General features: G+C 65.3%; 120 protein-coding genes and 1 riboswitch (2 of these 121 only partly in view). Of the genes, 41 read left to right on the forward strand and 79 right to left on the reverse strand.

Translation table 11 applies throughout. From position 1 onward, the window contains the following. Window positions 1-1,010: the 3' portion of a lipoyl synthase gene (gene lipA / locus AC1DUN_RS09880; protein WP_477713804.1), read on the forward strand. 28 nt of this gene lie to the left of the window's left edge; the window shows 1,010 of its 1,038 coding nt (coding positions 29-1,038); the start codon falls outside the window, past its left edge; the stop codon is at window positions 1,008-1,010. A 10-nt stretch (window positions 1,011-1,020) separates the two neighbouring features. Then, window positions 1,021-1,722 carry a helix-turn-helix domain-containing protein gene (locus AC1DUN_RS09885; RefSeq protein WP_477713805.1) on the forward strand — a complete coding sequence of 234 codons (702 nt, stop codon included), beginning with the start codon at window positions 1,021-1,023 and terminating at the stop codon, window positions 1,720-1,722. Here AC1DUN_RS09885 and AC1DUN_RS09890 read toward each other — a convergent pair. Continuing rightward, complete coding sequence (locus AC1DUN_RS09890) at window positions 1,716-1,910, reverse strand: hypothetical protein (RefSeq protein ID WP_007868991.1); 195 nt, start codon at window positions 1,908-1,910, stop codon at window positions 1,716-1,718. The two genes, AC1DUN_RS09885 and AC1DUN_RS09890, sit on opposite strands and share 7 nt — an antisense overlap. Before the next feature lie 245 nt (window positions 1,911-2,155). Here AC1DUN_RS09890 and AC1DUN_RS09895 point away from each other — a divergent pair, with 245 nt between their 5' ends. Then, a complete protein-coding gene (locus AC1DUN_RS09895) occupies window positions 2,156-2,995 on the forward strand; it encodes a DMT family transporter (protein WP_477713806.1) in 840 nt (279 codons plus the stop codon). On the opposite strand, the gene AC1DUN_RS09900 is transcribed toward AC1DUN_RS09895, so the two are convergent. Beyond that, complete coding sequence (locus AC1DUN_RS09900; RefSeq protein ID WP_477713807.1) at window positions 2,958-4,424, reverse strand: MFS transporter; 1,467 nt, start codon at window positions 4,422-4,424, stop codon at window positions 2,958-2,960. The two genes, AC1DUN_RS09895 and AC1DUN_RS09900, sit on opposite strands and share 38 nt — an antisense overlap. Window positions 4,425-4,572: 148 nt before the next feature. Between AC1DUN_RS09900 and AC1DUN_RS09905 the strand changes: the two genes are divergently transcribed. Continuing rightward, a complete protein-coding gene (locus tag AC1DUN_RS09905; protein WP_477713808.1) occupies window positions 4,573-5,478 on the forward strand; it encodes a LysR family transcriptional regulator in 906 nt (301 codons plus the stop codon). On the opposite strand, the gene AC1DUN_RS09910 is transcribed toward AC1DUN_RS09905, so the two are convergent. From AC1DUN_RS09910 to AC1DUN_RS09930, 5 genes are read right to left on the reverse strand one after another with little or no spacing between them, the layout of a single operon-like run. Continuing rightward, window positions 5,475-6,764, reverse strand: a complete 1,290-nt coding sequence (locus AC1DUN_RS09910; protein WP_477713809.1) for a sensor histidine kinase — start codon at window positions 6,762-6,764, stop codon at window positions 5,475-5,477. The two genes, AC1DUN_RS09905 and AC1DUN_RS09910, sit on opposite strands and share 4 nt — an antisense overlap. Continuing rightward, window positions 6,761-7,447 (reverse strand): response regulator transcription factor, encoded by a 687-nt coding sequence (locus tag AC1DUN_RS09915; protein ID WP_477663891.1) that lies wholly within the window; start codon window positions 7,445-7,447, stop codon window positions 6,761-6,763. Before AC1DUN_RS09915 ends, AC1DUN_RS09910 begins: the two co-directional genes overlap by 4 nt. Before the next feature lie 32 nt (window positions 7,448-7,479). Next, on the reverse strand, window positions 7,480-7,845 hold the full coding sequence (locus AC1DUN_RS09920) for a hypothetical protein (protein ID WP_477713810.1): 366 nt from the start codon (window positions 7,843-7,845) through the stop codon (window positions 7,480-7,482). Continuing rightward, window positions 7,845-8,297 (reverse strand): DUF4260 domain-containing protein, encoded by a 453-nt coding sequence (locus AC1DUN_RS09925; protein ID WP_477713811.1) that lies wholly within the window; start codon window positions 8,295-8,297, stop codon window positions 7,845-7,847. Before AC1DUN_RS09925 ends, AC1DUN_RS09920 begins: the two co-directional genes overlap by 1 nt. Then, window positions 8,290-8,748: a Spy/CpxP family protein refolding chaperone gene (locus AC1DUN_RS09930; RefSeq protein WP_074578688.1), complete on the reverse strand. Its 459-nt coding sequence runs from the start codon at window positions 8,746-8,748 to the stop codon at window positions 8,290-8,292. The genes AC1DUN_RS09925 and AC1DUN_RS09930 overlap by 8 nt, the downstream gene beginning before the upstream one ends. 162 nt (window positions 8,749-8,910) lie before the next feature. Between AC1DUN_RS09930 and AC1DUN_RS09935 the strand changes: the two genes are divergently transcribed. Continuing rightward, the gene (locus AC1DUN_RS09935; protein WP_477713812.1) at window positions 8,911-9,966 is read left to right on the forward strand and encodes an amidohydrolase family protein; all 1,056 of its coding nucleotides are present in this window, start codon (window positions 8,911-8,913) and stop codon (window positions 9,964-9,966) included. 4 nt (window positions 9,967-9,970) lie between these two features. Here the strand turns inward: AC1DUN_RS09935 and ptsP are convergent, their stop codons facing one another. Genes ptsP through AC1DUN_RS09960 form a run of 5 tightly spaced genes read right to left on the reverse strand, consistent with a single transcriptional unit; the run spans window position 9,971 to window position 14,270 of the window. Then, window positions 9,971-11,740, reverse strand: a complete 1,770-nt coding sequence (gene ptsP / locus AC1DUN_RS09940) for a phosphoenolpyruvate--protein phosphotransferase (RefSeq protein WP_477713813.1) — start codon at window positions 11,738-11,740, stop codon at window positions 9,971-9,973. Further along, the gene (locus tag AC1DUN_RS09945) at window positions 11,737-12,006 is read right to left on the reverse strand and encodes an HPr family phosphocarrier protein (protein ID WP_007869021.1); all 270 of its coding nucleotides are present in this window, start codon (window positions 12,004-12,006) and stop codon (window positions 11,737-11,739) included. The genes ptsP and AC1DUN_RS09945 overlap by 4 nt, the downstream gene beginning before the upstream one ends. Beyond that, window positions 11,975-12,418, reverse strand: a complete 444-nt coding sequence (locus AC1DUN_RS09950; protein ID WP_477713814.1) for a PTS sugar transporter subunit IIA — start codon at window positions 12,416-12,418, stop codon at window positions 11,975-11,977. The genes AC1DUN_RS09945 and AC1DUN_RS09950 overlap by 32 nt, the downstream gene beginning before the upstream one ends. After that, entirely contained in the window at window positions 12,415-13,713 is a 1,299-nt protein-coding gene (locus AC1DUN_RS09955) for an MFS transporter (protein ID WP_477713815.1), read from the reverse strand. Before AC1DUN_RS09955 ends, AC1DUN_RS09950 begins: the two co-directional genes overlap by 4 nt. 5 nt (window positions 13,714-13,718) lie before the next feature. Next, window positions 13,719-14,270 (reverse strand): hypothetical protein, encoded by a 552-nt coding sequence (locus tag AC1DUN_RS09960; protein WP_477713816.1) that lies wholly within the window; start codon window positions 14,268-14,270, stop codon window positions 13,719-13,721. A 100-nt stretch (window positions 14,271-14,370) separates the two neighbouring features. On the opposite strand from AC1DUN_RS09960, the gene AC1DUN_RS09965 reads away from it, so the two are divergent. The 8 genes from AC1DUN_RS09965 to cynS all read left to right on the forward strand — a co-directional run bounded on the left by AC1DUN_RS09965 (window position 14,371) and on the right by cynS (window position 22,483). Next, window positions 14,371-14,928 (forward strand): hypothetical protein, encoded by a 558-nt coding sequence (locus AC1DUN_RS09965; RefSeq protein WP_477713817.1) that lies wholly within the window; start codon window positions 14,371-14,373, stop codon window positions 14,926-14,928. Between the two features lie 80 nt (window positions 14,929-15,008). Then, window positions 15,009-16,808 (forward strand): heparinase II/III domain-containing protein, encoded by a 1,800-nt coding sequence (locus AC1DUN_RS09970; RefSeq protein WP_477713818.1) that lies wholly within the window; start codon window positions 15,009-15,011, stop codon window positions 16,806-16,808. 93 nt (window positions 16,809-16,901) lie between these two features. Next, window positions 16,902-18,152 (forward strand): sensor histidine kinase, encoded by a 1,251-nt coding sequence (locus tag AC1DUN_RS09975; RefSeq protein WP_477713819.1) that lies wholly within the window; start codon window positions 16,902-16,904, stop codon window positions 18,150-18,152. Beyond that, complete coding sequence (locus AC1DUN_RS09980) at window positions 18,149-18,808, forward strand: response regulator (protein WP_477713820.1); 660 nt, start codon at window positions 18,149-18,151, stop codon at window positions 18,806-18,808. The genes AC1DUN_RS09975 and AC1DUN_RS09980 overlap by 4 nt, the downstream gene beginning before the upstream one ends. Window positions 18,809-18,925: 117 nt before the next feature. After that, a complete protein-coding gene (locus tag AC1DUN_RS09985) occupies window positions 18,926-20,284 on the forward strand; it encodes a CmpA/NrtA family ABC transporter substrate-binding protein (RefSeq protein ID WP_477713821.1) in 1,359 nt (452 codons plus the stop codon). Then, complete coding sequence (gene ntrB / locus AC1DUN_RS09990) at window positions 20,281-21,144, forward strand: nitrate ABC transporter permease (RefSeq protein WP_477713822.1); 864 nt, start codon at window positions 20,281-20,283, stop codon at window positions 21,142-21,144. Before AC1DUN_RS09985 ends, ntrB begins: the two co-directional genes overlap by 4 nt. Before the next feature lie 49 nt (window positions 21,145-21,193). Then, window positions 21,194-21,988: an ABC transporter ATP-binding protein gene (locus tag AC1DUN_RS09995; protein WP_477713823.1), complete on the forward strand. Its 795-nt coding sequence runs from the start codon at window positions 21,194-21,196 to the stop codon at window positions 21,986-21,988. 51 nt (window positions 21,989-22,039) lie between these two features. Continuing rightward, window positions 22,040-22,483 carry a cyanase gene (gene cynS, locus AC1DUN_RS10000; protein ID WP_122954467.1) on the forward strand — a complete coding sequence of 148 codons (444 nt, stop codon included), beginning with the start codon at window positions 22,040-22,042 and terminating at the stop codon, window positions 22,481-22,483. A gap of 114 nt (window positions 22,484-22,597) precedes the next feature. On the opposite strand, the gene AC1DUN_RS10005 is transcribed toward cynS, so the two are convergent. From AC1DUN_RS10005 to AC1DUN_RS10025, 5 genes are all read right to left on the reverse strand, one after another. Beyond that, on the reverse strand, window positions 22,598-23,134 hold the full coding sequence (locus AC1DUN_RS10005; protein WP_477713824.1) for a GIY-YIG nuclease family protein: 537 nt from the start codon (window positions 23,132-23,134) through the stop codon (window positions 22,598-22,600). A 119-nt stretch (window positions 23,135-23,253) separates the two neighbouring features. Further along, window positions 23,254-23,745, reverse strand: coding sequence for a hypothetical protein (locus tag AC1DUN_RS10010; RefSeq protein ID WP_477713825.1), 492 nt, complete (start codon window positions 23,743-23,745; stop codon window positions 23,254-23,256). Between the two features lie 272 nt (window positions 23,746-24,017). Next, window positions 24,018-24,476 (reverse strand): hypothetical protein, encoded by a 459-nt coding sequence (locus AC1DUN_RS10015; RefSeq protein WP_477713826.1) that lies wholly within the window; start codon window positions 24,474-24,476, stop codon window positions 24,018-24,020. 279 nt (window positions 24,477-24,755) lie between these two features. Then, on the reverse strand, window positions 24,756-25,169 hold the full coding sequence (locus AC1DUN_RS10020) for a DUF1801 domain-containing protein (RefSeq protein WP_477713827.1): 414 nt from the start codon (window positions 25,167-25,169) through the stop codon (window positions 24,756-24,758). Window positions 25,170-25,217: 48 nt separating this feature from the next. After that, window positions 25,218-25,652, reverse strand: coding sequence for a hypothetical protein (locus AC1DUN_RS10025; RefSeq protein WP_477713828.1), 435 nt, complete (start codon window positions 25,650-25,652; stop codon window positions 25,218-25,220). A gap of 135 nt (window positions 25,653-25,787) precedes the next feature. On the opposite strand from AC1DUN_RS10025, the gene AC1DUN_RS10030 reads away from it, so the two are divergent. The 8 genes from AC1DUN_RS10030 (at window position 25,788) to phnD (ending at window position 32,514) form a co-directional block, all read left to right on the forward strand. Further along, the gene (locus AC1DUN_RS10030) at window positions 25,788-27,020 is read left to right on the forward strand and encodes a CaiB/BaiF CoA transferase family protein (protein ID WP_477713829.1); all 1,233 of its coding nucleotides are present in this window, start codon (window positions 25,788-25,790) and stop codon (window positions 27,018-27,020) included. A 30-nt stretch (window positions 27,021-27,050) separates the two neighbouring features. Further along, entirely contained in the window at window positions 27,051-27,785 is a 735-nt protein-coding gene (locus AC1DUN_RS10035) for an alpha/beta fold hydrolase (RefSeq protein WP_477713830.1), read from the forward strand. Beyond that, entirely contained in the window at window positions 27,782-28,264 is a 483-nt protein-coding gene (locus tag AC1DUN_RS10040) for a thioredoxin domain-containing protein (RefSeq protein ID WP_477713831.1), read from the forward strand. The genes AC1DUN_RS10035 and AC1DUN_RS10040 overlap by 4 nt, the downstream gene beginning before the upstream one ends. A gap of 9 nt (window positions 28,265-28,273) precedes the next feature. After that, on the forward strand, window positions 28,274-28,807 hold the full coding sequence (locus tag AC1DUN_RS10045) for a GrpB family protein (protein ID WP_477713832.1): 534 nt from the start codon (window positions 28,274-28,276) through the stop codon (window positions 28,805-28,807). A 190-nt stretch (window positions 28,808-28,997) separates the two neighbouring features. Then, window positions 28,998-29,107: riboswitch (glycine riboswitch) on the forward strand. Between the two features lie 108 nt (window positions 29,108-29,215). Beyond that, window positions 29,216-30,529 carry a D-amino acid dehydrogenase gene (locus AC1DUN_RS10050; RefSeq protein WP_477713833.1) on the forward strand — a complete coding sequence of 438 codons (1,314 nt, stop codon included), beginning with the start codon at window positions 29,216-29,218 and terminating at the stop codon, window positions 30,527-30,529. A 71-nt stretch (window positions 30,530-30,600) separates the two neighbouring features. Further along, a complete protein-coding gene (locus tag AC1DUN_RS10055; RefSeq protein WP_477713834.1) occupies window positions 30,601-30,810 on the forward strand; it encodes a DUF1737 domain-containing protein in 210 nt (69 codons plus the stop codon). A 14-nt stretch (window positions 30,811-30,824) separates the two neighbouring features. Beyond that, the gene (locus AC1DUN_RS10060; RefSeq protein ID WP_477714090.1) at window positions 30,825-31,340 is read left to right on the forward strand and encodes a DinB family protein; all 516 of its coding nucleotides are present in this window, start codon (window positions 30,825-30,827) and stop codon (window positions 31,338-31,340) included. Between the two features lie 214 nt (window positions 31,341-31,554). Continuing rightward, window positions 31,555-32,514, forward strand: coding sequence for a phosphate/phosphite/phosphonate ABC transporter substrate-binding protein (gene phnD, locus AC1DUN_RS10065; RefSeq protein WP_477713835.1), 960 nt, complete (start codon window positions 31,555-31,557; stop codon window positions 32,512-32,514). A gap of 226 nt (window positions 32,515-32,740) precedes the next feature. Here the strand turns inward: phnD and AC1DUN_RS10070 are convergent, their stop codons facing one another. From AC1DUN_RS10070 to AC1DUN_RS10080, 3 genes are all read right to left on the reverse strand, one after another. After that, the gene (locus tag AC1DUN_RS10070; protein ID WP_477713836.1) at window positions 32,741-35,572 is read right to left on the reverse strand and encodes a DAHL domain-containing protein; all 2,832 of its coding nucleotides are present in this window, start codon (window positions 35,570-35,572) and stop codon (window positions 32,741-32,743) included. Further along, complete coding sequence (locus tag AC1DUN_RS10075; RefSeq protein ID WP_477713837.1) at window positions 35,569-36,540, reverse strand: cytochrome-c peroxidase; 972 nt, start codon at window positions 36,538-36,540, stop codon at window positions 35,569-35,571. The genes AC1DUN_RS10070 and AC1DUN_RS10075 overlap by 4 nt, the downstream gene beginning before the upstream one ends. Window positions 36,541-36,815: 275 nt before the next feature. Then, window positions 36,816-37,529: a DUF4197 domain-containing protein gene (locus AC1DUN_RS10080; protein WP_477713838.1), complete on the reverse strand. Its 714-nt coding sequence runs from the start codon at window positions 37,527-37,529 to the stop codon at window positions 36,816-36,818. A 13-nt stretch (window positions 37,530-37,542) separates the two neighbouring features. Between AC1DUN_RS10080 and AC1DUN_RS10085 the strand changes: the two genes are divergently transcribed. Next, entirely contained in the window at window positions 37,543-38,058 is a 516-nt protein-coding gene (locus AC1DUN_RS10085) for a TlpA disulfide reductase family protein (protein WP_477713839.1), read from the forward strand. Between the two features lie 155 nt (window positions 38,059-38,213). Here AC1DUN_RS10085 and AC1DUN_RS10090 read toward each other — a convergent pair whose 3' ends face one another. Then, window positions 38,214-38,669, reverse strand: a complete 456-nt coding sequence (locus AC1DUN_RS10090; RefSeq protein ID WP_477663916.1) for a c-type cytochrome — start codon at window positions 38,667-38,669, stop codon at window positions 38,214-38,216. Window positions 38,670-38,870: 201 nt separating this feature from the next. On the opposite strand from AC1DUN_RS10090, the gene AC1DUN_RS10095 reads away from it, so the two are divergent. Both AC1DUN_RS10095 and AC1DUN_RS10100 read left to right on the forward strand, forming a co-directional pair. Further along, window positions 38,871-39,557: a cytochrome b/b6 domain-containing protein gene (locus AC1DUN_RS10095; protein WP_477713840.1), complete on the forward strand. Its 687-nt coding sequence runs from the start codon at window positions 38,871-38,873 to the stop codon at window positions 39,555-39,557. A 91-nt stretch (window positions 39,558-39,648) separates the two neighbouring features. Continuing rightward, on the forward strand, window positions 39,649-40,137 hold the full coding sequence (locus tag AC1DUN_RS10100; protein ID WP_477713841.1) for a GNAT family N-acetyltransferase: 489 nt from the start codon (window positions 39,649-39,651) through the stop codon (window positions 40,135-40,137). Window positions 40,138-40,195: 58 nt separating this feature from the next. On the opposite strand, the gene AC1DUN_RS10105 is transcribed toward AC1DUN_RS10100, so the two are convergent. From AC1DUN_RS10105 to AC1DUN_RS10210, 22 genes are all read right to left on the reverse strand, one after another. Next, window positions 40,196-40,702 (reverse strand): peroxiredoxin, encoded by a 507-nt coding sequence (locus AC1DUN_RS10105; protein ID WP_007866529.1) that lies wholly within the window; start codon window positions 40,700-40,702, stop codon window positions 40,196-40,198. A 227-nt stretch (window positions 40,703-40,929) separates the two neighbouring features. Further along, window positions 40,930-41,199 (reverse strand): 30S ribosomal protein S17, encoded by a 270-nt coding sequence (rpsQ, locus tag AC1DUN_RS10110; protein ID WP_007866526.1) that lies wholly within the window; start codon window positions 41,197-41,199, stop codon window positions 40,930-40,932. Next, window positions 41,196-41,405, reverse strand: a complete 210-nt coding sequence (rpmC, locus tag AC1DUN_RS10115; protein ID WP_007866523.1) for a 50S ribosomal protein L29 — start codon at window positions 41,403-41,405, stop codon at window positions 41,196-41,198. The genes rpsQ and rpmC overlap by 4 nt, the downstream gene beginning before the upstream one ends. 12 nt (window positions 41,406-41,417) lie before the next feature. After that, window positions 41,418-41,834: a 50S ribosomal protein L16 gene (gene rplP, locus AC1DUN_RS10120; RefSeq protein WP_007866520.1), complete on the reverse strand. Its 417-nt coding sequence runs from the start codon at window positions 41,832-41,834 to the stop codon at window positions 41,418-41,420. Between the two features lie 24 nt (window positions 41,835-41,858). Beyond that, window positions 41,859-42,764 carry a 30S ribosomal protein S3 gene (rpsC, locus tag AC1DUN_RS10125; protein WP_007866518.1) on the reverse strand — a complete coding sequence of 302 codons (906 nt, stop codon included), beginning with the start codon at window positions 42,762-42,764 and terminating at the stop codon, window positions 41,859-41,861. A 12-nt stretch (window positions 42,765-42,776) separates the two neighbouring features. Beyond that, complete coding sequence (gene rplV, locus AC1DUN_RS10130) at window positions 42,777-43,106, reverse strand: 50S ribosomal protein L22 (protein WP_007866508.1); 330 nt, start codon at window positions 43,104-43,106, stop codon at window positions 42,777-42,779. 9 nt (window positions 43,107-43,115) lie between these two features. Next, window positions 43,116-43,394, reverse strand: coding sequence for a 30S ribosomal protein S19 (rpsS, locus tag AC1DUN_RS10135; RefSeq protein ID WP_007866503.1), 279 nt, complete (start codon window positions 43,392-43,394; stop codon window positions 43,116-43,118). 9 nt (window positions 43,395-43,403) lie between these two features. Continuing rightward, entirely contained in the window at window positions 43,404-44,228 is an 825-nt protein-coding gene (gene rplB / locus AC1DUN_RS10140; protein WP_074578631.1) for a 50S ribosomal protein L2, read from the reverse strand. Continuing rightward, complete coding sequence (gene rplW, locus AC1DUN_RS10145) at window positions 44,228-44,563, reverse strand: 50S ribosomal protein L23 (protein ID WP_007866498.1); 336 nt, start codon at window positions 44,561-44,563, stop codon at window positions 44,228-44,230. Before rplW ends, rplB begins: the two co-directional genes overlap by 1 nt. Then, window positions 44,560-45,180 carry a 50S ribosomal protein L4 gene (rplD, locus tag AC1DUN_RS10150; RefSeq protein ID WP_007866495.1) on the reverse strand — a complete coding sequence of 207 codons (621 nt, stop codon included), beginning with the start codon at window positions 45,178-45,180 and terminating at the stop codon, window positions 44,560-44,562. The genes rplW and rplD overlap by 4 nt, the downstream gene beginning before the upstream one ends. Further along, window positions 45,180-45,863: a 50S ribosomal protein L3 gene (gene rplC, locus AC1DUN_RS10155; protein WP_007866493.1), complete on the reverse strand. Its 684-nt coding sequence runs from the start codon at window positions 45,861-45,863 to the stop codon at window positions 45,180-45,182. The genes rplD and rplC overlap by 1 nt, the downstream gene beginning before the upstream one ends. 217 nt (window positions 45,864-46,080) lie before the next feature. After that, window positions 46,081-46,395, reverse strand: coding sequence for a 30S ribosomal protein S10 (gene rpsJ / locus AC1DUN_RS10160; RefSeq protein WP_007838118.1), 315 nt, complete (start codon window positions 46,393-46,395; stop codon window positions 46,081-46,083). Between the two features lie 24 nt (window positions 46,396-46,419). Next, window positions 46,420-47,610, reverse strand: a complete 1,191-nt coding sequence (tuf, locus tag AC1DUN_RS10165; RefSeq protein ID WP_036840184.1) for an elongation factor Tu — start codon at window positions 47,608-47,610, stop codon at window positions 46,420-46,422. Window positions 47,611-47,756: 146 nt separating this feature from the next. Next, entirely contained in the window at window positions 47,757-49,859 is a 2,103-nt protein-coding gene (gene fusA / locus AC1DUN_RS10170) for an elongation factor G (RefSeq protein WP_477713842.1), read from the reverse strand. Window positions 49,860-50,081: 222 nt separating this feature from the next. After that, window positions 50,082-50,555, reverse strand: a complete 474-nt coding sequence (gene rpsG / locus AC1DUN_RS10175) for a 30S ribosomal protein S7 (protein ID WP_011481226.1) — start codon at window positions 50,553-50,555, stop codon at window positions 50,082-50,084. Between the two features lie 236 nt (window positions 50,556-50,791). Further along, entirely contained in the window at window positions 50,792-51,169 is a 378-nt protein-coding gene (gene rpsL / locus AC1DUN_RS10180; protein WP_007851137.1) for a 30S ribosomal protein S12, read from the reverse strand. A 248-nt stretch (window positions 51,170-51,417) separates the two neighbouring features. Next, window positions 51,418-52,632 (reverse strand): D-alanyl-D-alanine carboxypeptidase family protein, encoded by a 1,215-nt coding sequence (locus AC1DUN_RS10185; protein WP_477713843.1) that lies wholly within the window; start codon window positions 52,630-52,632, stop codon window positions 51,418-51,420. A 54-nt stretch (window positions 52,633-52,686) separates the two neighbouring features. Further along, window positions 52,687-53,328, reverse strand: coding sequence for an alpha/beta hydrolase (locus AC1DUN_RS10190; RefSeq protein ID WP_477713844.1), 642 nt, complete (start codon window positions 53,326-53,328; stop codon window positions 52,687-52,689). A gap of 27 nt (window positions 53,329-53,355) precedes the next feature. Next, the gene (locus AC1DUN_RS10195; protein ID WP_477713845.1) at window positions 53,356-53,700 is read right to left on the reverse strand and encodes a (2Fe-2S) ferredoxin domain-containing protein; all 345 of its coding nucleotides are present in this window, start codon (window positions 53,698-53,700) and stop codon (window positions 53,356-53,358) included. Window positions 53,701-53,742: 42 nt separating this feature from the next. Continuing rightward, a complete protein-coding gene (locus AC1DUN_RS10200) occupies window positions 53,743-54,015 on the reverse strand; it encodes a DUF2798 domain-containing protein (protein ID WP_477713846.1) in 273 nt (90 codons plus the stop codon). Between the two features lie 178 nt (window positions 54,016-54,193). After that, entirely contained in the window at window positions 54,194-55,288 is a 1,095-nt protein-coding gene (locus AC1DUN_RS10205) for a VanZ family protein (RefSeq protein WP_477713847.1), read from the reverse strand. 138 nt (window positions 55,289-55,426) lie between these two features. Further along, entirely contained in the window at window positions 55,427-55,855 is a 429-nt protein-coding gene (locus AC1DUN_RS10210; protein ID WP_477664293.1) for a CopD family protein, read from the reverse strand. A gap of 419 nt (window positions 55,856-56,274) precedes the next feature. Here AC1DUN_RS10210 and hemB point away from each other — a divergent pair, with 419 nt between their 5' ends. Genes hemB through AC1DUN_RS10225 form a run of 3 tightly spaced genes read left to right on the forward strand, consistent with a single transcriptional unit; the run spans window position 56,275 to window position 59,059 of the window. After that, window positions 56,275-57,291, forward strand: coding sequence for a porphobilinogen synthase (gene hemB, locus AC1DUN_RS10215; RefSeq protein ID WP_477713848.1), 1,017 nt, complete (start codon window positions 56,275-56,277; stop codon window positions 57,289-57,291). A gap of 3 nt (window positions 57,292-57,294) precedes the next feature. Further along, window positions 57,295-58,410, forward strand: coding sequence for a magnesium transporter CorA family protein (locus AC1DUN_RS10220; RefSeq protein ID WP_477713849.1), 1,116 nt, complete (start codon window positions 57,295-57,297; stop codon window positions 58,408-58,410). 40 nt (window positions 58,411-58,450) lie between these two features. Next, entirely contained in the window at window positions 58,451-59,059 is a 609-nt protein-coding gene (locus AC1DUN_RS10225; RefSeq protein WP_477713850.1) for a DUF2799 domain-containing protein, read from the forward strand. Between the two features lie 20 nt (window positions 59,060-59,079). On the opposite strand, the gene AC1DUN_RS10230 is transcribed toward AC1DUN_RS10225, so the two are convergent. The 4 genes from AC1DUN_RS10230 to AC1DUN_RS10245 are packed head-to-tail and all read right to left on the reverse strand — an operon-like array spanning window position 59,080 to window position 61,984. After that, window positions 59,080-59,742, reverse strand: a complete 663-nt coding sequence (locus tag AC1DUN_RS10230) for a glutathione S-transferase family protein (RefSeq protein WP_477664287.1) — start codon at window positions 59,740-59,742, stop codon at window positions 59,080-59,082. A 4-nt stretch (window positions 59,743-59,746) separates the two neighbouring features. Continuing rightward, the gene (locus tag AC1DUN_RS10235; protein WP_477713851.1) at window positions 59,747-60,628 is read right to left on the reverse strand and encodes an amidohydrolase family protein; all 882 of its coding nucleotides are present in this window, start codon (window positions 60,626-60,628) and stop codon (window positions 59,747-59,749) included. Window positions 60,629-60,630: 2 nt separating this feature from the next. Further along, window positions 60,631-61,320, reverse strand: a complete 690-nt coding sequence (locus AC1DUN_RS10240; RefSeq protein WP_477713852.1) for a dienelactone hydrolase family protein — start codon at window positions 61,318-61,320, stop codon at window positions 60,631-60,633. Between the two features lie 55 nt (window positions 61,321-61,375). After that, window positions 61,376-61,984 carry a DsbA family protein gene (locus tag AC1DUN_RS10245; RefSeq protein WP_477664284.1) on the reverse strand — a complete coding sequence of 203 codons (609 nt, stop codon included), beginning with the start codon at window positions 61,982-61,984 and terminating at the stop codon, window positions 61,376-61,378. A gap of 138 nt (window positions 61,985-62,122) precedes the next feature. Here AC1DUN_RS10245 and AC1DUN_RS10250 point away from each other — a divergent pair, with 138 nt between their 5' ends. The 4 genes from AC1DUN_RS10250 to creC all read left to right on the forward strand — a co-directional run bounded on the left by AC1DUN_RS10250 (window position 62,123) and on the right by creC (window position 65,763). Continuing rightward, window positions 62,123-62,869, forward strand: coding sequence for an SDR family oxidoreductase (locus AC1DUN_RS10250; protein WP_477713853.1), 747 nt, complete (start codon window positions 62,123-62,125; stop codon window positions 62,867-62,869). Further along, window positions 62,870-63,502 carry a MarC family protein gene (locus AC1DUN_RS10255; RefSeq protein WP_436155785.1) on the forward strand — a complete coding sequence of 211 codons (633 nt, stop codon included), beginning with the start codon at window positions 62,870-62,872 and terminating at the stop codon, window positions 63,500-63,502. Window positions 63,503-63,668: 166 nt separating this feature from the next. Then, a complete protein-coding gene (creB, locus tag AC1DUN_RS10260) occupies window positions 63,669-64,367 on the forward strand; it encodes a two-component system response regulator CreB (RefSeq protein WP_477713854.1) in 699 nt (232 codons plus the stop codon). 1 nt (window position 64,368) lies between these two features. Next, on the forward strand, window positions 64,369-65,763 hold the full coding sequence (gene creC, locus AC1DUN_RS10265; protein ID WP_477713855.1) for a two-component system sensor histidine kinase CreC: 1,395 nt from the start codon (window positions 64,369-64,371) through the stop codon (window positions 65,761-65,763). Between the two features lie 14 nt (window positions 65,764-65,777). Here the strand turns inward: creC and creD are convergent, their stop codons facing one another. The 6 genes from creD to AC1DUN_RS10295 form a co-directional block, all read right to left on the reverse strand. After that, the gene (gene creD, locus AC1DUN_RS10270) at window positions 65,778-67,136 is read right to left on the reverse strand and encodes a cell envelope integrity protein CreD (RefSeq protein ID WP_477713856.1); all 1,359 of its coding nucleotides are present in this window, start codon (window positions 67,134-67,136) and stop codon (window positions 65,778-65,780) included. 103 nt (window positions 67,137-67,239) lie between these two features. After that, window positions 67,240-67,827: a Crp/Fnr family transcriptional regulator gene (locus AC1DUN_RS10275; protein WP_477713857.1), complete on the reverse strand. Its 588-nt coding sequence runs from the start codon at window positions 67,825-67,827 to the stop codon at window positions 67,240-67,242. A gap of 13 nt (window positions 67,828-67,840) precedes the next feature. Next, on the reverse strand, window positions 67,841-68,515 hold the full coding sequence (locus AC1DUN_RS10280) for an ABC-type transport auxiliary lipoprotein family protein (protein ID WP_477713858.1): 675 nt from the start codon (window positions 68,513-68,515) through the stop codon (window positions 67,841-67,843). Next, window positions 68,512-69,444, reverse strand: a complete 933-nt coding sequence (locus AC1DUN_RS10285) for an MlaD family protein (protein WP_477713859.1) — start codon at window positions 69,442-69,444, stop codon at window positions 68,512-68,514. The genes AC1DUN_RS10280 and AC1DUN_RS10285 overlap by 4 nt, the downstream gene beginning before the upstream one ends. Before the next feature lie 12 nt (window positions 69,445-69,456). After that, window positions 69,457-70,245 carry an ABC transporter ATP-binding protein gene (locus AC1DUN_RS10290; protein ID WP_413330628.1) on the reverse strand — a complete coding sequence of 263 codons (789 nt, stop codon included), beginning with the start codon at window positions 70,243-70,245 and terminating at the stop codon, window positions 69,457-69,459. Beyond that, window positions 70,242-71,372 carry an MlaE family ABC transporter permease gene (locus AC1DUN_RS10295; protein ID WP_477714091.1) on the reverse strand — a complete coding sequence of 377 codons (1,131 nt, stop codon included), beginning with the start codon at window positions 71,370-71,372 and terminating at the stop codon, window positions 70,242-70,244. The genes AC1DUN_RS10290 and AC1DUN_RS10295 overlap by 4 nt, the downstream gene beginning before the upstream one ends. Window positions 71,373-71,711: 339 nt before the next feature. Between AC1DUN_RS10295 and AC1DUN_RS10300 the strand changes: the two genes are divergently transcribed. Then, window positions 71,712-73,445, forward strand: a complete 1,734-nt coding sequence (locus tag AC1DUN_RS10300) for a GMC family oxidoreductase (protein ID WP_477713860.1) — start codon at window positions 71,712-71,714, stop codon at window positions 73,443-73,445. A gap of 20 nt (window positions 73,446-73,465) precedes the next feature. Here the strand turns inward: AC1DUN_RS10300 and AC1DUN_RS10305 are convergent, their stop codons facing one another. The 8 genes from AC1DUN_RS10305 to AC1DUN_RS10340 all read right to left on the reverse strand — a co-directional run bounded on the left by AC1DUN_RS10305 (window position 73,466) and on the right by AC1DUN_RS10340 (window position 81,375). Further along, entirely contained in the window at window positions 73,466-73,924 is a 459-nt protein-coding gene (locus tag AC1DUN_RS10305) for a MarR family winged helix-turn-helix transcriptional regulator (RefSeq protein ID WP_477664273.1), read from the reverse strand. A 116-nt stretch (window positions 73,925-74,040) separates the two neighbouring features. Beyond that, on the reverse strand, window positions 74,041-75,030 hold the full coding sequence (locus AC1DUN_RS10310) for a Bug family tripartite tricarboxylate transporter substrate binding protein (protein WP_477713861.1): 990 nt from the start codon (window positions 75,028-75,030) through the stop codon (window positions 74,041-74,043). Between the two features lie 103 nt (window positions 75,031-75,133). Continuing rightward, window positions 75,134-75,553, reverse strand: coding sequence for an acyl-CoA thioesterase (locus AC1DUN_RS10315; RefSeq protein ID WP_477664271.1), 420 nt, complete (start codon window positions 75,551-75,553; stop codon window positions 75,134-75,136). 5 nt (window positions 75,554-75,558) lie between these two features. Further along, window positions 75,559-76,344, reverse strand: coding sequence for an SDR family NAD(P)-dependent oxidoreductase (locus AC1DUN_RS10320; protein WP_477713862.1), 786 nt, complete (start codon window positions 76,342-76,344; stop codon window positions 75,559-75,561). Further along, the gene (locus AC1DUN_RS10325; protein ID WP_477713863.1) at window positions 76,341-77,594 is read right to left on the reverse strand and encodes a thiolase family protein; all 1,254 of its coding nucleotides are present in this window, start codon (window positions 77,592-77,594) and stop codon (window positions 76,341-76,343) included. Before AC1DUN_RS10325 ends, AC1DUN_RS10320 begins: the two co-directional genes overlap by 4 nt. Window positions 77,595-77,613: 19 nt before the next feature. Continuing rightward, complete coding sequence (locus AC1DUN_RS10330; protein WP_477713864.1) at window positions 77,614-79,473, reverse strand: feruloyl-CoA synthase; 1,860 nt, start codon at window positions 79,471-79,473, stop codon at window positions 77,614-77,616. An 81-nt stretch (window positions 79,474-79,554) separates the two neighbouring features. After that, entirely contained in the window at window positions 79,555-80,328 is a 774-nt protein-coding gene (locus tag AC1DUN_RS10335; RefSeq protein ID WP_477713865.1) for a crotonase/enoyl-CoA hydratase family protein, read from the reverse strand. 207 nt (window positions 80,329-80,535) lie between these two features. Next, complete coding sequence (locus AC1DUN_RS10340; protein WP_477713866.1) at window positions 80,536-81,375, reverse strand: phosphate/phosphite/phosphonate ABC transporter substrate-binding protein; 840 nt, start codon at window positions 81,373-81,375, stop codon at window positions 80,536-80,538. Window positions 81,376-81,510: 135 nt separating this feature from the next. Here AC1DUN_RS10340 and AC1DUN_RS10345 point away from each other — a divergent pair, with 135 nt between their 5' ends. After that, window positions 81,511-81,897, forward strand: coding sequence for a hypothetical protein (locus AC1DUN_RS10345; RefSeq protein WP_477713867.1), 387 nt, complete (start codon window positions 81,511-81,513; stop codon window positions 81,895-81,897). On the opposite strand, the gene AC1DUN_RS10350 is transcribed toward AC1DUN_RS10345, so the two are convergent. The 6 genes from AC1DUN_RS10350 to AC1DUN_RS10375 form a co-directional block, all read right to left on the reverse strand. Next, window positions 81,894-82,352 carry a hypothetical protein gene (locus AC1DUN_RS10350; protein ID WP_477664264.1) on the reverse strand — a complete coding sequence of 153 codons (459 nt, stop codon included), beginning with the start codon at window positions 82,350-82,352 and terminating at the stop codon, window positions 81,894-81,896. The two genes, AC1DUN_RS10345 and AC1DUN_RS10350, sit on opposite strands and share 4 nt — an antisense overlap. A 36-nt stretch (window positions 82,353-82,388) precedes the next feature. After that, window positions 82,389-83,885 carry an ammonium transporter gene (locus AC1DUN_RS10355; protein WP_477713868.1) on the reverse strand — a complete coding sequence of 499 codons (1,497 nt, stop codon included), beginning with the start codon at window positions 83,883-83,885 and terminating at the stop codon, window positions 82,389-82,391. 411 nt (window positions 83,886-84,296) lie between these two features. Then, window positions 84,297-86,369 carry a penicillin-binding protein 2 gene (mrdA, locus tag AC1DUN_RS10360; protein WP_477664158.1) on the reverse strand — a complete coding sequence of 691 codons (2,073 nt, stop codon included), beginning with the start codon at window positions 86,367-86,369 and terminating at the stop codon, window positions 84,297-84,299. A 186-nt stretch (window positions 86,370-86,555) separates the two neighbouring features. Continuing rightward, on the reverse strand, window positions 86,556-87,074 hold the full coding sequence (gene mreD, locus AC1DUN_RS10365; RefSeq protein WP_074578268.1) for a rod shape-determining protein MreD: 519 nt from the start codon (window positions 87,072-87,074) through the stop codon (window positions 86,556-86,558). Further along, window positions 87,071-88,000, reverse strand: coding sequence for a rod shape-determining protein MreC (mreC, locus tag AC1DUN_RS10370; protein WP_477713869.1), 930 nt, complete (start codon window positions 87,998-88,000; stop codon window positions 87,071-87,073). Before mreC ends, mreD begins: the two co-directional genes overlap by 4 nt. Before the next feature lie 61 nt (window positions 88,001-88,061). After that, window positions 88,062-89,105, reverse strand: a complete 1,044-nt coding sequence (locus AC1DUN_RS10375) for a rod shape-determining protein (protein ID WP_007872262.1) — start codon at window positions 89,103-89,105, stop codon at window positions 88,062-88,064. A gap of 283 nt (window positions 89,106-89,388) precedes the next feature. On the opposite strand from AC1DUN_RS10375, the gene gatC reads away from it, so the two are divergent. From gatC to gatB, 3 genes are read left to right on the forward strand one after another with little or no spacing between them, the layout of a single operon-like run. Continuing rightward, window positions 89,389-89,688, forward strand: a complete 300-nt coding sequence (gatC, locus tag AC1DUN_RS10380; RefSeq protein WP_477713870.1) for an Asp-tRNA(Asn)/Glu-tRNA(Gln) amidotransferase subunit GatC — start codon at window positions 89,389-89,391, stop codon at window positions 89,686-89,688. Next, window positions 89,685-91,199, forward strand: a complete 1,515-nt coding sequence (gatA, locus tag AC1DUN_RS10385; protein WP_477713871.1) for an Asp-tRNA(Asn)/Glu-tRNA(Gln) amidotransferase subunit GatA — start codon at window positions 89,685-89,687, stop codon at window positions 91,197-91,199. Before gatC ends, gatA begins: the two co-directional genes overlap by 4 nt. A gap of 5 nt (window positions 91,200-91,204) precedes the next feature. Continuing rightward, a complete protein-coding gene (gene gatB / locus AC1DUN_RS10390) occupies window positions 91,205-92,662 on the forward strand; it encodes an Asp-tRNA(Asn)/Glu-tRNA(Gln) amidotransferase subunit GatB (RefSeq protein ID WP_477713872.1) in 1,458 nt (485 codons plus the stop codon). A 42-nt stretch (window positions 92,663-92,704) separates the two neighbouring features. On the opposite strand, the gene AC1DUN_RS10395 is transcribed toward gatB, so the two are convergent. Both AC1DUN_RS10395 and pyrE read right to left on the reverse strand, forming a co-directional pair. Beyond that, window positions 92,705-93,343 (reverse strand): DUF4124 domain-containing protein, encoded by a 639-nt coding sequence (locus tag AC1DUN_RS10395; protein ID WP_477714092.1) that lies wholly within the window; start codon window positions 93,341-93,343, stop codon window positions 92,705-92,707. 30 nt (window positions 93,344-93,373) lie between these two features. Further along, window positions 93,374-94,126 carry an orotate phosphoribosyltransferase gene (gene pyrE, locus AC1DUN_RS10400; RefSeq protein WP_477713873.1) on the reverse strand — a complete coding sequence of 251 codons (753 nt, stop codon included), beginning with the start codon at window positions 94,124-94,126 and terminating at the stop codon, window positions 93,374-93,376. 10 nt (window positions 94,127-94,136) lie between these two features. Between pyrE and AC1DUN_RS10405 the strand changes: the two genes are divergently transcribed. Next, a complete protein-coding gene (locus tag AC1DUN_RS10405; RefSeq protein WP_477713874.1) occupies window positions 94,137-95,003 on the forward strand; it encodes an exodeoxyribonuclease III in 867 nt (288 codons plus the stop codon). 276 nt (window positions 95,004-95,279) lie between these two features. Here AC1DUN_RS10405 and AC1DUN_RS10410 read toward each other — a convergent pair whose 3' ends face one another. The 5 genes from AC1DUN_RS10410 to AC1DUN_RS10430 all read right to left on the reverse strand — a co-directional run bounded on the left by AC1DUN_RS10410 (window position 95,280) and on the right by AC1DUN_RS10430 (window position 101,264). Next, window positions 95,280-95,666 (reverse strand): response regulator, encoded by a 387-nt coding sequence (locus tag AC1DUN_RS10410; protein ID WP_074578274.1) that lies wholly within the window; start codon window positions 95,664-95,666, stop codon window positions 95,280-95,282. Between the two features lie 6 nt (window positions 95,667-95,672). Next, the gene (locus AC1DUN_RS10415; RefSeq protein WP_477713875.1) at window positions 95,673-98,570 is read right to left on the reverse strand and encodes a PAS domain S-box protein; all 2,898 of its coding nucleotides are present in this window, start codon (window positions 98,568-98,570) and stop codon (window positions 95,673-95,675) included. A 21-nt stretch (window positions 98,571-98,591) separates the two neighbouring features. Next, entirely contained in the window at window positions 98,592-98,933 is a 342-nt protein-coding gene (locus tag AC1DUN_RS10420) for an Hpt domain-containing protein (protein ID WP_477713876.1), read from the reverse strand. A 303-nt stretch (window positions 98,934-99,236) separates the two neighbouring features. Then, a complete protein-coding gene (locus tag AC1DUN_RS10425) occupies window positions 99,237-100,394 on the reverse strand; it encodes an HPP family protein (protein WP_477713877.1) in 1,158 nt (385 codons plus the stop codon). Between the two features lie 27 nt (window positions 100,395-100,421). Further along, window positions 100,422-101,264, reverse strand: a complete 843-nt coding sequence (locus tag AC1DUN_RS10430; protein WP_477713878.1) for a M48 family metallopeptidase — start codon at window positions 101,262-101,264, stop codon at window positions 100,422-100,424. Between the two features lie 31 nt (window positions 101,265-101,295). Between AC1DUN_RS10430 and AC1DUN_RS10435 the strand changes: the two genes are divergently transcribed. The 4 genes from AC1DUN_RS10435 to AC1DUN_RS10450 all read left to right on the forward strand — a co-directional run bounded on the left by AC1DUN_RS10435 (window position 101,296) and on the right by AC1DUN_RS10450 (window position 105,729). Further along, on the forward strand, window positions 101,296-102,642 hold the full coding sequence (locus AC1DUN_RS10435; protein WP_477713879.1) for an AmpG family muropeptide MFS transporter: 1,347 nt from the start codon (window positions 101,296-101,298) through the stop codon (window positions 102,640-102,642). Between the two features lie 195 nt (window positions 102,643-102,837). Further along, entirely contained in the window at window positions 102,838-103,554 is a 717-nt protein-coding gene (locus tag AC1DUN_RS10440; RefSeq protein ID WP_477713880.1) for a response regulator, read from the forward strand. A 5-nt stretch (window positions 103,555-103,559) separates the two neighbouring features. After that, complete coding sequence (locus tag AC1DUN_RS10445) at window positions 103,560-104,801, forward strand: ATP-binding protein (RefSeq protein WP_477713881.1); 1,242 nt, start codon at window positions 103,560-103,562, stop codon at window positions 104,799-104,801. Window positions 104,802-105,105: 304 nt separating this feature from the next. Then, entirely contained in the window at window positions 105,106-105,729 is a 624-nt protein-coding gene (locus tag AC1DUN_RS10450; protein ID WP_477713882.1) for a carboxymuconolactone decarboxylase family protein, read from the forward strand. On the opposite strand, the gene waaF is transcribed toward AC1DUN_RS10450, so the two are convergent. The 5 genes from waaF to AC1DUN_RS10475 form a co-directional block, all read right to left on the reverse strand. Beyond that, entirely contained in the window at window positions 105,726-106,742 is a 1,017-nt protein-coding gene (gene waaF / locus AC1DUN_RS10455; protein ID WP_477713883.1) for a lipopolysaccharide heptosyltransferase II, read from the reverse strand. The two genes, AC1DUN_RS10450 and waaF, sit on opposite strands and share 4 nt — an antisense overlap. Then, on the reverse strand, window positions 106,729-106,938 hold the full coding sequence (locus AC1DUN_RS10460) for a zinc-finger domain-containing protein (protein ID WP_007873859.1): 210 nt from the start codon (window positions 106,936-106,938) through the stop codon (window positions 106,729-106,731). Before AC1DUN_RS10460 ends, waaF begins: the two co-directional genes overlap by 14 nt. Window positions 106,939-106,945: 7 nt before the next feature. Next, entirely contained in the window at window positions 106,946-107,884 is a 939-nt protein-coding gene (locus AC1DUN_RS10465; RefSeq protein ID WP_007873858.1) for a branched-chain amino acid transaminase, read from the reverse strand. A gap of 82 nt (window positions 107,885-107,966) precedes the next feature. After that, on the reverse strand, window positions 107,967-108,380 hold the full coding sequence (locus AC1DUN_RS10470; RefSeq protein ID WP_477713884.1) for a glycerate kinase: 414 nt from the start codon (window positions 108,378-108,380) through the stop codon (window positions 107,967-107,969). A 54-nt stretch (window positions 108,381-108,434) separates the two neighbouring features. Continuing rightward, window positions 108,435-108,967 carry the 3' portion of a metallophosphoesterase family protein gene (locus AC1DUN_RS10475; RefSeq protein WP_477713885.1) on the reverse strand. Its footprint extends 256 nt past the window's final position, so 533 of the gene's 789 nt are visible here — the last part of the coding sequence; its start codon lies beyond the right edge, outside the window; it ends in the stop codon at window positions 108,435-108,437.

Here is a 108,967-nt window from a genome sequence, read left to right on the forward strand (position 1 = left end):
CGGCCAACCCCGTGGTCCGCGAAGTCCAGGCCCTGGAAGGCTACAACCCGCTGGCCAAACAAAAGGCCGCGGCCAAGCTCTCGCGCATCCCCGTCAAGGTGGTGCAGGGCGAAATGCTCAAAAAGCCCGACTGGATTCGCGTCAAGGCCGGTAGCCCGACCACGCGCTTTTACGAGATCAAGCAGATCCTGCGCGAAAACAAGCTCAACACCGTCTGCGAAGAAGCCAGCTGCCCCAACATCGGCGAATGTTTCGGCAAGGGCACGGCTACCTTCATGATCATGGGTGACAAATGCACGCGCCGCTGCCCGTTTTGCGACGTGGGCCACGGCCGGCCGGACCCGCTGGACGTCAACGAACCGCTGAACCTGGCGAAAACCATCGCGGCGCTGAAGCTCAAATACGTGGTGATCACCAGCGTGGACCGCGACGACCTGCGCGACGGCGGCAGCGGCCACTTTGTTGAATGCATCCAGAAAATCCGCGAACTCTCGCCCGCCACCACGATTGAAATCCTGGTGCCCGACTTCCGCGGCCGCGACGACCGCGCGCTCGAGATCCTGAAAGCCGCGCCGCCCGACGTGATGAACCACAACCTCGAGACCGCGCCGCGCCTCTACAAAGAAGCGCGCCCCGGCAGCGACTACGCCTTCAGCCTGAACCTGCTCAAGAAGTTCAAGGCCCTGCACCCCGATGTGCCGACCAAGAGCGGCATCATGGTGGGCCTGGGCGAGACCGACGAGGAAATTTTGCAAGTGATGCGCGACATGCGCGCCCACAACATCGACATGCTGACCATAGGCCAGTACCTCGCGCCGTCGACCAGCCACCTGCCGGTGCGCCGCTACGTGCACCCCGACACCTTCAAGATGTTCGAGGAAGAAGCCTACAAAATGGGCTTTACCCACGCCGCCGTGGGCGCCATGGTGCGCAGCAGCTACCACGCCGACCAGCAGGCCCATGCCGCCGGCGTGGCCGACAAGGCCGACGCGGCGGCTGCCGCCGTTTAATCCACGGAACATGAACGCGCCGCAAGGCTCCCTGTCGCTGCGCCGCTACGGCGCCTCCCACGGCAGCCATGCGCACCCGCATTTCCAAGTCTTGCTGGGACTGGACGGCGTGCTCGAACTCGAGCTGCGGGGACGCGGGCGCCGCGTCGCGGCCGGCCAGGGCTGTGTGATCGCGCCCGGCGAGCACCACGACTTTGAATCGCGCGAAGGCAGCCGCTGCATCGTGCTGGACACCCCACACGCAGGCTGGGCGCGCTGCGCCGCCGACCCGGCCAACGCCGCGCAGGCCCTGGCCCTGGGCAACTACCTGGCCCACGCGCTGCAGCAGCGCGGCAGCCTGGCCCAGCACTACGGCCCGGCCCTGCTGCTGGAATCCTGGCAGCCGCTGGCGCAGTTTGCGCCGCGCACCACGCGCTACCGCCGCCCCATAGACTGGGAACAGCTGGCCGCCTGGACACAGCAGCGCCTGCACGAACCGCTCAGCGTGGCGCAGCTCGCCGCCCAGGTGTTTTTAAGCCCCACGCAGTTCGCCGCGCGCTGCCGGCGCGAAACCGGCCTCAGCGTGATGCACTGGCTGCGCCGGCAACGCCTGGAACTGGCCTTGCAACTGCGCGGCCGCGGCATGAGCGTGGCCGACACCGCGCTGCACTGCGGCTACCACTCGCCCTCGGCGCTGACGGCCGCGCTCAGGCGGCAGTCACAACCTCAATAGCGGTAGGGATTGTTGGGCCGGCGGTCGTAGCGGTCGCTGACACCGTCGCCGTCACGGTCATAACGCGGGCCAGGACCGGGGCCGCCGCGGTAATGCGGCCCGTTGTCGTAAGGCACGGGATAGGCCACGCAACCCGACAAGGCCAGAAAGCCCACGAGCGAGAGCAGGAGGATGGAAAGCTTTTTCATGAGAGTCTCCTTGAGGCTGCGGGCCTCGGTGTGTTGTCAGAACATCTGCACCCTCATTGAACGCGCCAGCCGCGCCCGGGAAGTGTCCGGCACACACCCGCCAGGTGAAACTGGTTACCGGATGTAGGCATTGCTGTAGGACGGCAGGCGCACATGGCCCTGGCGCGAGCTCTTCAACGTCGTTGTGCGCTGGAACAGCGTCGTTGCGCGACGATTCCAGCCGCGGCGGCTTTTATGCTCGCGCCATGCCTGCCAATCTTTATGCATTGGGCGCCATCGCCCTCTGGGCCCTGCTTGCCTCGCTAGGCGTGTCGCTCAAACATGTTCCGCCTTTTCTGCTGACCGGTGTGGCGCTGCTGGCCGGCAGCCTGCTGGCCCTGCCTTTTGTGCTGCGGGACCGCGCCTTATGGAAAATTCCCGCCGCCACACTCGCGCTGGGCGTCTACGGCCTTTTCGGTTTTCACTTCCTGCTCTTTATCGCGCTGCGCCACGCGCCCGCCGTCGAGGCCAACCTGGTCAACTACCTGTGGCCGCTGTTCATGGTGGTGCTGTCGCCGCTGTTTCTTCGCGGCGTGCGGCTGCGCGGCGTGCATGTGGCCGCGGCCCTGCTGGGGTTTGCCGGCGCGGCGATTGCCATCCTGGGCGCGGCCGGCGGGACCGCCGCAGGGGGCTGGTCCTGGGGTTACCTGCCGGCGCTGGGCTCGGCCTTGATCTGGGCCAGCTACTCGCTGCTGACCCAGCGCGTGCCGGCTTTTCCCACCGCGGCCATAGGCCTGTTCGGCCTGGTGTCGGGTTTGCTCTCGCTGCTGTGCCACTGGGCGCTGGAGCCGGCGGCGACGCTGTCGGCACAAGACTGGCTGCTGCTGGCCGTGATGGGCCTGGGCCCGCTGGGCGCGGCTTTTTTCCTCTGGGACAAGGCCCTCAAGCTGGGCGACGCGCGGCAGATAGGCATCCTGAGCTACCTCACGCCGCTGGGCTCCACCGCGCTGCTGATGTTGGTGAGCGGCCGCGCGCTGAGCTGGAGCATAGGCCTGGCGGCGGCGATGATCATAGGCGCGGCGGTGCTGGGCACGCGGGCCCGCTAGGCCGCGCCGCGAGCGCGCGGCTGGCCAGCGCCAGGGCCAGCGCGATTGAGGCCAGTACGGCCGCGACCGCGAAGCTGGTGCGCATGCCGCCGGCCACCGCGTCAGGGTTGGCCGCCGTGATATCGCTGGCCGCCGAGGCCAACGCGAACACCGCGCCCATGACGGAAGCCCCGGTGATCAAGCCCAGGTTGCGCGACAAATTGAGCAGGCCGGAGACCACACCACGCCGGTCCGGCGGCACATCCACCATGACCGCCGTGTTGTTGGCGGCCTGGAACAGCTGGTAGCCCGGCGTCAGCACGGCGATGGCGGCGATATAACCCGCCAGGCCGAACAGCCCCGGCAGCACGGACAGCGCCGCCGAGCCCGCCACCATGGCGGCCAGCCCCGCGGCAACCATGGCCGGCGCGCCCAGGCGGTCGACCACCCGGCCGGCCAGCACGCCGCTCAGCGCGGAAATCACCGGGCCCACCGACAGCACCAGCCCCACCATGGCCGTGCCCAGGCCCAGCGCGCGGGACAAATAAAAAGGCCCGACCACCAGCGTCGCCATCATCACCGTGGCGACCAGCACATTCATCACCAGGCTGGCGCTCAGCACGCGGTCGCGAAACATCGCCAGCCGCAGCAGCGGCGAGGCGACCCGCGACTGGGCCAGCACAAACAGGCCCGCGCCCAGGGCCGCCGCCAGCAACAGCGCGATATTGAGCGAACCGAAACTGCCGCGGCCCAGGGTCACGGCCAGCGCATAGGCCGCGAGCGCCAGGGCCAGCAGCAGCGTGCCCAGCACATCAAACCCGGCCTTGCCGGCCGCGTTCCTGCGGTCAAGCGGCAGGTGGCGGTAAGCCAGGAACAGCGCCAGCAAGCCCAGCGGCAGATTGACAAAAAACAGCGCCCGCCAGCCCAGGCCGGCGATCAGCACGCCGCCCAGCGAGGGGCCCAGGGCGGTGCCCACCGCCGACATGGTTCCCAGCAGGCCCATGGCGCTGCCGGTCCTGGCCTTGGGCACCGTCTCGCCGACAAACGCCATGGTCAGCGCCATCATCACGGCGGCGCCCAGGCCCTGCAGCGCGCGGGCCCCGACCAGCAGCCCCAGCGTGGGCGCGGCGGCGCACAGCAGCGAAGCCGCCGTGAACAGGCTGATACCGGCCAGCAACAGGCGCCGCCGTCCGAGCATGTCGCCCAGCCGCCCGGCGCCCACGATCAAGGTGGTGATGGCCAGCAGGTAAGCCAGCACTATCCATTGCACCTCCTGGAAAGAGGCATTGAAGGCCTGCGCCAGCGTGGGCAGGCCCACATTGGCGATGCTGGTGCCCAACGCGGACAGCAGCATGGACAGCGACAGGCTGGCCAGCGCCCAGCGAGCCGCGGGCGGCATGGGCGGCGATGCCGCAGCGGCACCGGCTTGTGTAGGGATTGGCTTGGACATGGATTCCGCTCTCTTATTTAGTTAGACAAAACCCGCAACAGGGCTGCCTCAAGCCTAGGTTTTTGCCAGTCATAGCGGAAGACGCAGCATTTGCACTTTATTCGTGCGTTTGACGCCATGCCAAGCCCAAATGCGCTATGGTGCGGGCATGTCCATGCCCGATTTCAACCTGCTGGTGGTGCTCGACGTGCTGCTCGCCGAAGGCAGCGTGGCCGGCGCGGCCAGGCGTTTGCGGCTCAGCCCCTCGGCCATGAGCCGGGCGCTGGCCCGCCTGCGCGAAACCACGGGCGACCCGCTGCTGGTCAGGGCCGGGCGCGGCCTGGTGCCCACACCCCGGGCCATTGAATTGCGCGAGCAGGTCGGTCAACTGGTGCAGCACGTGGAGGCCACGCTGCGCCCCGCCGAAAAGCTCGACCTGCAGCAGCTCGCGCGCACCTTCACCCTGCGCACCCGTGAAGGTTTTGTGGAGAACTTCGGCTCCGCGCTGCTTGCCCGCCTAAGCCGGGAAGCGCCCGGCGTGCGCCTGTGTTTTGTGCAAAAACTCGACAAGGACAGCACAGCGCTGCGCGATGGCGATGTCGACCTGGAAACCGGTGTGATCGGCAAGGCCACCGCGCCTGAGCTGCGCGTGCAGGCCTTGTTCCGCGACCGTTTCATCGGCGTGGTGCGCCAGGGCCATCCGCTGGCCGAAGGCGAGATCACACCCGCACGTTACGCGGCCGCCCGGCACATCGCCGTCTCGCGGCGCGGCCTGGGCGCCGAGCCGGTGGACGAGGCCCTGGCGCCGCTGGGCCTGCAAAGAGAGGTCGCCGCCATCGTCGGCAGTTTTTCGGCCGCGCTGGCCCTGGCCGGCGATTCCGACCTGGTCGCCAGCCTGCCCGAACGCCATACCGGCAAGCTGCGCGCCGGCATGCTGAGTTTTGCGCTGCCGGTCGCCACGCCCGAGTTCACCGTGTCCTTGCTGTGGCACCCACGGCTGGATGCCGACCCGGCGCACCGCTGGCTGCGCGCCTGCGTGCGCGAGGTGTGTGCCGGGCAGTCAGTAGCGCTCTAGCGCCACAGCACCTGCACCGCCAGCCCCGGCGCCGCATTGCGCACCTCCAGCGTCGTGCCATGCGCCTGCGCCACCAGCCGGCACAAGTACATGCCCAGGCCGACACCGCCGGTGGCGCGCTGGCGCGCGCCATCGGTGCGGAAAAAAGGCTCGGTCAAATGCGCCAGCTGCGCCGGGTCCACGCCGGGGCCGAAGTCGCGCACCTCCAGCATCACGCCGCCGCCCTCCCCGGCCTGCAGCGACAAATGCGGCGGCTGGGCCGCGCCGGCGCTGTAGCGCAGCGCGTTGTCCAGCAGGTTGCGCAGCAGCAGACGCACGCGCATGCGGTCCAGCGCCAGCGCCGGCAGGTCCGGCGCCAAGTCCAGCACCACGGCGGCCGCCTGCGGCATGTCGGCCGCCACCTCGCGCGCCAGCGCGGCCAGGTCCACGGTCTCGCGCTGCAGCGCCGCGTGCGGGCTGGCCAGGCGTTCGCTTTCCAGCAGGTCGCTGATCAGGTCGCGCATCTCGCCGAGGTCGCGCAGCAGCGCCTCGCGCTCGCGCGGCGCGCTGCCCTCGCCCTGCACCGGCAGCAGCTCGGCATTGAGGCGCGCGCGCGTCAGCGGCGAGCGCAGCTCGTGGCTCAGCGCCAGCAGCAGCCCGCGCTTGGCGTCCAGCATGGCCTTGATGTCGTGCGCCATGGTGTTGACGCGCGCGGCCAGGTCGCCGAGCTCGTCGCGCCGGCGCAGCGGGATGGGCGTGTCGAACACACCGCGGCCGAAGCGCTCGGCCCCGGCGCGTATGTCGTCCAGCGGTCGCAGCAGGCGCCGCACATAGGCATAGGCGCCCACCAGCAGGCACAGCAGCAGCGACAGCGTGATCCAGCCGAACATGCCGTGCGAGGGAATGGTGCCGGGGCCGAACACCACCTTGTGGCCGTCGGCCGTGGTGCGGCTGAGCCACTCGCTGGCGCGGCCGCCGAAGAACTGCCGGTCCGGGTGCGACTGCCAGTTGACCTGCGGCCCCTCTATGCGTATCGAGATCGGCAGCCGCGCCGCCAGCGCCTGCGCGCGGCCCAGGTCGGGCGGCGAGCCGAGGTCGGCCACCAGCCGGTCCATGTAGTCGCTGACCAGGGGCCTGGCCGCATCGCGCCAGCCGCTGGAAAAGGCGCGCTGCATTCCGCTCATGAAGACCGCGCCCATGGCCAGCGCCAGCAGCAGGAAGACCGTGATCAGGCGCAGCCGCAGCGAATGCCCCCAGCGGCGGCGCCAGCGCTCGGGCCGCGAAGGGCGGCAGTGCTTGCGCCTCATGGCGCGCCCGGCTTGCCCACCGCCAGCGTGTAGCCGGCGTTGCGCAGCGTCTTGATGCAGTCCAGCGGCTCGAGTTTTTTGCGCAGCCGGCTCACCACGATGTCAACGGCGCGCGTGTACAGCTCGGCCTCGTGGCCGCGCAGGCGGTTCAGGATGTCGTCGCGGTTGAAGACCTTGCCCGGGTCGGCCGCCAGCAGCGCCAGCAGCTCGAACTCGGTGCCGGTCAGCTCGACCTTCTCGCCCAGGCGCAGCACCTCGCGGGTTTCCAGGTTGATCGCCAGGCCCTCGAACACACGGCGCGGGCCGGCCGCCGGTGCCACGGCACGCTGGCGCCGCAAAATGGTCTGCACGCGCGCCACCAGTTCGCGCGGCTCAAAAGGCTTGGGCAGGTAGTCGTCGGCACCCAGCTCCAGGCCGACCACGCGGTCCATCACGTCGCCGCGCGCGGTCAGCATGATGACCGGGATGTCGCTTTCCTTGCGGATCTCGCGGCACAGCGCGAAGCCGTCCATCTCGGGCAGCATGACGTCCAGGATGGCCGCGTCGTAAGTGCCGGCGCGCAGTTTGGCCAGGCCCTCGCCGGGGCGCAGGGCGCTGTCCAGCACAAAGTCAAAACGCGCGAAGTAGGCGGCCAGCGGCGCGGCCAGGTGCTCGTCGTCGTCGATCAGGAGTATGCGGGGCATGCAAGCATCATAGGGAGAAATCGCGGCCCGCCTCAGGCGTGCGCGCGGCGCGCGAAGTACAGCCCCGCCAGCAGCAAGGCGGCCAGCGCGAAGTGAAACACCAGGTCGGGCGCCGACTGCGGCCCTATGCCGACGGCGATGGTGAACAGGCCCACCAGCGTGCCGAGCAAGGCGAAAGCCTGGCCCAGCAGCGCCAGCTTGCGCGTGCGACCCGGCAGTGCGAAGCTCAGGGCCCAGGCCGCCATCAGCACGGCAGCAATCACCGCCTCGGCGATGCGCGCCTGGCCATGGGCATGGCCTTGCAGCAACAGGCCGGCATGCACCATGGAGGCCGCGCCCAGCAGGCCGGCCTCCAGCAGCAGAAAACCACGCAGCATGCGCGAGGCCTGGGCAGCCATCACCATGGGTCCTGCGGTCCGAGCCGGCCCAGGTGGGTATGGCCAAAACCCGCACCGTACTTGAGGCCGTAGCCGAGCAGGCGGTCAAAGCCGATGTGCGCGCACCAGACCAGCGCCGCGGCCAGCAGCAGGGGCGAAGCACCGACCACGCCCACGGCCAGCAGGCCGACGGCGCCTAGATAGGAATGCGCCGCGTTGTAAACCAGCGCACCCCAGCGCGGCCCGGCCAGGTAAGCCGCGAAGGACAGGTCGGGCAGCAGGAACAGCGCCGCGAACCAGCCCCAGCCCGCGCCGAACTGGGCATAGGCCGCCACCGAGGCGGCGAGCACCACGAGCCCCTCGGCGCGCAGCAGCAGGCGCACGCCGCCATTGGCGCTGCCGGGCGTCGCCGCCGCCTCGCGGCGCACGCTGCGCGCCATGCGGCCGGGCAGAAAGACCAGCGCCTCAGCCACGGTAGCCCCAGCGGCGGCCGCGCTCCATGAAGTCGCGCACTTTCTGCTGCTGCTCGGGCCGCAGGTTGTCGAAGAAGTCGGCCGCGGCGGCGATCACCTCGGGGCTGCCGGACTGCAGGGCCGCGGTTTTTTCATCGATCAGCTTTTTGGCGCCGGCCTGGTCCAGCTTGTTGCCGGCAAACAGGCCGCGAAAGGCCTCGCGCGGCTCGGTGGCGCCGCGCAGCGCGGTGCGCTGGGCCTGCAGCTTGTCGGCCAGCACGGCGAGCTTTTGTTTCTGCGCGGCGTCCAGGTCCAGGCGCGAGCCGATTTTTTCGACGATGCGGGCGCGCGCTTCGGGTGAGCCCGGGTCACCATGCCAGCCGTGGCCGCCGTGCGAGCAGGCGCCCAGGCTGCCGATGATGAGCGCCCCGCCAAACAGGCCGAGCAGGGTTTTTTTGATGCGGTGTTTCATGAAGAGCCTTGCGGGAGGTGTTGAGGTTCTTCATGGTGCCCGCGCCGGGCGCGGCGGTGTTTTCGCGACGGTTGCGGCATGTTTCGCTTTGTTTCGGCGGGGCTCTTCCCCTAAGATAGGCAGCGAAAAAAGGGCCGGGGGCCCCGAGGAGGGATCAAACACATGGATCGTCGACGTTTTCTGCAGCGCACCGCAGCAGCACCGGCCGCCGCGCTGGCCACCCTGAGCCTGCCGGCTTTTTCACAAGCTTTGCCCGCAAGCGCCGCCGACCCGGCCGCGCGCGCCGCCTCCATCGAAGCCTGGCGGCAACGGCTGCAGGGCATGCTCGACAAGGGCCGCCTGCCCCTCATCGACATGGAGGCCACCTATGTGGCCGGCACCACCAACATCCCCCAGATCATGGCCTGGATGGACGAGACCGACATTGCGCAGATCGCTTTTGCGCCGGCCTTTTCACCGGACTCCGAGCCCTCGCTGGAACTGCACCGCCAGTACCCCGGCTATTTCATCCCCACGACCAGCAGCGGCGAGTTCCCGCGCTGGTGGAACAACCCCGACGCCTTTGTGAGCAAGGTGGCCGGTGACCTCAAGACCGGCCGCTACCACACCATGGGGGAGTACGAATTTCGCCACTACCCCTCCCCCGAACAGGTTGAAGCCCGCAACTTCGCCCGCGACATCACCGTGCCGCTGGACGGGCCCGCGGGCCAGGCGCTGTTCCAGCTCAGCGAGGACAGCGGCACGGCCTTCCAGATCCACTACGAAATCGAAGACAGCCTGCTCCCGGTGCTGGAAGGCATGCTGGCGCGCTACCCCAAGGCGCAGGTCATCTGGTGCCACCTGGGCATGGTCCGCTACCCGGAGCGCGCCAAGACCTACAACCCCGCTTACGTGGCCTCGCTGATCACACGCTTTCCCGGCCTGCATTTCGACCTGGCGGTGCCGCGCCCCGAGAACATCTACCGCCCTTCGGGGGCACGCGACTCCACCCTCTTCCAGGGCGGGCGGCTGGGCAGCGAATGGCAGGCTTTGCTCGAGAAATTTCCCGAGCGCTTTGTGGCGGCCAGCGACTACCGGCCGCCGGTCGAATCCATGTACCGGACCGCCATGGGCCGGCAACGCAACCTGATCCTGGCGCCGCTCAGCGAAGCCGCGCGCCACAAGATCGCCTATGGCAATGCCTGGCGGCTGGTGACCGGGAAGAACTGGGGCGCCTGAACGCTCAGGCGGACTGCAGCAGTGCGGCCGGGTCCTCGCTGGCCAGCACCTGTTCGGCCCAGGGCTGCAGCTTGGAGGCGTCGGCGCGCAGGATCTGCTGCTTGACCGCCAGGATTTGCGAGGGATGCATGGAAAAGCTGCGCAGGCCCAGGCCCAGCAGCAGCCGCGTCATGCCCACGTCGCCGGCCATCTCGCCGCAGACGCTCACGCCCTTGCCCTGGGCATCGCATTCGGCAATGGTGTCGGCGATCAGGCGCAGCACCGCCGGGTGGCAGGGGTCGTACAGGTGCGAGACCGCCTCGTCGGCGCGGTCTATGGCCAGCGTGTACTGGATCAGGTCGTTGGTGCCTATCGACAAAAAGTCGAAGTACTTCAGGAACAGCTTGAGCGTGAGCGCGGCCGCCGGGATTTCAATCATCGCGCCCAGGCGCACCGGGCCGTAGGGCGTGCCGTTGTTGTCCAGCGTGGCGCGCGCATGGTCTATCAGCGACATGGTCTGGCGGATTTCCGTGGCGTGCGCCAGCATGGGCACCAGCAGGTTGACCTGGCCGTGCGCGGCCGCGCGCAGGATGGCGCGCAGCTGCGTGAGGAACATGGGCGGGTCCGCCAGGCTCCAGCGTATGGCGCGCAGGCCCAGCGCCGGGTTCAAATGGGTGTCCTGGGCCTTGGCATGGCGGTCCAGCGGCTTGTCCGAGCCTATGTCCACCGTGCGTATGGTGACCGGCAGCCCGTGCATGCCTTCAATCGCCTTGCGGTAGGCCTGGTACTGCTCTTCCTCGTCGGGCAGCTTGCCGCTGCGCCCCATGAACAGGAATTCGCTGCGGAACAGCCCGACGCCGACCGCGCCGGCCGTCACCGCGCCCAGGGTGTCCTCGGGCATTTCAATATTCGCCAGCAGCTCCACGCGCTGCCCGTCAATCGTCAGCGAGGGGGTGTTTTTCAGCCGGTTCAGGCGCTGGCGCTCCAGCTCGCCCTGGCGCTGCTTGAAGCCGTACTCGGCCAGGATGATGGGCGAGGGGTCGACGATCAGCACGCCGGCATCGCCGTCGATGATGACCCAGTCGTCCTGCTTGATCAGCTGGCTGGCGCTGCGCGCGCCCACCACGGCCGGGATGTCCATGCTGCGCGCCACGATGGCGGTGTGCGAGGTCTTGCCGCCCACGTCGGTGGCAAAACCCGCGAACAGGCTTTGCTTGAACTGCAGCATGTCGGCCGGCGAGAGGTCGTGCGCCACCAGCACCAGCGGCACGTCGGTGGTGTCGTCCAGCAGAAGGTCCTGCTGCGAAAGCTTGCGGCCCGCGCCCGCCTGGGCAGCCGGCTGCACCGGCGAGGCCACGCCCTTCATGTGGCGCAGGATGCGCTCGACCACCTGCTCGAGGTCGGCCTTGCGCTCGCGCAGGTACTCGTCCTCCATGTCGTCGAACTGGCGCGCGATGATTTCGTACTGCGTGGTCAGCGCCCACTCGGCGTTGTAGTGGCGATCCACGATCCAGTGCTTGACGCCGCTGATCAGCTGCTCGTCCTGCAGCAGCATCAGGTGCACGTCCAGCAAGGCGGCCAGCTCGTGCGGCGCGTCCTTGGGCAGGTCCTGCTGCAGGCGCGTGATTTCCTCCATCACCGCGTTGCGCGAAATCCGCACCCGCGTGATCTCATCGGCCGTCTTCTCGTCCTCGATGAAATAGTGCGCCACGTCGGCGCGGCTGGAGGCCACGAGCACGGCACGGCCTATCGCGATGCCTCGCGAGACTGCCAGGCCGTGGACGGAAAAGGTCATTCACCTTCCCCAAACTTGTCGGCGATCAAGGCCAGGATGGCCTCCATCGCGGCCTGTTCATCGTTGCCGTTGGTCTCGACCTCGACGGTGCTGCCCAGGCCGGCGGCCAGCATCATGACGCCCATGATGCTTTTGGCATTGACGCGGCGCTCGCCCTTGCTCATCCAGACCTCGCAGCCGAAGCTGCCGGCGAGTTTGGTGAGTTTGGCGGAGGCGCGGGCGTGCAGGCCCAGCTTATTGCTGATGTTCGTGCTGGTCTTGATCATGGTTTCGGCGCACCTGGTTTTGCGGTGCGGTAATGGCGACTTGCATCACGCCCTGCGTGGCGCCTATGAGGGCGCGCGCCACCAGGGCGTCCAGCGACTCGTGCCGGTAGGACACGGTGCGCAGCAGCATGGGCAGGTTGATGCCGGTGATGAGTTTGGAATGAACGCCGTCGACGAGTTTTTGCGCCACGTTGCAAGGCGTGGCCCCGAAGACGTCGGCCAGCACCAGCGCATGCGAGGTGCCCAGCTGGGCCAGCATGATGCGGGCCTGGGCCAGGGTTTCCTCGGGCGGCATGTTGGGCTGCACGTCCAGCGCGGCGACGCCGGGCGCGTTGTCGGGGAAGACATGCAGCACGCACTGGCGCAGGGCGGAGGCCAGCGGGGCGTGGGCGATGATGAAGATGCCGTTCATGGGTTTTCGGGTTCCACTGAATTATCGGCGCGCACACTGAGGAAATACCCATATGAGGCGATACAACAACACAATAACACCCCCATGGCCGCCTGGAAGCTCGCCAGCGTGCCCAGGCCCAGGGCGGCAAACACGTCGATCAGCAGGCCTATGCCCCACTGCACGACAAACACGCCGGCAAAAATCATGAGGTTGTAGGCCGACAGCGCCCGCCCCGCCAGCGAAGGCTTGAAGGCCATGCCCACCGCCGGCTGCGCCAGGCCCATCACGCTGCAGCCCATGCAGAACAAGGCCCAGCCCAGCCAGCCGGTGGACGCGCCGGCCGCGATGTTAAAGGCCAGCACCGCGATGCTGACGGGCACGCCCCAGGTGATCAGCCGGTCCGCCGACCAGCCCTGGCGCGACAGCCAGGGATTGACCATGCCCCAGCTCCAGAAGGTCAGCAGCATGGTGGCATTGATATAGAAGAGGCCGGTGGCGGCCTCAAGCGGCGTGTAGCCCGCGACCTTGACCATCCAGGGCCCGGCCCACAAGGTCTGCACCGCGACCAGCCCGCCGTAGTTGAAGAAGGCCATGGGCGTCATCTTGCGGAAATAGCGGCTGCGCCAGATGGGCGCGTAACCGGACTCTTCAGCCTCCCCGGCCGGCCCCGCGGCATGGCCGGTTTTCCACACCGGCGCCACCCAGGCGATGGCCGCCATGGACAGCACAATCATGGCCGCCAGTATCCAGAACAGCGGCCGCCAGCCCGTGACCGGCATCAGCCACTGCACCGGCAGGGTGGAGGCCAGCATGCCCAGCGAGCCCGTCATCAGCATCCAGGAATTGGCGCGCAAGACCGTGCCCGGCTCGAACCAGCGGCGGTAGCCGGTGAGCGGCGCCATCAGGCAGGCGCTCACGCCCATGCCCACCAGCACACGCGCCGCCAGCAGCCAGGCAAAACTCGTGGCCTGCGAAAACGCCAGGCAGCCCAGCACGGCAATGCTTAAAAAACTCAGGATCACGCGCTTGGGCCCATGGCGGTCCAGCCAGGTACCCAGCGGCAGCTGCGTGGCCGCAAAACCCAGGAAATAACCGCCGGCCAGCAAGCCCAGGTCGCGCGCATGCAGCGAAAACTCCTGCGTCAGCACCGGCGACAAGGTGGCTGTGATGGCCCGCACCAGCGCCGAACAAAAGTAGGCCGCGGCAAAGGCCAGAAACACCACCGCGCCCGTCCAGGCATCCAGCCGGCCGGCCTCGGACGGCGCGACCGATGTATTGCGCGCGGCGGACATAGAGGTTTGGGCGCTCGTCATTCGAATCATTCGAATTTCAGGCTGGAGAAAAAAGTCTCGGCCACCTCGGGCGCAATGCGGTCGGCATACAGCACCACCTGGAAGGCCTGTGCGCCCTGGGCGAAATAGGCGGCCTGCCCCTCGACCACCGCGCCGTCGGGGCGACGGCCCTGGGCCTTGACCAGCACGGCGGCTGCGCCGGAAACCTTGAGCGGCGCCAGCTGCGCGGGCCCGGCTTTCATATTCGCCAGCGTCAGGCTTTGCCATTGCGCCAGCACGGGCTCGGCCTGGGCCGCATCACCGAGTTGTGCCACCGCCACGGCAAAGGTCGCGCCGCCGGCATCACAGCCCAGCATGGACAGCGGCGTCGCCGGCCCGCCCAGGGGCACGGTTTTTTGCGCCTTGTCGGGCTTGCAGGGCAGCAGCAGCGCCAGGCGCGTGCCCTCGGGCCGCACTTCGCGCCAGTTCAGGGTGGGGCTGCAGGCCGCCAACAGGGTCATGGCCGCCAGCAAAGCAGCGACGGGACGGGCGGTGTACCCGCAAATCGTAAGCATGCCTTGGACTTTACAGCGATTCATGGATCTGCCTTGGCGCGCTTCGCGGACCGAGGATCGCTCCACCCCCGGGCGCCTTGCTTGGTAAGCTTTGGTGATGACCTCTTTCAAACCACACTTATTCATGGCGATACTGCTATGGGCCGCAAACCCTGTTGGGGCCTTGGAGCTGCAGAACCAGAACTTCAGCGACGATGAAATTTTCTCGGCTGTCGTGAACCGGTTTAAAAAGCCGCTTCTGCATCGCTTCAACCCGGCAGTTGCGGATGAGCGCAAACCTTTGCTGGTGCTGGGCCCGGCGCTGAAATTCGGCAAAAAAGTCCAGTCCCAAACCTTTACCCACCTGACGCAGCAAGAACTGGTGGCGCAACAGCAGGCGGTTTTTATCCTGGTCGAGAAGGCCTACCCCGACCCTGGGCGGACCGAACTGTATGTGGAGTACGACATCCCGAGCAATGCGTCGTTTGGCGTGCTGAAGGTCTACCCCAAAGACGGCGCGCTGGTCACTGAAACGCTGGACAGCTACCGTTCATCCTCAGGTGCCAGGGCCACTTATGGCAAGCTGTACAAGGGCGCGGCCTGCCGGGACAACACCGAAATGGCCTGGCGCTGGAACTACTACGCACGCAATGGTGCAAGCGGGCGTTGCCCTGAGCCGATGTTTACTGAATTTACGGAGTAGTCAAAGCTCTGGCCAGGGTGTAAAGCCAACGCAAGCCAACGCAATCTGAATGAACGACAAAAGGGCGAAGGACAAAAAGGATGCCTTTCAACCGCCGAGAGTTTCTTGCAGCGATGTTGCCGGCCACCGCCCCGCTGGCTGGGTGCGGGAGCATGCAGGCGGTTGCCGAATCGCCGCCGACAGAGCAAGTTCAAGCTCACCCGCCACTGCTTGCAAGCGAAAGCGATTGGTCCTCCCTGGCCGATCGATGCAAGGCAGACCCTGATCTTGGCCGTTTCAACGCAGCACTGCTGGCACGCGCCCGCAATGACATCGCCCTGCCTTCGCTGGAGCGCACATCCGAGGACGGCCGCCTGCTCCCTGTTTCGCGCGAATTCATTCGCCGAAGCCTGCAGTGGGCTTACGCGTACCGGGTGACAAGGGAACGGGTTTTCCTCGACCGCGCCCGGCAGGAAATGCTCGCCGTCGCCGCATTCAGCGACTGGCCGGAGCATTATCTGGAGCTTGCCGAGATCACCACGGGCATGGCCATTTCCTATGGCTGGCTTTTCAAGGACCTGTCGGCCGGTGACCGTGCCGCCCTGCGCGCTGCGATGGTCGACAAGAGCATTGCCCAGGCGCGCCACGGCAACAGGGCTTTCAGGTCCACCAACAACTGGAACCAGGTTTGCATAGGCGGCATGGTCCTGGGAGCGCTGGCCGTGGAGGAAGATGAACCCGCACTCGCAGCCGACCTCCTCGCGGCGGCGCGTGAAGGCGTATCCATCGGGCTGAATGCCTACCGGCCGGACGGGGTCTACCCTGAGGGGCCGAACTACTGGAGTTATGGGACCAGCTTTACGGTGCTGCTGGCCGCCGCACTCCGTGGCCGCAAAGGCGGCGACTGGGGCTTGCTGGATGCGCCTGGCTTCAGGCGCAGCGCCGAGTTCTATACACACTCCATCGGCCCGTCCGGGAAGCACTTCGATTTTGCCGACAGCATCGAGAGCCAGGAATTGCCATGCGCCATCGTCTACCTGGCCCGTGAACTGGACCAGCCCGCACTGTTGACAGCCAAGCGCGAGATGATCCGCCAGCAGCAGGGCCTGTCCGACCGCTTCGCGCCTCTCTCGGTGTTGTGGTGGCCCACCAAGACGGGCGGAAATGCCCTGCCCACAAGCTTCTCGGGCCAGGGGGCGCAGCCGCTCGCCATCTGGCGCTCATCATGGTCCGACCCCAACGCGTGGTGGTTCGCCATCAAGGCGGGCGGAGCGGCGCACAGCCATGCGCACATGGATGCCGGCAGTTTTGTGCTCGAACTGGATGGCCTGCGCTGGGCCAAAGACCTCGGCGCGCAGGACTACGGCAGCCTGGAATCACGCGGCATAGACCTGTGGAACATGAAGGCGGATTCAACACGCTGGCAGGTCTTCAGGCTGTCCGCCGAAGCGCACAACACACTGACGCTGGACGGCCAGGCACACAGTGTCCGCGGCATGGCCACGCTGCGCATGGTTGGCGAGCGCGAGGCCCTGATAGACCTGACCCCCGCGCTGTTGCCCGGCCAGGTCACCCAGGCCAACCGCCGCGCCCGTTTCCTGGATGACGGGGTGCAACTTGACGACGAGCTTCTCGGCGCCCGCCCCGGCAGCACCATCCGGTGGGCGATGGCCACCGAGGCCGAGGTCAGGCTGGAGGGCCGCACCGCCTTTCTGGCACAAAAAGGCAGACGCCTGGCCGTGCAGTTTGAAGGCAACGCCATCCAGCTGGACGTGCTCGACATTTCCGCGCCCCGTCAGGACTTCGACCAGCCGAATCCCAACGTTCGCCAGCTGGTGGTGTCCGGAAAGCCAGGGGCAGACGGCAGCTGGAAGCTCAGCGCCCGCTTTTCGCGGGGCTAGCCCGGCCGTTTGGCGGTTTTTTGCACCGCTTTGGCGCGCCAGGGGCCGCCGCCTTTGCACCAAGCTGGGCACGTTGCTTGCTAATGGGGATGCATGTTCGAAGACGTGTTCCTGCCCGCCATGCCGCCCCCGGTCAGGCCCCTGCCGCCCGACTTGCCGGGCTTGCCGGGCGCGGGCCAAGCCGTGTGGCGCGACAGGCTGTCGCAGCTGCTGGAATCCACCGGCGAGGGCATCTTCGGCATCGACATGGACGGTTGCTGCACCTTTATCAACCGGGCCGGCGCCGAGCAGCTGGGCTATGCGCCGGCCGAAGTGCTGGGCCGCAATATGCACGAGCTGGCCCACCACTCGCATGCCGGCGGCGACCACTACCCCGAGCAGCTGTGCCCCATCTTCAATGCCTTCCGCAAAGCCCTGCCCTGCCGCATCGACAGTGAATTTTTCTGGCGCAAGAACGGCAGCGCCTTCGCGGTCGAGTATTCCTCCTATCCCATCGTCGAAGGCGGTGTGGTGCAGGGCGCGGTGGTCACCTTTGTCGACATCTCGGCGCGCCGCCAGGCCGAGGACGCGCTGCGCCAGGCCCATGCGGTGCTGGAGCAGCGCGTGAGCGAACGCACCCACGCCCTCTCGGAAGCCCTGCAGCACCTGCGCGAACTCACGGCCTACACCCACAGCGTGCGCGAGGAAGAGCGCACGCGCATCGCGCGCGAGGTGCACGACGAGCTCGGCAGCCTGCTGGTGGCGCTCAAGATGGACGTGGGCTGGCTGGACAAGCGCCTGGGCGAGCAGCAGCAGCGCGACCCTGAAGCGGCCCAGGCCATGCGCGAGACCATGCGCTGCAAATGCCAGAACATGGGCCGGCTGATCGAAAGCGCCGTCGACAACGTGGGCCGCATCATCACCGACCTGCGCCCCAGCATCCTGGACCACCAGGGCCTGTGGGCCGCGCTGGACTGGCAGGCGCATGAGTTCGTGCAGTCGGCCGAGCTGGCGCTCGACTGGCGCATGGACGTGGCCGGCGCCGCGCCGCTGCCCGAGCCTTCGGCGATCGCCATCTTCCGCATCTTCCAGGAAATGCTCAGCAACGTGGGCCGGCACGCCGCGGCCAGCGCGGTCGCCATACACATACAGGCCGACGCGGCCGGCATCAGCATCGCGGTGCAAGACAACGGCCGCGGCGCCGAAGCCGCCGCCTTTGAAGCGGCCGACGCCTACGGCGTGATGGGCATGCGCGAGCGCGCCCGCCACCTGGGCGGCAGCCTGGAGATCAGCAGCGAACCCGGGCGCGGCTCGCTGTTCCACCTGCGCATCGCGCCGCCACCCGCGGCCGCCAACCCGCTATGAAGACGCTCAGGATCCTGATAGGCGACGACCACCGCATCGTGCGCGAGGGCCTGAAGCAGGTGCTGGCCGACGCACCCGAGATCGAGGTGGCGGCCGAGGCCGAAACCGGCCCCGAGGTCCTGCAGCGCGTGCAGGCCCTGGACGGCGACAAAGGCCTGGACGCGGTGCTGCTGGACATCGCCCTGCCCGACCGCGACGGCCTGGATGTGCTGCAGACCCTGAAGAAACAATGGCCGCGCCTGCCGGTGCTGATGCTCAGCACCTACCCCGAAAAACAATACGCCGTGCGCTGCATCAAGCTGGGCGCGGCCGGCTACCTGAACAAAAGTGCGAATCCCGACGACATGATTGCCGCGGTGCGCAAGGTGGCCGGCGGCGGCATTTATGTCTCGGCGATTGCCGCCGAGGCCCTGGCCGGCGCGGTGGGCGGCAGCGCGGCCGGCGGCGGTGGCACCGAATCGCTCTCGCACCGCGAGTACCAGGTGTTCCGCCTGCTCACGGCCGGCAAGTCCGTGGGCGAAATTGGTGCGCAGCTGAACCTGGCGGCCAACACCGTGAGCACCTACCGCGCGCGCATCCTCGAAAAAACCGGCACCCGCAACGACGTGGAGCTCGCGCTGTACGCCGAGCGCCTGGCCAAAGCGCCGAATTTGTAGGGCTGGCCCTACAGCGCTTAGGGCGGGGCCCGGCGATTTGCGGCAGCCCCCCCGCAAACCGCGCCCACAGGCCCGGGCCTTGCATGGAATCCCGCATCTTTGCCACAGGGGTTTTTCATGTCCAAGCGTTTTGATGCCTACGATGCCGACCGTCCGCTGATGCTGCGCTGCGCCTGCGGCGAAAACCATGCACCCGGTGAACACGGCAGTGCCGCCGCCAGCCCGCAGCAGCTCTCGCAGGACTTCATGGAAGCCAGCCTGGTGAAAGCGCTGTTCCCGGTCGACAGCGTGCGCCGCAACTTCCTGCGCGCAGTGGGCGCCAACACGGCGCGCGCGGCGATTGCCTCGGTGCTGCCGCTGGGCGCGCTGCAGGCCATGGCGCAGGAGCGCGGCCCGCTGGAAAAGAAAGACCTCAAGATAGGCTTTATCGCCATCACCTGCGCCAGCCCGCTCATCATGGCCGACCCGCTGGGCTTTTACAAAAAAGAAGGCCTCAACGTGCAGCTCAACAAGACGGCAGGCTGGGCGCTGATACGCGACAAGATGATCAACAAAGAGCATGACGCCTCGCACTTCCTGTCGCCCATGCCGCTGGCCATGACCATGGGCCTGGGCTCCAACCAGGTCAACATGAATGTCGCCAGCATCCAGAACACCAACGGCCAGGCCATCACGCTGCACGTCAAGCACAAGGCGAACCGCGACCCGAAAAACTGGAAGGGCTTCAAGTTCGCGATTCCCTTTGAGTACAGCATGCACAACTTCCTGTTGCGCTACTACCTGGCCGAGAACGGCCTGAACCCCGACACCGACGTGCAGCTGCGCGTGGTGCCGCCGCCCGAAATGGTGGCCAATCTGCGCGCCGGCAACATCGACGGCTTCCTGGGCCCCGACCCTTTCAACCAGCGCGCGGTGTACGACGAAGTCGGTTTCATCCACATCCTGTCCAAGGAAATCTGGGACGGCCACCCCTGCTGCGCCTTTGGCGTCAGCGACGAGTTCATCAAACAGAACCCCAACACCTTTGCCGCGCTGTACCGCGCGGTGCTGGGCGCCTCCTTCATGGCCAGCCAGCCCAAGGACCGCGACCTGATCGCCAAGGTGATCGCGCCCACGCAATACCTGAACCAGCCCGAGGCCGTGCTGCAGCAGGTGCTGAGCGGCAAGTTCGCCGACGGCCTGGGCAACATCCGCAATGTGCCGGACCGCGCCAACTTCGACCCCGTGCCCTGGCAGAGCATGGCCGTGTGGATGCTCACGCAGATGAAGCGCTGGGGTTATGTGAAGGGCGAGGTCAACTACAAACAGATCGCCGAGAAGGTCTTCATGCTGACCGACGCCAAGAAGCAGATGGTGCTGGCGGGCTTCAAGCCGCCCGAAGGCGCGTACAAAAAATTCAAGGTCATGGGCAAGGAGTTTGACCCGGCCAAGCCTGACGACTACGTGAAAAGCTTCGCCATCAACAAGCTCTCATGAAGTCTTTAAATTTAAAAGCGGCCCTGGTCTCGCTGCTGATCTTCCTGGCCCTGCTGGGCATCTGGTACACCGCCACACAGCCCGCGCCGGGCACGCCGGCCGCCAGCACCTCGGGCCTGAGCGCCGAGCAGATCGAATACCAGAAGATGATGGGCAAGGACCCGGGCAGCAGCAAGACCACGGGTTTCCCCACCCTGGGCCAGATGGGCACGGCGATCTGGAAGCAGGTCTCCAACCCGCTTTACGACAACGGCCCCAACGACAAGGGCATCCTGATCCAGCTGGGGCATTCGCTGGCGCGTGTGGGCCTGGGCTTTTTGCTGGCCTGCGCGGCCGCCGTGCCGCTGGGTTTTGTGATTGGCATGTCGCCGCTGCTGCGCCGCGCCCTGGACCCGTTTATCCAGGTGCTCAAGCCGATCTCGCCGCTGGCCTGGATGCCGCTGGCGCTTTACACCATCAAGGACTCGTCGATCTCGGGCATTTTTGTGATCTTTATCTGCTCGGTCTGGCCCATGCTGATCAACACCGCCTTTGGCGTGGCCTCGGTCAAGCGCGAATGGCTGAACGTCGCCAGCACGCTGGAAGTCAGCCCCCTGCGCAAGGCCTTCCAGGTCATCCTGCCTGCGGCCGCGCCCACGATATTGACCGGCATGCGCATCTCCATGGGCATTGCCTGGCTGGTCATCGTGGCGGCCGAGATGCTGGTGGGCGGCACCGGCATAGGCTATTTCGTCTGGAACGAGTGGAACAACCTCTCGCTCACCAATGTGATCTTCGCCATCCTGGTCATAGGCATCGTCGGCATGCTGCTGGACCTGGCGTTTGCGCAGCTGCAGAAGGTGGTGACTTATGTGGAGTGAGCCCACGACGCGTGCCCCGGCAGCCAACGCCCCAAAGAAAGAACACGCCATGCAGGAATTCCTCAAGGTCGAAAAGCTTGGCAAGGCCTTTAGCGCCAACCGGCCGGTGTTTGCCGATGTGTCCTTCAGCATCGGCAAGGGCGAGTTTGTCTGCATCATCGGCCACTCGGGCTGCGGCAAGACCACCATCCTCAATGTGCTGGCCGGGCTGGATAGCGCAAGCGCCGGCCACGTGTTTATGGACAAGCGCGAGATAGGCGGCCCAAGCCTGGAGCGCGGCGTGGTGTTCCAGAGCCATGCGCTCATGCCCTGGCTCACGGTGCGCAAGAACATCGCCTTTGCCGTCGTCTCGCGCTGGCCCGACTGGACGGCCGCACAGGTCAACACCCATGTCGAAAAATTTGTCGCCATGGTGGGCCTGTCGGCCGCCATCGACAAAAAACCGTCCCAGCTCTCGGGCGGCATGAAGCAGCGCGTGGGCATTGCCCGCGCCTTTGCGATCCAGCCCAAGATGCTGCTGCTCGACGAGCCCTTTGGCGCGCTCGACGCGCTGACCCGCGGCACCATACAGGACGAACTCATGGCCATCGTGCGCGAAACGCAGCAGACGGTTTTCATGATCACCCACGACGTCGACGAAGCGATTTTGCTGGCCGACCGCATCCTTCTGATGAGCAACGGCACGGACAACAACGGTGTTTACGCGCCGGGCCGCATTGCCGAAGAGGTGAGCAACCCGCTGCCCCGCGAACGCACCCGCGCCGGCCTGCACCACCTGCCCGGCTACTACGAGCTGCGCAACCATATCGTCGATTTCCTGGTCACGCGCGCCAAGGCGCATTGACCGCTCTTTTCGCTTTTTCCTTCACACCCACTTCAAACACGGAGCAAACCCATGAACCGCAACGACATCACCGAAAAAATCATTACCGTCAAAGTCAGCAAAGGCATCACCTGGGAGTCCGTCGCCAAAAAAGTCGGCCTCAGCAAGGAATGGACAACCGCCGGCTGCCTGGGCCAGATGACCTTTGACGCCAAGCAGGCGAAAGTGATTGGCAAGATTTTTGGCCTCACGGCCGAAGAACAGAAATGGCTGCAGGTTGTGCCCTACAAAGGCTCGCTGCCCACGCCCGTGCCGACCGACCCGCTGATCTACCGCTGGTATGAAATCGTGAGTGTCTACGGCACGACGATCAAGGAACTGATCCACGAGGAATTCGGCGACGGCATCATGAGCGCGATTGATTTCAGCATGGACATCGTGCGGCAACCCGACCCAAAAGGCGATCGCGTGAATGTGGTGTTGTCGGGGAAGTTTTTGCCGTACAAGACTTATTGACGACTGCGATTGTGCGGTCTAGCGCTCGATGGGGCAGGCACGCACCGGTGCACTGTCGCTACGTGTCGGTGGCGACCGACCTGTTAGGCGTCACCGGACGGCCTGCCGCCATGATCATTTCGACTTTAACTCTCGGCGAATAGCCTGTAACTCCTCCAGAACATCTGAGGCAGTAACGTCGTCCAGTCGGTTGTCGCGGTACTGAAAATATTCTCTTGCACTCTTCAACCGGCCCGATTGCTTGTTCAGCTTTGGCTCAATAATCTCAATGAGAATTCCTTCGATCTCATTGAGGGCATCTGCGTATCTAAATCCCGATACGCCCGAGTCCACGTTCTGTTGAGCGCTGAGGCTTCCGTCCGCATTGACGTCCCTAAACCCAACCCAGCTAAAGTACTGCCAGCGGTTCCAGAGTCGACCGTCCATGTGGTTCTTCATGCGTGTGAACAGGGTCGCGTTTCCGTTTCCCGCCTGCCCAACATACACGATGCGCTGACCGGAATCGTAAAGCACATACACACCAATCTGTTCTCGGAAGTCAGCGACTTTTAGCCCAGAAGCAGTGCCTTTCAGGTGACCTGCGTTGCTTCCAGCTCCACGATAGACGTGGTTCCGATCCCAAAGAAAGCCATAGTTCTTGATGATAGGCATAGATTTACTTGTGTTCGGATGAATGACCGGTGTGACACCTAACGTAACCATAACCGGCGGCTTGCGGAAAGAAGCCCGAATGGCTGGGACGCCGCGAGGCGTCCGCGTTGACAGACAAGTTAGACCTCTCCACGCATACTTTCAAATGCCTCGCTCAGTTCCTTCATCAAGTCTTCAAATGAGAACCACCGACACACACCTAGCGCTGTAGCGAAACTGACCTGAAACAGCTCTCCAAGCACTTTGCTCTCGCCCTCGGGCTGCACGACGCCCCCGACCCATCCGGGCTTACCTTCAGAGTGATTGTTCGGGCGAGTGCCCGGCTGTACATGGACATACTTCTCGCACATCTCAGAGTACCAGCCTTCGTTGACTACGGGAATCGGCCCATGCTTTTCGATGACGATTCGCACCTTGACGGGACTGAAGTCTCTCAGTCTGGTCTTCTTATCCGCGTTCAGCCATTTCTTGATGCTGTCCGATTCAAGGGCGAACATAAGGAGCAAGTTGTGTATCTCGCCCATGCTCCGAATCAACCCCAGGGCTTCGTCGTACTGGGCGAGTCTCATTAGCCCCAACGCCGAACAGGCGAGGTTGTAGCTTCTGCCCACCAGCGCCTCCAAGACATGTGGGCCGCCATTGCACCCTCGGTAGCATGTTGAAGCCTGATACAGGGCCGACAGAGCGATACTTACGATTCTCCACTGCGAGTCTTGTAAATCTCCAATCGGACGCGCTACAAGCGCGGTCTGCGCGGTCAATACGTACCTTAAGTGTTGATCGTCGAGGGGCAAATGCATAGCGAGAGAGCTAGCGTTGGAGCTAACCGGTGGGCAGTAGGGAGGCGAAGCCGGCCGATAGGACGTCCGTGTCGAACGACTTGCTAGACCACATGGGCGATCACCAGTTTTATCAGCCACTCGCCGAAGCCATTCATAAGAGTTCCCGCGACGACGAGAGTGACCTCGTGCAGCTTAAATACCCTGCGGCGCTCCTCAATGAGTTCTCCAATGCCAGATTTCGCGGATTCGTACACTGCGCCCTCAAGTGCCCGTACTTCGGCCTCCGTGGGCTCCTTGCCTTTGAGGTTCTTATACTCACCTCGCACTTCGTTCGGGTTGGCAGTTCGGAAGTCCTCGACAAATTTGAGGACGCGTTGGTGCAATTCGTCAATCTTCCGCGAAGAGGCAAGAAGTACCCCGACGACAACGACTACAGAGCCAGCGCGTCCCAACCAAGCTGGCTCATTCTTCAGACCCGCCCAAATTCCCAGCGCGGTCACGATAATGGCGCATGCGTATGCAACGGGTTCATGCCAAGTGTTCTTATTAAGGGTCCACATATTTTGCTTCTGCGTTATAACTCGGCGGCCGCGCTATAACTTGGACAAGTAATTCTCTTGAAAAAGCCGCCCGCATTGACCTTGCGAGAAAGATGGCCAAATTTATACAGGGATAAATGGGGTGGCCAAACCCGGCATCAACTGTCCAAGAATTTTAGGCCTCTATCGAATTGGGCACGTCCTCCAATCGGAGGGGGAGTGGCGTTTTAGCGCAACCCACCAAGCTCTTCCCGCTAGACACTGAAGACGCTGACTGACCCGCCCCTATTTGATGCATCACTAGAGTTTCGTCGGATCGCCAAGCGCCTTGTTAAGCCGCACCGCCTCTTTGGCGAGCCGACGCGATAAGACCGCATTGACCTCATTACCCTCGCGAAACTCTCTGGTCGCCATTTCATACTTGCCGCCGGGTTTTAGCAGCGGGTCCATTTCGCGAAGGCGTTGACCTCGCCAGAAGCCGAACAGCACGCGGCTCTCCTCGGCGCGAATCAGCAGCACGGGGCCATTCGACAAATAGACCAGGTGGCCCCATTTGATCGCTTCATCCAGCGTGCCGGCGCCCATAACGGCTGTCCGCAGCTGCTCGACCGCTGCGCGCCGCCATCCGGACAAGCCAGCAACATAAGCATCAGGATTTGAAGCGGGAGCAGTCTTCATCATCATGGCAGGTGTTGGAGTCTGTGCTTGGATCATGCACCTCTTAGATGCAAGAACAGTCCGGGGACGGCAGCTTGGCCGTCATCACTGGCACGCTGCTTTCTGGACCTGCGTTGAGCCCACGGGCATGCTCATCACCGGTACATCTTTCCTGGCAAGAAGATCTTTCAGGGTCGGATCGACGAAGAGCTGGACGCAGTCGCCGGATTTAAAGATCTGATTCACGGGCACCGACAAAGACAATGCGGATGAAACAGCTACAACGATCGTATTGACGCCACGAGTCTCGTTGCGTGCCGATGCGGATCCTGCGGCGAGAGCACCAACGGAGCCAAACAACGCCATGCCGGGAGTATTCACAACGCCCCCGAAGGCTCGGGCGGGAGGAACCTCAGAAGCGCTGGAGACAATGCCACGATATTCGATCCATCCCGGCGCCCTTGCCTGAGGCTCGACACGAGGGGGTGTGGCACATCCGACCAGGACGGTCGACAGAAATAGTGCTTTCAATGCGTTCAAAAGAATCTCCCACTAAGTATGTTTTGTACGGAAAGGTCGCGTGAGCAACAAACAACTAGCGTAATGTATGCCTCGATAGGACCCGACATGGCAATGATCGTCAGTTTTTTCCTGAGCTGAAGGCAAAATGTACATATGAACTCCCTATCCGGCATCCGCATCCTAGACCTCTCCCGCGTGCTCGCGGGCCCCTGGTGCACCCAGACTTTGGCCGACCTTGGGGCCGATGTGATCAAGATCGAGCGGCCCGGCACGGGCGACGATACGCGGACCTGGGGACCGCCCTTTTTGAAGGACGCGCAGGGCGCGGATACCGAGGCGGCCTACTACCTGGGCACCAACCGCAACAAGCGCTCGGTGACCTGCGACATTGCCCAGCCCGCGGGCCAGGCGCTGGTGCGGGAGCTGGCCGCGCATTGCGACGTGTTTGTGGAGAACTTCAAGGTGGGCGATATGGCGCGTTATGGGCTGGATTACGCCTCACTCAAGGCCATCAACCCGCGCCTCGTGTACTGCTCGGTCACCGGGTTTGGGCAGAACGGGCCTTATGCCGAGCGCGCGGGGTATGACTATGCGATCCAGGGCATGGGCGGGCTGATGAGTGTGACGGGCGAGCGCGACGACCTGGGCGGCGGGCCGCAAAAGGTGGGCGTGGCGGTGGCCGATTTGATGACGGGCATGTATGCGACGGTGGCCATACTCGCCGCGCTGCGCCATGCCGAAAAAACCGGCGAGGGCCAGCGGGTGGACATGGCACTGCTGGACACGCAGGTGGCCATGCTGGCCAACCTGGGCGCCAACTATCTGGTCAGCGGCGAGGCGCCGGGCCGGGCCGGCAATGCGCACCAGAACATCGTGCCCTACCAGGTGTTTGAGGTGGCGCCGGCGGCTGACGGAAGCAAGGACCACTTGATCCTGGCCGTGGGCAATGACTCGCAGTATGCGAAGTTCTGCGCGGTGGCCCATATCCCTGAACTCGCGACCAACCCGCTGTTTGCCACGAATCGCAACCGGGTACAGAATCGGGCCAAGCTGGTGCCCATCCTGGAAGCCGTGATGAAGACGCGCGGCAAGGCCGACTGGCTGGCCGCGCTGGAGGCCGCGAAAGTGCCTTGCGGCGCGATCAACAACCTGGCCGAGGTGTTTGCCGACCCGCAGATCGCGGCGCGCGGCATGGTGACCGAGTGGCAGCATCCGGTGAAAAACGATTTAAAGCTGGTCTCCAGCCCCATTCGCCTGAGCGCGACGCCGGTGCGTACCGATTTGCCGCCGCCCTTGCTGGGCCAGCATACCGAGCAGGTGCTGCGCGAGCTGCTGAACTATTCCGAGGCGAAACTGTCCGAACTAAAGGGCGGCAAGACGATTTGAGGCGGCAACCCCCAAGCAGGAGGTGATGCAATGAAACACAATTTTGTTCTGGTGCACGGCGCATGGCATGGCGGCTGGTGCTGGCGGCGTGTGGCGCAGGTCTTGCAGCTGGACCACCACAAGGCTTTTGCGGTGACGCTGACGGGCCTGGGCGAGCGGGCCCACCTGCTGTCGCCCGCGATCAACCTCGATACCCACATCAACGACGTGATCAACCTCATCGAGGCCGAGGAGCTGCACGAAGTGACGCTGGCCGTGCATTCCTACGCCGGGATGATAGGCACGGCGGTGGCGGATCGCCTGGGCGAACGGCTCAAGCACCTGGTGTATGTGGATGCGGTGCTGCCGCAGCCGGGCGAAAGCTGGAGCAGCACCCACGATGCGGCCACGCAGCAAAAGCGCATGGTGGCGGCGCAGGCCTCGACCTGCTTCAGCTTTCCGCCGCCCGACCCCGAGGTGTACGGCCTGGCGGGCGCCGACCACGACTGGGTGCAGCGCCGGCAAACGCCGCACCCGGGCAACACCTACCAGGCGCCGCTGGATTTTGATGTGAAACGCGTGGCGGCCGTGCCGCGCACTTTTGTGAGCTGCACCGCGCCGGCGCTGGCGACCATCACGCCCAGCCGGCTGCGCGCGCGCGACCCGCAATTCTGGGGCGGCGCCTGGCTGCCGAATTCGCGAGTGCTGGAGCTGGCCACCGGCCACGACCCCATGGTCACCGAGCCTGCGGCGCTGGCGCGCATCCTGCTGGAGTGCGCCGAATGAAGACGGTAGGCCGCCGCGGCTTCACGGCCGCGCTGGCGGGCAGCCTGGCCTGGCCGCTGCAGGCCCAGGCCAAGGACAGCGCCCTGCCCGTACCAGCCTCGCTGCCCGAGGCGGCCGGGCTGGCCGCGGCGCGCGGCGAGCCACTGGTGCTGCTGGTCACCCTGCCCGGCTGCCCTTATTGCGAGCTGGTGCGGCGCAACTACCTGCTGCCGGCACGCCAGGAAAGCGGCCTTCAGGCCTGGCAGCTCAATGTGACGGACAGCCGCACGCCGCTGACGGGTTTTGATGGCAAGCCCACGACGGCGGCCGCCTGGACCAGGGCCGCCAAGGCGACGTTTACGCCCACGGTGCTGTTTCTGGGCCCGCAGGGGCAGGCACTGGCCGAGCCGCTGGTGGGCGCGGCCATCCCGGATTTTTACGGCGCCTACCTGGACGAGCGCCTGGTGCTGGCGCGCCGGGCCGTGGTGGCGCTGCGTTAAGGCCTCACCATGACGGACGCCGAGTCGCTGCAGGCCGCCATCCACGAGGAGGTGGCGCTGCGGGCCTACGACCCGCACTGGCCCGCGATGTTTGAGGCTGAGCGGGAACGGCTGCTGGCGCTGTTTCCCGATGACTTCATCGCGATAGAGCATATGGGCAGCACGGCGGTGCCGGGGCTGGCGGCCAAGCCGGTGATAGACATCCTGGGCGGCGTGGCCTCCATGGCGGCGGCCAGGGCGCTGGTGGCGCCGCTGTGCGCGCAGGACTATACGACCTCAGCCGAATTCAACGCGACGCTGGTCGACCGCCAGTGGCTGATGCGCTGGGCCGACAGCCACCGCACCCACCACCTGCACCTGGTGGTGCACGGCGGCCCGGTGTGGGCGCAGCGCCTGCAATTTCGGGATGCGCTGCGCGCGGACGCCGCGCTGGCCTGGCACTATGCGGCGCTCAAGGCCGAGCTGGCGGCCAAATACCCGGCCGACCGCGAGGCCTATACCGAGGCCAAGGCGGAGTTTGTGCGCTCGGTGTGCGAAGGCTGAAGCCCCGCATGCGCCGCTACTATTAAGCCGCCAAATCACCCCGCTGGACCTGTACTAATGCCCCCTGGGCCCTTGGCGAACAGGGCTTAGGTGGTAAATTCAAGGCGTTCAAGCAGGAGAGCGCTGCCGCAAGGCAGCCACCGAAGGCGCAAACTTCCATAATCGCTCAGGTCCCGTACTGCCCGGAAACACACAGCCGTCTGGAGAGACGCCGCATGCAAGGTGCGGCGCACCGAAGGAGCAAAGCCCCAAGCGTAAGCCGCGGCTGAATCTCTCAGGTAACAAGGACAGTGGAAGCGGCCGCAAGCACCTGATGGCTTGGCGGTTGCCATGATTCTTTTTTTGATTCAAGCACCCCCAAGCCATGGCGCTTGCGCAACTGCCATTTCTGCTTGAGAAGGAATCACCATGAAAGTCATGGTTTTGGGTGCGGGTGTCACGGGGGTCACGACGGCCTGGTATCTGGCGCAGCGCGGACACGAAGTCACGGTCATCGAACGGCGCGGCGCGGCCGCGATGGAAACCAGTTTTGCCAACGGCGGGCAGATTTCCGTCAGCCATGCGGAGCCCTGGGCCAACCCGGGCGCGCCGCTCAAGGTGTTGCAGTGGCTGGCGCGCGAGGACGCGCCGTTGCTATTCCGGCTGCGCGCCGATGTGAACCAGTGGCTGTGGGGCCTGGAGTTTCTGCGCAACTGCACGCCGGCGCGCACCGCGCAAAACATCCGGCAGATCGTGAACCTGGGCATGTACAGCCGCGGTGCGCTGCAAAAACTGCGAGCCGAACTGGGCCTGCAGTACGACGCGAAGACCCAGGGAATCCTGCATTTCTACACCAGCCAGGCCGAATACGACGCCGCGCAAGAACCGGCGCGCATCATGCGTGAGCACGGCTGCGAGCTGGACATGAAAACCGCCGAAGAGTGTGTGGCCATAGAGCCCGCGCTGGCCCAGTGCCGCGGCAGCATCGTGGGCGGCAGCATGACGCCCAGCGACGAGTCGGGCGACGCCCAGGCCTTTACCGCCGCGCTGGCCGCGCGCTGCGAGCAGGCAGGCGTCAAGTTTCTCTACAACACCACCATCCTTGACGTGCAGGCCAGCGGCGGGCAACTCGATGGTGTGCAGGTCGCCAGGGGCAGCGGCGAGGCGGGCGGGCGCATTGAAACGCTCAAGGCCGACGCCTATGTGATGTGCCTGGGCGCCTTCAGCGCGCCCTGGGCCAAAAAACTGGGGCAAAGCCTGCGCATCTACCCGGCCAAGGGTTATTCGGTGACGCTGCCGGTGATCAACGAGGCGGCCTCTTACCAGGTGAGCCTGACGGACGACGAGTACAAGCTGGTGTTCTCGCGCCTGGGCAATCGCCTGCGCATTGCGGGCACGGCGGAACTCAACGGCTACAACACCGAGCTGAACCTGGTGCGCTGCCAGGCCATCGTCCGCCGCGTGAAGCAGCTCTTCCCGGAGATGACGGACGGCGAAGGCGCGCAGTTCTGGACCGGCCTGCGCCCGGCCACACCGAGCAACGTGCCTTACATCGGCAAAAGCAAAACGTCCAATCTGTTCCTCAACACGGGCCATGGCACGCTGGGCTGGACGCATGCCTGCGGCTCGGGCGCGGCGATTGCCGACATCGTGAGCGGGCGCGTGCCGGAAGTCGATTTTGCGTTTACCGGCATGCCGGGGCGGGAGCGCAGCATGCTATTGCCGGGCATGGCGAAAGCCTGAGGGCGGGCGCCTGTGCAGCATGGGGGCGGACACGGTAATATCGCCCTCCGTTCACCAGCCCCCATGCCGCCATGACATCAGCCACGAACATGCCGCCCGACGGCCTCCCCATTTACCGTTTGCTCACCGGCCCGGATGACGCAAGTTTTTGCCATCGCGTGAGCGAAGCCCTGGCTTTGGGTTACACGCTTTACGGCTCGCCGGCGGCGACCTTTAACGGCGAGCGCGTCATCGTGGCGCAGGCGCTGCTCTGGCCGTCGGCACACAGGGGCGCTCAATGAGCGTTCCCGCGCCGCTGAACCCGGCAACCCTGCAGGCCATGGCGGATTTCCCGCGCCAGCTGGAGCTGTTTTACGCGGCCATTCCCGAAAGCCACCGCAACTGGACACCGCAGTCCTGGGACGGCATCCCGAGCGAGACCTTCTCGGCACTGGGCCAGGTCTGCCATGTGCGGGACATTGAGATCGATGGCTACCATGTGCGCATACAGCGCACGCTGGCGGAGACAAACCCGCTGCTGGCATCGCTGGACGGGTATGCGCTGGAGCGCGAACGCGGCTACGCAACAGCCGACGCGCGGGAAGCCCTGGCGGCTTTTCGCGTGGCGCGCGCCAAGACCCTGGAGCTTCTCGCGGGCCTCACGCCAGAGGCGCTGGAGCGCACGGCGGAGTTCGAGGGCTACGGCGCGCTGAGCTTGCGCAGCCTGGTGCACTACCTGTGCAGCCACGACCAGCAGCACCTGGCCGGACTGCAGTGGCTGCTCGGCAAGATCGATGCGTCGCGCGCCACGACCGCCGGCCGCGATTTGTAACGCCGACTTATCAGAAAAGGCGCTTGGCGCGCTACCTTGGCGCCCTCTTCTTTCGACAAAAAAACCACGGATCACCCCGGGGTATTCCCGCTGCTTGTCGCTTTTGCGTCCGCCTTTTTGTAAGTAAAAGTTGGTTTGGCCGCACACTGGGTGCACGGCCCTGCGGCCGTGCTTGCCGTGGGATGCGGTTCATCAATGACTAGGGGCGATCAACATGATGGTTTTATTGCGTAATGTGGCGGTGCTGTCGGGTGCGGCGCTGGCTCTGGCTTCTGCCGTGGCACAAACCGAAACCCCGCCCTCGAAAAAAACCAAGGCCACGGCCGCGCCGGCGGTGGAAAAATTCACCGGCCCGCGCGAAAAACTGGTGGTGGCCATGCCCAAGACCTACGGCAAGACCGAGACCATGGCCTTGTGGGGCGACTACTTCAGCCACCTGTCGCGCTGCGCCAATGTGGAGCTGCAAAATGCCCAGGGCGATTCCCTGGAGCGCACCAGCAACGTCGACATCCTGGGCGAAAAAGAGCTGATCGAGGCTCTTTCGACCGGCAAGGCCCAGATCGGGCAGGTGAACCCGGGGCTGGCCGCGCAGATGGTGACGGCCGGGCAGGCCCCGCCCTTCGCGGTGCCAGGCAACAAGGCCACCGGCCTGCGCAATTCCTACAAGCTGATCCTGATCACGCGCGTCGACAGCCCCTACCGGGAACCCAAGGACCTGATCGGCAAAAAGATCGCCCACACCACGCCGACCTCCAACTCGGGCAACCTGGCGCCGCGCGCGCTGTTCCCGGCCCTGGGCCTGACGCCGGACAAGGACTACGAAGTGGTGTTCTCCAACGGGCATGAGCGCTCGGTGACGGGCGTGATGCACGGCTTCTTTCCGGCAGCGGCCGTGGCCAGCGATTTGTACCAGCGCATGGTCGTCAAGGGCGACGTCAAGGGATCGAGCATACGCACGATCTGGGAGAGCCCCCCCTTCATGACGGAAACCTGGACCATGAACAAGGACGTGTCGCCCGAGCTGCAGGCCAGGGTCAAGAAATGCTCGTTCAACTACAGCTTCTCGCCCACGCTGAAGAAGCAGCTGCCCGGCAACGACACCTTCCTGCCGATCAACTTCGACCGCGACTTCGCGACGGTGATGCAGGTCTACCGCTCAAGCCAGAAGAAGTAACACCCCCGTCCAGGCTCACTGCGTGTAGCCTGTTCCCCCCTCAAGGGGGCGGCGCCTGGGGCCGGCGAAGCCGGACCCTCGGCCCCCACTGGCGGACTGTGCCCATTGAATACACCCTGAATCTGCAACCCAGCAGGGGCCGCGGGACTGGCTTTGCCAGACCGCAGGCGCCGCCCCCTGGAAGGGGGGAAGGCGCTACACGAAGTGAGCGTCCGACGGGGGTGAGCTAAACACTCAACGGCGGATGCACCGTCCCCCACAGGCTTTCGTCGAGCACACGCTGCAGGGTGCGCAGCAGCTGGTCGTTGGAGGTGTGGGCTTTCACCAGCACGGCCTCCACGCGGTCGCTGTCCAGGGCCACCGCGTCGCTCGCGGAGAACACCACCACTGGCGGCGCCGGGTTCAGGTCCTCTATGGTGTCCAGCAATTCCCAGCCCGAGCCGTCCTTGAGCGTGAGGTCCAGCAGCACCAGGTCGTAGTGGTGTTTGCCCAGCTGTTCGCGCGCTTCGCGCAGGCTGGCGGCGAACTCGAAGGTGGCGAAGTCCTGGGCGATGGTGGCGGCGATGCGCTGGATGTCCAGGTCGTCCTCGACATGCAGGATGCGCGGCCTGCCTTCGGCCATGTTGGCGATGGCGCGTTGCAGGCTGAGGATCAGCTTGTTTTCGTCGATGGGCTTTTCCAGCCAGGTCGACACCGCCAACGGCTGGTTGTTGAATTCAAGCTCGCCGGCTTCGGCGTTGGCCGACACCACGACGATGGGCAGTTCGCGCGTGCGCTCTTCCAGGCGCAGCTTGCGGATCAGGCTGATGCCGTCCAGGTCGGGCAGGCCCAGGTCGACCGTCATGGCGGCATAGGGCCGTTTCACCACCTGCTCCATGGCCTGCGCGGCGCGGTAGACCATGTCCGAGTCGAACCCGCCCTTGTCGAGCATCAGCTTGATCAGGTGGGCGATGTCGGGGTCGTCCTCGCAGACCAGGATCAAGGGCCTGGGCGGTGCGCCGGTCTTGGTTTTGGTCTCATCGACGCTGGCCTCTTCCACCGGCAGGGCCACCGCTTCGGGCAGCTCGAAATAAAACACCGTTCCCACGCCGGTCTGCGAGGTAAAGCCCACGCTGCCGCCCATGCGCTCCACGATGGCTCGCGAGATGTTCAGGCCCAGGCCGGTGCCGCCTTTTTGCCGGGTGTCGGAGGTGTCGGCCTGCGAGAACTTCTGGAAGATGCGCTTGCGGAATTCCTCGGGAATGCCGGGGCCGCTGTCGGCGACCTCGACCCGGACCCGCCTGTTGCTGCACAGCAGCCTGATATAGACAAAGGAATCCGCCGGTGAGAACTTCACGGCGTTGGAGATCAGGTTGGTGGCGGCCTGGGTCAGCCGGTCACTGTCGACGCTGACCCTGACCCCTTCAGCCTGGATATCCAGCGCCAGCTTGACCTTGTGTTGGTCCGCGAAGCCTTCATTGGCCACCAGGACCTGGGCCAGCAGCGGCGCCAGTTCCGTGACCTGCATGTCAAAGCGCATCTTGCCGGATTCGATTTTTTCGCTGTCGAGGATGTCGTTGATCAGCCGGATGAGCCGCTCGCAGTTGCTGGTGGCGATGCCGACCAGATTCTTGGCCATGGGCGGCAGCTCCCCGGCGACGCCGCCGACGATCAGGCCCAGCGAACCGCGTATGGAGGTCAGCGGCGTGCGCAGCTCGTGGCTGACGGTGGAGACGAACTCGCTCTTCATGCGGTCGACGCGCTTGAGCGCGGTCACGTCGGTGCCCAGCGAATAAAAGCCCAGCACCTTGCCCTCGTCCTCGCCCTCGCCATAGCGCGGGAAGTACTGCATGACGTAGTCGTGCAGCTGGCCGTCGGCGGCTTCCTGGATGCGGTCGTACTCCGCCGCGTAGCCCGCCAGGGCCTCCTGGATCTTGCCGCGCTCTTTCTCGTAGAGCTCATGCCCCATCATCTGGCGCATGGTCTTGCCGTGGATCTGCTCGCGCTTCAGGCCAAAGCGTTCTTCATACGCCAGGTTGTGGAACTGGAATCGCTGGTCGGCATCGATATAGGCAATCAGGGCCGGCACCGTGTCCGTGATCAGGTGCAGCTGGGTTTCGCTGGCATGCAGCGCGAGGGTGCGCTCCCGCACGCGCTGCTCCAGGGTTTCATTGGCGCCCTGGAGTTCTTCGTTGACGCGACGTATGGTCGAGTGGCTGCGCAGGAGGTCGATCGCGGCGTACAGCAGCAGCGCCACCAGCACCGCCGAGAAAATCAGCAGGTAACGGCCGTAGCGCTCGCCCTCCGCGCCGGCTTGCTGCTGCTCGACCGTCAAGGTGTCGTTGGCGTCATCAAGCAGCTTTCCGGTCGGCGCCGCGGAGATACCGGCGAGGAGCTCATTGACGGTTTTCTGTTCGCGCAAAATGGCCTGGACATGCGCACGAAAGATATCCAGCCTGTCGCGTATGCCCGGCGGTGCAAGGCGCAGCGTGCCATCCAGCCGGCCCAGCTCGTCGTGTATTTCGGCGCCCTTCTCGCCGGTCGGGCTCTGGCTGTACAGCATGCTCGCAAGCAGCAGCCTGCTCACGCCGGCCGAAATCAGCTGGAACGCCGGCTGCGCGGCGCCGCGGCCGGTCCCGAGCGACTGCTGGACGTCCTCCGCCGCGGTGGGGAGAAAGGCCAGCGAATTGCGCAGCACCGAGTTGTGTGACTTGAACTGCTCGATCAGCTGGGCCTTGTCCTGGATGGCGCGTTGCAGCGCCGCGAGCTTGTCCGCCTGCGCGGCCGCATCGTGGTGATGTTCGTCCGTGTCCGACTGCATTTGTTCCATGAGCCGGGCCATCTCGCTCTGGTTGTCCGCCAACGCGTCGTAATGCGTTGTGATGCCTATCCTGGACTTCAGCACGTCCAGTTCCCATTGCGCATCGAGCTGCTTGAGGTGGCGCAGCACAGCGATGTCCTCGAAATAATGCGACTCGTCGAAGCTCTGGGTCTTGGCGTACAGAAACACCAGGATGGACAGCAGCACGGCGGTGACCGCCGCCATGGGCATCCAGGCCAGTCGATTCGTTTTTTTCACGGTTTGGGGTCCAGTTCGCCGGTGAGTGTGTTGAGGAAGCGGATGATGGCCTCCTTGTCTTCCTTGGAAGCGACGCGGCCGAGCTGGTAGCGGAACATGATGTCGACGGCCTCGTCCAGGGTTTTTGCCGAGGCGTCGTGGAAATAGGGTGCGGTGAGCGCGATGTTGCGCAGACTGGGAACCTTGAAGACGTGCTTGTCGCTTTCCACCTTGGTGACGAGGTAGCGGCCGAGGTCGGCTTCCGTCGGGTTGCCGCGTTTGGCGAAGTAGTCGCCCATGACGCCGAACTTCTGGAACATATTGCCGCCGACGTTCACGCCCTGGTGGCAGGCGACGCAGCCATACTGCTTGAACTTCGCATAGCCGGCTTTCTCCGCGGCCGTGATCGCGTTGGCGTCGCCGCGCAGGTATTTGTCAAAACGCGAGTTGGGCGTGATCAAGGTGCGCTCGAAAGTGGCGATGGCGTTCTGGATGTTCGCCTTGGTGACGCCGTCCTTGTAGGAGGCGGCGAACGCGGCCTTGTACCTGGGGTCCTGCGAGACCTTCTGGACCACCTCCTCCCATTTCGAGCCCATCTCGACCGGGTTCTGCATGACGTGGTCGGCCTGCGCTTCGAGCGACTCGGCACGGCCGTTCCAGAATTGCTTGAAGTTGAGCGCGGCATTGAGCACGGTCGGGGCGTTGACGCTGGTGAGGCCGCCATGCAGGCCCACCGAGCGGTCGCGCCCATCGCCGCCGCCCTTGCTGATGTCGTGGCAGCTGGCGCAGGAGATGCGGCCGTTGCCGGACAGGCGGGTATCACGAAACAGCTGGCGCCCGATGTCCGCGCGGGCCGGGTCCTGTTTGAGCGTCAGGGGAACCGGTTGTATCGGTTCGTCGAGCAGGGGCGCGGCGATGGCGGTGGGAGCTGTCCACACAGCCGCAGCCGCCAGAAGCAGTGCCGCAAAACGCGCTGCGGCCGAGTGCACGCCGGCCCTCCCAGGCCGCACGCAGTGCCTGCTCCCGCGGACGTACGCCAACACCGACTTTGTTATTTGCACGGCTGCTGTCCTCCTGATCGTTAACTGCAACCAGTCTCAATCAGAGCACGTTTATCCGCCGTGCCGCAAGGGCATTTCCCGTGTGGGCACATTTACCAACACTATGTAAGGAAATGCTTCGCCTCCTCCAGATAGAGGATGAGGCGCAGCACCGGCGCGCTCAGTCCTTCGCCACGCCTAGCCCCCAAGTTCGTTAGAACTTTTTATTTCATTGACCCGAAGACCTTCTTGAGGATCGCGCTGCCGGTGCCCACCGGGTCCTGGCGGATCTTCTTTTCTTCCTCGCCGATGATGAGGTAGAGGCCGTCCAGGGACTTGCCGGTGACATATTGCTGGATGTTGGCGTCTTCTTTTTTGACCAGGCCGAAACCGGCGGCCTTGCCGGCGAACTCGTTGTACTTGTTGGCCAGCCCGACCTTTTCGGTGGCCTTGGTGACCACGGGCAGGAATTTGACGCCCAGCGGCGCGCGCGTCTTTTCCGCGAAAAAGGTGGTGACCGAGGTTTCGCCGCCGGTCAGGATGTTCTTGGCATCGGTCACGCTCATGGTGCGTACCGCATTGACCAGCAGGTCCTTGCCCATGGGCACGGCCGCTTCGGCGGCGCGGTTGATGGAGGTGACCAGCTCGTCGATGCGCTTGCCCTGGCCGAAGTTTTTCAGCAGTTTCGACGCGTCTTCAAGGTAACCGGGCAAAGGAATGCGAACTTTTGGGTTTCCGAGGAATCCATCCGTCTTGCCCAGCAGGGCGACGGCCGCGATGGCGCCCTTTTCAAGGGCGGTTTTGAGGCCGGCGCTGGCGTCTGCGTTGCTGATGCCGGACAGGTCGCCCAGCGACAGTGCCTGGGCCTGGTGGTAAGTGGCCAATATCAGTGCGCCCAACGCGCTGACGCCGGCTTGGTTAAAATTGCGACGTTGCATGATGAGGTCTCCCATGAAATTGACATCCAGCTGGACAGTATGCCGCATGGCGCTGGCCGGTATTTTGGCACTGGCGGCTTTCGCCAGCCTGCCCGGATGCAGCGGCGCGCAGGCCGCACCCGAGTCGACCTTCGTGCTGCTGGACGGCAGCAAGAAAACCACGGCCGACCTCAAGGGCAAGGTCACCCTCGTTAACTTCTGGGCCACCAGCTGCGTGACCTGCGTGGCCGAGATGCCCAAGGTGATTTCCACCTACAACAAATACCAGAGCCAGGGCTACGACACCCTGGCCGTGGCCATGAGCTACGACCCGCCCAGCTATGTCGTGAATTACACCGAAACGCGCAAGCTGCCCTTCAAGGTGGCGATCGACAACACCGGCGCGGTCGCCAAGGCCTGGGGCGACGTGCAGCTCACGCCGACCACTTACCTGGTGAACAAGCGCGGCGAGATCGTCAAGCAGTATGTGGGCGAGCCGGATTTTGCGGCGCTGCACCAGTTGATTGAAAAGCTGCTCGCCGAGACCTGACGCGATTGGATTTCGCAACAAAAAAGCCGGTTCAAACGAACCGGCTTTTTTATTGCTCTTTCGAGCATGGGCCGCGGAACTGGCTTTGCCAGGCCGCAGGCGCAGCCCCCTGCAAGGGGGGAAGGCGCTACACGAAGTGAGCGTCCGACGGGGTGTTACTGATTTCGGTACGCGTCGTGGCAAGCTTTGCAGGTGCCGGCCGTGGAGGTAAAAGCGGTCTTCAGCGTATCGAGGTTGCCGGTTTTGGCGGCGGCGGCCAGCTTGGCGGTTTCAGCGACCAGCTTTTCATGGCCTTCCTTGAACTTGGCCTGCTCGGTCCAGATTTCGGGCTTGGCCTTGGTGTTGCCGCCCTTGTCGGTGCCGGGTGCGAAACCAGCCCACGGGAGCTTGGCCATGTCGGCCACGATATCGGCGTTCTCGGCAGCGACTTTGGCGTCGAAGGGAACACGGCCGTTGGCCATGGCGCCGACGCGGCCGAAATGCTGGGCCATGACAAACAGCGCGCTCTGGCGGTATTTGATGGCGTCTTCCGGTTTGGCGAACTGCGCGGAGGCCGGGGCGGCCATGGCCGCCAGGGTGGCGGCCGCTGCGATGCTGGCGAAAAATTTCATGGTTTTCCTCGTGAGGTTTTTTTAGGATATGGTCGATGACGGGCCATGGCAGCGTGCTGGGCCTGCTGCCATGTGGCTGAGTTTAGCCAAGCCTGATAAGTTCCGCAGGAACTTATGCACTACGGGAAAGCACCAAGCCTGCAGCGGGACGGCCACGGACAATGCCTTGCATAAAACAACCCACATGAACGAGGAGTGAGCGTGTACACCAATAAAAATCTTCACAAGGTGCGAGTGTGGGACCTGCCCACGCGGGTTTTCCACTGGGCGCTGGTGGCCTGCGTCATCGGCCTGGCCATCACCGGCACCGTGGGCGGCAACGCCATGGTCTGGCACTTCCGCTTCGGCTACACGGTGCTGGCCTTGTTGCTGTTTCGCATCGTGTGGGGCCTGGTGGGTGGGCGCTGGTCCCGTTTTGGTGCGTTCATTTATGCGCCGCAAAGCGTCATCAACTACCTCAAGGGCCAGGGCAAGCCCGAGCACGGTATCGGCCACAGCCCGATAGGCGCGGGGTCGGTGTTCGCCATGCTGGGTTTCCTGGTGGCACAGGTCGGCACGGGGCTGCTCAGCGACGACGAGATCGCTTTTGCCGGCCCGCTGACGCGCTTTGTCTCCAACGCCACGGTCAGCCTGACGACCAACTACCACAAGAACATCGGCAAGTGGGTGCTGCTGGCGCTGGTGCTGCTGCACATCGCGGCCATCGTTTTTTACCTGAGCCGCAAGCACAACCTGGTGGGCGCCATGCTGCACGGCGACAAGGAGCTGGTGGTGCAGGCGCCGCCCTCGCGCGATGACACGGTGTCGCGTGTGGCGGCGGTGCTGATCCTCGCGGTTTGCGCCGGCGTGGCCTATTGGGTTTCGACGCTGGCGGCACCGGCTTTCTGAGGCTCCGCGGCAGGCCGGGGCCGGGCTTGCGCTGGCCGGCGACGGCGGCAAATCACGTTAAACTGGTTGTCGACCTTTCACCGCCGACCCCGTGCAGCGTCCTTCCATCCAGTTCATCACACCCGACTCGCCCGAAGAGCTGGCCGCCACGCGGCTGATCTTTCGCGAGTATGCCGAGCAGCTGGGCGTGGACCTGTGCTTCCAGAACTTTGAGGCCGAACTGGCCGAGCTGCCCGGTGAATACGATGAGCCCGAAGGCGCGCTGCTGCTGGCGCTGGTGGACGGTGAAGTCGCGGGCTGCTGCGCGCTGCGCGCGCTGGATTCGGTCGACTATCCCAATGCCGGTGAGATGAAGCGCCTTTATGTGCGCAAGCCCTTTCGCCGCCTCGGCCTGGGCCGCCAGCTTGCGGAGGCCATCCTGGACGCAGCGCGTGTGGCGGGTTACCACTCGGTGCTGCTGGACACGCTGGACGATATGGAGTCGGCGCGCGCGCTGTATGCCGAGCTTGGCTTTGCCGAGATCCCGCCCTACTATCACAACCCCATTGCGGGGGCGCATTACCTCAAGGTGGATCTCTAGGGCCCAACAAAAAGCCACCGGGCTTGCGCGCGGTGGCTTCCTGGCGAGGAGTCTCCTCTCAGCCCTTGGCTTGCGCCAGCAGCGTGGCCGCATCGCTGACTTCAAACTTGCCGGGGCCTTCCACATTGAGGCTGGCGACCTTGCCGTCCTTGACCAGCATGGAATAACGGTTGCTGCGCAGGCCCATGCCGCGCGCCGTCAGGTCCAGCGTCAGGCCCGCGGCTTTCGCAAAGTCGGCGCTGCCGTCGGCCAGCATGCGCACCTTGTCGCCGGTCTTTTGGTCGCGCGCCCAGGCGCCCATGACAAAGGCGTCGTTGACGCTCAGGCACCAGATCTCATCGACACCGGCGGCCTTGAACTCGGCGAATTTCTCCACATAACCGGGCACGTGCTTGGCCGAGCAGGTGGGCGTGAACGCGCCGGGCAGGGCAAACAGGGCAATGGTCTTGCCGGCCGAGGCCTTGGCCACGTCGACCGGGTTGGGGCCTATGCTGCAGCCGTTGCCTTCGACTTCGGAAAATTCCATCAGCGTGGTGGCAGGAAGGGTGTCGCCTACTTTGATCATGGTGTGCTCCTCTGAGAATAATGAAGGGGTTGGAAATCAACCCTCGAAGTGTAGTGCGGGGACGGCAAGCGTGCGCTCACTGTACGGAAACTGGCTCGCCTCTGAAGGTCATCTTCGGGGAAGCGGCACACAAACATCGGCAAGCACCGGCACAAACAAAAACGGCCCACCAAAGTGAGCCGTTTTTGAGAGAGTGACTTGACGCCAGCTCCAGGTAAACCTGGGACTTAAACGATCGCAGCCTTTTCGACCAGACGGGTTACAACCCAGTTCTTGGTCTTGGAGATCGGGCGGCTTTCGGTGATCTCGATCACGTCGCCCGTGTGGTACTCGCCCTTTTCGTCATGGGCGTGGTACTTGCTGGACAGGGACACGATCTTGCCGTAGAGCTCGTGCTTCACACGGCGCTCAACCAGGACCGTCACGGTCTTGGCGCGCTTGTCGCTCACCACCTTGCCGATCAAGGTGCGCTTGAGGGATTTTTTAGCTTCCGTCATTTTTTGGCTCCTTGCTTGACGATGGTTTCGGCCAGGATGGTCTTGGCGCGAGCGATGCTGCGACGCGTGGAACGCAGCGTGGAAGTGTTGGTCAGTTGCTGCGTGGCTTTTTGCATGCGCAGGCCAAAGTGGGCTTTTTGCAGCTCTTTGACTTCAGCTTTCAGGCCGGCAACGTCTTTTTGGCGCAGTTCAGTAGATTTGGTCATTGTCATTTCCCCTTACTGGCCGATCATGCGGCTGACGAAGGTGGTGCGCAGCGGCAGCTTGGCGGATGCCAGGCGGAACGCTTCGCGGGCCAGCTCTTCAGGCACACCGACGATTTCAAAGACGATCTTGCCGGGCTGGATTTCAGCCACGTAGTACTCCGGGTTACCTTTACCGTTACCCATACGCACTTCAGCGGGCTTTTGGGAAATCGGCTTGTCCGGGAAGACGCGGATCCAGATACGGCCGCCACGTTTGACGTGACGGGAAATCGCGCGGCGCGCGGCTTCAATTTGACGAGCAGTCAGGCGACCACGGTCGGTGCATTTGAGACCGAAGTCACCGAACGCAACCGAGGAACCCCGGGTTGCGACGCCGGTGTTGCGGCCTTTTTGCTCTTTGCGGTATTTTCTGCGAGCGGGTTGCAGCATTTTGATTCTCCGTTAATAGACCGATTACTCGGTCTTGGCACCGTCAGCTGCTGCAGCTGGCGCGGCTTTGCGGACGCGCTTAACGGTGGTTTTCGGGGCTTCGCTACCAGGGGTAGCTTCAGCCGGCTTGTCGCTTCCATCCGCCGGGGCGGTGTTGGTCGCGCCGCGCGGTGCGCGAGCACCACGGGGAGCGGGACGGTCGCTGCCTGGACGATCACCAGGACGCGCATCACGGCGGGGGCCGCGTGGTTTGCGTTCTTCGTCAGGCACTTCCACCATCTTGGCGCCGGGCGCATCGTTGCGGCCCAGCGTGTCGCCCTTGTAGACCCAGACCTTGACGCCGATCACACCATAGGTGGTCTTGGCTTCGGAGGTGCCGTAGTCGATGTCGGCGCGCAGGGTGTGAAGAGGCACGCGGCCTTCGCGGTACCACTCGCAGCGAGCGATTTCAATGCCGTTGAGGCGGCCGGACGACATGATCTTGATGCCCAGGGCACCCAGACGCATGGCGTTTTGCATGGCGCGCTTCATCGCACGGCGGAACATGATGCGTTTTTCAAGCTGCTGCGTGATGCTGTCGGCGATGAGCTTGGCATCAATTTCAGGCTTGCGAACTTCTTCGATGTTCACGGCGACCGGCACGCCCAGCTGGCGGCTCAGTTCTTTCTTGAGGTTCTCGATGTCCTCGCCCTTTTTGCCGATCACGACGCCCGGACGTGCCGAGAAGATCGTGATGCGGGCATTCTTGGCGGGGCGCTCGATCAGAACGCGCGAAACCGCTGCGTTCTTGAGCTTGGCCTTGAGGTACTCGCGAACCTTGATGTCTTCGGCCAGCATGCCGGCGAAGTCACGGTTGCTTGCGTACCAGCGGCTGGCCCAGTTGCGGCTAACTGCAAGGCGAAACCCGGTTGGGTTGATTTTTTGTCCCATATCCTGCTGCCTTTAGTTGCCAACTACCACGTACACATGGCACGTGGGTTTGCTGATGCTGTTGCCGCGGCCTTTTGCGCGCGCGGAGAAACGCTTGAGCGTGGCGCCTTGTTCGACGTAGATGGTTTTCACCTTCAGTTCGTCGATATCGGCACCATCGTTGTGTTCAGCGTTGGCGATGGCGGACTCAACAACCTTCTTGATGATTCCAGCAGCTTTTTTCTGCGTGAAATTCAGGATGTTGAGGGCTTGATCCACTTTCTTGCCGCGGATCAGGTCAGCGACCAGACGGCCTTTGTCGACCGACAGACGAACGCCCCGGAGGGTTGCACGTGTTTCCATGGTCTTTCCTTACTTTCTCACAACTTTTTTATCAGCCGGATGACCTTTGAAAGTCCGGGTGAGTGCGAACTCGCCCAGCTTGTGGCCAACCATTTGATCGGTGATGTAGACAGGCACGTGCTGCTTGCCGTTGTGCACGGCGATGGTCAGGCCGATGAACTCGGGCAGGATCATGGAGCGACGCGACCAGGTCTTGATCGGCTTTTTGTCCTTGTTGGTAACGGCCTTGTCGGCTTTTGCTACCAAATGATGGTCGACAAACGGACCTTTTTTGAGTGAACGTGTCATGGGTTAGCCTTACTTCTTGCGACGCGAAACAATCATCACTTGCGTGCGCTTGTTGTTGCGGGTGCGGTAGCCCTTGGTCAGGTTACCCCATGGATCGACAGGATGGCGGCCTTCGCCGGTCTTGCCTTCACCACCGCCGTGCGGGTGGTCAACCGGGTTCATCACCACACCGCGAACGGTCGGGCGAATACCCATCCAGCGCTTCACACCGGCCTTGCCGAGGCGGCGCAGGCTGTGTTCTTCGTTGGCGACTTCACCGATGGTGGCGCGGCACTCGATGTGGATCTTGCGAACTTCACCGGAGCGCATACGCACCTGGGCGTAGGTACCTTCGCGGGCCAGCAGCGTTGCCGAGGTGCCGGCGGAGCGGGCGATTTGCGCGCCCTTGCCGATTTGCATCTCGATGCAATGGATGGTGGAACCCACGGGAATGTTGCGGATGGGCAGCGTGTTGCCGGCGCGAATCGGGGCTTCCGAACCGCTCACCAGCGTGGCGCCGACTTCAAGGCCGCGGGGGGCGATGATGTAGGTGCGCTCGCCGTCGGCGTAGCAGAGCAGGGCAATGTGGGCGGAACGGTTGGGGTCGTACTCGATGCGTTCGACCTTGGCCGGAATGCCGTCCTTGTTGCGCTTGAAGTCCACCACACGGTAGTGGTGCTTGTGACCGCCGCCTTTGTGGCGCGTCGTGATGTGCCCGTTGTTGTTACGGCCGGCCTTCTGGAATTGCGGTTCCAGCAGCGGCGCGTAAGGCTCACCCTTGTGCAGGTGATCCCGGGAGATCTTCACCATCCCGCGCATGCCGGGGGAGGTGGGTTTCATTTTAATGACAGCCATTACGCAGTCTCCCCGCCGAGGTTGAGCTCTTGACCGGGCTTGAGCGTCACATAGGCCTTGCGAACGTTGTCGCGGCGGCCGATGGACTTGCCAAAGCGCTTGGTCTTGCCCTTGATGTTGAGAACGGCGACCGACTGGACGTCCACCTTGAACATCAACTGCACAGCGGCCTTGATTTCAAATTTGGTGGCATCCTGCAGCACCTTGAAGGTCACGGCATTGGTCTTGTCGGCGATCATGGTGGCCTTTTCGGACACGATGGGCGCGACCAGGACCTGCATCAGGCGGCCTTCGTCGAATTTCAGTTTTGGAGAAGATGGGTTACGGGCGCTCATGCGAACATCTCCTTGAGTTGGTCCATGGCGGCCTTGGTGACCAGAACCTTCTTGTAGTGGACCAGCGACACCGGATCGGCGTAACGGGGCTCAACCACGAGGATGTTCACCAGGTTGCGGGAAGCCAGGTACAGGTTTTCATCGACTTCATCAGCGATGACCAGCACCGAGTTGAGATTCATGGCCTTGAACTTGTCGGCCAGGACCTTGGTCTTGGGCGAATCCACGGTCAGGGAGTCAACCACAGCCAGGCGGCCTTCACGGGCCAGCTGCGAGAGGATGGACGCCATACCGGCGCGGTACATCTTCTTGTTGATCTTCTGCGTGAAGTTTTCGTCAGGCATGTTCGGGAAGATACGACCGCCGCCGCGCCACAGGGGCGAAGACGTCATACCGGCACGTGCGCGACCGGTGCCCTTTTGTTTAAAAGGCTTCTTGGTCGAGTGACGAACCTGCTCACGGTCCTTCTGGGCACGGGTGCCTTGGCGGGCGTTGGCCTGGAAGGCCACGACCACCTGGTGAACCAGGCTTTCGTTGTATTCGCGACCAAACACGGTATCGGGCACGTCCACTTTGGACGAGGCCAGACCTTGGTCATTCAGGAGTTCGACCTGCATCAGTTCGCTCCTTTAGCAGCGTTGGCGGGCTTGGCCTTGATCGCGGCGCGAACCGTGACAAAACCACCTTTGGAACCAGGCACAGCGCCGCGGATCATGAGCAGCTGACGGGCTTCGTCGATGCGCACGATATTGAGGTTTTGCGTGGTCACGGTGACGTCGCCCAGATGGCCCGTCATGCGTTTGCCGGGAAACACGCGGCCGGGATCCTGCGCCATACCGATGGAGCCGGGAACGTTGTGCGAACGGCTGTTACCGTGCGACGCGCGCTGCGAGCTCATGTTGTGGCGCTTGATGGTGCCTGCGTAGCCTTTACCGATGGAGGTGCCCTGCACGTCCACCAGCTGGCCCACGGCAAACACGTCGGCTGCGGGCACAACGGTGCCGGCGGCATACTTGCCTGCGACGTCGGGCGTCACGCGGAATTCTTTCAGGATTTCACCAGCTTCAACGCCTGCTTTCGCAAGGTGGCCGGCGGCCGGCTTGGTCACGCGCGATGCTTTGCGTGCGCCAAATGCCACTTGAAGGGCATCGTAGCCGTCATTTGCTTCGGTTTTAACCTGGGTCACGCGGTTGTTGGATACATCCACCACGGTGACAGGAACTGTGTCCCCATCATCCGTGAACAGACGCATCATGCCAACTTTGCGGCCCAGCAACCCGAGGGAGTTGCTCAGACTCATGATGTGTTCTTTCGTAACTTTCACCGCTGCGACTTCAATTGGCCGCAGACGTTTTGATGTGAAAGACAGTTAATAAAACCGTCCAATCCATACCGGCAACAAAGCCAATATGCAATGGACAGCCCAAGAGTATAGCCCAGGCTGCCAAAAATGGCAAACCTGGGCTAAAACCTGTCGATTTGGGGCCCGGCTTGTGGCCGAAACCCCGATTTTTCGCTTACTGCAGCTTGATTTCGACGTCCACGCCGGCCGGCAGGTCGAGCTTCATCAGGGCGTCCACGGTTTTGTCCGTGGGGTCCACGATGTCCATCAGACGCTGGTGGGTGCGGATTTCCAGCTGGTCGCGGCTCGTCTTGTTGACGTGGGGCGAACGCAGGATGTCGAAACGCTTCATGCGGGTTGGCAGGGGCACGGGGCCCTTGACAATCGCGCCGGTGCGCTTGGCGGTGTCAACGATTTCAGCTGCCGACTGGTCGATCAGCTTGTAGTCAAACGCCTTCAGGCGGATGCGGATTTTTTGCTTGGTGGCCATGGTAATTCCTTGGTTTTTTCAGAATTACGCAATGATCTTGGCCACGACGCCGGCGCCGACGGTCTTGCCGCCCTCACGGATGGCGAAGCGCAGGCCTTCTTCCATGGCGATCGGGTTGATCAGCTTGACGGTGATCGACACGTTGTCGCCAGGCATGACCATTTCCTTGCCTTCTGGCAACTCGATCGCGCCGGTCACGTCCGTCGTGCGGAAGTAGAACTGGGGACGGTAGTTGTTGAAGAAAGGCGTGTGGCGGCCGCCCTCGTCCTTGCTCAGAACGTAGATCTCGCCGGTGAAGTGCGTGTGCGGCTTGATGGAGCCGGGCTTGCACAGCACCTGGCCGCGCTCGACGTCTTCACGCTTGGTGCCGCGCAGCAGGATACCGACGTTGTCGCCGGCCTGGCCCTGGTCCAGCAGCTTGCGGAACATTTCCACGCCGGTGCAGGTGGTCTTTTGCGTGTCCTTGATACCGACGATTTCGATTTCCTCGCCGACCTTGATCACRCCGCGCTCGACACGGCCGGTCACGACGGTGCCGCGGCCGGAGATGGAGAACACGTCTTCCACGGGCATCAGGAAGGCGCCGTCAACAGCGCGCTCTGGCAGGGGGATGTAGGTGTCCAGGGCTTCGGCGAGCTTGAAGATCGCGCCTTCGCCGAGTTCGCCCTTGTCGCCTTCCATGGCCAGCTTGGCCGAGCCGTGGATGATGGGGGTCTTGTCGCCGGGGAAGTCGTACTTGTCCAGCAGTTCGCGCACTTCCATTTCAACGAGYTCGAGCAGTTCGGCRTCGTCGACCATGTCGCACTTGTTCAGGAACACGATGATGTAAGGRACACCCACCTGGCGGGCCAGCAGGATGTGCTCRCGGGTCTGGGGCATGGGGCCGTCAGCGGCCGAGCACACCAGGATCGCGCCGTCCATCTGGGCGGCGCCGGTGATCATGTTYTTCACATAGTCGGCGTGGCCGGGGCAGTCCACGTGCGCGTAGTGGCGATTGGCCGTTTCGTATTCGACGTGGGCGGTGTTGATCGTGATACCGCGCGCTTTTTCTTCCGGTGCCGCGTCAATTTGGTCGTAGCCCTTGGCTTCGCCGCCGAACTTCGATGCCAGAACGGTCGTGATCGCCGCCGTCAGCGTCGTCTTGCCATGGTCCACGTGGCCAATCGTGCCTACGTTGACGTGCGGCTTGGTCCGCTCAAATTTGCCTTTTGCCATTTTTCTCTCCAGATAAAGAACATGCCCGTGTACGGTTTAACGTCTGCACTGTGTTGCTGGTTCGCTTCGCACGGGTACAAAGCGGCACACAATCGCAGACAAGAAAAAAAGCCGCCGGCCCACATGGGACCGGCAGCCGGGGTTACTTACTTGGCGCGGGCAGCCATGATGGCTTCCGACACGTTGCGCGGAGCTTCAGAGTAGTGCTTGAACTCCATGGAGTACGTTGCACGGCCCTGCGACATCGAACGCAGCGTGGTCGAATAACCGAACATTTCCGACAGCGGCACTTCGGCCTTGATGGCCTTGCCGCCACCGACCATGTCTTCCATGCCCTGCACCATGCCGCGGCGTGAGGACAGGTCGCCCATCACGTTGCCGGCGTAGTCTTCAGGCGTTTCGACTTCCACAGCCATCATCGGCTCCAGAATCACGGGGCCGGCCTTCTTGCAGCCTTCCTTGAAGCCGAAGATGGCAGCCATCTTGAAGGCCAGTTCGTTCGAGTCCACGTCGTGGTACGAACCGAAGTGCAGCGTGACCTTGACGTCGACCACGGGGTAGCCGGCCAGCACGCCAGACGTGACGGCTTCGTTGATGCCCTTTTCCACGGCGGGGATGAATTCACGGGGAACCACACCGCCCTTGATGGCGTCGACGAACTCGATGCCCTTGCCGGCTTCGTTGGGTTCGATCTTGAGCACAACGTGGCCGTACTGACCCTTACCGCCGGACTGGCGCACAAACTTGCCTTCGGCTTCTTCCACGGTCTTGCGGATGGTTTCGCGGTAGGCCACCTGGGGTTTGCCCACGTTGGCTTCCACGCCGAATTCGCGCTTCATGCGGTCGACAATGATTTCCAGGTGCAGCTCGCCCATACCGGCGATGATGGTCTGGCCGGATTCTTCGTCGGTCTTGACGCGGAAAGAAGGATCTTCCTGCGCCAGGCGCTGCAGGGCGATGCCCATTTTTTCCTGGTCGGCCTTGGTCTTGGGTTCCACGGCCTGTGCAATCACGGGCTCGGGGAAGACCATGCGCTCGAGCATGACGATGGCATCGGGATCGCACAGCGTTTCGCCGGTGGTCACGTCTTTGAGGCCCACGCAGGCGGCGATGTCGCCGGCGCGGATTTCGCTGACTTCTTCACGGTTGTTGGCGTGCATCTGCACGATACGGCCGATACGCTCTTTCTTGCCCTTGACCGGGTTGTAGACGCTGTCGCCCTTTTTCAGGACGCCGGAATACACGCGCACAAAGGTCAGCTGGCCCACGAACGGGTCAGTCATCAGCTTGAAGGCCAATGCGGAGAACTTTTCTTCGTCATCGGCCTTGCGGAACACAGGCGCTTCGTCTTCGTCGGTGCCGCTCACGGGCGGAATGTCCAYGGGCGAAGGCATGAATTCGATCACGGCGTCCAGCATGCGCTGCACGCCCTTGTTCTTGAAGGCGGAGCCGCAGTACATCGGCTGGATTTCGCTGGCGATGGTACGCGTGCGGATGCCCAGCTTGATTTCGTCTTCGGTCAGGTCGCCCTCTTCGAGGTACTTGTTCATGAACTCTTCAGACGCCTCGGCAGCAGCCTCGACCATCTTCTCGCGCCACTCCTTGGCGGTCGCCACCAGCTCAGCGGGAATCTCGCTGTAGGTGAACTTCATGCCCTGGGACGCTTCGTCCCAGATGATGGCCTTCATCTTGATCAGGTCGACCACGCCGGTGAAGTTTTCTTCGGCGCCGATGGGGATCACCATGGGCACGGGGCTGGCCTTCAGGCGCAGCTTCATCTGCTCAACGACCTTGAAGAAGTTCGCGCCGGTGCGGTCCATCTTGTTGACGAACGCAAGGCGAGGAACCTTGTACTTGTTGGCCTGGCGCCAGACGGTTTCGGACTGGGGCTGAACGCCGCCCACGGCGCAGTACACCATGCAGGCGCCGTCAAGCACGCGCATGGAACGCTCCACCTCGATGGTGAAGTCCACGTGGCCAGGGGTGTCGATGATGTTGATGCGGTGCTCGGGCAGGGACGTGTCCATGCCGCGCCAGAAGCAGGTGGTGGCGGCGGAGGTAATCGTGATGCCACGCTCCTGCTCCTGCTCCATCCAGTCCATGGTCGCTGCGCCGTCGTGCACTTCACCAATCTTGTGGTTCACGCCGGTGTAAAAAAGGATCCGCTCGGTGGTGGTGGTCTTGCCGGCGTCGATGTGCGCGGAGATACCAATGTTGCGGTAGTTTTGAATGGGGGTAGCGCGGGACATAAATTACTTTCAGTTCGGGGTTACGAACAAAGACTCGTTGAAAGACTGCCCGGCACCCGGACATCCTTCATTTCTTCTACGCGTCTGCCTGCAGGGAATCATGTTGTGCACGACACCCGGCTGGCAGAAACTGGGGCTGAACCGCCGGCGATCAAGGTGGCTCACACCTTCAAATCACCCGGCAACCCCTCAATTCAGCGCAGCAAATACTGCGCTCAACAATCAGAAGCGGAAGTGGCTGAATGCCTTGTTGGCTTCTGCCATGCGGTGAACTTCGTCACGCTTTTTCATGGCGCCGCCACGGCCTTCGGTCGCTTCCATCAGCTCATTGGCCAGGCGCAGCGACATGGACTTCTCGCCGCGCTTCTTGGCGGCTTCCTTGAGCCAGCGCATGGCCAGGGCCATACGGCGGACAGGACGCACTTCAACCGGCACCTGGTAGTTGGCGCCGCCGACGCGGCGGGACTTCACTTCAACCATGGGCTTGATGTTGCCGATGGCCATGTGGAAGGCCTCGAGCGGATCTTTGCCGGGGTTCTTTTTCTCGATAAAGTCGAGCGCGCCATAAATGATGCGCTCTGCGACGGCCTTCTTGCCGCCTTGCATGATCACGTTCATGAACTTGGCGAGATCAACATCGCCAAATTTCGGATCAGGAAGAATTTCACGTTTAGGGACTTCGCGACGACGTGGCATTTTTTCACCTCTTTGCTTCAGTTGGCATTGCCCAGACATCCTATCTTTGCAACACCGCGAGAGTTATCAAAACCCTCACTTACTCGACCGGTGCAACCATTTGCACTTGGGTCACTTCGTTTCAAACACCTGCCAGGGCGAATGAAACACCTGTTTTTTGAAGAACTATCACAGACTTTCGTGACAGCATCCTCTGGCGCGAGCTCTCAATGAAGAGACAACCCGAGCCGATTGGCTTATTTGGCCTTTGGCTTCTTCGCACCGTACTTGGAGCGCGACTGCTTGCGGTCTTTCACGCCTTGCAAGTCGAGCGAACCACGGACGATGTGGTAACGCACACCGGGCAAGTCCTTGACACGACCGCCGCGAACCAGCACCACGCTGTGTTCCTGCAGGTTGTGGCCTTCGCCGCCGATGTAGGAGATGACCTCAAAACCGTTGGTCAGGCGCACCTTGGCGACCTTACGCAGAGCGGAATTGGGCTTTTTAGGCGTCGTGGTGTACACACGGGTGCACACACCGCGGCGCTGCGGGGAATTTTCCATCGCAGGGCTCTTGGACTTGATCTTTTCGACCTCGCGCCCCTGACGGACTAACTGATTAATGGTTGGCATTGAAAACGTCCCTAAACGTCTGAAAACTGATTTACCGTGTTGATACGGGCACAAATATTTCCCGCCGTGAAAGCGGAAAAGCCTTCTAGTATAAACCGGTTGGGGGAAACGCTCAAGCAAAAGGCGGAAAGCGCCAGGCCATGCCTGCGCGCGCAGGGCAAGGCTAGCAGGCCTTTTCGGGGTTTTGACACTCCGCCGGGCTCAAACCACCGAGAATGTTAGTGCACACTCCCGATTTTCGGCCTGCCTTATTTGATCCAAAGCCGGATGGCATCCCAGGCACGGCCCAGAATGCCGGCTTCTTCCACCGCCTCCAGGGCCACCAGCGGCACCTCGGCCACCGGCGCCGGGTTGTCGCCCAGCATGACCTTGAGCGTGCCGACCGCCTGCCCTTTGGCAAAAGGAGCGACTAGCGGGTCCGGCCGGGCCACCTGGGTTTTGACCTTGGGCGCGCTACCGGCGGCCACGGCCACCACGATGGCCTGGGGCCGGCCCAGCTTCACGGTGGACGACTTGCCCTTCCAGACGGATGGCGCGACCACGGCCTGGCCGGCGTCAAACAGCTTGACGGCTTCATAGGCGGTGTAGCCCCAGTTGAGCAGCTTTTGCGACTCGTTGGCGCGGGCGCTGTCGCTGGTCGTGCCCAGCACAATGGCCAGCAGGCGCCGTCCGCCCGGCGCGCCGGCCGCGCCCAGGTTGGGGAAGTCGCGCTTGGCCGTGGCGATCATGCAGTAGCCGGCGGCGTCGGTGTGGCCGGTTTTGAGGCCGTCCACCGTCGGGTCACGAAACAGCAAAGTGTTGCGGTTGGTGTCGTTGGCGGCCGGCGTGCCGGGGTAGCGGTACTTCTTGATGGCCGAGTAGCCGATGTAGTCGGGGAAATCCGTCATCAGCCGCGTGGCCAGGATGCTCAGGTCACGCGCCGTGGTGGTGTGGCCCACCTCGGTCAGGCCTTCGGGATTCCTGTAGGACGTCGATTTCATGCCCAGCGCCTTGGCCTGCTCGTTCATGAGCTGCACAAAATGCTCGGCCGTGCCGCCCACGCCCTCGGCCAGCGCCATGGTCGCGTCGTTGCCCGACTGCACCACCATGCCCTTGATGAGGTCCTCGACGGGCACCTGCATTTTCGGGTCTATGAACATGCGCGAACCCGGCATTTTCCAGGCGCGCTCGCTGACGCCGAAGGTCTGCTTCAGGTCGATCTTCTTGGATTTGAGGGCGTCGAAGACCAGGTATTCGGTCATCAGCTTGGTCAGCGAGGCCGGCTCGACCGGGGAATCGATGTCCTTGGCGGCCAGGATCTGGTTGGCGGTGATGTCCAGCAGCAAATACGAACGCGCGGCGATTTCAGGCGCTTGCGGCACCTGGGCGTGCGCCTGGGGCAGCACCGCGGAGAAAGCCAGGAGGGCGGCGGCGAAGGCGCGCAGGCCGGCGGCCGGGCGGAAAGCCTTGAATGAAAGGTGCATGGGGTATCGCTGAAAAGTAGGAATTTAAAAAAACAAAAAGCCTGGCGGCGTGGGTCAGGCTGAAGGCGAGGACAGGTGGCGGACCACGAGATTTTTCAACAGGGGCAATTGTCCATGAAAGAAATGGCCGCCCCCGGGCACAACCGTAACAGGCAGTGCCTGCGGGCGCGCCCAGTCCAGCACGGCCGACAGCAGCACGGTGTCGTCCTGCTCGCCATGCACCACCAGGGTTTTGAGGTGCGCGGCCGGGTCAATCGGCGCGGCCGGCGCGCGGCTCACGCTGGTGCCGACCAGCACCAGCTTCTCGATAGTGCGTCCGGCGGCCAGGCGCTGGAAGGCATGCGTGGTCACAAAAGCGCCGAAGGAGAACCCGGCAAGCGCCAGCGTCTGCCCAGCACTCGCCGGCGCGGCGTGCTCCACCACCGCCAGCAGGTCCTCGAGCTCGCCCCGGCCTTCGTCGTGGCCGCCCGCGCTACCGCCCACACCGCGAAAGTTAAAGCGCACAGCCGTCCAGCCACAGTGCACAAAAGCCCGCGCCAGCGTCTGCACCACCTTGTTGTCCATGGTGCCGGCAAACAGCGGATGCGGGTGCGCGATGACCGCCACGCCGCGCGAATCGCCAGCGGGAAGGTCCAGCGCGATTTCCAGCGCGCCCGCCGGGCCCTGGATGATGGATTTTTGGGTTTGGGAGTTCACGAAAACCGCTTTCTTCAATCGGAAGGCCTAGCGCCCCAGGTGCGCGGGCGTGAGCAGGCGCTCAACCACCTTGCCGTTTTTGAGGTGCGATTCGACGATCTCGTCGATGTCGCTGGCGTCCACATAGGTGTACCAGACCGCTTCCGGATAGACCACGGCCACCGGGCCGCCCGCGCAGCGGTCCAGGCAGCCAGCCTTGTTGACCCGCACCTTGCCGGGCCCGGCCAGCCCGGCGGCCTTGACCTGGGACTTGCAGCGGTCAAAGCCTTCCTGGGCACGGTGGTCGGCGCAGCAGTCTTCACCGTTGGCGCGCTGGTTCAGGCAAAAGAAGATATGGCGTTCGTAGTAAGAATTGGAATTGTGTTCAGGCATGTCGTGACTTTAGAGGATGTGGTGGTCGATATGTTCCGGGGCTCAGGCGGTTTCGACGACAAAAGCCGTCGCCTTCCTCACCAGGGGAAGAACCACCAGCGAGATCGGGAAGGCAATGACCCATGAAACGGCCCAGGCGCCCAGCCAGATGCGCAGGACGCCGGGCGCGAGGCCCACGCCTTTGAACGTGCTGATGAGCGAGACGATGCAGGTCATGAAAAGCGACAGCAGCAAGGGCGTGACCCAGCGCGCGCTGCGTGCGGGGAGCTTGGCAAAACCGAAAGGGGTGCGCGATGAAGATTTCGAAGAGTTCATACAGGTTTCCATAAGCCGTCCAGTCAAGGCGCCTTTCCCGAGGCCGGCAGGCCCAAGGGAAAACACACGCCCGGCATGGCCGGCGGTGGTTGGCGCGTTGATTGACGTAAACGCTTACGGCAACTCTTGAGGGAGATCGCGGTGCGATGGTAGCAGATGAAGGGGATGCCGCGTGCGGCTAGGCTTTGGGTTCCCGGCCCGACAGCCGCACCAGCACATACAAAAGCGCCGCGTACGGCCAGAGCCAGCCCAGCCATTGGACCACCCCGTGAAAGCGGATGAAACGGCCCTGCTCCCAGGTCTGCAGCGTCTGCGCGAAATAGGGGTCCGCCGGCGCCTGGTTGAGCAGGCCCAGGTGAATGGCCAGCGCCAGCAGCGCCAGCGCCGCCGCCGCACGGCGCGGCACGGCCAGCAGCAGCAGGGCCAGCACGGCCGCCAGGCCCAGGCCCGCCTGTACCGGTATGTCCAGCCAGGCCCAGGCGTGGTCGGGGCCGTAACTCAGGGCCGCGGAGAGGGCCGATGCCACGATGCCGGCCGCGATCACCGCCGCCGAGAAGGCCGCCCGCTGCCAGAGCGTGCGGATCACGCAATAACCCAGCAGGCAGGGAATCAGCGCGCCCAGCGCCACGCAGACCAGTTCCGCGATGGGCACCAGGGGTTGCAGTTCCACATCGCGCACCGGCAGCCACTGCAAAAAAGGCGTGTCGGCCAGCGCATCGGCCAGGGCCGCCTCCAGCCGCTCGAACACCTGCCCCAGCCCCATGGGCACAGAGGCCGGAAACAGCAGCGCCATGGGCCAGAGCACCAGCAACACCAGCGCGCCCCGCGCGTCATGGGCAAACCAGCGCGCGCGAAAGCGGCTCCAGCGGTCCACCACGCCGGTTTTCTCCAGCGCCCAGGCAAAGCAAGCCCCCAGCCAGGCGCCCAGCGTGTTCAGCAGCAGGTCGACATTGGAGGGAATGCGCACCGGCAGGTAGCTTTGCAGCGTCTCCATCGCCAGCGACAGCAGGCCGCTGGCCAGCACCGCCACCGTCACGGCCCAGGACACGCGCCGGCTGCGCAAGGCCGACAGCGCCAGCAAAAAGCCCAGCGGCGCGTACCCGAGCAGGTTGGCGCCCACGTCAAACCCGGTCCAGTACTGGGGCAGCGGCGCCGTCAGGAAGCGAAAGGGCGAGATGCCCTGGTCGCGCCAGTCTGTGAAGGGATAGAGGCTGGCGTAAACAATCAGGCAGATGGCGGCCAGCGCGAGGGGCCAGGCCGTGGTTCTGTGCACACCCCCGCCGTCCTCACTGCGCTTCGCTTCGTGTAGTTCCTCCCCCCCTTGCAGGGGGCGACGCGAGGCGCCCGGCAAAGCCGGTTCGCCCGCGTCTGCTGGTGGAGTCGGGGGCTTCATAGGATTGCTGTCTTGCGCCTAAAAAGGCTTGACCACGACCAGGATGACCGCGGCCAGCAGCAGCAGTACCGGCACTTCATTGAACCAGCGGAACCACTTGTGGCTGCGCGTGTTGCGGTTGGCGACGAACTTCGCGAGCAGGCGGCCGCAGGCATGGTGGTAGCCGATCACCAGCACCACCACGGCAAACTTGGCGTGCATCCAGCCGTTGCCGGGGCCGCGGCCTATGCCGTAACCCAGGTAGAGCCACAGGCCAAAAGCCAGCGCCGGCACGGCCAGGATGGTGGTGAAGCGCATCAGCTTGCGCGCCATCAGCACCAGCCGCTCGCGCTCGGCCACGCTTTCCGGCGGCACCATCGCCAGGTTCACAAAAATGCGCGGCAGGTAAAACAGCCCGGCAAACCAGCTGGCGATAAAAACGATGTGGAGTGATTTGACCCAGAGCATAACGAAGTGTAGCCCCCACGCTTTTCACTTCGTGTAATGCGCTGCCCCCCGAGGGGGCCGCTGCGCCTGCGGCCCGGCAAAGCCGGTTCCGCGGCCCCTGCTGGCTTAACACCCGCGCACATCCCTTGAGACGATGGCGACACTGCGGCGCGGGGAAAAAAAATGCCCGGAGGCATAAGCCACCGGGCTGGTAAGCCTTTTTGCTGTCACACGCAAAGGCCCCGCTCAGGGAGGAAAAGCGGGATGCAGCCACCAAATGGTAACCACACGTATCAATTCTAACCACGGCCGTCCGGCCTTGGCAATGCTTTTCTAAGTAACCTAAGAAACAATCATGTAAAGCTGTCCCAGCCGGCCTGGGTGCGGGCAGCCCGCCAAATAGCTAGTGGCTTTTCCGAAAGCTTTGGCACAATTTGCGCATGACTTTCCACGCCTCCAACTTCGCCCCCTTTCCAGCGGGCCGCCCCCGGCGCCTGCGCCGCGACACCTTCACCCGCAACCTGGTACGCGAGCACACACTTACCGCAAATGACCTGATCTACCCTGTGTTTGTGGTGGACGGCAAACAGCAGCGCCAGCCGGTGGCCTCCATGCCCGGCGTTGAAAGGCTGAGCCTGGACCTGTTGCTGCCGGTGGCCGAGGAATGCGTGAAGCTGGGCATCCCGGTCATGGCCTTGTTCCCGGTGGTCGACGCCTCGCTCAAGACCTACGACGGCAAGGAAGCCACCAACCCGGACGGCCTGATCCCGCGCGTGGTGCGCGAACTCAAGAAGAACTTCCCCGGCCTGGGCGTGATGACCGACGTCGCGCTGGACCCTTTCACCACGCACGGCCAGGACGGCCTGCCGGATGAAAACGGTTACATCCTCAATGAAGAGACGGTGGCCATGCTGGTCCGGCAGGCGATGTGCCAGGCCGAAGCCGGCGTGGACATGGTCGCGCCCAGCGACATGATGGACGGCCGCATAGGCGCCATCCGCCAGGCACTGGAAGCCCAAAAGCTGATCCACACGCGCATCATGGCCTACAGCGCCAAGTACGCGAGCGCCTTTTACGGCCCCTTCCGCGATGCGGTGGGCTCGGCCGGCAACCTCGGCAAGGCCGACAAAAAGGTCTACCAGATGGACCCGGGCAACAGCGACGAGGCGCTGCGCGAGGTGGCCATGGACATCGCCGAGGGCGCCGACATGGTGATGGTCAAGCCCGGCATGCCTTACCTGGACGTGGTGCGCCGCGTGAAGGACGAGTTCAAGGTGCCCACCTTCGCCTACCAGGTCAGCGGCGAATACGCCATGATGAAGGCCGCCGCGCAAAACGGCTGGCTGGACCACGACGCGGTCATGATGGAAAGCCTGCTGGCCTTCAAGCGCGCCGGCGCCGACGGCGTGCTGACCTATTTCGCCATTGATGCCGCGCGCAAGTTGCGCCAGGCCTGAGCGGTGCGCGTTTTCACCATCACGGCCGGCAGCCAGGGCGTCGTTGAAACCGAGGCCTTGCCGACCCAGCTGCCGGCGCAGGGTTTTGTCTGGATCGCCTGCGCCCGACGCGAGTTCGAGGTGCTGCAGGCCCAGATCCAGGCCAGCCTGCAGCTGCTGTGCGGCACCCAACTGGTGGACCTGCATGTCTCCGACCTGCTGAACAACCAGCTGCCCTCGCACTATGACTACACCTCGCAGTACGACATCCTGGTGTTCCGCCGCCTGGCCGCCAGTCAGACCGAAACCGACCTCGGCCAGCCCGGCGAGCCGCTGCAGGCGCGCCTCAAGCGCAGCGGGCCGCCGGTGCTCAAGCGCATAGACACCAGCCCGGTCGGTTTCGCCGTGTTCGACCAGTTGCTGCTGACGGTGCATCCCGCCGATTGCGCGGTGCGCGACGCCTACGCGTCCCGGCTGCTGAACGCCACCACCGCCGAGTCGCGCTCCAGCGGCGTCAAGCTGCCCGCCAGCCCCGCCGACATGATGCTGCGCATCGTCAACCAGATCGTGGACGGCTACCTGGAGTTGCGGCGAGAACTCACGCGCCAGCTCGACCACTGGCAGTCCGAGTTGCTCAGGCCCGGCACGCGCTTTACCAACTGGAGCTCGGTGCTCGACGCGCGGCTGGCCATGCACCAGCTGGACGAAATCTGCGAGGACCAGCGCTCGGCCGTGCAGGACTGGATCGATTCCGTGGAAACCTGGCCCGAAGGCGGCACGCCCGCCCTGGTGCGCGAGCGCGAGCTGCTCAAGGTGCGCTCGCGCGACGTGCTGGAGCACATAGAGCGCGTGGTCCACCATGTGCGCCGCATGGAGCAAAGCGCCGAAACCGCGGTGCAGATGCATTTTTCGGCGCAAAGCAACCGCACCAACGACATCATGCGCACGCTGACGGCGCTGACCGCCATCTTCCTGCCGCTGAACCTGATCACCGGCTTCTTCGGCATGAATTTCGAGTTCATGCCTTTCCTTCACACTTCCACCGGCTTCTGGTGGACCGCCGGTTTTATGGTCCTGATCGTCGCCGTGGTCGGGACGGTGTTCTGGCGCAAACAATACATCGCCCGAACTCGCGGCTAGGCGCTTCGCAATCCCCAGTCCATTCGCAGGAGACACCGCCATGCCTGTTGCCTTCACCCGCCTCCTCTTCGTCGGCCCTTTCCTGCCGCGGGCGTCCTGGCTGGCCCTGCTGGCCGCCTCGGCACTGCTGGCCGGCTGCGAGAGCCTGAGCCCGGCCGAGTGCGCCACCGCCGACTGGCGCCAGCTGGGCGTGCAGGACGGCAGCCGCGGCCGCACCGACCGCGCCGCCGACTACTACGAGTCTTGCGCCAAGGCCGGCATTGCCGTGAACGTGGCCGTCTACCGCGCCGGCCGCAACCAGGGCCTGCAAAGCTACTGCCAGCCAGCCAACGCCCTCAACGAAGGCCTGGCCGGCAACAGCTACGAAGGCGTCTGCCCCGCGCCCATGGACCAGAACTTCCGCAACATCCACGGCATCGCCTGGCGCGAGCAGGACGCCCGCAAGACCCTGGCGCGGCTGCAGTACGAGCAGGACCAGATGCAGGCGGAACTGCGCGACGCCAAAACCGCCGAAGACCGCAAGCGCACGCTGCGCGAGCAGCTCGCGCGCTCGGACCGGCGCATTGAAGAAGCCCGCTACGCGGTGCGCGATGCCAGCTACCAGTTGGACCGCCTGCGCAGCGACATGCGCCAGCGCGGCCAGTATTAGGACCTGCTAACGGCCCCGGCTCAAACCCAGGGCTGGGCCAGGCCCTCGGCCTCGAAGGCCTTGATCACTGCGGGGCGTGCCAGCGCGCGCTTCAAATAGGCACCCAGGTGCGCACGGTCACGCGCGGGTTTGGACGCAAAGTTGCGCGTCCAGCGGCACAGCATCAGCGTGTAGATGTCCACCGCCGAATACTTCGCGCCCAGCAGCCAGGGCTGCTCATGTATTTTTTCCAGCCGCGCGAGTTCCGCGTCCAACTGGTCCAGCATCAGGCCGACCTTGGCTTCGGCATGCGATTTCAGTTCGGCCACACCCGCGCTGTTGCCCGCATCCATCCAGCGGTCGGTGTAGAAATAAACAATCAACGTGGACTGCACGGTATTGGTCAGCCAGACCAGCCACTTGTAGAAATGCGCGCGCTCCACGGTGCCCAGTGGGGGCGCCAGCCCGGCCTCGGGGTGCCTGTCGCACAGGTGCAGGCAGATTGCGGCGGTCTCGTAAAGCACCAGCTCGCCGTCGACCAGCGTCGGGATCAGGCCGTTGGGATTGAGCTTGCGGTAGGCTTCCGAGCGGTGGGCACCCGTGCTGGTGTCGACCAGGATTTTTTCAAAGGGAACGCCCAGTTCCTGCAGCAGGATATGGGGCGCCATGGCGGCGGTGCTGGGGGAGAAGTGCAGTTGGTACATCAAGCTATTGTGCCGCGATGCCGAAGATGCCAGCCGCATTGCCCCAGGCAACTTTGCGCGCCACGTCGGGCGGCAGATCACCCAGCCAAGCCCGGTAGCCCTTCATGAGTTCGTCGTAATACAGCCAGCGCTGGTTGACCCAGGTGTCGGAACCGATCATGAAGCGGCCCGGGTACTTGAGCAGCAGCGCGCGCCATTCGGGACACAGCTTTCCGGCGTCGCAGGTCAGGCCCGGCCGGTAAGACAGCTCGCCCATGAGCTGCGGGTATTTGCCCAGCAGTGCGTCGACCCTCTCCACGGGTGCGCCGCCTATGCCGGTGTGCGCCCAGACCAGCCGGGCATCGGGCGCATGGGCCATCAGCAGGTCTATGGCCGTGTCGTCCACATGGGCCAGCACCGCGAGCTTGTTCTTCGCGGCGAACTGCATCAGCTTGCGGGCCACCGGGCCGTTGGCATTGGCGCTGTCATACAGGTGGAACTCGCCTATGCCCTTGTACGGCCCGGCCTGGTCGCCGGCCACGCCGCGCGCGAACTCGGCCTGCACCATCTCATAGATGGACTCGTCGCGAAACCAGTTGTCGTAATCGGCGCGGTTGCGGTACAGGCGGATAAAGGGAACCACGGTGACACCGGCCTTGCGCGTCTCGGCCATGGCGGCGAGCGACTTGGTGCCGTCGTTGGGCCGCGAGTTGGCGACGATGGCCTTGACGCCGTTGCGCTGCATGCGCGCCAGCACGTCGGCCGGCGAGTGCGGGCCGCTGTTCCCGTTCCAGGCCTCCTCGTTGTAATGCAGGTGCGTGTCAAACAGCGGCCCGGCATAGTCGGCCGCAAAGCCCGGCGCTGCGCAGGCCGCCAGGACAAGCGCTGCTGCAAACGCGCCGCGCATGCTCAGGCCAGCTTGGCGGCGAAGAAAGCCAGCGAACGCTCGCGCGCCAGCTTGGCCGCCGCCTCGTTGTAGGAGCCGCGCTGGTCGCAGTTAAAGCCGTGGTTGGCCGGGTAGACATGCACCTCAACTTCGGGATGCGCCTTGCTGAAAGCCTCTATGCCCTCCATGGGAATCCAGTGGTCCTGGTCGCCGAAGTGGGCCATGACGGGGCACTTGGGCTGGCGCGCGATTTCTTCCTCGGCCGTGATGCCGCCGCCGTAATACGGAATCGCCGCCGACAGGCCGTCCAGCAGGCAGGCCGCCCGCCAGGTCAGCAGCCCGCCCCAGCAAAAACCGATGATGCCGACCTTGCCGCCGCTGGCCTTGGCCGCATGGTCTATCGCCGCCTGCAGGTCCTGCAGCACGCCGGCGCCGGGCAAGGCGCTGACGGCGGTTTTGAGCTCAAAACCGGCTTTCATGTCTTCCTCGGTATAGCCCATCTCGACGCCGGGCTTGACGCGCTCAAAGGTGGCGGGCGCCACCGCGAGGTAACCCTGGGCGGCAAAACGGTCGGTGACGGCGCGTATGTGCGAGTTGACGCCGAAGATCTCCTGCACCACCACGACGCCGCCGCGCGGCTTGCCTTCGGGTTGCGCGACATAGGCCGGCACGACAAAGCCGTCGGCGGCGGTAAGTTGGATAAATTGGCCCATGGGATGCTCCTTGAAGATTGCGTAAGTCGGGTTGGTGGATGAATCAGCAGCCGCTTCAGGCGCCCGCCATGAGTTTGCGCTCGACAAAGTCGAGCCGGTCCTGGCCCCAGAACAGTTCGCCATCCACCACATAGCTGGGCGCGCCGAACACGCCGGCGTCGATTGCCTGCTGGGTGTTGGCCTCATAGCGCTCCTGCACCGCCTGGCTGAAGGACTGCTCCAGCCGTTCTGCCGGCAGGCCGCATTCGGCGAGCAATTCGGCCAGCACTTTTTCATCGGCGATATGGCGCTCGCGCACCCACACAGCGCTGAAGATGGCGCCGCCGATTTTCATCGCGGCTTCGCTGCCGTCGTGCAGGTCCACGGCGATGATGAGGCGCGACGCATCGTCGCCGGAAACCGGGAAGTACTTGGGCTTGAGGTTCAGCGGCGCATGCAGGTAGTCTGAATAGCGCTGCAGCTCCAGCAGCCGGTAGGCCTGGCGCTGCGGTGCCCGCTGGGCCAGCGGCAAGCCGCCCGAGATCGGGAACACCTTGCCGCCCAGGTCTATGGGCAGCACCCGCACGGCGGCGCCCGCCGCCCGGGCGATCTGCGCAAAGCGCTCGTGTCCCAGGTAGGTCCAGGGGCTTTGCGGGGTGAAATAGTAGTCCACGGTGGTGCTCAAGGGTGTCTCCGTCAGTGTCTGTGGATGGGGGGCCGCGCCGCCGGCGGCCGGGCATTGCGCAAGATACGGCTTAGGGTACATTGATCCGCCCAATCCTTGTTTTTACCCGGGATTGCCATTTTCTGCAGGAGGTGCGGTTTGTCAAAAGTTGTTCTGATCACGGGTGGCTCGCGCGGCATAGGCGCGGCCTCGGCCCTGCTGGCGGCGCGCCAGGGCTGGGCGGTGGCCGTCAACTACGCCAGCAACTCGCTGGCCGCCGACGAGGTGGTGCGGCAGATCCGCCAGGCCGGCGGCAACGCCATCACGGTGCAGGCCGACGTGGCCGATGAGGCGCAGGTGCTGGCCATGTTCGAGAAAGTGGACGCCAAGCTGGGCCGGCTGGACGGCCTGGTCAACAACGCCGGCGTGGTGGACCGCACCACCCGCGTCGACGCCATCACCCTGGCGCGGCTCAAGCGCATGTTCGAGATCAATGTGTTCGGCTCCTTCCTTTGCGCGCGCGAAGCCGTCAAGCGCATGAGCACCCGCTACGGCGGCGCGGGCGGCTCCATCGTCAATCTGTCGAGCGCGGCGGCCCGCCTGGGCGCGCCGGGCCAGTATGTGGACTACGCGTCGGCCAAGGGCGCGATCGACACCTTTACCGTCGGGCTGGCCAAGGAAGTCGCCACCGAGGGCATACGCGTGAATGCCGTGCGCCCCGGCATCATCGACACCGACATCCACGCCTCGGGCGGCCTGCCCGACCGCGCCCGCGACCTGGCGCCCCAGGTGCCCATGCAGCGGCCCGGCACCGCCGATGAGGTCGCCGCCTCGATTGTCTGGCTATTGGGAGACAATTCAGGCTACACCACCGGCGCGTTGCTGGATGTAGCAGGAGGCAGGTAGATGGATTTCAAACCGCTTGTGACGCTGCTGGCCATCGTCAACCCGCTGGCCATCGTGCCTTTTTTCATCCATTACACGCAGGACTTTTCCGACGAGCAGCGCCGCCGCACCGTGCTGGTCGCGTCCTTCACCGCCTTTGTCGTGATTGCCATCAGCGCGCTGCTGGGCCTGCAGATCCTCGACTTCTTCAGCATCTCGCTGGCGAGCTTCCAGGTCGGCGGCGGCATGCTGCTGCTGATCAGCTCCATGAACATGCTGAACGCCCAGCCGGCCGAAGCCAAGCCGCAGACCAATGAGATGGAAGACGGCGCGGCCAAGGCCGCGCGCGGCGCCAGCATCGCCGTGGTGCCGCTGACCATTCCGCTGCTGACCGGGCCGGCCACCATGTCCACCGTCGTGATTTACGCCGAGAAGGCCAAGACGGCCTTACAGCTGTCCATGCTGGTCGGTTACGGCATCGTGATCGCCCTGGCCACCGCCATCTGCTTTTCACTGGCCGAGCCGATTGCCCGCGTGCTGGGCAAGACCGGCATCAACGTCATGACGCGGCTGATGGGCCTGATCCTGGCCGCGCTCTCGGTTGAGGTGATGGCCGACGGCCTGGGCAAGCTGTTCCCCATCCTCCGCAGTTAATGGCCCCCACGCTTTTCACTTCGTGTAATGCGCTGCCCCCCGAGGGGGCCGCTGCGCCTGCGGCCCGGCAAAGCCGGTTCCGCGGCCCCTGCTTGAATAAAACTCGATGCATAAGGCGGCCCGGCGGGAAAGCACCCTTTACGGGGATCACCCCGCCTCGCTGCGAATGAGTAGCGCGCGCATCCTGCTGGTTGAGGACGACCCGGCGATTGCCCGCTCCATCATCTACACGCTGGAGCGCGACGGCCTGAACGTGACCCACAGCCTGCTGCTGGGCGATGCGCGCGCCCAGATCAGCCGGCAGCCGCCCGATGCCGTGATACTGGACGTCGGCCTGCCCGACGGCAGCGGCCTGGACTTGTGCCGCGAGCTGCGTGCCGCCGGCAGCCTGCCGGTGCTGATGCTCAGCGCCCAGGGCGAGGAAATCGACCGCGTGCTGGGCCTGGAGCTGGGCGCCGACGATTACGTGAGCAAGCCCTTCAGCCCGCGCGAGCTGCTGGCGCGCGTGCGCAGCCTGCTGCGGCGCGCGCGCATGCCGCCCCCCACGCCGGCGCCAGCGGCCGGCCCCTTTGAGATCGACATGGCCGGCCAGCGCGTGAGCCTGCACGGCCGCCCGCTCAACCTGACGCGCCGCGAGTTCGGCCTGCTGGCCGATTTGCTGCGCCACCGCGGCCGCATACGCTCGCGCGATGAGCTGCTGAACGCCGTCTGGGGGGCCGGCACGGACAGCACGGATCGCACCGTGGACACCCACATCAAGACCCTGCGCGCCAAGCTGCAGGAGACCAGCCCCGGGCACGACTGCATCACGACGCACCGCGGCATGGGCTACAGCCTTGACATAAACCGCATCCAGGGCGACTGACGTGCGTTTAGGCATACGCCTGCTGTTCGGTTTTTTCCTGGTCACCGGGCTGGCGGCGTTTTTCACGCTGCGCGTTTTTGTGGCCGAAGTGAAGCCCAGCGTGCGCGAGGTCATGGAAGACATGATGGTGGACACCGCCAACATCCTGGCCGAACTGGCCGGCGACGACCTGGCGGCCGGGGCCATCGCCGACGGCCGCTTTGCCGGCCATGTGCGCAACTACGCCAGGCGCCCCATAGACGCGAAGATCTGGGGCCTGGCCAAGCAGTCGCTGGATTTTCGCGTTTACGTCACCGACGCCGGCGGCAAGGTGGTGTTCGATTCGGAGAACGCGGCGACCGGCCAGGATTATTCGCGCTGGCGCGACGTGGCCCTGACCCTGCGCGGCGAATACGGCGCGCGCGCCACCCGCGAGGTGCAGCAGGACGACCGCACATCGGTGATGTATGTGGCCGCGCCGGTGCAGCGTGACGGAAAAATCATCGGTGTGCTGACCGTCGCCAAGCCCATGTCCACCATACAGGCCTTTATAGACCGGGCCGAGCGCAAGATCCTGCTAAGCGGCGCGCTGCTGCTGGTACTGTCGCTGGCCATCGGCGTGGCGGTAACGCTGTGGGTGGTGTGGAGCATTCGCAAGTTGCGCCGCTATGCCAACGCCGTCGGCCAGGGCGAAAAACCCGCGATTCCGCAGATACCGGGTGAGCTTGGCGAGCTGGCCATGGCAGTCGATGCCATGCGCCTGAAGCTCGAGGGCCACGAGTACATAGAAGATTACGTGCGCGCCCTGACGCACGAACTCAAAAGCCCGCTCGCCGCCATCCGCGGCGCGGGCGAGCTGCTGCAGGACGAGCTCCCCGAAGACGCGCGCCGCGAGTTTTCGGGGCAGGTATTGGCCCAGTCCGGCCGTATGCAGGCGCTGGTGGACCGCATGCTCGAGCTGACGAAGCTGGAGCAGCGCCATGCAAAGGTAGAGCGCGAGCGCCTTCCTTGGGCCGGCGTCCTCAAACCCTTTGAGGTGGCGCCCGGCGGCCGGGCCCAGCATGCGGTCAAAGTCGTAATCAGCCCGGAACATGCCGACGTGCATGCGGAGCCCGGCCTGCTGGGCCTGGCGCTGAGCAACCTGGTGGAAAACGCGCGCTCGTTCGCGCCCCAGGGCTCGACCATCACGCTGGAGGCCGGGCCCCACCACGTCGCCGTGCAGGACAGCGGCCCCGGTGTGGCCGACTATGCCCTGCCCCGGCTGGGCGAACGCTTTTTCTCGACCGTGCGCCCCGACGGCCATACCAAAGGCTCGGGCCTGGGGCTGGCCATCGTGCGGCAGATCATGCTGCTGCATGGCGGCCGCATGGTGGTACGCAACACCCAGCCCGGTTTGCGGGTCGAGCTGCATTTCTAGGCGGGCCGCGCCCATCACCCGGCCGCCTTCACGGTTTCGGGCTGCTTGAAGCGCGCATACCAGTCAACACGGCGCGTCAGCATCATCACGGCGGCCAGCACCGCGAACAGCGCCACGGCACCCAGCAGCAGGGCCGTCTGCTCCATGCGCAGCAGCACGAACAGCATGCCGTACAGCGTGGCGATGCCCAGGCCGAAAGGCAGGCCGCGCGACCAGTGGCCCAGCATGTGGCTGGCGTAGTAGGTCAGCAGAACCACGCAGGCCGCCGAGGCGATCGCGTAAGCGCTTTCAAACGGCATGTGCTCCGAAAGGCTCACCAGCAGCAGGAAAAACATGCTCATCGCCGCACCGACCAGCAGGTACTGGATGGGATGCACGCGCAGCGATTTCATGAACTCGAACATGCCTACCGCCAGAAAGGTCAGGCCTATGAACAGCAGGCCGTATTTGGTGGCCCGGTCGCTGAGCGCGTAGGTGTTGGAGGGGTCGACAAAGGCCACGCTGAGGGTCTCCACGCAGGAGCTGTTGACCGAACTCTCATAGGGTGGGCAGGTGCCCCTGCGTTTGGCCGCGTCCCGCTGGGTCACATCCTGCTGCGCCGTGCTGGCCAGCGAGCTGACGCGCCAGCTTGCTTCAAAACCCTCGGGCGTGACCTTGCGGTCCACCGGCAGGAACTGGCCGCTGAAGCTGGGGTGCGGCCAGTTGGAGCTGAGCTGCACCCGGGTGTCGCCGCCCAGCGGCACCACCGAAATGCTCTCGGTGCCAACCAGTTCCAGTTCCAGCTGCGCCTGCAGCGGAGCCGGGCCCACCATAGCCATGGACAGTGGCGCATGCACGCCGCGCGGATAGCTGCCGTAAAAAGTGCCGGGCTTGAGCGCCAGCAACTGCTCGCCGATCTTGACGCTGGCATGGCGTATGCCGCGCGCGTCGGACACCGCCATCATGAGCAGCGGCTGGCCGCAGTTCATGCGCGAGCCGGCATGTTCGGCCACCGGCTTGAGAGATTCGGTATCGGCCCATTCGGCCATGATATCGGCCTTGAGGTTGAAAACCTGCGTTGCATGCAGGCCTCGGGCGCGCGCCTCGAGCTTGCTGCCACCCTTGAGCGTTAATGAAGCCGGCGCGGCGATCAGCGTGAACTCGCGCCGCTCGCTGCGCACTTTCTTGTCACCGTCCTTGACGTCCCACTCCTCGGTGCAGGCCCGGTGGATCAGCGGGCCGGTCAGCGTCTGCGGGCCGGCCAGGCTCTGGGCCACGCTTTGGATGGCAATCTGGCGGTAGGTCTGGCGGTCCTGCACCACATCGCTGATCTTCATCAACGCGACGACCAGCAGCACGATCACCAGCGCGAGTGCGGCGACTTTCTGTTTCATGACTTCCTTTCGTTTGAACAACGAAGGGGAGTTTGCAAACCGCGTGTGAAGGCAGCATGAGCTGCACACGGCCTGTGTGAAGCGAAAGTGAAGTGCAGGCGCTTCAGCGCGCCGGTGTTTCCGCGGCTGCGGCGGCGTGTTTCCTCAGGAGTCGGACCAGCTGGTTGCTGGTATTGCGCAGGCGCTGCGCCATCATCTGGGTGATCTTGACCAGCAGCTTGGCGCCCACGCCGGGGTGGTCGCGGATCAACAGGGCGATTTCGTGGCGTCCCCAGACGCCGGCCTCCACCGCTTCGATGGCGGTGCAGGTGGCATAGCGCGGCTCGCTGTCGAGCATGGACATGTCGCCCACCGCCGCGCCGCTGCGCACCACCGCCACGCGCGACACAGCCGCTTCGGCGCCGGCATTGGCGTCGGCGTCGGCCGGCAACTCCAGGCGCTTGGTCACATCGACCGTGCCCTTGAGGATCAGCATCATCCAGTCGCCGGCTTCGCCTTCGCGGATCATCACCTGGCCCGGCTCGGCGCGCACCAGCAGCATGGACGCGCCCAGGATGTCGGCCTCGGCCGGCGTGAAGTCCTGCAGCAGCTGCGAGGTCTGCAGCAGGTCCGGGCCGTAGGCACTCAGGCGTTCGCAGCAGCCGAAGACCTGCAGTCCGGCGGCGTCCAGCTGTTCCTGCAGCGTTTTCATGGCGCGGCGCGCCTCAGCGTGCGGGGGTTTGCTGCAGCCATTGGTCGATCTCGGCGATGGCCGCGTCGGTGGCGGCCGTCAGGGCCTGGACGCCGCCGGGCGCGTCGCTGCTGGGCGCCGGCCGCTGCACGATGACATTGCGCTGGCCGACCAGCTTTTCGCCGGCCGGCGTGACCTCCAGCAGCGTGGCGCGCAGCCGGATCAGGCCGACGCTGGCCGTGGGCGAGCTGAACAGGTGGCTGAATTCTTCAAGGTCCAGGCGCAGCAGCAGCGGCAGCGCCGCGTTCTGGCTGCGGTTCAGTGCCACGCTGGCCCCGGCGTTGAACACGGCGCGGCGTTGGCCCAATTGTTCGCGCACGCGCTGGCGCACCAGCTGCGCGGGCGGCATGCTCCAGCGCGCCTGCGAATAGGGGCGCAGCTGCTGCGTGTCGGCATAGCCCAGTCGGTACAGCACCGCCATGTTGTCCAGCGCGCCGCCCGGGGTGGAGACGTCGTCCAGGGCCAGCGGCGGTAGCGGCGCCTGGCGCGTGGTGGGCAGGGTGGCGGTCGGGCCCGGGCCGAAGTCGTACATGGTGGCGCGCGTGGGCTTGTCGGGCAGGCCCGAGCAGCCGGCCAGCACCAGGGCGGCCAGCAGCGCGCACAGCAAGCCACCAGCCCGCGAAAGGGGTTTGGAAAAAGTGGGCATCATTTTTTCACTCCAGAGGCGGAAAAGCCGGGTTCGCCGGGGCCGGGCACGGGCGGGCCGTTGCCGAAGATCAGCGACTGCGGGTTGTCGTCGACGGCGCTCACGGTGCGGCGCATCTGGCGCATGGCGCGCGCGGTCTCGTCGGCGACCTCGCCGAGCTTGGGCAGCGTGCCGGCGCTGAAGGTCTCCACGCCCGCGGCCAGCGCGGTGCCGCCTTCGGAAAGCTTGTCCAGCGGCCCGCCCTTTTCATTGAGGCGGGTGGCGGTGGTGCTGATGTCGTCGGCGGCCGTCTTGACGGACTTCAGCGTGGCCGTGGTGTCGCGCGACAGGGCCGGCAGGGACGCCACCGTGGGCTCCAGCCCTTTGGCGACCCGGTCCATGCTGCCGGCGGCGTTGCCGAGCTGCTTGACGGCCGCGGTCATGGCCTGCTGGTTTTCGTCCGACAGCAGCTTGTTGAGCCGCGTGCTGGCTTCCTCGACCTGGTTGAAGATCACCTCGCTTTGCTTGAGCAGCTTGTCCAGGCCGCCGGGCTTGAGCGGAATGCGCGGCGGGTCGTCATCGTTGACGGCCAGGCGCTCGGCGGACTTGCCGTCGTCGTCGAGCTGGATGAAACCCAGCCCGGTGACACCCTGCGAGGCGACAGTCGCGAACGTGGACTTGGTGACGGGCGCGCCGCGGTCTATGGAGACGCGGATCAGCACATTGCCTTTGACCTTCTCGTCAAAGCCTATGAGCTCGATCTTGCCCACAGGCACACCGCGAAACCGCACCGCCGCCTGCGGCTGCAAGCCGGAGACGGTTTCGCTGGTGCTCATGTCGTAGAGGTCGCGCTGGGTGTTGTCCCGCGTGAGCCAGACGGCCAGCAGGACCAGCAAGGCGGTGACCACCAGCACAAAAGCGCCGGCGGCCATGGCATGGGCTTTGTTTTCCATAGTGATGCCTTTCTAGACGGTAAAAGGGTATTCGCGCAACAATTCCATCGCGCGCTGACCCCTTTCCCCAAGGAAAAATTCGTGGATAAAGGGGTGCGGGAAGGCCACCACTTCTTTGGGCACGTCGTTGACGATGACCTTCTGCTCGGCCAGCACCGCGATGCGGGTGCTGAGCTCGAACAGCGTGTCCAGGTCGTGCGTCACCATGACCACCGTGAGTTCCATGTCGCGGTGCAGCGAGCGCAGCAGCGAAACAAAGCTGTCGGAGCTTTCCGGGTCCAGCCCGGCCGTGGGTTCGTCTAGCAGCAGCAGCGGCGGGTCCATGATGAGGGCGCGCGCCAGGGCCACACGCTTGATCATGCCGCCCGAGAGGTCGCTGGGCATCTTGTCGGCCGCGTCGGGCCCCAGGCCCACCATCTGCAGCTTGACCATGGCCGCCTCGTAGACCAGCGCGCGCGGCAGGGTCTTGAGTTCGCGCAGCGGAAAGGCGATGTTCTCCAGCACGGTGAAGGCCGAGAACAGCGCGCCCTGCTGGAACAGCATGCCGACACGGCTGGCCGCGCCCTGCTTGCCGAGCTCGGCCGCCGGCCGGCCCAGCACCGTGATCTCTCCCTGGGTTGGTTTCTCCAGCCCCAGCATCTGGCGCAGCAGCACGGTCTTGCCGGTGCCTGAGCCGCCTACCAGGGACAGCACCTCGCCGCGCTCCACCGTCAGGTCCAGGTCCTTGTGCACCACGGCTTTTTTCTCGCCGTTGGGGAACACGGTCCAGAGCTTTTTGATGTCGACGATGGGGTCGCTCATATGCCGACACTCTTAAAAAGAACCGCGAACAACGCATCGACCAGGATCACCACCGTGATCGACGTCACCACCGATGCCGTGGTCCCCTGCCCCAGGCTTTCGGTGTTGGGTTTGACGCGCAGGCCGTAGTGGCAGCCGACCAGCGCGATCAGCACGCCGAAGACCACCGACTTGCCCGTGGCCAGCGTGAGGTTGGCCACGTCCACCGCGGCCGGCAGCGAGTTGACGAAGTAGGACGGCGTGACGTCCATGGAAATGTCGGCGGCCAGCATGCCGCCCAGCAAGGCGGCGATGGTGGTCCAGACGCTGATCAGCGGCATCACCACAGCCAGCGCCAGCGCGCGCGGCATGACCAGGCGAAAGCCGCGCGGAATGCCCATGACGCGCATGGCGTCGAGCTCCTCGGTGACGCGCATCACGCCGATCTGCGCGGTGATGGCCGAGCCGCTGCGCCCGGCGATCAGGATGGCGGCCAGCACCGGGCCGAGTTCGCGGATCAGCGAGATGCCCAGGATGTTGACGATGAAGGCGTCGGCGCCGAACTGGCGCAGCTGCTGCGAGATCAGGTAGGCCAGCACCACGCCGATCAGAAACCCGACCAGCGCGGTAATGGGCAGCGCGGTGGCGCCTATGTGGAACAGATGGCCCGACAGGTCGCGCCAGGGGCCATCCTGCGGGCGCCGGACCAGGTGGATGATGTCCAGCAGCAACTGTCCTATCAGGCGCACCAGGCCCTTGAGGTGGTCCAGCAGCCGCAGCACCCGTGTGCCCAGCAGGATAAAGGGCCGGCTCCAATCGGGCTTGCGGGGTTTGGGCGGGTCGGCGCTGAATTTGGCGACGGTTTCCAGCACCGCGCGCTGGCTGGGCTCAACCTGCAGCTGCGCCGGCCAGCTGCGGCCCCAGTGGTTCCACAGCACCTGCGCGCCCAGGTGGTCGAGTTTGCCGACCTGTTCCAGACTCCAGCCTGCAGGGGAAGCCCCGCCGTCTTTCAGGCCCTGGAGCTGCGCGGTCAGCCCATCCCAGACGCTCTCACCGGTAAGGCCGGCGGCCGTCCACGCACCTTGCACGACAAACAGCCGGCCTTGCGGCGTGTCCTGCAGTGCGATGCGGGGCGTGGAGTCTTCCATAAACATCAGTCAGGCCAGGCGCAAGCCGGCAGTTTGCAATGTACGAAACACAAAGTTGCATGGTAACTGCTGAAAACGCCCTTGCCCCACAGATACCGGCGCTGTCGCCCTGGTCCTACAGGGTGATTCGGTAGACGGCCGGAACCCACGCGCCACACGGCATCCCGCGGGTTATCCTCGCCGTGCGGCCGCCGGGTTTTGCCACAATCAGCCGGGGCACGGTGGTCAGCCCCGCGTTAGGCTGGGCTGGCAGCATGGGCACCTGCGGTGCGTTCCGGCCGCTGCCGGCGGCCCGGTTTTTCCGGCTAATCTTCCAATAACGACGAGACAAAGGCATCCATGCAAGACGAGAGCCAGGTTTTTGACTACATCATCATCGGCGCCGGCACCGCGGGCTGCCTGCTGGCCAACCGCCTGAGCGCCGATGCGTCCAAGCGCGTGCTGCTGATCGAGGCGGGCCGCAAGGACGATTACCACTGGATCCACATCCCGGTGGGCTATCTCTACTGCATAGGCAACCCGCGCACCGACTGGCTTTACAACACCGAGCCCGACGCCGGGCTCAACGGCCGGGCGCTGCGCTATCCGCGCGGCAAGACCCTGGGCGGCTGCTCCAGCATCAACGGCATGATCTATATGCGCGGCCAGGCGCGCGACTACGACCAGTGGGCCCAGCTGACCGGCGACATGGCCTGGCGCTGGGAAAATTCCCTGCCGCATTTCAAGCTGCACGAGGACCACCACAAGGGCGCCGACGCGATGCACGGCGCGCGCGGCACGGCGCCCGAGCTGATGCAGGACAAGAGCCAGCCCTACCAGAAGGTGCTGCGCCATCGCAACGCCGGCGGCGAATGGCGTGTTGAAAAGCAGCGCCTGCGCTGGGACATCCTGGACGCCTTTGCCGAAGCGGCGCAGCAGGCCGGCATTCCGGCCAGCGGCGACTTCAACCGCGGCGACAACGAGGGCGTGGGCTACTTCGAGGTCAACCAGAAAAACGGCTGGCGCTGGAACACCGCCAAGGCTTTTTTGCGGCCCGCCTGCTACGCCCGCCCCAATTTCGAACTGTGGAACAACGCCCAGGTATGCAAGCTGGTGATAGAAGCGCAGCCGGACGGCAGCCAGCGCTGCACCGGCGTGGAGGTGTGGGCCGGCAGCGAGCGCGTCACGGCGCGCGCCACGCGCGACTCCGGCCCCATGGGCGAAGTCATCCTGTGCGCGGGCAGCATAGGCTCGCCGCAAATCCTGCAGCTCTCGGGCATAGGCCCGGCCGCCCTGCTGCAGCAGCACGGCATTCCCGTGCTGCAAGACCTGCCCGGCGTGGGCGCCAACCTGCAGGACCACCTGCAGATCCGCTCGGTCTACAAGGTGCAAGGCGACAAACGCTGGGGCCTGTCGCTCAACACCATGGCCAACTCGTTCTGGGGCAAGGCCCGCATCGGGCTGGAGTACGCGCTGCGCCAGACCGGCCCCATGAGCATGGCGCCCTCGCAGCTGGGCGCGTTCACGCGCAGCTCGCCCGAGCAGCCCTATCCGAACATCGAGTACCACGTGCAGCCGCTATCGCTGGACGCCTTCGGCGAGCCGCTGCACGGCTTCAATGCTTTTACCGCCAGCGTCTGCAACCTGAACCCGACCAGCCGCGGCACGGTGCACATCAAGAGCGGCCGCTTCGAGGATGCGCCGGCGATAGCGCCCAACTACCTGAGCACGGCCGAAGACCGCAAGGTGGCGGCCGATTCGCTGCGCGTGACGCGCAACATCGTGAGCCAGAGCGCGCTGGCCAAGTACCGGCCCGAGGAGTTCAAGCCGGGCGTGCAGTTCCAGACGGACGAGGAACTCACGCGGCTGGCCGGCGACATCGCCACCACCATCTTCCACCCGGTGGGCACCACCAAGATGGGACGTGACGACGACCCGATGGCGGTGGTGGATTCGCACCTCAGGGTGCGCGGCATCCGCGGCCTGCGCGTGGTCGATGCCGGCGTGATGCCGCTGATCACCAGCGGCAACACCAACTCGCCCACGCTGATGATCGCGGAGAAGGCGGCGGCCTGGATCCAGGCCGGGATCTGAGCGGCCGCGAGCCGCGCGCTTCAGCGGTAGATCTTTTGCAGAAGGCGCATGAGCGTCTTCTTTTCCGCGGCGCTCAGGCGCTGGGTGGCCTCGGTTTCCAGGTCCACGGCCGTGCCTTCGGCATCGCGCATCAAGGCCTCGCCCGCGGCGGTGAGGTAAAGCCCCACGGCGCGGCCGTCCTGCGGATGCGGCTTGCGATGCACCAGCTTGCGTTTTTCCAGCGTGACGATTTTCCCGACGAGGTTGGGCGGCAGGATGCTGAGCGCGCCGCAAAGCTGGCGCGAGGTGATGCCGGGGTTGTGCGTGATCAGGGACAGGATCGAAAAATCCACATGCCGGAGGTCATAGACCGCCATGCGCTTGCTGAACAACTCAATGACCTTGAGGGAGGCGCGCGTGGCGTTGTAGCCCACCAAGGTTTCGAGATAGGAGGTATCCACCTCCTCTACCGCGGGAGCGGGTTTGGACGACACTGGCATAGGGGATCAAGGCGCTTTCGTTATCGGGCAACGCTGCCGGCACGGGCATGCGGCCAGGCTAGCCCCGATTATGCCAACGCGCCCGGACGGCGCCCGGGCCGGCCGGGCGGGGGACCTCAGGACTCGGCGGTGAAGCCGACTTTTTTGATCAGCGGGCCCCAGCGTTCGAACTCGCGCTTCTGGCTGTAAGCCATGTCGTCCGCGGTGCCTCCATAGGGAATCAGTCCCACCACCGTGAGCGAGTCGATGACGGATTTGTCCTGGATGGCGGCATTGATGGCGGCGTTGGCCGCGGCCACCGTGCTGGCGGGTGTTTTCGCGGGGGCGTAGAAACCGAACCACTCCTCCACCGTGAGGTCGGCGAAACCCTGCTCGGCGAAAGTCGGCACCTCGGGAACGAAGGGTGAGCGCTGCTTGCCCGAGGTGGCCAGGATGCGCAGCTTGCCGGCCTTGTGGTTGGGAATGAAGTCGCCGTGCGGCGTCACCATCGCGGCGAGCTGGCCGCCGACCACGTCGGTCACGCCGGGCACCGAACCACGGTAGGGCACGTGCTTGAGCTCCACATGGTTGTTCAGGCCCAGCAGCGCGCCTATGAAGTGCGGGGTCGACCCTGCCGCGGGCGAGCCGTAGCTGGCGTCCTTGGGGTTGGCCTTGGCCCAGGCGAGAAAGTCCTGCACGGTCTTGACCGAGGCCGGCACCAGCGGCCCGACGGCCAGCCCATGGTGGATCATGGAGGCGGTGCCCACCGTGACGAAATCCGCGAACGGCTCATAGGACAGTTTTTTGTAGATGTGCGGGTACAGCGACAGGCAGGAAAACGGCGACATCGCCAGCACCGACCCGTCCGCCGGGGCCGTCTTGAGCACCTCCAGCGCGATGCGGCCGCCGGCACCGGTCTTGGTGTCCACGATGGCATTGTTATTGGAATAGGCAGTGCCGCCGAGGCGGTCGCCCACGCGGCGCGCACAGATGTCGCCCGCGCTGCCGGCCGGGAAGCCGTAAATGATCTTGACCTGCTCGAGCGCCCGCGCCAGGGCCGGGAAAGGCGCGAGGGCGGCCGCTGAGAGCGCCGCGGCGCCCTGCACAAAATGACGACGTGTTTGCATGAGATGTCTCCTTGTAGTTAAGTCCACGGGTCGAAAAAGCAAAAATCCGCCAAGCGCCGGGGGCCGGGGGACCGGACAAGCCGGTCGCGTCAGTTGCGCCCGTTCAACTGCATTGGCGGCGGATATCCTGGGGTACGGGAATGGCTTTCATGCGTTCGGGTTTGTCGGGGTGGCGTATGCAGAAGGCGCGGGTTTCCCGGCCTTCGCAAATCAGGTCCTCGCCGCGCCGGATCACATGCTTCTGGATAAACACCTTGTCTCGCCACTCTTCCACGCTGGTATGTATCTGCAGGGTCTCGCCATAGGTGGCGGGCAGGCTGAAGCGGGTGTTGATCTCCAGCAGGGGCGTGCCTATGATGCCGGTGCTCTTGACCAGCTCTCGCCAGGGCGGCACGCCGCATGCGGCGAAAAAATTCAGTGACGCGGCATCCATCCAGCGCGAGAAGTTGGGGAAAAACACGATCCCGGCGGGATCGCAGTCGCCGAACGCGACCTTCACTTCATACACCACGGTCTTTTCCATGCGGCTCACCTTGGCGCCATGCGCAGTGCACCGTCCAGGCGTATGACTTCGCCGTTCAGGTGGTCGTTGTGGACGATGTGCGCGGCCAGTTGCGCGAACTCCTGCGGCTTGCCCAGGCGCTGCGGAAAAGGGATGCTGGCGGCCAGCGAAGCCTGGACCGCTTCGGGCAGCTGCGCCATCAGCGGCGTGGCGAACAGGCCGGGCGCCACCGTGCAGACGCGGATGCCGTGCTGCGCCAGGTCGCGCGCCATGGGCAGCGTCATGCCGGCCAGGCCGGCCTTGGAGGCGCTGTAAGCCTGCTGCCCGACCTGGCCGTCGAAGGCGGCCACCGAGGCGGTGAACATCATGACGCCGCGCTGGCCGTCCTCCAGCGGCGCCAGCTTGGCGCAGGCGGCCGCGAACAGCCGGCTCACGTTGTAGCTGCCGACCAGGTTGATGTTGACCACCCTGGCAAAGTCCTCCAGCGGTGCCGGTGTGCCGTCCTTGGCGACGATGCGCTTGGCGGACCCTATGCCGGCGATGTTCATCAGGATGCGGGCGGCGCCGTGCGCACCAGCCGCCTTGTCCAGCGCGGCCTGCACGCTGGCGCTGTCGGTGATGTCGCAACCGCAGGCCAGCGCGGCGGCCGGGCCGTGGGCCGCACAAATATCGGCGGCAACTTTCTCCGCATTGGCGAGGTTGATGTCCAGCACGGCGACCTTGGCGCCCAGGCGCGCCAGTTCGCGGGCTGTGGCTTCGCCCAGTCCCGAGCCGCCGCCGGTGACCAGTGCCGCGAGTCCTTCGATGTTCATGCCGCTTCTCCTTGCGGGTTCTCCAGCAGCAGGGCAATGCCCTGGCCGCCGCCCACACAGGCCGAGGCAATGCCGTAGCGCATGCCTGCGCGCTGGATCTCGCGCGCGACGGTGACGGTAAGGCGCACGCCGGTTACCGCCAGGGGGTGGCCCATGGCGATCGCCCCGCCGTTGACGTTGAGCTTGCCGAGGTCCAGGTCCAGCTCGCGGGCGACCGCCAGCGTCTGCGCGCCCTGGGCTTCGTTGATTTCAAAACGGCCGATCTGCTCCAACCTGAGGCCGCAGCGCTCGAGCAGCAGGCGGATCGCGGGAGCCGGGCCTATGCCCATGATCTCGGGCGGCACACCGACCACCGCGGCAGCCACCACGCGTGCCAGCGGCTTGCCGCCCCGGGCTTTCACATAGGCGCCGGAGGCCACGACGGCGGCGGCGGCCGCGTCCACCAGTGCCGCGCTGTTGCCGCCGGTCTGCACACCGCCGGCATGCACCGCCCGGAGTTTGGCCAGGACCTCGACCGGGGACGGCCGTGCGTGGGTGTCCTGCGCGACTTCCGCAAGCTTGCCCAGGCTGATGCCGCGCGTGGCGTAGCCGGGGAGTTCAAATTTCTCGCTGACCACCGGCACGATCTCACCGGCGTGAAAGCCGGCATCCCGGGCCGCCACGGCCTTGGCGAAGGAGCTGGAGGCGAATTCATCGACCGCTTCGCGCGTGATGCCGTATTTCTTCGCGAGGTTTTCCGCGGTCTGGATCATGTCGATGCCGGCGGCCGAGTCCTTGAGGGCCTCCCACATGAAGTCCTTGAAGCCGACGGGCGCGCCCAGCTTGAAGCCGGTGCGGTGCTCAAAGGCCGCGATCGGGTTGCGCGTCATGCTCTCGGCGCCGACCACCAGCGCCACGTTGGCCGCACCGCTCTGGATCTGTTCGCCGGCCTGCCGGAACAGCTCGAAGCCGGTGCCGCAGATGCGCTGCACCATGATGGCGGGCACTTCCACCGGCACGCCGGCGTACAGGCCGATATGGCGCGGCAGCATGAATTGCTCGAAATCGCCCGGGGCCATGTTGCCGGCAATCACCGAGTCGACATCGCCGGGGCTGACGCCCGAGCGCTGCAGCACGGCGCGCGCGGCCTTGATGCCGAGGTCGGTGGGCGAGATATGGCCCAGGGCGCCGCAATAGTCGACCATGGGCGTGCGCATGCCGTCCAGTATCCAGACGTCCTGGAAGGCGGAGAAAAATCCTTTGTGTTGCATGGTGTTGGGGTTCGTGGTTTTAGCGTGCGGCGGGTTTGAGGATGGGATGCGCGGTGTCCTCGTGCAGGGCCGCCACAAGCACCGCCCGGTGCGTAAGCACGGCGCGCTGGTTGATGGAGCCCTTGTCGGTGACCTCGCCCTTGTCGAAAGATGGCGGCTCGTGCATCAGGAGCAATCTGCCTATGCAGCTGGCGCTGCCGGTGGCGCTCTGCGCAAGCGTGTCCAGCACAGCCTGGAAATGCGCGATCACCTGTTCGCATTCGAGAACCTCGCGCAGCGGCGCCTCGGGCGCAAGCCTCGAAAGCGCGCGCACCGCGGGTGTCGGAAAGACCAGCGCGCCCACTTCCCTGAGGTTGATGCCCGTGAGGACGACGTCCTGCACATAAGGCGCGCCCGCCGCGATGATTTTTGCGCGCAGCGGTCCCACGCTGACAAAAGTGCCGGTGGCGAGCTTGAAGTCTTCGGCGATGCGCCCGTCGAACTTGAGGCCGAGGTGGATGTTGCCCTCGTCTATCCATTTGACGGCGTCGCCGGTGCAGAAAAAGCCTTCTTCGTCAAAAGCCTGCGCCGTTTCCTGCGGCGCCCGCCAGTAGCCGGGCGTGATGTTGGGGCCCTTGTAGCGGACCTCGGTCTTGCCGTCGATGTCGGCCAGCTTGAGTTCGATGCCGGGCGCGGGAACGCCCAGGTCGCCGGCCTTGACCTCGGGGCTGGTCACAAAGATGGCGAAGGGCCCGGACTCGGTCATGCCCAGGCCGGTGGCCATGACGATGCGCTCGCCCACTTCCTTTTCCTCGGATTCATACAGGCTGTCCCAGACCGGCTGGGCGAGCGAAGCCCCGGCATAAAAGAACATCTTCACGCGCGACAGCAGATTGCGGCGCAGCTCCGCGTCCGTTTTCATGGCGTTGGCGATGGCCTCAAAGCCGGTCGGCACATTGAAGTAGACCGTGGGGGCGATTTCGCGCAGGTTGCGCAAGGTCTCTTGCATCAGCGCGGGTGTGGGTTTTCCGTCGTCGATGTAAAGCGTTCCGCCGTGGAACAGCACCATGCCGAAGTTGTGGTTGCCGCCGAAAGTGTGGTTCCAGGGCAGCCAGTCGACCAGCACCGGCGGCTCCTCCTGCAACACCGGCATGGACTGCGCCATCTGCTGCTGGTTGGCGCACCACATGCGCTGGGTGTTGATCACCGCCTTGGGCATCTTGGTCGAGCCGCTGGTGAACAGGAACTTCACGATGGTGTCCGGGCCTGTGGCCTGCATGGCGCGGTCCACCGCGGCTGTCGCGGGCGTCGCGGCCAGGTCCGCGAAGCGCGTGCTGGCGCACCCCTCGATCTGCCCGTCGCCCAGCAGCACCTCGACCCCGGGCTCCAGCACGGCCTGGATGGCCTTGCCATACCGCTGCGCGTCGGCGGCAAACACCAGGCCCGGCGTCACGGTCTTGACCACATGGCGCAGCTTGTCGTAGTCCTGGCTGACCAGCGAGTACGGCGGCGAAACCGGTACGAAGGGCACGCCGGCCACCAGGCAGCCCAGGGCCAGCTGTGCATGCTCCAGGCCGTTCTCGGACAGGATCACCACGGGCCGCTCGGCGCTGAGGCCGCGGTCCAGCAAGCCCTGGGCGATGCTGCGCGCCGCCGCCCAGGCCTGGGCGTAGCTCAGGTGCTGCCATTCGCCGGCCCGGCCGCCGGCCAGCTTTTCGCGCCGTGCCATGAAGCTGCGCTCGGGCGCGGTCAGCGCCCAATGCCGCAGCCGGTCGGTGATGCGCTCGGGATAGTCTTTCAGGGCCTGGTCGGCACGCAGGTAGCGGACGCCGGGCTGGCCTTCGCGCAGCACGGCACGGGTCACGCCAAAGCGCAGCGGGCGGAATTTGGGGGCGCTCATGATGGTGTCTTGTCTCTTGTCTCTGCTGTTTTTGCTTTGCGTCTCTTGCTCACCGGGCCCTGGTGGCGCCCACCGGCGGGCTCAGGCTTTTTTCACCTTGGCGGCCCTGCCGCTCAGAAACTCCTTGACGCGGTCCTTGGCCTCGGGCGCGCTTTGCGCCACCGCCGCCATCAGGGCCTCGGTGAAGAATCCCTGGTCGGCCGGCTGCTCGGCGATGCGCGGCAAGGCATGCATCAGGGCGTAGTTGGTCAGCGGCGCGTTTTTCGCGACCTGGCCGGCGAGCTCCAGCGCCTTGTCGAAGGCCTGGCCCTGCGGCACCAGGTATTGCGCCAGGCCTATGCGTTCGCCTTCCTGGGCGTTGTAGACACGGCCGGTCAGCATCATGTCCGTCATGCGGGCCGTGCCTATCAGGCGCGGGATGCGCACCGCGCCGCCGCCGCCGACAAAAATGCCGCGCGAGCCTTCGGGCAGGGCGTAAAAAGCGCTTTCATCGGCGACCCGGATGTGGCAGGCGCTGGCCAGCTCCAGGCCGCCGCCGACCACCGCGCCGTGCAGCGCGGCGATCACGGGTACGGGCCCGTATTGCAGGCGGTCCAGCGCGGCGTGCCACATGCGCGAATGGTGCAGGCCCTGGCTGGCGTCGCGCTCCTGCAGTTCGCTGAGGTCCAGGCCGGCGCAGAAGTGGTCGCCCTCCCCGTGGATCACGGCGGCCCTGGCGGTGGACGGCAGGGTTTCAAACAGGTCGCGCAGCGCCAGCACCAGGGCATCGCCCAGGGCATTGCGCTTGGCGGGGCGCGCCAGGCGGATCACGGCGATGTCGCCGCGCATTTCGAGAATCAGGTGTTTTTGGGTCATAGGGATCTTTTCAGTGAGGCCAATTATGATTATGAATCATAACTATTACAACGAGACCAGGCGGCTTTTTGGGCAGTGAAAACCCTAGGAGCCGGAAAAGGCGAGGTGGATCGCGGCGGCGCACAAAGAAGCGCGCGGGCGACTGCGGCGCCCGGCAGGCGCAGCCCGGTTCAGGCTGGCTTTATGACGGTTCGAATCAGCAAAGGCTCAGATATTGAGCCATTTGAGCAGCTCGCGCATGCGCGGCTCGGACGTGGTGTCGAACTGCTCCACGCCTATGCGCTTGAGCACGTCCTTGCCGGCGTCGCTGGCGGGCAAGGCCAGCAGCTCTTCCTGGATGGCCTTGAGCTGCTCGGGCTTGATGCGCTTGTGCGCCACCATCGGAAAATAGGGCTGGGGCACGCTCTTGTGAATGATGCGCCCGCCGTCTTTCTCCCACTTCTTGGCGATGCCTGAATAGGAGGCCACGCCGCCCACGTCGGCGAACTTGTTGTCCAGGTAAAAGCCGACGGCGGCCTGCTCGCGCACGAACTGCACGTTTTCCTTGCCCACCAGGATGCCTTTGTCGCGCAGTTCCGCGGCGCAAAAGCGCGACATGTAGGCAATCTGCTCGGGCAGGGCGATGCGCTTGCCCTTGACGTCATCGATGGATTTCAGCTCGGAACCCTTGGGCGCGATGATGAAGCATTGCCCGTCGGGTTTGGTGCTGGCGATGTAGCTGTAGCCGTAGTCGCGCATGCCGCGCGCCGGGTAATCGCTGGGGCGGGCCATCACCAGGTCGAAGCGGCCGGTCTGCATGCCTTCTTCCAGCTGCTTGAATTCGCGCGCGAACACCACGCTGACCTTGGCCTTCATGGCTTTGCCGATGACCTCGGCCAGGCCCTGGTACTTGGCGATCACCTGGGCATGGTCCAGCCCGCCGGAGGTGCCTTCGCTGATGCCCAGCACCAGCTGCTGGGCCGGCGCCGGGGCTTGTGCGTGTGCGGCGCCGGGCCCGAGCAGGCCGGCTACTGTGACGAATACCAATGCCATCAGATCGCGCAACATAAGTTACTCCTTATACAGAGCCCGCATGCTAAAGGCGGCCCTTGGGGCTGGCTAGCTGTGATTACCCTTAAAAGCGCGCCTCGGCAGACGGGCGGCATCCGCTTGCGGCCGGCCGGCGATGACACAATGCGGCGCATGAAATACCTGCCCCCTCCCCTGGCCGCCACCCTGCTCCTGGCCTTGTCCGCCTGCGCTTCGGCGCCGCGAACCAGCCAGGACCCGCTGTCGATTGCCCGCGCGCCGGTGGCGGCCGCCATCAATGACTACCAGCGCTGCGCGGACCAGGCCCTGCTGCCGCTGAAAACCGACACGGCCCAATCCGTCTTTGTGCTCGCCGACACCGCCCTGGCCGCCTGCGAGCCCGGCCTGGAGCAGGTGCGGCGCAGCATCCTGGCCGACAACGCGGGCCACCCCTATGTAGCCGCCTTCGCGGAAGAAGCCAGCGCCAACATCCGCACACGCACCCGCAACATGCTGGCGCACAGCCTGAACCGCGCGCGGCAAGCGCAGCCGGCGAACTAGCGCAGGCTCTTCACATAACGCGGCGCGTTCGGGTCGCGGTGCTTGCGCTCGCGATGGCCCTCTTCGCCGAAGATCGCGCCGAAGGTCGATTCGATAAAGCCCGATTCCGGGTAAACCTCTTCCTCGGTGTCTATGGAGCGCGCGCTCTGGCGGTCCGGCTGGGGCGGCGGGGCCAGCACGGGGGCGCTGCGCTCCTTCACGGCCTCCGACACCATCTGCACCAGCGGCAGGCGCGGCTTGGGATCCGGCACGGCCATGATCTCCTCCAGCCTGTCGGCCCAGACGGCCAGGTCGGGATGGCCGTCCTCGGCCGCCCTCTCGCGCGCAAAACGCGCGATCTCGGCCGCGTACTCCAGGTTGCCGGCCATCCACTCGGTGTCGGTCACCCGGCCGGTCTTGCGGCGCAGCAGCACGTGCAGGTGGGCGGCGATGGCGATTTTCTCGTTGGAAGGCATGGCGTGGTGTCCTTCAAAGGGTGAGATGCCGGCAACTCAGGTGCCCAGGCGTTCGGCGTGCTGGGTGATGTCCAGGCCGTCGCTTTCCGAGGCTTCGCTGACGCGCAGGCTGACCAGTAGCGAGGTGATCCACAAGGCCAGCGCCGTCATGAACAGGCTGTACAGCATGACCGAGCCCGCGCCTATGGCCTGCGTCAGCACATCGCCCTGCGCGCCGGAGATGGCCTTGCTGGCGAACACGCCCGTGAGCAGCGAGCCCACGATGCCGCCCACGCCGTGTACGCCGAACACGTCCAGCGAGTCGTCGGCATCGAGCAGGCGCTTCAGGCCGGTGGCGCCCCAATAGCAGGCCAGTCCGGCGGCCACGCCGAACACCAGCGCCGCGCGCGGCGAGACAAAACCGGCGGCCGGCGTGATCGCGACCAGGCCGGCCACCAGGCCCGAGCACAGGCCCAGCAGCGAGGGCCGCCCGCGCACCGCCCACTCCGCGGCCATCCACGACAACGCGCCGGCCGCGGCCGCGATGTGGGTGACCGCCATGGCCAGGCCGGCCCGGCCGTCGGAGGCCACGGCGGAGCCGGCGTTGAAGCCGAACCAGCCGACCCACAGCATGCCGGCGCCGGCCATGGTCAGGCCCAGGTTGAAGGGCGTGAAGGGCTCGCGGCCGTAGCCGCGGCGCGGGCCGAGCACATAGGCGCAGACCAGCCCGGCGATACCGGCATTGATGTGCACCACCGAGCCGCCGGCAAAGTCCAGCGCGCCCATGCGGGCCAGCCAGCCGTTGGGCTCCCACACCCAGTGGGCGATAGGCGCATAGACGATGACCGTCCACAGCGACATGAAAATCAGCATCGCCGAAAAGCGCATGCGCTCGACGAAGGAGCCGACCACCAGCGCCGCCGTGATGATGGCAAACGTCAGCTGGAACATCGCGTAGACCGACTCCGGGATGTTGGGCGCGACGTGGCTGACCGCGACCTTCTGCGCGTCCTTCACATAATCCAGCCCGGTGAACCAGAATCGCTCGGTACCGCCCAGGTAATGGCCCCAGGCACCGCTGCCGGGCGTGAACGCGATGGAGTATCCCAAGGCGAACCACAGGAGACTGACGACGGCGCAGATGGCGACGACGCAGGCCATGACATTGAGCACGCTTTTCTTGCGCACCATGCCGCCGTAAAAAAGGGCGATGCCCGGAAGCGTCATGAGCAGCACCAGGGCGGTGGAGGTCATCATCCAGGCGGTGTCGGCGCCGTTGAGCGTCTCAGCCCCCACCAGGCCCGGCTGGGTCAGGGGTGCGGCAGGCGGCGGGGCGGATGCGGCCGCCGCGGGCGCCGGCGCCACGGGCGCGGGGGCCGCCGGCGGTAGCGCGGGAATCACGGGAATCGCAGGAGTCGCGGCGGTCGCGGCGGCCTGGGCGGCGGCACTGGCCGCGGCCGTTGCCGAAGCGGCGGGCGCCTGCGCCATGGCCTGCTGGCAGGCTATGCCGACCCAGATCGTCAAGCCCCACGCCACAAAGCTCTTCAGGTACATACATGCCCGCCTTTCTTGCATCCAGCCAACAATCCGTAACATTTAAAGGCCGAAGGCATAACTCGTGCCAGTGCCTGGCAGCGGGGTTTTTAGGTAGTTTTAAGTACAAATGCGTGCACAAGGTGCATGCGGGCGCCATGCTGTGGCACGCCGCGGCACGGACTGCGGGCATGCTGCGGGGTTTCGGGGGCGGGAAACCCCCAATGCACTATGCCAGTGCACGGGCTACATTGGATGACTTGCTGACGAGCCTCGCTGCTCGCAACGCGAGGAGCCGAGGAGACACGAGAGAGCCATTAGAAGTACACAAGCAACAGGGCATTCCAAAAGATGCCTTGTCGCAAAAAGCGCTGGTAACCCCAGCGCTTTTTTTATGCCTGTCGTTTTCCGGCAGGCTTGCGGGTCCGGCACTCAGTCGGGGTTGATGCCGGCCGCGGCCATGGGCGGGGGCAGCTTGCTGAGCGCCTCCGCAATGGCCGCCGCCTTGGCTTTGGCAGCCGCCGCCGCGGCGGCGGTGGTCGGCCCGGGGGCGCCGCCGCCTGCCGACAGCAGGCCGGCCATCTCGGAGGCCTGGCGCGGTTTGCCTATGGGCGCGGCGGCCAGGCCTTTTTGCACCGCGATCATGTCTTCCTCGCTCGGGTACTGGCCCAGCAGCACGTAGTCAAACACCCGGCGTGCGATGGGCGCGGCCACGCCGGCGCCCCAGCCGGCGTTTTCCACAATCACGGCCAGCGCGATCTTGGGGTCCTCGGCCGGCGCGAAAGCCATGTACACCGCGTGGTCGCGCTGGTGCTCCTCCATCTTGGCGCTGTTGTACTTGTCCTTCTGGCCTATGGTCACGGCCTGGGCCGTGCCGGTCTTGCCGCCCGAGAGGTAGCCCGCGCCGGCAAACACCCGCGCCGAAGTGCCCTCCTGCGTGACGCCCACCAGGGCCTTGCGCACGATGGCCACGTTCTCCGGCTTGTAGCCCAGGTCCTGCGGCGGGTCGGCCGGCAGCGGGTGCATCACGCGCGTGACCGGGTCCTGCGTGCCTATGACCAGGCGCGGCCTGTGCTTGATGCCGCCGTTGGCCAGCGCCGCCGTGGCCTGCGCCAGCTGCAGCATGGTGAAGGTGTTGTAGCCCTGGCCGATGCCCAGGGAAATCGTTTCGCCGGGATACCACTTCTGCTGCTCGGGCCGCTTGTAGGCCTTGCGCTTCCATTCCTGGCTGGGCAGCACGCCGCGCACCTCACCGTTGATGTCGATGCCGGTGAGCTGGCCGAAGCCCAGCGGCTTCATGAAGTCGTGCATGGCGTCGACGCCCATCTCATTGGCCAGCGAGTAGTAATACACATTGCTGGACTTGACGATGGAGCGGTACATGTCGACCGCGCCCAGCGCGATGTCGCCGTGGCTGCGGAACACGTGGCCGCCGAAGCTCCAGGAGGCGTTGTCGTTGACGATGAAGGTCGGCGAGCGCTTGCCGGTCTGCAGCGCGGCCATGGCCATGAAAGGCTTGTAGGTCGAGCCCGGCGGATAGGTGCCGCGCAGCGCGCGGTTGAGCAGCGGCTTGTCGATGGACTCGTTGAGCGCCTGCCAGCTTTCGCTGTCGATGCCGTCGACGAAAAGGTTGGGGTCGAAGGTCGGCTTGCTGACAAAAGCCAGCACGTCGCCGGTTTTCGGATCCAGCGCCACCAGCGCGCCGCGCCGCTCGCCGAACATGTCTTCCACCAGCTTTTGCAGGCGGATGTCCAGCGACAGCATCACCGTGTTGCCGGGCGTGGCCGGGTTGCTGGCCAGCTTGCGCACCGCGCGCCCGCCGGCCGAGGTCTCCACCTGCTCCACGCCGGTGGTGCCGTGCAGCTGCTGCTCGAAGCTTTGCTCGACGCCGAGCTTGCCGATGTAGTCGGTGCCGCGGTAGTTGCCCTCGTCGTCGCTGCCTTCGATGCTTTCCTTTTCGGCCTGGTTGATACGGCCTATATAGCCCACCACATGGCTGCCCAGCTCGCCGTAGGGGTAGCTGCGAAACAGCCGTGCCTTGATGTCGACGCCCGGAAAACGAAAGCGCTGCGCCGCGAAGCGCGCCACTTCCTCGTCGGTCAGGCGCGTGCGTATGGGCAGCGACTCGAAATTCTTGGACTCCTCGCGCAGGCGCTTGAAACGCCGCTTGTCGCGCAGCTGGATGTCGACCACCTTTTCCAGCGCGGCAATCGTTTCCTCGAGGTTCTCGACCTTGGACGGCGTGATCTCCAGCGTATAGGCCGAGTAGTTGGTCGCCAGCACGATGCCGTTGCGGTCCAGGATCAGGCCCCGGTTCGGCACGATGGGCACGATGGCCGTGCGGTTGCTTTCGGCCTGCTCGTTCAGGTCGGCATGGCGGTACACCTGCAAATACACCAGCCGCGCCGCCAGCAAGGCAAACGCGCACAACACCACCAGGCTGGCCACCAGCACCCGCGCGCGAAAGCGCGACAGGTCGGCTTCTACATTCCGCAACTCAGTCATGGTGGTCCGACTCTACAACCCGCACAAAGTGCCCGCAATCCCCATTCTTACCCCTAGAGAAGAAGAGGCGATGCGAAGCGAGCCGTACAGGCCAGCAGGGGCCGCGGAACCGGCTTTGCCGGGCCGCAGGCGCAGCGGCCCCCTCGGGGGGCAGCGCATTACACGCAGTGAAAAGCGTGGGGGCCATCACAACGGCCGGTTCTGATCGGGGTCGGGCGCGCGCCGCTGCGGCACCAGCAGCAGCACGCTCACGACAGGCCACAGCAAGGCCTCGATCAGGGGCGCCAGCAGCATGATCCAGCCGGGGAAGATGCCGCCGCCTATCATGCGGATCACGAGTTCCACGCCGTGCGCCACGGCGAACAGCGGCAGCACCTGCAGGGCCTGCGAGGGTACGGTGAACCAGAGCAGGCGGCGGTGGATCATGGTGGCGAAAAAGCTCAGCGCCGTGTACGACAGCGCGTGCTGGCCCAGCAGCGAGGACTGGTGCACGTCCATGCCCAGGCCGAACATGAAGGCCACGCCTATGCCCACGCGCAGCGGCTGGTGCACGTTCCAGAACACCAGCACCAGCGCGAGGAAGTCGGGCATCCAGGGCACGCGCCCCAGGGGCAGCATGTCCAGCAGCAGCGCCGCGATGAGGCTGCACCAGATGAACACCGGGTTGGCGGGCAGCAGCAGCTGCTGGCCTGATCGCATGATCATTTGGCCGCCCCTTTCTCTTTCTTTCTGGGCGCGGCCTCGGGCGCGTCGGCCTCGGGACGCGGCGGGATCAGGCCGGTGCCGGGCTTGACCACCATGACGTGCCGCGCTCCCGTCACCAGCGCCTGGGGCGTGCAGTAAATCTTGGCGAAGGCCGACTCGGCGCGCCGCTCGATGCGGCTGATTTTGGCCACCGGCAGGCCGGCCGGGTAGACGCCGTCCACGCCGCTGGTGGTCAGCAGGTCGCCCTGCTGCACATCCGAATTGCTGCCCATGAAGCGCAGTTCCAACCCGCTGCCGGAAACCGCCGGGTCGCCATAGGCCACGCTGCGCGCGCCGGTGCGCACATTGAGCACGGGAATGGCCAGGTCGCGGTCCACCAGCAGGGTGACCTCGCTGACCAGCGGATGCACGCGCGTGACCTGGCCGAGCACGCCGGACTCGTCCAGCACCGGGGAGCCCAGGTCCACGCCCTGCGCCATGCCCTTGTCGATGATCACCTTGCGGGTGTAGGGGTCGGCGGCGTCGTACAGCACCTCGGCGGCCATGACCGGCGTGCTGAGCTGCTCGCGCAGGCCCAGCAGCTTGCGCAGGCGGTTGTTTTCCTGGGTCAGCTGCTCGACCTGGCCGGCGCGCATCGACTGCAGCGCCAGCTTGCGGCCGGCTTCCTCGCTGGCCAGTTTGGCCTGGCTCAGGGTGGTGAAATATTCGCCGCCGCCGCGGATGGCGCGTACCGGCTGCAGCGCCAGCCATTGCACCGGGTACAGCGCGGTGGCGAGCACGGCGCGCACCGGCTGGGTGATGCGAAAGCGGGTGTCGGCAACCATCAGGAACAGCGACAAGGCGCTGAAGAACATCAGCTTGGACAGCGCCGACGGCCCCTGCTTGAAAAAGGGCGGCGGGGATCTGTCAAGGGTTCCTAAGGGCATGGTTCGCTGTCAAGCTGGCCCCGCTTCATGCCGGCGCGCGGCACGAGATACGGCGTTGCGCTTATTCCGAGGTGAAGATGGAACCCAGGCGATCCATGCGCTCCAGGGCGATGCCGCAGCCGCGCACCACGCAGGTCAGCGGGTCTTCGGCCACCAGCACCGGCAGGCCGGTTTCCTCGGCCAGCAGGCGGTCCAGGTCGCGCAGCAAGGCGCCGCCGCCGGTCAGCATCATGCCGCGCTCGGCGATGTCGGCGCCCAGCTCGGGCGGCGTCTGCTCCAGCGCGTTCTTCACGGCGCTCACGATGTTGTTGAGCGGGTCGGTCAGGGCTTCCAGGATTTCGTTGCTGGAAATCGTGAAGCTGCGCGGCACGCCTTCGGAGAGGTTGCGGCCCTTGACTTCCATTTCCTTGACTTCGGAGCCGGGAAAGGCCGAGCCTATGCTCTTCTTGATGGCCTCGGCCGTGGGCTCGCCGATCAGCATGCCGTAGTTGCGGCGGATGTAATTGATGATGGCTTCGTCGAAACGGTCGCCGCCGACGCGCACGCTGCCCTTGTAGACCATGCCGCCCAGCGAGATCACGCCGACCTCGGTGGTGCCGCCGCCGATGTCGACGACCATGGAACCGCTGGCTTCGGACACCGGCAGGCCCGCGCCTATCGCGGCGGCCATGGGCTCTTCAATCAGGTACACGTCGCTGGCGCCCGCACCCAGGGCGCTTTCGCGGATCGCGCGGCGCTCGACCTGGGTCGAGCCGCAGGGCACGCAGATGATGATGCGCGGGCTGGGCTTGAGCAGGCTGCGCGGGTGCACCATCTTGATGAACTGCTTGAGCATCTGCTCGGTCACGGTGAAGTCGGCGATCACGCCGTCTTTCATCGGGCGGATCGCCTCGATGTTGCCGGGGACCTTGCCCAGCATGGCCTTGGCTTCGTGGCCGACAGCCTGGATGGTCTTCTTGCCTTGGGGGCCGCCTTCGTGGCGGATGGCGACGACGGAGGGCTCATCGAGCACAATGCCGCGATCGCGTACAAAAATCAGGGTGTTGGCGGTGCCAAGGTCAATGGCCAGGTCGGTGGAAAAATACCGACGGAATGCTTCAAACATATGCAGGGGTCCAGTTGGGGCATGAGCGAACTTCGTTGCTCCATCGCCTTTTTATTGATCAGCAATTATGGGGAAGTTGGGCCAGAGGCGCTCTGAAATCTGCTTCTGGCACCTAAAAAGCACCTAAAGCCCGCATCCAACCCTGATTTCACACCAAAGGCGGGATAATAACGCATCCCCTATAGATCAATAGCTTTAGCGAGCCCGTTTTTTCAGCTTTACACCTCGTTTCAGCCCCTGTTTTCTGGTTTATTTTCCCCCGTATTTCCTTCATCCCTACCCCATGGCACTGACACCTCAAGACATCGCCCGCGTCGCCAACCTGGCGCGGCTGGAATTGCGTCCCGACGAAACCGAGCACACCCTGGCCCAACTCAACGGCTTTTTCGCCCTGGTGGAGCAGATGGACGCCGTCAACACCGAAGGCGTGGAACCACTGGCCCACCCGGCGGCGGTGATCGGCGACGTCGCCCTGCGCCTGCGCGAGGACGTCGCCAGCGAACCCAACCAGCGCGAAGCCAGCCAGGTCAGCGCGCCCGCCGTGGAACGCGGCCTGTTTCTTGTGCCCAGGGTGATCGAATGAGCAGCGCCCTGAACAACACCGCGCTGCACGACCTGGGCGTCGCGCAGCTGGCCGCCAAACTGGCCGCGCGTGAAGTCTCCAGCGTGGAAGCCACGCAGCATTTCCTGGCCCGCATCCAGCACGAAAACCTGGGCGCCTTCCTGGCCACCAACGCCGACGTGTCCCTGGCGCAGGCCAAAGCCGCCGACGCGCGGCTGGCCGCCGGCGAGCGCACACCGCTGCTGGGCGTGCCGCTGGCGCACAAGGACGTGTTCGTCACGCGCGACTTCCCCACGACCGCCGGCTCGAAGATACTGGAAAACTACCGCAGCCCCTTTGACGCCACGGTGGTGGGCAAGCTGGGGCCGCAGGGCGCCGGCATGGTCACGCTGGGCAAGCTCAACTGCGACGAATTCGCCATGGGTTCGGGCAACGACAACAGCGCCTACAAGCCCGTGAAAAACCCCTGGGACACCAGCCGCATTCCGGGCGGCTCCTCGGGCGGCTCGGCCGCCGCCGTGGCCGCGCGCCTGGTGCCGGCCGCCACCGGCACCGACACCGGCGGCTCGATACGCCAGCCGGCCTCGCTGACCGGCATCACCGGCATCAAGCCCACCTACGGCCGCTGCTCGCGCTACGGCATGGTGGCCTTCGCCTCCAGCCTGGACCAGGCCGGCCCGATGGCGCGCAGCGCGCTCGACTGCGCCCTGCTGCTGTCGGCCATGGCCGGGCCCGACCCGGACCGCGACTCGACCTCGCTGGACCTGCCCGCCGCCGACTATACGGCCGACCTGCTGGCCGCGCGCCCCGCCTCGGCCGGCGACAAGCCGCTCAAGGGCCTGCGCATAGGCCTGCCCACGCAGTTCTTCGGCGCCGGCTGCGCGCCCGACGTGCTGGCCGCCGTGCACGGCGCGCTGGCCGAGTATGAAAAGCTGGGCGCCACGCTGGTCGACGTCAGCCTGCCGCTGACCGAGCTGTCGATCCCGGTGTATTACGTCATCGCGCCGGCCGAGGCCAGCAGCAACCTGAGCCGCTTTGACGGCGTGCGCTACGGCCACCGCGCGGCGCAGTACGGCGACCTCAACGATATGTACAAAAAGTCGCGCAGCGAAGGCTTCGGCGACGAGGCCACGCGCCGCATCATGATAGGCACCTATGTGCTTTCGCACGGCTACTACGACGCCTACTACCTCAAGGCGCAAAAAATCCGCCGCCTGATCGCGCAGGACTTCCAGACCGCCTTCACGCAGTGCGACATCATTGCCGGCCCGGTGTCACCCACCGTCGCCTGGAAGATCGGTGAAAAGTCCGACGACCCGGTGGCCAACTACCTGGCCGACATCTACACCCTGTCGTCCAGCCTGGCCGGCCTGCCCGGCATGAGCGTGCCGGCGGGCTTCGGCGCCGGCGGCATGCCCGTGGGCCTGCAGCTGATCGGCAACTACTTCAAGGAAGCGCAGCTGCTGGGCGCGGCCCACCAGTTCCAGCTGGCGACCGACTGGCACACGCGCGCACCAGCAACATCGGCATGACTGACATGAGCAAAGACACGAAATCCCCGCTGGTGCAGGGCTACGAAGTCGTTATCGGCTTTGAGACCCACACGCAGCTCACCACCCAATCGAAAATCTTCAGCCGCGCCTCCACCGCCTTCGGTGCCGAGCCGAACACGCAGGCCAGCGCCGTGGACTTCGCGCTGCCCGGCGCGCTGCCGGTGATGAACAAGGGCGCGGTGCAGCGCGCCATCGAGTTCGGCCTGGCCGTCAACGCGCACATTGCCGAGCGCAGCGTTTTCGCGCGCAAGAACTACTTCTACCCCGACCTGCCCAAGGGCTACCAGATCAGCCAGTTTGAAATTCCCGTGGTGCAAGGCGGTAGCGTCGAGTTTTTCCTGGACGGCGAAAAGCGCTCAGTGCGCCTGGTGCGCGCCCACCTCGAGGAAGACGCGGGCAAGTCGCTGCACGAAGACTTCATCGGCATGAGCGGCATAGACCTGAACCGCGCGGGCACGCCGCTGCTGGAGATCGTGACCGAGCCGGACATGCGCTCCTCGGCCGAGGCCGTCGCCTATGCCAAGGAACTGCACAAGATCGTCACCTGGATAGGCATCTGCGACGGCAACATGCAGGAAGGCAGCTTCCGCTGCGACGCCAACGTCTCGGTGCGCAAGCCGGGCGAGCCGCTGGGCACGCGCCGTGAAATCAAGAACCTCAACAGCTTTCGCTTCATGCAGCAGGCCATCGACTACGAGGTGCGCTGGCAGATCGGGCAGATCGAAGACGGCCACGCCATCGAGCAGGCCACCGTGCTGTTCGACCCCGACACGGGCGAGACGCGCAGCATGCGCACCAAGGAAGACGCGGCCGACTACCGCTATTTCCCCGACCCCGACCTGCCGCCGCTGGTGATCGGTCGCGACTGGGTGGAAAAAACACGCTCGGAAATGTCCGAGCTGCCGCGCGTGATGGCGGCGCGTTTCGTCAAGGACTACGGGCTGCCCGAATACGACGCCGGCCAGCTCACGCAGAGCAAGGCGACAGCCGCGTTTTTTGAGGCGGTGGCCGAGGCCAGCCAGCAAGCCAAGCTGGCCAGCAACTGGGTCATGGGGGAGCTCTCGCGGCGCCTGAACAGCGAAGAAAAACCGATCGAGGACTCCACCGTCAGCGCCGCGCAACTGGCGAGCCTGATCACCCGCATCGCCGACGGCACGATTTCAAACAATGCCGCCAAGCAGGTGTTCGACGCGCTGTGGACCGGCGAGGGTTCGAACGTCGACGCCATCATCGAGGCCAAGGGCCTCAAGCAGATGAGCGATACCGGCGAGCTCGAGAAGATCATCGACGAGGTGCTGGCCGCCAATGCCAAGAATGTGGAAGAGGTCAAAGCCGGCAATGCCAAGGCCATGAATGCGCTGGTCGGCCAGGCCATGAAAGCCACCAAGGGCAAGGCCAACCCGGCGCAGGTCAACGAGCTGCTGAAGAAAAAACTGGCTTAGGAGGCCGCGCCTGGGGACACCGGGCGGCCCGCGCCCGCCCCTTCAGTTTTTGGCGCTGGGGGCCGCCGGGCTTACAGGGCCTTCTCTCAAGGCCCACAGCTGCTTGAGCTTGACCAGCTCTTCGTCAAAGCGCTGGTTGACGCGCTTTTTCTCCTGCTCCTGGTCCTGGACGAACTTCCTCTGCACGGCCGAGCTGGCCTCGTTTTCTTCCACTTTGCGCTTGAGCCCCGGCGGCGCCTTGCCGGGGTCTTTGGCGTAGAACTCGAATTCGGCCTGGAGGGTTTTGCGCTGCTCGGCCAGCTCCGCCGTCCGCTTGTTGGAGGCCTTGATGACCTCGTCGACCTGGGCCAGGGCGATAACGCGTTCCTGGTCATGCACCGCGCGGCTGGGATAACGCAGCAGCAGGGCGCGGTCCCGGCGCTTGTCCTCGGCCTCGCGCGCGCGCGCCTCGGCGGCGGCCTTGTCCTTTTCTTCCTGCGCCGCGCGCTCCTGCGCGGTCAGCGAGGGCCCCACCTCGCGCTTCACCGTACCCGAGCGGTTCAGCTCCTTCTGGGTGCGGTCCATGCACTCGGCGATCGGGCGGTCGGCCGTGAGCTTGCGGCCTTTGCCGTCCACACAGGTGTAAATGTGCTGGGCCGCGGCCTGACTCGCCGTGAAGGCAGCCGACACCCAGATGACCATAAGCGCTGTTCGCAAGAGCAAATCGACTCCTTAATCCACGCCGTAGCGTTCCCGGTAGGCCAGCACGGCCTGGTAGTGCGTCTTCAGAGACAGTGCATCGGGACCGTCGGACCCCGGCGTGTCGCCCTGTGCTGAGAGATATTGCAGCAAGTCCGTCAGGCGCGCAATCGCGCAAACCTGAAGGCCCAGGTGTTTCGTAACATATTGCACGGCACTATGGCTCACATCCACGCCGTTTTCCGTGGCCTTCTCCTGGCGGTCCAGCGCCAGCGCCACCGCGTGGGGAACTGCGCCAGCGGCCCGGATGATGGCGATCGATTCGCGCGCCGCCGTGCCGGCGGACATCACGTCGTCAATGATGAGCACACGGCCCTTGACCGGCGCGCCGACCAGTGTGCCGCCTTCGCCGTGATCCTTGGCTTCCTTGCGGTTGTAGGCGAAGGGGTAGTTGCGCCCCAGCCGCGCGAGTTCGATGGCCACCGCCGCGGCCAGCGGGATGCCCTTGTAGGCCGGCCCGAAAATCATGTCAAAGGCCAGGCCCGTGCGCTTTTCCTCGGCCAGCAGGTGGCGCGCATAGAATTGCGCCAGCCGTCCCAGCTTGGCCCCGTCGTCGAACAGGCCGGCGTTGAAAAAATACGGGCTCATGCGCCCGGCCTTGGTCTTGAATTGCCCGAAGCGCAGCACGCCCGCCTCCACGGCGAACTGCACGAATTCCTGTGCCAGCGCGCCGTCCGCGGAAGTTGCCCCGTCCCTGTTGTCCTGTTGTTGCCCTGCCGTGCTCATTGGAAGTCCCATGTTTAAATTGACCAGCCTCAACCTCAACGGTATCCGCTCCGCGGCCAGTAAAGGCCTGCTGGACTGGGTTGCGCAGTCCATGCCGGATTGTATTTGCGTGCAGGAGCTGAAGGCCCAGGCGGCCGACATGAGCGGCCGTTTCGAGGAAATTGCCGGCCTCAAGGGCTATTTTCATTTCGCCGAGAAAAAAGGCTATTCCGGTGTGGGCATCTACACGCGCCATGAGCCCAGCGACGTGATCGTGGGCTACGGCTCCACCGAATTCGACGCCGAAGGGCGCTACGTCGAGCTGCGCTTTGACAGGCCCGGGCGCAAGCTGAGCCCCAAACTCTCCATCATCAGCTGCTACTTCCCGAGCGGCTCCTCGGGCGAGGAGCGCCAGGCCGCCAAATTCCGCTTCCTGGCCGAGTTTTACCCGCGCCTGCTGGCCCTGAAGGAAACGCGCGACTTCGTGCTGTGCGGCGACATCAACATCGCGCACCAGGAAATCGACCTGAAGAACTTCAAGGGCAATAAAAAGAACAGCGGCTTCCTGCCCGAGGAACGCGCCTGGATGACCGAACTGCTGCGCGACGCCGAACTGGCCAACGAGGCAGCCGACGAGTTGACGCAGCGCACCGGCCCTTCGACCCGGGGCGGCGGCATCGTCGACGTCTACCGAAAACTGCAGCCCACGGCGACCGACGCGGCCTACACCTGGTGGAGCAACCGCGGCCAGGCCTATGCAAAGAACGTGGGCTGGCGCCTGGACTACCACCTGGCCACGCCCGCCTTCGCGGCGCTGGCCCGCAGCGAGCACATCTACAAGGAACAGCGCTTTTCCGACCACGCGCCCATGAGCGTGGATTATGAGTTCAAGCTCTGACAACCACCCCCGTTCAGGCTCACTTCGTGTAGCCTGCTCCCCCAAAAATTGGTACACCCCTGTCCAAGCTCACTTCGTGTAGCTTGTTCCCCCCTCGAAGGGGCGGCGCCTCAGGCCGGCGAAGCCGGACCCTCGGCCCCCGCTGGTGGATACCCCCGCTAGTTGCGCCCTGAATTCTTCAGGCCAGCATGAGCCGTGGAACCGGCTTTGCCGGGCCACAGGCGGGCGGCCCCCTCGGGGGGCAGCGACCCACACGAAGTGGGGGAGCGTGGGGGCCTAACTCTGTTCTGCCCAGATCCGCTGGATCTGCGTGGACAGCTCCATGGGATCGAAGGGCTTGGGAATCACCTCCAGCGCGCCCAGGCCCTTGTACACCGCCACTTCGGCGGCCTGCACCTTGGCAGTCATGAAAATGACCGGTGTGCTGGCCGTGGCCGGCAGCTCGCGCAAGCCCTTGAGCGTGGTGGGCCCGTCCATGCCGGGCATCATGACGTCCAACAGCAGCAGGTCGGCCCCGGCGCCGGGCGCGGCATCCAGCGCCTCCTGGCCGGAGGCGCAGGCGATCACGGTGAAGCCTCCCACCGCTTGCAGCGCCATCTGCGCCACCATGCGGATGTCGGGCTCGTCTTCAACATAGAGGATGCGGTTCAGTGGTTTGGTCATGATGGTTCAACTCAAGGCTTGGGGACGGGTTGGGCCCGGATCGCCGGGAATCTGGAGGACTCGCTGGATTGTATTGAGCAGTTCGGTGTTTGAGGTATGGGCCTTGACCAGGACCGCGTCGGCATACCGGCCGTCGGACGGTTCGACGTCGCCGGCCGAGAACACGATCACCGGCGGGCGCGGATCCAGCGCGTCGATGTCCTCAAACAGGTCCCAGCCCGAATGGCTGCCCAGCGCCAGATCCAGCAGCACCAGGTCAAAGGGGTGCTCGCGCAGCAGGGCGCGGGCCTCGTCCAGCGTGGCGGCGAATTCGAAGCTCGCAAATTCGTGGGCGATGGCGGCGGTAATGCGCTGGATGTCCAGGTCGTCTTCGACATGCAGGATGCGCGGCTTTCCCGAGTCCAGGCTGGCGACGGCGCGGCGCAGGCTGTGGATCAGCAGGTGCTCGTCGATGGGTTTTTTCAGCCAGTCCGAAACCGTGTGCGGCTTGCGGTTGAATTGCAGCTCGCCCTGCTCGGCCATGGCCGAAATGACCACGACGGGCAGGTTGCGCGTGCTCTCGTCCTCGCGCAGCTGGCCGATGAAAGACACACCGTTCTGGCCGGGCAGCTTGAGGTCCACCGTCACCGCGTCGTAGCTGTTGGAGGCCAGGCTGGCCAGCGCCTCCTCGGCGCTGTAAGTCATGTCCGAATCAAAGCCGGCCTTGCCCAGCATCATGCTGATCAGGCGGGCCACGTCGGGGTCGCCCTCGCAGATCAGGATGCGCGGGCGCGACGACACCGCGGGCGGCCGCAGGGGCTTGAGCAGCGGCACCGGGTTGGTCCATTCGGGCATCTCAAAAAAGAAGGTGGTGCCCACGCCCGCCTTGCTCGAAAAACCGATGGTGCCGCCCATTTTTTCGACCAGGGCACGGGAAATATTCAGGCCCAGGCCGGTTCCGCCTTTCTGGCGGGTGTCGGAGGAGTCGGCCTGCGAGAATTTCTGGAAGATGCGGGAACTGAATTCCTCCGGAATGCCGGGGCCGGCGTCGACCACCTCCGCCCGCACTTTCTGCGCCGTGCGCGAGAGCCTGACCTCCACCACGCCGGCCTTGGGCGAAAACTTCACCGCGTTGGACAGCAGGTTGGTCAGCACCTGGGTCATGCGGTCGCTGTCGACGCGCACGTGCAGCGCCGCCTCGGGCGCCCGCATCACCAGGCTCACGCCGTGCTGGCTGGCAAAACCCTCGTTGGCGACCAGCGTCTGCTGCACCAGCTGCCGCAGGTCCACCACCTGCAAGTCCAGGCGCAGCTTGCCGGATTCGATTTTTTCGCTGTCCAGGATGTCGTTGATCAGCCGGATCAGGCGCTCGCAGTTGTTTTGCGCAATGGTCACCAGGCTCTTGACGGCATCGGGCAACTGGCCGGCCACGCCGCCCGAGATCAGGCCCAGCGAACCGCGTATCGAGGTGAGCGGCGTGCGCAGTTCGTGGCTGACGGTGGAAACAAACTCGGTCTTCATGCGGTCTATGCGCTTGAGCTCGGTGATGTCGGTGCCCAGCGAGAAAAAGCCGATCACCTTGTCCGCCGCCGAGCCTTCGCCGTAGCGCGGGAAATACTGCATCGCGTAGTGCCTGCGCTCACCCTGGGGCGTGACCTGCGTGCGCTCGTAGCGCACCGTATGCCCGCTCAGGACTTCATCCACCTTTTCCCGCACCGTTTCATACACCTGGGAACCCAGCACGTCGGCCAGCGGCTTGCCGTCGATCTGCTCGTAGCTCAGGCCGAAGTTGTCCTCATAGGCCCGGTTGTGAAAGCGAAAGCGCTGGTCGGTGTCCAGGTAGGCGATCAGGGCCGGCACCGTGTCGGTGACCTGGCGCAACTGCGACTCGCTGGCCCGCAGGGCCTTGGTGATGCGCTTGCTTTCGGTGATGTCATGCATCAGGGCGGTGAACACGCGCCGCCCGCCCACCTGCACGTCGCTGAAGGACACGCTGACCGGGAATTCGGTGCCGTCCTTGCGCAAGGCGAGCACTTCGCGCCCGGAAATCCGGAAAGCCCCGGGCCGCGCATGCATCATCGCGGTGAATTCCTTGTACTGGCCGCGCAGGCGCTCGGGCACCAGTTCCGAAACGTCACGCCCCACCAGTTCGCTGCGCTCGTAGCCGAAAAGCTGCAGCGCGGCGGCATTGGCCTCCAGCACGATGTCCTCCGAGGTGGTGGTGATCACGGCCTCCACCATGCCTTCGGTGATGCTGCGGCTCATGGCTTCGCTGTCGCGCAGCTGGGCCTCGCCGCTTTTTCGCACCTGCTCGTAGTGCTTGACCACATAAACCACCCAGCCCAGCATGCCGAAAAACAGGGCGCTGGCGGCCACGATGAGGCTCAGCGCCCACTGCGCGCTGCGCTCGGCCGCCGCCTGTGCGTCACGCCACTTGTAGGACTCGCGGTTGCGCGCGCCTTCGAGCAATGCATTGGTGCGCAGGCGCAAATCTCGGTTGGCCTGGCTGGCCAGGACGGCAGCCGCCGCCTCGGGGCCGCCCGCCTTGCGCGCCGCGATGGCCTGGTTCGCGGTCTGGGCGCGCTGGTTGATCAATTCGTCAAAATCCGCCGACTCCTGCAGCACATTGGCGCTGCGCGTGCGGGCCCTGACAGCGCGCAATTCCACCCGGGCTTCCTGGAAGGCCGCCAGGTCGTCCTCGCGGCCGCTCAGCAGGTACTGCCGCAGCGTGGACTCGGCCGTTCGCAGGCTGGAATCCACGCGCTCCAGCGTCACCAGCGTGTCCTCGGTCCGCACGCGGGACTGCGCCGTCTCCAGCAGGCGACTGATGGCCATATAGGACGCCGTGCCCACCACGGCCATGAGCACCACACCGCCGGCCATCGCGACCTTGATCTTTTTCAGGAAGATGGCGGAGGATGGCATGGGCAGTTCCTTCGCAAGCCGTCAGGCAGCGCTGTGAAAGCGCTGCTGCAATTGCTCAACGGCCCGGCCCACTTCGGCCTGCGCCTCGGGCGCCAGCGCCCGCTCCGTGCCGACATGGGGGCTCAGGGCCAATTCCAGCGCCTGTGCGGCCAGCCCGAGTTCCGCCCAGCCAAAAGTCGCCGCGGAGCCGGCCAGGCTGTGCGCATGGCGCTCCAGCGTCGGCAAAGCCTGGGCCAGGTCCTCGCCCCGCAGAATCTGCTGCCAAAGCAAGCCGACCTGCTCCAGCCGGCGCGGCAGGGAGCGGGTGTAATCGGCGCGCTGCTCCTCCAGGAATGCGATCAGGGCCGGGTCGGTGCGCGTCATGGCATCGGGATGGAGGGTGCCCGCCGTGCGTCCGTGCCCCGCCACCGCGCGAAAAAGGCGGCCTGTCCAGGAGGAAGCGGAGGGCTCATGCGGCCCATCTTAAGGCGCAAGTATCAAAAAGCAGCGTAGGACAAGTACGAGTGGTTGCCGCCCTTGATGCCCCTTTGATGCGGGTCCATCCCGCACAAAAACCGCACAAGGCAAACTCGTTAAACCTTATGCCTTGATATGTAGCGAATTACATCAATAGTCGCGCAGAAATTGAATACCTTCGACCTCATTCATCACGCGCCGAACCCTTGATCAAGCTGACGGATCGGCCGCCTTCCCGAGTGCCGCGACCAGATCCGACTGGGTAATAATCCCGACCAGCCGCTCACCCTCGCCAATGATGGGGATGTGGTGGTGGCCGGTGCTGCCGAACAGTGGCACCAGCTCCACCAGCCGGCGCTGCCGGCCCGCCACGCGCACGTTGCGGGTCATGATCTGCCCCACGACCTCGGGCTTGTCCGAATACACGCTGCGCGTGCTGCGCACCAGCTGCCTGAGCTTGGCATCAAAGCCCTCGTACAGGTCCAGGTCGGCGGCACGCATGAAGTCCGCCACCGTGATGATGCCGGCGATGCGAAAGCCGCGGTCCACCACCGGCAGCGCCTTGATGCGGCGCTCCCTCAGCAGGGCCCAGGCCTCCTCAAGCGGCGTGCCGAATTCCACCGTCACCAGCTCGCGCGACATGATGTCTTCGCAGCGTACCTCGGCCAGCTTCCGGTCGTAGGCGCGCAGCCGCGTTTCGGCCAGCAGGGCCTTGAGGTCGTCGCGGCTCACGTCCAGCACCTGGTTGTAGCGTGCCAGCACGGCGTCCAGATCGGCGTCGAGCTGCCGGTCCTGGGCCGAGGGCGCCGCGCCCGGCGGCGGCAGCTGCGTGTGCGGGTAGGCGCGCCGCGTCGCGTTGTTGTAGAGGATGCCCATGAGCACCAGCAGCACCGAATTGAGCATCACGGGATAAAAGGCGAACACCGGGCTGGAGATGCCGCCCAGCACCATCATCAGCGCCGTGGCGCCGCCCGGCGGGTGCAGGCAGCGCAGCGCCAGCATCAGCGCAATCGCCGTGGCCACCGCCAGGGCGGCGGCCAGCTCGGGCGAGCCCAGCAGGTGCGCGCCGTGCACCCCGGCGATGCCGGCCAGCGCCGACAGCGTGTTGCCACCCACCACCGGCCAGGGCTGCGCCATGGGGCTGGCCGGCACGGCAAAGATCAGCACCGCGCTGGCCCCCAGCGGCGCCACCAGCCAGGGCAGGCCGGGCACCGCCCAACCGGCCAGATGGCACAGCAGCCCCGTCAGGAAGATACCGAACAGCGAACCCGCCACCAGGCGCAGGCGTTCGCGCGTGTTGATGCGGGTGCGCGCGGGGCGAAAGGCCCGCCACCAGGCGCGTGAAAAGAGGGCGGCGCGCTGCGTCAAACCGGTTACCGGAGACGGCCAGCCTGGTTAGCTGCGGGCGCGTTGATAAAGGGCTTGTACCTTGGGCACATTGGCCTGCAGTTGCTGGATGCGCTCAGGGCCCGAGGGATGGGTGGACAGAAAGCTCGGGCCGGAAGATCCGCCGCCGGCCTGGCCCATCTTTTCCCACAGGCTGACGGCCGCCTGCGGGTTGTAGCCGCCGCGCGCGGCCAGCTCCAGGCCCACCAGGTCGGCATCGGTTTCGTCCTCGCGGCTAAACCGCAGCGTCAGCAGCTGCGTGCCTATGCTGGCGGCCAGGTCGCCGACCTGGCCCCAGCCCAGCAGCTGCGCGCCCAGCGACAGCAGGGTGCCCGTGCCCTGGCTTTTGGCGATGCGCGCACGGGCGTGCTCGCGCAGCGCGTGGGCCATTTCGTGGCCCATGACCATGGCCGCCTCGTCGTCGGTCAGCTTGAGCTGGTCGAGGATGCCGGTATAAAAGGCGATCTTGCCGCCCGGCATGCAAAACGCGTTGATCTGTTTGCTGCCCAGCAGGTTGACCTCCCAGCGCCATTGCCTGGCGCGGTCGTTCCACTGGGCGGTCTGCGGCACCAGCTTGGCGGCAATGGCGCGCAGCCGCTGCAGCTGCGGGTTGCCCTGCGGCGCCAGCGCGCCCTTGGCGCGGGCTTCGGCCAGCAGCTTGCTGTATTCCTGGGTGGCGGCGCCTTCAATCTCGTCGGCGGGCACCAGGTTGCGCAGCTGGGATGCGGGCCCGACATCCACCTGGGCGCGCAGCGGCATGGTGGCGGCCGTCGCCGCGGTACCGGCAGCGGCCAGCAGAAATGCCCGGCGGCCAGGCCAGGCGGAGTGTTTGGCATCGCATAAAAAGCACATGGGTGAATAATAGTCACAAATCGAAATGGCCATGTCAGACAAAACCCCCTCCGCCGAGCTCTCCCCTCCCCCTCCCAAAACCTCCTGGCGCGATGTCTGGCATGTGTATGCCGAGGCGGCCACGCTGCGCATGTTGTTTCTGGGCTTTTCCGCCGGGCTGCCGCTGCTGCTGGTGTTCGGCACGCTGAGCTTCTGGCTGCGCGAAGCCGGCATAGACCGCACCACCATCGGCTACCTGAGCTGGGTGGGCCTGGCCTACGGCTTCAAGTGGGTGTGGGCGCCGCTGGTGGACCGCATGCCGATCCCGCTGCTGACACGCCTGCTCGGGCGCCGACGCAGCTGGCTGCTGCTGTCGCAGCTGGTCATCGCGGCGGCGCTCACCGGCATGGCCCTGACCGACCCCCGGGTGGCGCTGCTGCCCGTGGTGTGGTGCGCGCTGGCCGTGGCCTTCGGCTCGGCCACGCAGGATATCGCGCTGGACGCCTTTCGCATCGAATCGGCCGACACGCAGCGCCAGGCGGCGCTGGCAGCCGCCTACCAGACCGGCTACCGCATCGCGATGATCTGGGCCGGCGCCGGCGCGCTATGGATCGCCGCGCGCGCCGAAGTCGGCGATGCGGCCACCTACCAGCACGGCGCCTGGCAGGTCGCCTACCTGGCCATGGCCGCCTCCATGCTGCTGGGCATGGCGACCGTGCTGCTGTCGCCTGAGCCGGCGGCCCGCGTGATGCCGCCCTCGCGCAACGCCGTCGAATGGCTCAAGACCGCGCTGGTCGACCCTTTTGCCGATTTCCTGCGCCGCTACGGCAAGCAGGCGCTGCTGATCCTCGCGCTGATCGCCATCTACCGCATCAGCGATGTGGTGATGGGCATCATGGCCAACCCGTTTTACGTGGACATGGGCTACACCAAGGACGAGGTGGCGGCGGTGACCAAGATTTACGGCGTCATCATGACGCTGGCCGGCGCCTTTGTCGGCGGCGCGCTGGCCATGCGCTTCGGCGTGATGCGCGTGCTGATGCTGGGCGCGGTGCTGAGCGCGGCCAGCAACCTGCTGTTCGCCTGGCTGGGCACGCGCGGCCATGACGTCACCTCGCTGATCTTCGTGATCTCGGCCGACAACCTGTCCAGCGGCATTGCCTCGGCCGCCTTCATCGCCTACCTGTCCAGCCTGACCAACGTCAATTATTCGGCCACGCAGTACGCGCTGTTCAGCTCCATGATGCTGCTGCTGCCCAAGTTCCTGGCCGGCTACTCGGGCAAATACGTGGACGCCTTCGGTTACAGCCATTTCTTCACCGCGACCGCCCTGCTGGGCTTGCCGGTGCTCGTGCTGGTGGCCCTGGCCTCGCGGCTTCAGCCTCCGAAGTCCCAATAGGAACAGGCACCTGCAGCTATTAAATTTATAGCTTCAAAACAGCCGCCAGATACCCGTGCGGCGGAGTATGCTGGTGGACTGCCGCCCCGGTTTACCGTAACTTTACGATGGCTTCAAGCGCGATTGTTGCGTGCGGCGCAGCATGAACCTATCGTGTTCCACCCTGGCGGACACCCTGCAACCGAGGACCTCTCCATGACCCAACAACTCCTGATGATCGAAGACGACGCCCGCCTGGCCAGCATGGTGGGCGAGTACCTGCGCCAGTCGGGCTATGGCTTCACCCACGCGGCCGACGGCGCGAGCGGGCTCGCCGCGCTGGAAGGCAGCAACCCCGACCTGGTCATCCTGGACCTGATGCTGCCCGACATGGACGGCCTGGAAGTCTGCCGGCGCATCAAGGGCCAGGGCAGCGACAGCGCCAACACCGCGGTGCTGATGCTCACCGCCAAGGGCGACCCCATGGACCGCATCGTCGGCCTGGAAATCGGCGCCGACGACTACCTGCCCAAGCCGTTTGAGCCGCGCGAGCTGCTGGCGCGCATACGCGCCGTGCTGCGCCGCGGCGGCGACACCGCCAGCGCCGCGGCCAACGGCGGCCACAAAGTCATGCGCTTCGGCTCGCTGGAAATCGACCGCGATGCGCGCACCGTCTCGGTGTCGGGCAGCCCCTGCGAGCTGACCTCCTACCAGTTCGACCTGCTGGTGGCGCTGGCCGAACGCGCCGGCCGCGTGCTCAGCCGCGACCAGATCATGGAAGCCGTGCGCGGCCGCGAGCTCGAAGCCTTCGACCGCTCCATCGACGTGCACATGGGCCGCATCCGCAGCGCCATCGAGGCCGACGCCAAGGATCCCAAACGCATACTCACCGTGCGCGGCGTGGGTTATGTGTTCGCCAAGCAGCAGGACTGATCTTCATGTGGGGCCGTTTCACTTCGCACCTCTATGTACGCATTTGGCTGGCGGTGGTCGCCACCGTGGTCGTGCTGACCTTCCTGGTCGGCGCGGCCTGGCGCCTGAGCGCCGACCCGCCGCAGCTGCCGATACGCGAAGTGCTGGTGCACAACGACAAGGGCCAGGTCATAGGCACGGCGCAGACCCGGCCCGACCGCAAGCTCGGCGACGACCTGGAGTTCGACGTGGTCACCAATGACGGCCAGACCCTGAACCTGCTGCTGCCCCGGCCCAAGCGCCCGCCGGGCAACCCCTGGATGCGCCCGCCTTTTGGTTTCGGCTTCGGCTGGATGCTGGGCCTGGTCGGCCTGGCCGTGGCCGTGGGCGCCTACCCCGTCATGCGGCGGCTGACGCAGCGGCTCGAGGCCCTGCAGCGCGGCGTGGAACGCTGGGGCGCGGGCGACCTGTCGGCCCGCGTCAATGCCGACGGCAAGGACGAGGTGGCTTTCCTGGCCGGGCGCTTCAACCACGCGGCCGAGCGCATCGAAACCCTGATGGAGTCGCACAAGTCGCTGCTGGCCAACGCCTCGCATGAATTGCGCTCGCCGCTGGCGCGCATCCGCATGGGCCTGGAGCTCATGGGCACCGACGCCGCCTCGCCCCAGCGCAAGGAAATCTCGCGCAGCATCAACGAGCTCGACCAGCTGATCGACGAGATCCTGCTGGCCAGCCGGCTGGACGCCAAACAGGCTGACGCGGAGCCTTTTGAAACCCTGGACCTCACGGGACTGGCAGCCGAGGAATGCGCGCGCGTCAACGCCGAACTCAGCGCGGAACTCGGCCAGCAGCCGGCCGCCGGCCTGGGGCTGGACGCCGCCAGCCACAGCCTGACCGTGCAGGGCTCGCCGCGCCTCCTGCGCCGGCTGATCCGCAACCTGCTGGAAAACGCCAGGCGCTACAGCACCGGCGAGATCAACCTCGAGCTTGCGCAAACCCGCGTCGGCGCCAAACAGCTGGCCGTGGTCAAGGTGCACGACCGCGGCCCAGGCGTTCCGGCCGGCCAGCGCGAGCGCATCTTCGAGCCGTTTTACCGCCTGCCCGGTGCCAGCGAGCGCGAGGGCGGCGTGGGCCTGGGCCTGGCGCTGGTCAAGTCCATCAGCCAGCGCCATGGCGGCAACGTGCGCTGCGAGGCACGGCCCGGCGGCGGCGCGTCCTTCATCGTGGAGCTGCCCGTGGCCCACGCGGCCGCCCTGCCAGCAGCGTGAAATAAGTCACGAACTTGCGACGATTCGGCTGAAATTCCCGCCGTCTCCTCTATTTGGAGAATGGTCAAACCCTGCGCGATCACCGACAGTTGCGGGCGTTGCTGTCACAACACCCGCAATTTGAGGGAAACAGGGAAATAAAAACCAGACGTCGGTGAAGCACTCTTTTGATCTCCCAACGACGTTCTCCCACCCAGGAGAACTTTCAACAGGCCACCGCAAGGTGGCCTTTTTTTTGCCCCGCTGCCAGGCAGCGCAGGCTTTGATACCCTAGGGCCTCCTTCCCAGCACAGGACCGCAAGCCATGAGCACCGCCGCCACGCCCCAGCCCGCCAACATCCCCCAGGGCTTTTTCCCGTCCACCGCGGACCGCATGCCGCTGATGCCGCGCGAGGCCATGTCTACAGCGCAGCGCGAAGCCGCCGATGCCATCATCGCCGGGCCGCGCAAGGCGGTGTTCGGCCCCTTCATCCCGCTGCTGCGCAGCCCGCAGCTCATGGGCCGCGTCGGCGACGTGGGCGCCTACCTGCGTTTTGAGAGCACGCTGGACGCGCGCATACGCGAACTCGCGACCTGCGTGGCGGCCCGCCACACGGCCAACCAGTTCGAATGGCTGATGCATGCGCCGCTGGCGGTGGCCGCGGGCGTGGCCCAGGCCACCATCGACGCGATCGCCGACGGCCGCCAGCCGCGCGGCATGGCCGATGACGAAGCCGTCGCGCTGGACCTGAGCTTTGAAGTGCTGCGCCAGCACGGCTGCAGCGACGCGACCTATGCCGCGGCCGTCAAGACCTTTGGCGAACAGGGCGTGGTCGAGTTGGTGAGCCTGGTCGGCTACTTCGTGATGGTGTGCTGGGTGATGAACGTGGCGCGCACGCCGACGCAGGCCAAGCCGGGCGTGGCGCCGCTGTCCGCCTTCCCCGCCTAGGAAATTGGCGCCAGCGCCGCCAGCACGCGGTCGGCGCTGATGTCGTTCAGGCAGCGCGTGTGGCCCAGCGGGCATTCGCGTTCAAAACAGGGCGCGCAGTCCAGCGGCGGCTGGTAGGCCGCATCGGCCTTGAGCCAGAGCACGCTGGCCTTGCCGCTCAGCGGCGGCGTGTGCAGCGGGCTGGACGAACCGAAAATCGCGACCTGCGGCACGCCGAAAGCCGCCGCCACGTGCATCAGGCCCGAGTCGTTGCTGATGGTGGATTTACAGGCGGCGATCAGGCACAGCGCCTGCACCAGCGAGGTCTTGCCCGCGAAATTCAGGCAGTGGCCGGCTTTCGCCGCATTCACGGGCGCGGCGATTTCCTCGCACAGCGCCGCTTCCTTGCCTGAACCCAGCAGCACCACCGGCAAGTCCAGCCGAGCGGCCAGTTCCGAGAAATGGCGGGCCGGCCAGCGCTTGGCGGGCCCGTATTCGGCGCCGGGTGCAAACACGTAGTAACCGCCGCGCCGCAAGCCCAGTTCGGCCAGCGCCTGGTCGATTTCAGCCGGCGCCATCTGCAGCCGCGGTTTGTCCTTGTCGAGATCGCCCTCCCCGCTCAAGGCCGAATAAAACGCCACCATGGGCGGTTTGTTCTTGGGGTTCTTGAGCCGGTGCGTGAGCAGGCCCACGCGCGCTTCGCCGAAATAACCGATGCGCTCGGGAATGCTGGCAAGGAAGGGCAGCAGCGCGCTTTTCAGCGAGTTCGGCAACACATAGGCTTTGTCGAAACGGCCTTCAATGCGCTTGGCGATCGCGCGGCGTTCGCGGAACTGCAGGCCGCCGTGCGCAAAAGGGAATTCGATGACCTCGGCCACCTGCGGCATGGCGCGGTATACCGGTGCCACCCAGGGCAAGGCCCCCACCGTGAGACGCTCGCCGCGCGCATGCAAGCGGCGCAGCAACGGCTCGGTCATCACCGCGTCGCCTATCCACTGCGGCGCGATGACGAGGGTGTTTTTAGTGGCCACCACCGAAATGCTCGCCGTCTTTTAATTTGTAGACGGTCCCGCAATAGGGGCATTTCGCTTCGCCGGTGCGCGCCACATCCAGGTAGACCTTGGGGTGGCTGTTCCAGATTTTCATGTCGGCCTTGGGGCTGGGGCAGTAGACACCGCCTTGCGCATTCAGGTCGGAGGCCAGCAGTTCAACGGAAGAAGAAGTACTCATGTGCGTATCAAACCTTGGCGAGCCAATGGGCGTATTTGGGATTGCGGCCGTTGACGATGTCAAAGAAGGCGCTCTGGATTTTTTCGGTGATGGGGCCGCGCGAGCCGGCGCCGATTTCAATGCGGTCGAGTTCGCGGATCGGCGTGACTTCGGCGGCGGTGCCGGTGAAAAAGGCCTCGTCCGAGATATACACCTCGTCGCGCGTGATGCGCTTTTGCACCAGCTCCAGGCCCAGGTCCTTGCAGATGTGCAGGATAGTGTTGCGCGTGATGCCGTTGAGCGCGCCGGCCGAGAGGTCGGGTGTGTAGACCACGCCGCCCTTGACCACAAAAATGTTCTCGCCCGCGCCTTCGCTGACGAAGCCCGAGGCGTCCAGCAGCAGCGCCTCGTCGTAGCCGTCGTCCAGCGCTTCCATATTGGCCAGGATGGAGTTGGTGTAGTTGCTCACCGCCTTGGCCTGCGTCATGGTGATGTTGACGTGGTGGCGCGTGTAGCTCGAAGTCTTCACGCGTATGCCGCGCTTCATGCCCTCTTCACCGAGGTAGGCGCCCCAGGCCCAGGCCGCGACCATCAGGTGGATCTGGTTGCCCTTGGGGCTGACGCCGAGTTTTTGCGAGCCTATCCAGGTCAGCGGGCGGATGTAGCAGGACTCCAGCTTGTTCTCGCGCACCACGGCCTTGGTGGCTTCGTTGACTTCTTCCTGGGTGAAGGGAATCTTCATGCGCAGGATCTTGGCGCTGTTGAAGAGGCGCTCGGTGTGCTCTTCAAGGCGGAAGACCGCCGTGCCGCCGGCCGCGTTGTAGGCGCGCACGCCTTCAAAAGCGCCGCAGCCGTAATGCAGGGTGTGGCTCAGCACGTGGATCTTGGCGTCGCGCCAATCGACCATCTGGCCGTCCATCCAGATTTTGCCGTCGCGGTCTGCCATGGAGGGTGCTACTGGGGGCATGATGGGAATCCTGTTCTATGTGGGGTGATGCGGGAAGCCGGGCGCGCGCGGGGCGCCGCCCGAAAAACCTGAATTGGCGATTTTACGGGGCGGGCGGCGCCGCGTCCTGCGCGGGCCTGAAAAGCTCATGGTGGGCCAGCTTGCCGCCCACAAAGGTGCAGGTGACGCTGGATTCGCCGGCATCGGCCCAGCGGAAAATCTCGGGCTGCTCATCCTTGGGCGAAAGCAGCTCGCCCAGCGCCCGCGTCATCGCCACGACGTGCAGCAGCGTCATGCCGGGCTTGAGCTTGGCATTGAGCATGACCGCGCTGTCGACATACCCTATGGGGCGGTTGGCCGCGCGTTTGAGGATCTGCATCATGCGGCTGAAATGCAGCAGCACCCACATCACCAGGCCGCCGGCCACCGCGGCCACACCGGCCCAGCCGTAAAAGCGGTAGCCCAGCACAACGGCCGCGACGCCGGCCACGGGAACAAGGATTTTCTGGAAGTTCATGGCGCTATTTTCGCAGCCCCGGCCCGGCGGCCGGCTGCGGGGACTGCGTAGGCCCTAGGCCGCCCGCATCGCCCAGCCCGTGGCCAGCGCATGCGCCCAGTCGCTACGCCCGCGGCTGGCCGCCACCTGCGACTGCGCCAGATGGTCGTAAGGCACGGCGCGCAGATCGACGCGCCAGCCCGCGCCGGTTTTTTCGGCGATGGCATAACGCGCGTGCGGCGCGCCGTTTTCCACGACGTGCGGATGCGGGTGGGCGTCGTCATAGGCCTGCAGCCCGACGCTGCCGGGGTTGACGATGAGCACGTCGCCGCACTGCGCCAAACGCGGCACATGGGTGTGGCCGCACAGGACCAGCGTATGCCCGGACTGCGCCGTGGCGCCCAGGCGCTCGCGCACTTCATCCGCCGTGGCCGGGCGTATGCCCGTGGCGTGGCCCGCGCCGAAGCCGGGAATGGTGGTTTCCAGCCAGTAAATCAGGTCGCTGGCCGGCGTGCCGTGGCACAGCAGGATGTCGCCGCCGGCCAGCGCCAGGCTTTCGGGCAGTGAGCGTATCCACGCCAGGTGCGCCGAACCCAGCTGGGCCGCCG

It is taken from the genome of Polaromonas sp. P4_F6, assembly GCF_056401275.1.

Bases quoted from the DNA above. Each gene is read 5' to 3' on its own strand.
- AC1DUN_RS09885 (WP_477713805.1), top strand. From the start codon at position 1,021: ATGAACGCGCCGCAAGGCTCCCTGTCGCTGCGCCGCTACGGCGCCTCC.
- AC1DUN_RS09890 (WP_007868991.1), bottom strand. From the start codon at position 1,910: ATGAAAAAGCTTTCCATCCTCCTGCTCTCGCTCGTGGGCTTTCTGGCC.
- AC1DUN_RS09895 (WP_477713806.1), top strand. From the start codon at position 2,156: ATGCCTGCCAATCTTTATGCATTGGGCGCCATCGCCCTCTGGGCCCTG.
- AC1DUN_RS09900 (WP_477713807.1), bottom strand. From the start codon at position 4,424: ATGTCCAAGCCAATCCCTACACAAGCCGGTGCCGCTGCGGCATCGCCG.
- AC1DUN_RS09905 (WP_477713808.1), top strand. From the start codon at position 4,573: ATGTCCATGCCCGATTTCAACCTGCTGGTGGTGCTCGACGTGCTGCTC.
- AC1DUN_RS09910 (WP_477713809.1), bottom strand. From the start codon at position 6,764: ATGAGGCGCAAGCACTGCCGCCCTTCGCGGCCCGAGCGCTGGCGCCGC.
- AC1DUN_RS09915 (WP_477663891.1), bottom strand. From the start codon at position 7,447: ATGCCCCGCATACTCCTGATCGACGACGACGAGCACCTGGCCGCGCCG.
- AC1DUN_RS09920 (WP_477713810.1), bottom strand. From the start codon at position 7,845: ATGGCTGCCCAGGCCTCGCGCATGCTGCGTGGTTTTCTGCTGCTGGAG.
- AC1DUN_RS09930 (WP_074578688.1), bottom strand. From the start codon at position 8,748: ATGAAACACCGCATCAAAAAAACCCTGCTCGGCCTGTTTGGCGGGGCG.
- AC1DUN_RS09935 (WP_477713812.1), top strand. From the start codon at position 8,911: ATGGATCGTCGACGTTTTCTGCAGCGCACCGCAGCAGCACCGGCCGCC.
- ptsP (WP_477713813.1), bottom strand. From the start codon at position 11,740: ATGACCTTTTCCGTCCACGGCCTGGCAGTCTCGCGAGGCATCGCGATA.
- AC1DUN_RS09945 (WP_007869021.1), bottom strand. From the start codon at position 12,006: ATGATCAAGACCAGCACGAACATCAGCAATAAGCTGGGCCTGCACGCC.
- AC1DUN_RS09950 (WP_477713814.1), bottom strand. From the start codon at position 12,418: ATGAACGGCATCTTCATCATCGCCCACGCCCCGCTGGCCTCCGCCCTG.
- AC1DUN_RS09955 (WP_477713815.1), bottom strand. From the start codon at position 13,713: ATGACGAGCGCCCAAACCTCTATGTCCGCCGCGCGCAATACATCGGTC.
- AC1DUN_RS09960 (WP_477713816.1), bottom strand. From the start codon at position 14,270: ATGAATCGCTGTAAAGTCCAAGGCATGCTTACGATTTGCGGGTACACC.
- AC1DUN_RS09965 (WP_477713817.1), top strand. From the start codon at position 14,371: ATGGCGATACTGCTATGGGCCGCAAACCCTGTTGGGGCCTTGGAGCTG.
- AC1DUN_RS09970 (WP_477713818.1), top strand. From the start codon at position 15,009: ATGCCTTTCAACCGCCGAGAGTTTCTTGCAGCGATGTTGCCGGCCACC.
- AC1DUN_RS09975 (WP_477713819.1), top strand. From the start codon at position 16,902: ATGTTCGAAGACGTGTTCCTGCCCGCCATGCCGCCCCCGGTCAGGCCC.
- AC1DUN_RS09980 (WP_477713820.1), top strand. From the start codon at position 18,149: ATGAAGACGCTCAGGATCCTGATAGGCGACGACCACCGCATCGTGCGC.
- AC1DUN_RS09985 (WP_477713821.1), top strand. From the start codon at position 18,926: ATGTCCAAGCGTTTTGATGCCTACGATGCCGACCGTCCGCTGATGCTG.
- ntrB (WP_477713822.1), top strand. From the start codon at position 20,281: ATGAAGTCTTTAAATTTAAAAGCGGCCCTGGTCTCGCTGCTGATCTTC.
- AC1DUN_RS09995 (WP_477713823.1), top strand. From the start codon at position 21,194: ATGCAGGAATTCCTCAAGGTCGAAAAGCTTGGCAAGGCCTTTAGCGCC.
- cynS (WP_122954467.1), top strand. From the start codon at position 22,040: ATGAACCGCAACGACATCACCGAAAAAATCATTACCGTCAAAGTCAGC.
- AC1DUN_RS10005 (WP_477713824.1), bottom strand. From the start codon at position 23,134: ATGCCTATCATCAAGAACTATGGCTTTCTTTGGGATCGGAACCACGTC.
- AC1DUN_RS10015 (WP_477713826.1), bottom strand. From the start codon at position 24,476: ATGTGGACCCTTAATAAGAACACTTGGCATGAACCCGTTGCATACGCA.
- AC1DUN_RS10020 (WP_477713827.1), bottom strand. From the start codon at position 25,169: ATGATCCAAGCACAGACTCCAACACCTGCCATGATGATGAAGACTGCT.
- AC1DUN_RS10030 (WP_477713829.1), top strand. From the start codon at position 25,788: ATGAACTCCCTATCCGGCATCCGCATCCTAGACCTCTCCCGCGTGCTC.
- AC1DUN_RS10035 (WP_477713830.1), top strand. From the start codon at position 27,051: ATGAAACACAATTTTGTTCTGGTGCACGGCGCATGGCATGGCGGCTGG.
- AC1DUN_RS10040 (WP_477713831.1), top strand. From the start codon at position 27,782: ATGAAGACGGTAGGCCGCCGCGGCTTCACGGCCGCGCTGGCGGGCAGC.
- AC1DUN_RS10045 (WP_477713832.1), top strand. From the start codon at position 28,274: ATGACGGACGCCGAGTCGCTGCAGGCCGCCATCCACGAGGAGGTGGCG.
- AC1DUN_RS10050 (WP_477713833.1), top strand. From the start codon at position 29,216: ATGAAAGTCATGGTTTTGGGTGCGGGTGTCACGGGGGTCACGACGGCC.
- AC1DUN_RS10055 (WP_477713834.1), top strand. From the start codon at position 30,601: ATGACATCAGCCACGAACATGCCGCCCGACGGCCTCCCCATTTACCGT.
- phnD (WP_477713835.1), top strand. From the start codon at position 31,555: ATGATGGTTTTATTGCGTAATGTGGCGGTGCTGTCGGGTGCGGCGCTG.
- AC1DUN_RS10080 (WP_477713838.1), bottom strand. From the start codon at position 37,529: ATGCAACGTCGCAATTTTAACCAAGCCGGCGTCAGCGCGTTGGGCGCA.
- AC1DUN_RS10085 (WP_477713839.1), top strand. From the start codon at position 37,543: ATGAAATTGACATCCAGCTGGACAGTATGCCGCATGGCGCTGGCCGGT.
- AC1DUN_RS10090 (WP_477663916.1), bottom strand. From the start codon at position 38,669: ATGAAATTTTTCGCCAGCATCGCAGCGGCCGCCACCCTGGCGGCCATG.
- AC1DUN_RS10105 (WP_007866529.1), bottom strand. From the start codon at position 40,702: ATGATCAAAGTAGGCGACACCCTTCCTGCCACCACGCTGATGGAATTT.
- rpsQ (WP_007866526.1), bottom strand. From the start codon at position 41,199: ATGACGGAAGCTAAAAAATCCCTCAAGCGCACCTTGATCGGCAAGGTG.
- rpmC (WP_007866523.1), bottom strand. From the start codon at position 41,405: ATGACCAAATCTACTGAACTGCGCCAAAAAGACGTTGCCGGCCTGAAA.
- rplP (WP_007866520.1), bottom strand. From the start codon at position 41,834: ATGCTGCAACCCGCTCGCAGAAAATACCGCAAAGAGCAAAAAGGCCGC.
- rpsC (WP_007866518.1), bottom strand. From the start codon at position 42,764: ATGGGACAAAAAATCAACCCAACCGGGTTTCGCCTTGCAGTTAGCCGC.
- rplV (WP_007866508.1), bottom strand. From the start codon at position 43,106: ATGGAAACACGTGCAACCCTCCGGGGCGTTCGTCTGTCGGTCGACAAA.
- rpsS (WP_007866503.1), bottom strand. From the start codon at position 43,394: ATGACACGTTCACTCAAAAAAGGTCCGTTTGTCGACCATCATTTGGTA.
- rplB (WP_074578631.1), bottom strand. From the start codon at position 44,228: ATGGCTGTCATTAAAATGAAACCCACCTCCCCCGGCATGCGCGGGATG.
- rplW (WP_007866498.1), bottom strand. From the start codon at position 44,563: ATGAGCGCCCGTAACCCATCTTCTCCAAAACTGAAATTCGACGAAGGC.
- rplD (WP_007866495.1), bottom strand. From the start codon at position 45,180: ATGCAGGTCGAACTCCTGAATGACCAAGGTCTGGCCTCGTCCAAAGTG.
- rplC (WP_007866493.1), bottom strand. From the start codon at position 45,863: ATGAGTCTGAGCAACTCCCTCGGGTTGCTGGGCCGCAAAGTTGGCATG.
- rpsJ (WP_007838118.1), bottom strand. From the start codon at position 46,395: ATGGCCACCAAGCAAAAAATCCGCATCCGCCTGAAGGCGTTTGACTAC.
- rpsG (WP_011481226.1), bottom strand. From the start codon at position 50,555: ATGCCACGTCGTCGCGAAGTCCCTAAACGTGAAATTCTTCCTGATCCG.
- rpsL (WP_007851137.1), bottom strand. From the start codon at position 51,169: ATGCCAACCATTAATCAGTTAGTCCGTCAGGGGCGCGAGGTCGAAAAG.
- AC1DUN_RS10185 (WP_477713843.1), bottom strand. From the start codon at position 52,632: ATGCACCTTTCATTCAAGGCTTTCCGCCCGGCCGCCGGCCTGCGCGCC.
- AC1DUN_RS10195 (WP_477713845.1), bottom strand. From the start codon at position 53,700: ATGCCTGAACACAATTCCAATTCTTACTACGAACGCCATATCTTCTTT.
- AC1DUN_RS10200 (WP_477713846.1), bottom strand. From the start codon at position 54,015: ATGAACTCTTCGAAATCTTCATCGCGCACCCCTTTCGGTTTTGCCAAG.
- AC1DUN_RS10210 (WP_477664293.1), bottom strand. From the start codon at position 55,855: ATGCTCTGGGTCAAATCACTCCACATCGTTTTTATCGCCAGCTGGTTT.
- hemB (WP_477713848.1), top strand. From the start codon at position 56,275: ATGACTTTCCACGCCTCCAACTTCGCCCCCTTTCCAGCGGGCCGCCCC.
- AC1DUN_RS10225 (WP_477713850.1), top strand. From the start codon at position 58,451: ATGCCTGTTGCCTTCACCCGCCTCCTCTTCGTCGGCCCTTTCCTGCCG.
- AC1DUN_RS10230 (WP_477664287.1), bottom strand. From the start codon at position 59,742: ATGTACCAACTGCACTTCTCCCCCAGCACCGCCGCCATGGCGCCCCAT.
- AC1DUN_RS10235 (WP_477713851.1), bottom strand. From the start codon at position 60,628: ATGCGCGGCGCGTTTGCAGCAGCGCTTGTCCTGGCGGCCTGCGCAGCG.
- AC1DUN_RS10240 (WP_477713852.1), bottom strand. From the start codon at position 61,320: ATGGGCCAATTTATCCAACTTACCGCCGCCGACGGCTTTGTCGTGCCG.
- AC1DUN_RS10255 (WP_436155785.1), top strand. From the start codon at position 62,870: ATGGATTTCAAACCGCTTGTGACGCTGCTGGCCATCGTCAACCCGCTG.
- creB (WP_477713854.1), top strand. From the start codon at position 63,669: ATGAGTAGCGCGCGCATCCTGCTGGTTGAGGACGACCCGGCGATTGCC.
- creD (WP_477713856.1), bottom strand. From the start codon at position 67,136: ATGAAACAGAAAGTCGCCGCACTCGCGCTGGTGATCGTGCTGCTGGTC.
- AC1DUN_RS10275 (WP_477713857.1), bottom strand. From the start codon at position 67,827: ATGAAAACGCTGCAGGAACAGCTGGACGCCGCCGGACTGCAGGTCTTC.
- AC1DUN_RS10280 (WP_477713858.1), bottom strand. From the start codon at position 68,515: ATGATGCCCACTTTTTCCAAACCCCTTTCGCGGGCTGGTGGCTTGCTG.
- AC1DUN_RS10285 (WP_477713859.1), bottom strand. From the start codon at position 69,444: ATGGAAAACAAAGCCCATGCCATGGCCGCCGGCGCTTTTGTGCTGGTG.
- AC1DUN_RS10290 (WP_413330628.1), bottom strand. From the start codon at position 70,245: ATGAGCGACCCCATCGTCGACATCAAAAAGCTCTGGACCGTGTTCCCC.
- AC1DUN_RS10295 (WP_477714091.1), bottom strand. From the start codon at position 71,372: ATGGAAGACTCCACGCCCCGCATCGCACTGCAGGACACGCCGCAAGGC.
- AC1DUN_RS10300 (WP_477713860.1), top strand. From the start codon at position 71,712: ATGCAAGACGAGAGCCAGGTTTTTGACTACATCATCATCGGCGCCGGC.
- AC1DUN_RS10305 (WP_477664273.1), bottom strand. From the start codon at position 73,924: ATGCCAGTGTCGTCCAAACCCGCTCCCGCGGTAGAGGAGGTGGATACC.
- AC1DUN_RS10310 (WP_477713861.1), bottom strand. From the start codon at position 75,030: ATGCAAACACGTCGTCATTTTGTGCAGGGCGCCGCGGCGCTCTCAGCG.
- AC1DUN_RS10315 (WP_477664271.1), bottom strand. From the start codon at position 75,553: ATGGAAAAGACCGTGGTGTATGAAGTGAAGGTCGCGTTCGGCGACTGC.
- AC1DUN_RS10320 (WP_477713862.1), bottom strand. From the start codon at position 76,344: ATGAACATCGAAGGACTCGCGGCACTGGTCACCGGCGGCGGCTCGGGA.
- AC1DUN_RS10325 (WP_477713863.1), bottom strand. From the start codon at position 77,594: ATGCAACACAAAGGATTTTTCTCCGCCTTCCAGGACGTCTGGATACTG.
- AC1DUN_RS10330 (WP_477713864.1), bottom strand. From the start codon at position 79,473: ATGAGCGCCCCCAAATTCCGCCCGCTGCGCTTTGGCGTGACCCGTGCC.
- AC1DUN_RS10335 (WP_477713865.1), bottom strand. From the start codon at position 80,328: ATGACCCAAAAACACCTGATTCTCGAAATGCGCGGCGACATCGCCGTG.
- AC1DUN_RS10340 (WP_477713866.1), bottom strand. From the start codon at position 81,375: ATGTTGCGCGATCTGATGGCATTGGTATTCGTCACAGTAGCCGGCCTG.
- AC1DUN_RS10345 (WP_477713867.1), top strand. From the start codon at position 81,511: ATGAAATACCTGCCCCCTCCCCTGGCCGCCACCCTGCTCCTGGCCTTG.
- AC1DUN_RS10350 (WP_477664264.1), bottom strand. From the start codon at position 82,352: ATGCCTTCCAACGAGAAAATCGCCATCGCCGCCCACCTGCACGTGCTG.
- AC1DUN_RS10355 (WP_477713868.1), bottom strand. From the start codon at position 83,885: ATGTACCTGAAGAGCTTTGTGGCGTGGGGCTTGACGATCTGGGTCGGC.
- mrdA (WP_477664158.1), bottom strand. From the start codon at position 86,369: ATGACTGAGTTGCGGAATGTAGAAGCCGACCTGTCGCGCTTTCGCGCG.
- mreD (WP_074578268.1), bottom strand. From the start codon at position 87,074: ATGATCATGCGATCAGGCCAGCAGCTGCTGCTGCCCGCCAACCCGGTG.
- mreC (WP_477713869.1), bottom strand. From the start codon at position 88,000: ATGCCCTTAGGAACCCTTGACAGATCCCCGCCGCCCTTTTTCAAGCAG.
- AC1DUN_RS10375 (WP_007872262.1), bottom strand. From the start codon at position 89,105: ATGTTTGAAGCATTCCGTCGGTATTTTTCCACCGACCTGGCCATTGAC.
- gatC (WP_477713870.1), top strand. From the start codon at position 89,389: ATGGCACTGACACCTCAAGACATCGCCCGCGTCGCCAACCTGGCGCGG.
- gatA (WP_477713871.1), top strand. From the start codon at position 89,685: ATGAGCAGCGCCCTGAACAACACCGCGCTGCACGACCTGGGCGTCGCG.
- gatB (WP_477713872.1), top strand. From the start codon at position 91,205: ATGAGCAAAGACACGAAATCCCCGCTGGTGCAGGGCTACGAAGTCGTT.
- AC1DUN_RS10395 (WP_477714092.1), bottom strand. From the start codon at position 93,343: ATGGTCATCTGGGTGTCGGCTGCCTTCACGGCGAGTCAGGCCGCGGCC.
- pyrE (WP_477713873.1), bottom strand. From the start codon at position 94,126: ATGAGCACGGCAGGGCAACAACAGGACAACAGGGACGGGGCAACTTCC.
- AC1DUN_RS10405 (WP_477713874.1), top strand. From the start codon at position 94,137: ATGTTTAAATTGACCAGCCTCAACCTCAACGGTATCCGCTCCGCGGCC.
- AC1DUN_RS10410 (WP_074578274.1), bottom strand. From the start codon at position 95,666: ATGACCAAACCACTGAACCGCATCCTCTATGTTGAAGACGAGCCCGAC.
- AC1DUN_RS10415 (WP_477713875.1), bottom strand. From the start codon at position 98,570: ATGCCATCCTCCGCCATCTTCCTGAAAAAGATCAAGGTCGCGATGGCC.
- AC1DUN_RS10420 (WP_477713876.1), bottom strand. From the start codon at position 98,933: ATGACGCGCACCGACCCGGCCCTGATCGCATTCCTGGAGGAGCAGCGC.
- AC1DUN_RS10430 (WP_477713878.1), bottom strand. From the start codon at position 101,264: ATGTGCTTTTTATGCGATGCCAAACACTCCGCCTGGCCTGGCCGCCGG.
- AC1DUN_RS10435 (WP_477713879.1), top strand. From the start codon at position 101,296: ATGTCAGACAAAACCCCCTCCGCCGAGCTCTCCCCTCCCCCTCCCAAA.
- AC1DUN_RS10440 (WP_477713880.1), top strand. From the start codon at position 102,838: ATGACCCAACAACTCCTGATGATCGAAGACGACGCCCGCCTGGCCAGC.
- AC1DUN_RS10445 (WP_477713881.1), top strand. From the start codon at position 103,560: ATGTGGGGCCGTTTCACTTCGCACCTCTATGTACGCATTTGGCTGGCG.
- AC1DUN_RS10450 (WP_477713882.1), top strand. From the start codon at position 105,106: ATGAGCACCGCCGCCACGCCCCAGCCCGCCAACATCCCCCAGGGCTTT.
- AC1DUN_RS10460 (WP_007873859.1), bottom strand. From the start codon at position 106,938: ATGAGTACTTCTTCTTCCGTTGAACTGCTGGCCTCCGACCTGAATGCG.
- AC1DUN_RS10465 (WP_007873858.1), bottom strand. From the start codon at position 107,884: ATGCCCCCAGTAGCACCCTCCATGGCAGACCGCGACGGCAAAATCTGG.
- AC1DUN_RS10470 (WP_477713884.1), bottom strand. From the start codon at position 108,380: ATGAACTTCCAGAAAATCCTTGTTCCCGTGGCCGGCGTCGCGGCCGTT.